The following is a 115,343-nucleotide window of genomic DNA, read 5'->3' as shown; positions in this document are numbered from 1 at the left end:
TACTTAAATTTAAGACAAAAAAAACTCAGCCATATAGATAGGAATGGCTGAGTATAAAAAGGGATGTGTTGACACATCCAGAGGGTCTATTACAACTTTATATTCACTTAATGTGAAGTAAAACTTAATAATCCTGCTTAATGTGTATTATAAATATAATTTTAAAATAAAACAAATATATTATTTATCTTATACATAGAGCTTTTTATGATCAATACTGATCAATATGGCTAAACAATTCAAAATATGTCTTTATTTATTTAAGGCTTTTTCTAAATATAAAAAAATCTCCACAATTATACTGGGGCTCAGTATCTGATCAGACCTTAGTCTAAGCTTAGATAAAGTCTCTCGTATGTTTAACTTTTAGGCACTACTTAATAATCTAAAGATCAAATATGACCAGAGAATGACCAACTCTCATGTTCGATAGGTTTTTTTCTGTGCCATCACAACACCTGTGAGGATCAGGACTCCGCCCAGCGTATGATAAATTGTCCAGCTTTCAGCCAGCCATAAACTGGCAATGATTGCGGTAAAAACCGGCATCAGATTCATAAAAATACTGGTGCGGTTAGGGCCAATCTGCTGTACAGCCAGCATCCAGACAAAAGGCGCAATCAGTGAAGGGAAAATACCTGCATATAGCACGCTGCCCAAGTTAACTGTATTCAAGCTGTCCAGACCTAGCCACGCGATAAAAGGTAAATGATAAATCAGCGCAAAAGCGATCTGAATATAAAGGCTGATCAATAAAGGAATCTTTAATTGCCATTTTTTCAGGAAAACACCATAAAAGGCATAGAAGAACACGGCAACTCCCATAAGCAGATCACCCCAGTGCGCGCCACTTTGCCAGAGTGCCAACAGGTTCCCCTGAGCCATTACATAAATCAGTCCGCAAAATGACAGGATACTGCCCATAATCGCGAAGCGATTGGGTATGTCTTTGAGAATAAAAAAAGAAACCAGAATGGTGAATACGGGAATGAAAGCATTAATCAGTCCCATATTGGTAGCAGTGGTATAATGTGCCGCGGTATATGCCAGTCCCTGATACAGTACCATCCCAAAAGCGCTCAGTACTGCCAGCTGTAGCCAGTGCTGCATTATCAGCTGACGCTGTTCCCAGACCTTGCCCAGCATAAATGGTGTCAGAATGAGAAATGCAATAAGCCAGCGATAAAAACTGATACTGACAGGAGAAATCAAATCTGCTGCATAGCGTGTAACTACAATATTTAATGACCAGATCATGACAGCAATGACCGGCAAAACAAATGCCCACGCTGGGTTACGGGAAACACTTGACATCTCTATGCTCTTTAATCATTCAATCCAGTATTGTTCTAGAAGTCTGAAATAATTGAAATACTGTTTTTCAGACATCTATACTGTATAGAGGACATCTTGACTCGGTATTCAAAAAATGAAACGACAGTATTCTGCTCTGGATGAGTTAATCGAGATTGATCAGTTTTTTTATGAGAAAAATGAAATTGTGGCTTCTCACTCTTCACTCTGGGGAGATTTTAATTTTAGCCTAGATGGTATTTTGGAAATCCAGACCGGGAAACAGACTTTTTTAGCGCCGCCTAATTATGCTTTATGGCTTCCTCCCCAGACTGAACATTGTTCTATTGCACTGGACCACAGCGTAACCCATTTTATTTGTATACGGGTGCATCCAAGTTTGTGTGACCAGTTACCCCGAGAGGTTAAAACTTTAAGTATTCGTCCTTTTCTTTTAGCTCTGGTTAGAGAAATTCTAGAACAGTCTTCCGGCGCCCCTGGTCCGGTTTACTCTCATCTTTTACAGGTACTGTTTGACCAGTTACTACAGGCCAAGATTTATGATGACTATTTGCCTCAAAGTCATCATACAGTACTGCTTCCTGTACTCCAGCAACTGGCTGATCCGGAGCTTTTTCAGTATAGCTTACAAACCTTGCTTAAAAGATTCAGCTTGAGTGAACGACAGATTTTACGTTTAAGCCAGCAGGAACTTGGCCTGTCAATTTCTGAGTGGCGTAACCGCGCTAAAATTATTTATGCAATCAGCCAGATTCGCCAAGGTGCTTCTATCAAGCGTCTTGCTTATGAGCTCGGCTACCAACATAGTTCCAGCTTTATTGCCTTTTTTAAACGCTATACGCAACATACCCCCTTACAGCTGAGGTCCTGATTAATAGCTGTAGGAATAATATTTTATAATCTAAGCTATTTTAAGATCTTTTAACTTAACGTATATTTTTTAAGTATAAAAAGTAAACTTGGTCTTTCTTATAATAAAAGCATGTTTAAATAAGTGATTAGTTTTTAATACAACACTTCTTTTTTAATAAGAAAGTTGATGATTCAAAATTTAATATTATTTTCTAAACAGGATATCTATTTTAATGAAAAAATTACTTCTTACTACTGCCTGTATGGCATGTTTAGCTTTTGCTGGCTGTAATAAACAAACTGAACCAGCTGCTTCAGAAAACACGCAGACAACTACCGCAACTAATACAGCCAATACTACTGCTCCTGCAACTACAGGGAGCATGACAAAAGATAATCATGAAGATATCCGTAATGACCTGAACAGATTACAAGCATTGGCAAATTCCAAAGCAGAGGCTGCTATAGATTACCAAGATCAGATGATGAAGGCAGTTCAAGCTAATAACCGCGAGCAGGTTATGGATATAATGAAGAAAATGCAGGGTTTCATGACTGAATTTAATGGTGAGCTTAAAAAGCTGTCACTAAAAAGTCAGGAAGTTCATGAACTGCGCAATAAATTTATTCATTCAAATGAACTTGGACTGGAATTAACCAAGTTAAGTACTGAAGCTAAACCAGATGAAGCCAAGATTAAAGAGCTACAACAGCAGGTGATGGATGTACAAAAAGAGATTATGCATGATGTACAGAAACTTCAGGCAAAAGTAGATCCTCAATCAGCTCAATCAGCTCAATCAGCTCAATCAGCTCAATAATAATTTAAGGGCATGCTAAAATAGCCTGCCCTGTTTAATAATTAATAAAACAGCTTGCTGCCAGATAAATTTGCGGCTAAAAAGAATAGGTTAAAACTTTAATTTATTTTATTTAGGGATGCCTATATGACCTCTATTTCTAATATTTCTATTAAAACCATACAAGGTGAAGAAATTACACTTGATCAATTTGCCGGTAAAGTTTTACTCATTGTCAATACTGCTTCAAAATGTGGTCTGACTCCGCAATATGAAGGACTTGAAAAGCTCTACCGTGAGAAAAAAGATCAGGGATTCGAAGTGCTGGGTTTTCCAGCTAATAATTTTTTAGAACAGGAGCCGGGTTCTAACGAAGAAATTCAGCAGTTTTGCTCACTCACTTATGATGTTTCTTTTCCAATGTTTGCCAAAATTTCAGTAGCCGGCCCAGATAAACATCCGCTTTATCAGACGCTGACTACGGCACAGCCAGAACGGATTGGTGAAGGCCCTTGGTGGAAAGATCTGGTAGATTATGGCCTGACTCCAAATCCTAAACCGGAAGTACTTTGGAATTTCGAAAAATTTCTAATCAATAAAAATGGAGAAGTTATAGCTCGTTTCGCACCAGATATCACTGCAGATGACCCGCGCCTAATTGATGCGATTGAGACGGAACTAAAACGATAATTAAAGGAAATGAGGGAGAGCAGCGCCTCCCTCTTTTTAGAAAATGTCACTGATCAGGATAGAATTCTTCAATAAAAATTAATTTTTATATTTATCCATAGTTTTAATAAATCTACTATTCATTCTTCATCTTCGCTCGGAATTCAGAGCTTTTAATATAACTATCAAAACAGTTATTAAAACCGGGGTTCCACGTGAAACACTATATTAAGACCACCCTATTTGCTCTAGTTACCGGCCTAAGTGCCACAGTGGCTATAGCTGCCCCTGAACATGCCCATCATACTCATCAAGATCAGAACCAGTCTCATTATCAGCATCAAGCTAAAGTAAACCGGCATGCTTTATCCCATGTAAACTGGAAAACAGGTGATAAAGTTCCTGCACAATATTACTCTCATGCGAACCAGGTTGACCGTAAACGTTATAAAAACTTATCCAAGCCCACAAGAAACCAGCAATGGATTAAAGTTAATGGAGATTATGTGCTGATTAATACCCGTTCACATCAGGTTATTAAAGTAGTTCATCATTAAGCTTTATTTAATAGGTTCTATAAAAAAGGTGCTTCGGCATCTTTTTAACTTTGAGGGTTAATAAAAGTGTTATCGCTTTGCAACAATAAGTTTTATCTCCACATTTTATCCATATATTAAAAAACAATATTTAATGGAAATACCATGGAACATGAAAAAGTTACTGCAAGGGGCTTTACTTCCTTTTATTATTTTTACTTCAGGTCTGCTGTTACTAGGTTGTGACCAGATGCAGCAGGATGAATCTGAAGCAGTGTATAGTGAACACAGCCAGGCTCCTGCAACAAAACCTGCCCCATCTTCCGAACTCGCAAACGGAAATATATTCTATATGGCCCGTGATGTGGCAGATATGCAATATAAAACCCAAGGCTATGTAGTAAAGTTACAGCAGGCTCAGACTGACTTACAGCAGGCCATTGAACAGAAAGATCCGCATCAGCTTCAGACAACCGCCACTATTTTACAAGAACAACTTCGTGGATTTAGCCAGACATTGTCTTCTTTAAATCTGAAAAGTCAGGAAATTGATTCAATCCGTAATAATATCTTAGAGGCAAACCAGCAGGCTCTTGCTTCTCCTTTACTCAACGGTGAAATTGATTTTAATCAGGTGGATTTTAATAAGGTTCAGGTCCAAATGAATACTATTCAGACAGAAATGCTTAAGCTGGCAGATATGTTGATGCAGAGTTCAGTTAAAGATACTCAAGCAACATCTGAACAGGAAGAAACTTAGAATCATAAAAAAGCCCTATAGTTAGGGCTTTTTATTTTAAATTAACTTATTTTTTCGGGCTTTTGACAACGACTAATTTCTTTTGTGCGAATTCTTTAAAACCATCAATGGAAAGCTCATGACCATAGCCAGAATTCTTTATTCCGCCAAATGGTAACTCTGGTGCAGTATCGGTATACCAGTTAATCCAAATCATGCCAGTTTCGACTCGGGAAGCTAATTTTTTTGCCCGTTCAATATTTTGAGAATGAATTACACCACCCAGACCATAATGTGAATCATTGGCAATGGCTACAATTTCATCTTCACTCTTGGCAACATAAAGCTGTGCTACCGGACCAAAAAACTCTTCATACCAAGCTGGATTATCACGGCTAATATTTTCTAAAATGGTTGGTTCATAGAAGTTGCCATCATGGTCAACCGGCTTACCGCCAGTGACTAGTGTTGCCCCATTTTTCACAGCATTTTCAACTTGTTCAGTCAGTTTTTCTAACGCATCTGATGAAGATAAAGGTCCAAGTTGTGTTTCAGGGTCAAGTGGATCACCAACTTTCAAGTCTTTAAAGACTTTAACCATACCGGCTTTAAATTCTTCGGCAATGTTCTCATGTAGAATAAATCGTTTAGCTGCGGTACAGACCTGACCGGCATTATTGATACGTGCCTGACAGCCAATCTTAATTGCTTTTTCCAGATCAGCATCATCCAGAACAATAAAGACATCATTACCGCCCAGTTCCAAGGTGGATTTGGTGACATGTTTTCCAGCCTGTCCGGCTACTGCACGCCCTGCCCCTTCTGAGCCGGTTAATGCTACACCCTGTACACGCGGATCCGCGATAATATCCGCTACTTGATCACTATTAATAAATAGATTTGTCCATACTCCCCTAGGTGCACCCACATCTATGATTAACTGTTCGAATGCTTCGGCACACTGTGGAACAATACTGGCATGCTTCGCCAAAACCGGATTACCAATTGCACAGTTTGGTGCAAACACACGCATCAGTTGATAAAACGGAAAATTCCAGGGTTCAACTGCCATAATGATACCCAGTGGATGATGTTCGACCCATGCTTCGCCCAGTTCTGTTTCATATGACACCGGGGCTAAGAATTCTTTGGCATGGTTTGCATAATATTCAGCAATACGGGCGCAGCTTTCAATTTCACCTTCGGCTTGCTTGATCAGTTTCCCCATATCCAGTGCCATCAGTTTGGCTAGCTCCGATTTTCTTTCTCGCATATTGCTGGCCAGTTTACGCAATACTTCGATACGGGCATCAACCTGCTGAACCCACTCTGACTTCAGGATTTTTTCTGCTGTATCCAAGGCATTTTGGATGTCTTGATCGCTATGTGAAGAATAATCTTTCAATTTTTGATTATTAAAGGGGTTAACTGATTGATAACTCATAATAAGGTTCCCTGTCTAGGCAATTTAGTTTCTGCTGGAATAAATAAGAACATGTGTTATGTCATGGGAGAGAAAAAACATCTAAAGGCTTTACAAGCTAAAAGCCCAAGAGACATGGAATTAAACTAGCATTATTTTTTTACTACTTTATTTTTGCTTACAGAATGGTTCAAAACATTACGGAGTGCGGGTAAAAGTTATATCGAGTGGTACAAAATGAAATTTGAGCGACTTATAAAAAGTTAAGAGCTATCAAGTTTGGATAAAAATTTTGACAACATATTTACGGTAAAGATTGTAGGGAATAGAAAATTTTTAATTAAATCTAGAATATGACTATTTTTTCAATATAATAAAATTATAATAAAAACAATTACTTTAGAAGAATACATTAATGAGCATCAGATTTTATAGAAGCATACCTAATGAGAAGTTTATCCCTCATAAAGATGATGAGACTGAGCAACAGACCAATGACTTAAATGATCTCAAAATCAAGCTTAAAACAGCACTTCAAATGCCCAATATTATGATACTAGCTGGTAGTGGAACTTCGCTCGGTAAAGTAAAAGGTCCAAGTATGCCTGACTTATGGACATTTTGTATTGAAGATCCATCTAGGAAGACTGACGCAGACAAAATCATTGCGCAAATTGAGTATGATATTACTAGTCCTACTAAGAAGAATATTGAAGAATTTCTCTCATACTGTGAAGCATATCAACAGATTAAAGGATGTCCTGAATTAGAAGCTTTCTTAATAAAATCAAAAGAAATTATCTTAGATAAATGTAAATTTGATAAACCTCTATATGATTTATTCGCACATATGGAGTTTATAAAAAAACTTGCTAGACGAAAAAGTAAAGATAATAGAATTAAACTTTTTACCACAAATTATGATACTTGCTTTGAAGAAGCTGCAGGAAAACTTGGAATTACAATAATTGATGGATTCACTTTCTCTACACCTAGAATTTATAGTCCTCAATTTTTTGATTATGACATTATTAAAAGAGATTCTATTAATACGTCAACCACACCAAAATATTTGGATGGTGTATTTCATATGTATAAATTACACGGCTCTGTTAATTGGTTTAAAAGAACGGAAACTGATGGTAATTTTGTTATTGAGCAAAAAGAATCTAATGATGCTAAAAATGTATGCATGATTTTTCCTGCAAAAGGCAAATATCAACAGTCATACATTCAACCTCACCTAGAGCTTATAGCTAAATTCCTTCAAGGTATACGTGAACCAAACACTTGTTTAATAACAACAGGTTTTGGTTTTAATGACGATCACTTATCTGAACCGATATATGCTGCATTACAATCTAATCCAAACCTAAAATTAATCATCGTAGATCGTTCTGTAGAACGAAAGTTTCAAAATCCAGATGATTTTTCACCATACTGGAAAAAATTTAAAGCACTTGCTGATAAGGGCTTAGATATTTTATTTATTGAAGCTGATTTCGAAAACTTTGCAATTAACATTCCAGACCTCAAAGCCCTGAGCCCTGCAGAAAACCTTTATCAAGTTATTCGTGGAGGTAGCTAATGAGTGAATTAGAAAATGCAGGAATTGTACGTTCTGAACTTCTGTTCGGTAAAGTTAATGCAATTTCAGCAAACTCATTACAATTCGAATTCATTAATCTACAGCATGAACCTGCTTATTTTGAAGGTCGTAGGTATGGTAAAGGTGAAGTTGGTGAATTCGTCATTATTGAAAGTCAAATTAATTTAATTCTTGGTCGCATTATTGAAATAAAGAAAGCTGATTTAGAACTGTCAAATTTAGATATTGTTGGGAGAGTTCAACTTCTAGGTTCTATCCAAATGGATAATTTGAAAGTTACAGCAGGCATTGATTACTACCCAAGCATAAATGACTTAATCTATTCAGCACCACATGCCTTCATAGCAGATATCCCTATCAGGATGAGTAATATAAAACCAAAAGTTGAACTAGAAATAGGATCTATTGATCTTGATAGAGACTGTAAAATTACAGTTACACCTGAAAAATTATTTGGTCGCCATCTTGGTATATTGGGATCTACAGGTGGAGGGAAAAGTTTTACTACAGCTCGAATTTTAGAAGAATGTTTAAAACATAATTCTCGCATAATTTTATTAGATCCAACTGGTGAATATAGGGGATTTAATAGTGAAGATACATTCCATGTTCATCTCGGCAAACCGATGTACGAAGTAGCTGACTCCAAAGAATGTTTTTTGCCACCTGAATGCTTTATTGAGACAGATTTTTTAGCTTTATTTGAGCCATCTGGCAAAGTCCAAGGCCCAAAATTTAAAGAAGCTATTCGAAGCTTAAAAATAGCCAACTCGAAACCTGAAGTATTTACTAACGGATACATTCCTAAAGTTAATTCTTACAAATATGATTTCCTAGCCGCTATAAATGATCCTTCTCTTGATCTAAATTGTCCAAACCTTACTTTCAATATTTTTAATCTTAATATTCAAATTGAACATGAATGTGTTTTTCCTGAATTCAGTACATCTTTTACTAGTCCCAAAGATCCTAATCGTTGGGGAAACACTGATGGTGCTTCATATACAAGTTGCCTCCCTTTAATAAGTAGAATTACTAGTATTATTCATTCTCCACCCTTTAATACATTATTTACATCATCAACTACAAAACTTTCTTTAACCAAGGTACTAAGTCGATTTGCTACATCAAATGACACTACAAAAAAATTACTACGAATAGATCTAAGTGGGATTCCCTTTGAATATAAAGCTCGTGAAATTATCGCAAATTGTATTGGACGAGTATTATTAAACGAATCAAGAAAAGGAACTTTTTCCAACAAACCTATTGTTGTTTTTTTAGATGAGGCTCATAACTTCATTGGCAAAACAATTGGTAACGAAGATACTTTAGCCAAACTTGATGCTTTTGAACTAATTGCTAAAGAGGGTCGAAAATTCGGTTTAAATATTTGTTTAGCTACCCAAAGACCAAGAGATATTACTGAAGGTGTTTTAAGTCAGCTTGGTACATTGATCGTTCATCGCCTTACAAACGATAGAGATCGTGAAATTGTAGAAAGAGCCTGTGGTGAAATTGATAAAGCTGCTTCTGACTTCCTACCAAGCCTACAACCAGGTGAGGCTGTGATTATTGGAAATGACTTTCCTATCCCATTGACCATAAATATTAAAAAGCCAACAATAAAACCAAATTCGGAAGGTGCAAATTTCCAAGAAAATTGGGCATAAAAAAACCACCCTTTCGGGTGGTTTCCTTAATCTCAAACCGACAATTACATTGCACGATTTTTGATTTTACGGATCGTTTCCAGCTGAGCAGCAGTTTCTGCCAGAGCAGCCAGAGCAGCAGCAGAGTCCAGATCACTCTTCTGGTTAGCCAGCAACTGTTCAGCGTTACGACGCGCTTCCATAATTGCTGCTTCATCCAGATTATCGGCACGGATTGCTGAGTCAGCAAGAACCGTTACCACATGTGGCTGAACTTCTAAAACACCGCCAGATACGTAGACGATCTCTTCCGTACCATTTTCCAGCAGGACACGAATCGGTCCTGGCAGGAGCAAAGTTACCAGCGGCGCGTGACCAGGCATAATACCCAGTTCGCCACCAGCCCCTTTTGCAATTAGCATAGTCACAGTGCCTGAGTAAATTGACTCATTTACACTTACGACATCACATTGCATAGTCGCCATGAGAATCTCCTAAATTAGAGTAGCTAATTAAAGTTTCTCGGCTTTAGCAATAACTTCGTCAATACCACCAACCATATAGAACGCTTGTTCTGGGATGTGATCGTATTCACCAGCTAGAAGACCTTTAAAGCCACGAATTGTTTCTTTAAGCGGTACTAATTTACCAGGCGCGCCAGTAAATACTTCAGCTACGTGGAACGGTTGAGAGAAGAAACGCTGGATTTTACGCGCACGGTAAACTACCAGTTTATCTTCTTCAGCCAGTTCGTCCATACCCAAGATTGCGATAATGTCTTTAAGCTCTTTATAACGCTGCAATACATTCTGTACAGAACGTGCAATTTCATAATGCTCTTGACCAACAACCAGCGGGTCTAGCTGACGTGAAGTCGAGTCAAGTGGATCGATCGCTGGATAAATACCAGAAGATGCGATGTCACGGCTCAATACTACAGTTGCGTCCAAGTGAGCAAACGTAGTTGCAGGTGATGGATCTGTCAAGTCATCGGCAGGTACGTATACCGCTTGGATTGAGGTAATAGAACCATTCTTGGTCGATGTAATACGTTCTTGAAGAACACCCATCTCTTCTGCAAGAGTAGGCTGGTAACCTACTGCAGATGGCATACGGCCTAGAAGTGCAGACACTTCAGTACCCGCCAATGTGTAACGATAGATGTTGTCTACAAACAACAGTACGTCACGGCCTTTACCGTTTTCGTCTTTCTCGTCACGGAAATATTCAGCCATAGTCAGACCAGTTAGCGCTACACGCAAACGGTTACCTGGTGGCTCGTTCATCTGACCGTAGACCATTGCTACTTTGTCTAGAACGTTAGAATCTTTCATTTCGTGATAGAAGTCATTACCTTCACGAGTACGCTCACCAACACCAGCAAACACAGATAAACCTGAGTGAGCTTTTGCGATGTTGTTGATCAATTCCATCATGTTTACGGTTTTACCAACACCGGCACCACCGAACAGGCCAACTTTACCACCTTTTGCAAACGGGCAAAGCAAGTCAATGACTTTAATACCAGTTTCCAGAAGATCTGTAGAAGCCGCTTGTTCAGCATAAGAAGGTGCTTGACGGTGAATCGGCAAACGCTCTTCAGTCGCTACAGGACCTGCCTCATCAATCGGGCGACCCAAAACGTCCATGATACGGCCCAGACAGGCAGTACCCACAGGAACAGAAATCGGTGCACCAGAGTTAGTTACAGGCAGACCACGTTTAAGACCTTCTGTAGAACCCATTGCGATGGTACGCACAACACCATCACCAAGTTGTTGCTGAACTTCTAAAGTAGTTTCAGTACCGTCAACTTGGAGAGCGTCATAGATCTTAGGAACGCTATTGCGTTCAAACTCGACGTCGATAACCGCGCCGATGATCTGAATGATACGACCGCTACTCATTGCTGTCTCCTCAATTCAAACTAATAATGTTAAACGGCAGCGGCACCGCCAACGATCTCGGAAATTTCCTGAGTAATCGCGGCTTGACGCAGCTTGTTATAAATGAGCTGTAGGTCTTTAATCAGCTGGCCTGCATTGTCAGTTGCAGCTTTCATTGCAACCATACGAGCAGACTGCTCACACGCGATATTTTCAATCACGCCCTGATAAACCATAGACTCGATATAGCGAACCAACAAACCGTTTAGCAGCTCTTCAGCTTCCGGTTCATAGATATAGTCCCAACCATAAGTACGGTTGAGGCTGTCGCCTTCGTTAGCCGGAGCAAGAGGAACAAGCTGGCTTACCGTTGGTTTCTGTGTCATGGCATTAATAAATGCATTAGATACCAGATAAATGCGATCAAGTTCGCCTCTATCAAATGCATCGAGCATGACTTGTACAGAACCGGTTAACTGTTCCAGACTTGGAGCGTCCCCTACTTGTGTAGTAGCGCCAAGCACTTTACCGCCGTAGTTTTTAAAAAACGAAACCGCTTTTTGACCAATTAAAGCAAATTCAACTTCAATTGACTGCTCACGTTGTTGCTGAACATGCTGAACAACTTTCTTGAACAGGTTAATGTTCAAACCACCAGCAAGACCACGATCTGAAGACACGATGATATAGCCAACGCGCTTAACCGGGCGCTCAACCATATAACGGTGTTTGTATTCAGGGTTTGCTTGTACCAGGTGAGCAATTACACGGTGCATATTTTCGGCATACGGACGGCCCTGAGCCATGCGCTCTTGCGCACGACGCATTTTTGAAGCAGCAACCATCTGCATCGCACGCGTAATCTTCTGCGTGGACTTGATACTTGCGACCTTGGCGCGAATTTCTTTTAAATTTGCCATACGCTTAACCTAATATTCGGAAGCTCAAGGAGCCTCCGAAGGTTGATCCGTGAAACAAACTTAACTAATCAATTAGTAAGTTTGAGTCGCTTTGAAGCTCTCAATACCTGCTTTAATTGCAGCTTCGATGTCTTTGTTGTAATCACCAGTTTCATCGATTTGTTTCATGAGTGCAGCATGTTCAGAGCGGAAGTACGCAATGAGTGCAGCATCAAAGTCTACAATTTTCTTCACTTCAACATCAGCCATGTAGCCTTCGTTTGAAGCATAGATAGATACAGCTTGGTCAGCAATTGAATATGGAGCATATTGTTTCTGCTTCATCAGTTCAGTTACACGTTGACCATGTTCAAGCTGCTTACGAGTTGCTTCATCAAGATCAGATGCAAACTGGGCAAATGCCGCCAGTTCACGGTACTGAGCAAGAGCAGTACGGATACCACCAGCCAATTTCTTGATAATTTTGGTCTGAGCAGAACCACCAACACGCGATACCGAGATACCTGCGTTCACAGCAGGACGAATACCCGCATTGAACAGAGAGGTTTCAAGGAAGATCTGACCGTCAGTAATCGAAATTACGTTCGTTGGTACGAATGCAGATACGTCACCAGCTTGTGTTTCAATAATTGGCAATGCAGTTAATGAACCAGTCTGGCCTGTAACTTCACCATTGGTGAATTTCTCAACGTAATCAGCAGATACACGAGAAGCACGCTCAAGAAGACGCGAATGTAGATAGAACACGTCACCTGGATACGCTTCACGACCTGGTGGACGACGTAAAAGCAGTGAAATTTGACGATACGCAACTGCTTGTTTAGACAGATCATCATAGATGATCAGAGCGTCTTCACCGCGGTCACGGAAATATTCACCCATTGTACAGCCAGAGTACGGAGCCAGATACTGCATTGCTGCAGGATCAGCTGCTGCCGCTGCAACAACAGTGGTATATGCCATCGCACCACTTTCTTCCAGCTTGCGCACAACGTTAGCGATGGTCGATTGTTTCTGACCAATTGCCACATATACACACTTAATGCCAGAGTTTTTCTGAGCGATGATGGCATCGATCGCCATTGCTGTTTTACCAGTCTGACGGTCACCAATGATCAGCTCACGCTGACCACGACCTACGGGGATCATGGTGTCTACTGATTTATAACCAGTTTGGACGGGCTGATCTACTGATTGACGCCAAATTACACCTGGTGCTACTTTTTCAACAGCATCAGTCATTTTTGCATCAATAGGGCCTTTACCATCAATCGGGTTACCCAAAGCATCTACGACACGACCTAAAAGCTCAGGACCAACCGGAACTTCTAATACACGGCCTGTACAACGAGCTTTTTGACCTTCTTGAAGGTTTAGGTAGCTACCTAAAACAACGGCACCCACTGAATCCTGTTCTAGGTTCAGTGCCATACCAAATAAGCCGCCGTCGAATTCGATCATTTCACCGTACATTGCATCAGCAAGACCGTGAATGCGCACAATACCGTCGGATACCATAACAATGGTACCTTCGTTTTTAGCGGTCGCGCTGGTGTCCAGATCGCCGATACGCTGTTTAATGAGCGCACTGATCTCGGATGGATTCAGTTGTTGCATTGCGCTATACCTCAATCTTTTATAAGTTCAGTCTTCTGTTTTGCGTTATGCAAGAAGACGAGTCCGCATTTTTTCAAGCTTGTTCAGCGCAGAATCATCTATCACTTGATCGCCCGCACGAATTACAACACCCGCGATTAACGCCGGATTCACTTCAACACTAACATTTACAGCGGCATTAAAACGTTTTTGTAACGCATCTGCTAGCAGCTGTTCCTGTTCTGCATTCAAGGGAAAAGCCGATTCGATAACGACATCGACTGTATTGTTATTCTGTGACTTAAGCTCTTCATACTCTGCAGCAATTTCAGGAAGCAATGCCAAACGGTCATTGTTTGCCAGCAAAATCAGAAAGTTTGACACTGCCTGACTTTGTTGTTCACCTAAAACCTTTGCAAAAAGTTCCACCTGTTGTACAGGTGTAAGCTCAGGACGATTTAAATAAGCAGAAAATGCTTCGTCTTGCACCGCAGCACTGAGCACTTGTAACGCATTCGACCAATTGTCAGTTGCACCTTGCTCAGAAGCGTAAGCAAATGCTGCTTTGGCGTACGGGCGTGCCAACGTCAAGAGTTCAGCCATAATCGCCTCGCTTAAAGTTTAGCAGCCAGCTGGGTCAGCATGGCATTGTGAGCTTGCGCATCAACTTGCTGGTTCAGGATTTTTTCTGCACCGGATACTGCCAAGGCAGCAACTTGTTGACGTAATTCTTCGCGAGCAGAATTGATCTCCTGATCAACAGCTTCTTTTGCCTGTTGACGAATACGCTCACCTTCAGCCGCAGCTTGAGTACGCGCTTCTTCGATCAGCTGTGCTGCACGACGGTTCGCTTGTTCGATCAATTGAGCCGCTTGTGCTTTAGCCACGTCAAGCTCTTGCTTTACTTGCGCCTGTGCATCGGCAAGATCAGCTTTCGCTTTTTCAGCAGCATTTAAGCCATCAGCGATACGACGCTGACGCTCACTAATCGCATTGATTAGTGGTGGCCAGACAAACTTCATGCAGAATGCGACAAAAACCGCAAATGCAATCGCTTGGCCAATCAATGTGAGGTTGATATTCATTTAGCAATTCCTCAAATAGTGGAGTTTTGGGAATTAAGCTGATTAACCTACAAATGGATTTGCGAAGATGAAGAACAAACCAATACCAACGCCGATCATAGGCACAGCATCAAGAAGACCCGCGATTAGGAACATACGAGTTTGAAGTTGTGGAGCCAATTCTGGTTGACGTGCAACAGCTTCAAGGAAGCGACCGCCCAGAAGACCAAAACCAATCGCAGTACCTAAAGCACCGAAAGCGATCAAGATAGCAGATGCAATTGCAACTAGACCTAAAGTGAGTTCCATGAAAAATTCCTCAGAGGTTAGGTTTTATACCAAATTAAATTAAAAAATTGTGCCTAACCGTCTGATAACAGTCAGGCAATACCATTAATGTTTTTCGCTTGCCATGCTCAAGTATACGATGGTCAGCATCATGAAAATGAACGCCTGCAACGTAATAACAAGAATGTGGAAGATAGCCCAAGGCACAGATAACGCCCATTGGATCCAGAACGGTAAAAGCGCGATCAAGATGAAGATCAACTCACCCGCATACATGTTACCGAACAGTCGAAGTGCCAATGAAATTGGACGTGCAAGGAAAGTTACCAGTTCCAGAATTAAGTTCACCGGAATAAGTAACGCTTTTGCAACTGGGTTACTTGGGTTGAATGGGTTAAGTGCCAACTCGCCAACAAAGCCACCAACACCCTTTTCACGGATGCTGTAAAACAAGATCAGGACAAATACTGACAGGGACATACCTAAGGTAATGTTCGGGTCAGTAGATGGAACAATCTTGAAGTAAACGTGGTGAGGATCCATACCAAATACACTTGCACCAATCTGCTGAGCCAGGTAAGGAACCCAGTCAACAGGAATCAGGTCCATCAGGTTCATGAGGAAAATCCACACGAAGATGGTCAGTGCCAATGGCGCAATCAAGCGAGATTTGCCATGGAAAGTATCACGAACACTTGAGTCAACGAACTCAATGATCATTTCGATTGCAGACTGGAATTTGGTAGGAACACCAGAATTGGCTGCTTTAGCAACCAGCCAGAATAACAAACAGAAAATCACACCAAGGCCAATTGACCAACCCATTGAATCCAAGTGAATTGCAGTGAACCCCATCTGTTGAGCTTCTTCAGCAGTCTCGGCCAATTTCCAAGTACCGTCTGGCATTTTGCCATAGGTCATATTGGTCAAGTGATGCTTAATATACTCTGTCGAAGTAAGGGCATGTTCTTCAGCAGCCATAAATCACACCTGGTCAATGTCAAATAATAAATAGAGCTGGTGAATATCGCGTGCTGCCTGATATCTCACACATCTCCAAAAAAACTTTTCAATTTCTGCTGCGCTTAAACTCGTTTTTGTAGTCGAGACACCCAAAACGGGGCAACCCAAGACATGCTCTGAACGAGTATAAATCCACAAAACAATGCCACCGGTGACAGTGGTTGTACATTGCTTAAAATTAAAATAAAGCCAACAATCATGATTGCAAACTTGCCGAGCATGCCCCGGTACATATTCAATAGAACCTGCTTTGAAGCTCTTGCCCCGGCAGTTCTAAATGACTGCCATGAGAAATAACTGCTTGCAAGCCAGCACACCAATGCACCAAGTGCGGCACTTAATGCTGCGGTTGTATCACTTACAAGCCATGCTATCAAAGCAGACACAGGTATCATAAATGCTTGCAGGTAGACCAAAGCTTTCGCTAACCGTCGGTCAATCAAGCGACTAGTTCGGCTCATTTTTACCCACTTACAGCATAAATGCTTGACAAGTTTAGCTGATGATCGTTTTTAATCGCAGGCATTATAGAGTTACACCCCTGAACATGCAATCTTTTCCCGATTGAACTATGGTTTTTTTCAATCCTCAGCCGGTTCTTGAGAGATTTTCAGGGTGTTTATTTTTTATCTGTTTATCGTGCATTTACTACACAGCGATGGGCCTGATCAGCCAGATCTTTCCACGCTACAATAAAATCCTGCTCATTACTCATACTTTCGTCGACCTTCTGGAATATGATCGGATTCAGGCTACGATACTGGGCCTGGCTGGCATGGCCTTCTGCCAGCAAACACATTTTTTGACTTGGCCGCTGCTGATTCAGGTAACGAATCTGACTCATAGTTGGAGCAATATGTGGATCATCAGTTAAGGCACCAGCGAAGCGCAGATTAAGAGGTCTTTCCAAATATTGGTAAGCATCATGATAAGACCAGTACGGACGTGACTGACCAGTCTGGTTATATTGTTGCGTCACTTTGAGCATACGTGCTGCGAATGCCCGTGCATTATTCCAGTAAGCCTGCCGATGTGCCGGATACTGCTGTGAACGTAAGGCCGCTATAAAAAAGCCGATACGTACCGCATTATTCGGATCAAGCCAGATATGGGTATCGACGGTATTTGGTAATGCTTTACCACGGGTATTTCGAAGTGGCAGCAGCTTTACCAGTCCTGAATCCAGGATAGAGATTGCTTTAGGCTGGCTGCTCAATACCTTGTCTAAAGGAGCTTCATGAGCTTTCCCAAGCCAGATCACCAGAGAAGCATCCTGAATGGTCTTACGGTGAGCCGGCTTTAGAGTAATATCATGCCCGCTCTGATTGGCTAATAGCAGCTTGGGTTGCTCGATTCCTTGGGTAACTGCTTTACTGATCAGGTAAATAGGTTGTGTAGATACAACCAGGTCATTTGACCAGCTTAAGGTACAACTGCATAGTGCCAGAGCAACAAGAATAAAACGTAACATGAAGAAGAAACCAAGACCCTTTAATGTTATAATATAACAATTCTACAAAAATACCTATGCCTGTTCGAAACATGCTTAGGCTTCATGTTAATATTTAATAAATTATTTTCGAGGTTTTAGCATGAGCTCATGTTCACATGGACATCATGACACATTGCACGGCGTACATGACCATCATAACGTTGAAGCACGTCTTGCTGAAGCAGAAAGCTTATGTATTGCCTCGGGTGCACGTCTTACTCCTTTACGTAAACAGGTGCTGGAGCTGATTCTGAAAGCTTCCAGCCCGATGGGGGCCTATGACCTGCTGGCTAAAATGAAAAGTAATACTGACCGGCCGGCTGCTCCACCTACTGTTTACCGTACGCTAGAGTTTCTGCTGGAAAAAGGCCTTATTCACCGTTTGACTTCGATTAATGCCTATATTCCCTGTTGTCATCCAAGAGAAGGCCATCAGGCGGCTTTTCTGATCTGTACGCGCTGTCACATTGTTAAAGAGGCATCGGCACAAGGCTTGATGCAGCAGCTGGAGCAGCTGGCAGCTTCTGATCATTTTAATGCGCACCACAGTATTATCGAGATTTCAGGATTATGTCAGCAGTGCAACACCACGGCCTAAGCTCTCCCCTGCCCCTGGTTTCTCTTGAAGATATCAGTGTAAGGCTTGATGAGCTGGATATTCTTAAGCAGGTTAATTTTACGCTCCATGAACGGGAGATTGTGACCCTGATCGGTCCAAACGGTGCTGGCAAGTCTACCCTGATTAAGATATTGCTGGGCATTATGCAGCCGAGTACTGGTCATGTCCGCACGGCTAAAACGCTAAAGATGTCGTATGTGCCACAAAAATTTAACCCATCACATAGCTTGCCATTGCGCGTCAAAGACTTGCTGGCTTTAGAAAACTGCTCCCAGCAGATCAAATCAGAAATCATCCGAGATACGGGTATCAGCAAGTTAGAGTTATCTAAAGTGCAACAACTTTCCGGAGGTGAACGGCAACGGGTATTACTGGCACGTGCATTACTGCGCCAGCCAGATATCCTGGTTCTGGATGAACCCATGCAAGGGCTTGACATTCAGTCTGAGGCCGAACTGTATGCCTATGTACGGAGCCTGCCGGAACGTTATGGCTGTGCCGTATTAATGGTTTCTCATGACTTGCAGTGGGTCATGCAAGGCACGCATCGTGTGGTTTGCCTCAACAAGCATATCTGTTGTAGCGGCCTGCCAGAGAATGTTCAGCAACATCCTGAATACCAGGCAATCTTTGGAACCCAACGTGTATTTTACCAGCATCATCATGACCGCTGTGCGCATGGCGACCATGCTGAACCCTGTCAGCATGATGCCCGCCCACATATCCACCCTGAACCGGAAGTTTAAGTAATGATGGAATGGCTACAACTTCTGCTTCCTGCCTGGATTATGGGTACCCTGCTGGTCTTTCTGACCGCTCCACTTGGCTGTCTGATGCTGTGGCGACGGATGTCATTTTTTGCCGACACCATGGCGCATGGCACTTTGCTTGGCGTTGCCGTTGCAGGTGGACTTAGCTTACCACTATGGATGGGTGTTACTTTACTGGCCTTATTACTGGTGGCAGTGTTATGGGTATTGCATGATCCGCGCTTGCCGAGTGATGCTTTACTGGCACTGTGTTCAGCGACCCTGCTCTGTTCTGGCCTGTTGTTTATCCAGCACTTGCCCAGTTTAAGGCCTGAACTGCTCAGTTATCTGTTCGGTGACCTGCTTACAATCAGCTGGAATGACTTACCTACATTTGCTGCGGTTATTCTGCTGGCACTCGCCGTGCTTTATAAATCATGGCAAGCCCAGATCCGTACTGCCATTGATCCGGATATTGCAGCCAGCGAAGGCATCCATAACCAATGGCAGCGCCTGATTTTCATGTTACTGCTGGCGCTGTTTACAGTTCTGGCATTGCGTGCCGTAGGTTCTTTACTGATGGGAGCATTACTGGTCATACCTGCATTGACGGCCCGTCTGCTTGCACATTCACCCAGACAGATGGTGATCTGGGCATTTGTGATGGCACAGATTGGAATAACGGTAGGACTATGGTCAAGTGCTGGTCTGGACATTTCGACCGGCTTAAGTATTGTACTTACTATGGCAATTTTATTTATCCTGATTTTTACTGTACAGAAGATCAGAACAAGTATTTCATAAGGCTTAAAGCCTGTATAAAATTTTGTGGGGTTTTTAATGACTGCTCAATCGGTAATCCTTCCCTTACCTTCTGACCATGCACGTTTTATCAGTTTACGTTTAAAAGATTTTTCAGTGGCTGAGCTTAAGGAGCAAATCGCGCTACTGCATAGTACACGAGACCGTTTGATTACCCAGCACCCTGCTGCACAGATTAAAGCGGCAGTTGCTTTCGGTCCAGAAATATGGCCCCAGCTTTATAAAGAAATGCCTGCTGGCTTTAAACAGCTTGCTCCTCAGCAGAGTACTTTTCAGATGCCGGTGGTACCTGCCGATGTATTCATTCATATTGCCAGCGCACGTGCCGACATCTGTTTTGCCTTGAGCCAAGCATTTTTTGAGGGAATCAAAGATAAGGTTGAGGTGCTGGATGAGCGGGTATGTTTTCGCTATTTTGATGGGCGTGATATTACCGGCTTTATTGACGGTACTGAAAACCCACAATTTAACGATGACCGTGCAGAGGTTGCGCTTCTGCCTGAAGAAAGTGGTGTATTTGCAGATGGATCATTTATTTTTGCCCAGCGTTATGCACATGACCTGGAAAAATGGAAACGTTTAAAAGTAGATACTCAAGAGCAGATCATGGGCCGTACCAAACTTGAGTCTATTGAACTGGATGATGAGGTAAAACCTGAGAATGCGCATATAGCACGTACCGTGGTAGAAGATGAAAATGGTGAGGAAATGGAGATTCTTCGTCATAGTCTCCCATATGGTGATGGGAAAGGTGATCAGGGTCTTTTCTTTATTGCTTATACTAAAGACCTTAACATTATCGATCTCATGCTGAACCGTATGTTTGGAACTAGTGGTGATGGTATTCATGACCGTTTATTACACTTTGTCACTCCACTTGATGGGGCATATTACTTTGCGCCTAGTGCAGAATTACTTGAAATAATATTAGAGAGTTAAAAAAACTGAAGGGTATATTTTTAAAGCTCTAGAGTATTTTAGAGCTTTCTTACATTTTAATAAAATTAAATTAAAAATTATAAGTCTTAACTCTGAAATTTTGGTTAATAACTTAACTTAAAAAATATAAAAGCTATTAGCCTTACATTTATATAAAAAAGGGCAATTAAATTAGTTTACCTGATTAAAGTAAACTTTTTCTCCTTCGGAACATACTCCATAAAAAACTCCATAAGATTCATCTTTTACAGAAGGATTATTTAAATAACTATTGCATTCTAAAATCAAATCTCCAGCATTTTTCTTAAATACTATTTTTTGCTTTTGATAATATGGAGCACCTGTATAATTATCAGCTAAATAATAGATTCCTAACTTAAAATTCTTTGATTCAGCCTGTTTAGTTGCATATCCATTCTTTATAAAATCAATTCCACCCAAAGCCAGGTTAATTTTATCAATATTTAAACTCAACTCACCACTATTATTTTTATCTGCTTTGGCTTCTGCCCATCCTACTTGGACATCTTCACTATAAACATTTTTATAATATAAGATAAAATTATCATTATTATCTTTTATATAAAACTCATCACGTGCAGGATCAAGTCTTTTAAAAAGATAATTATTCACTTTTTTTGTGGGTATAAGATGCTTACACTTCCCTGAATTTTTACAGATTCGATATGAAAAATAAAGTTTTGTATTACTTGACTTAGGCTGACCTGCCTCAGTTGTAACTGCATACATTAAACTAATTAAAAATAAAAAAAAGACTCTAATCATTATTGCATAATCTCTATATATATTTTTTAAATAATACATTACTTTAATTAAATTCTAAAAAATTCTTTATTTTAAATTTTATGATAATTAAAAATATAAATAGCTTTAAAAATTTCTATAATTAATACTTTTTACAATAAAATTCAACTAGAAATATAATATTAATTTAGGTATTTTTAGTATTAAAGCATCTATATCTTTAACTAGAATTTTTATCTATCATAAATATTATTAATTTTCTCTATACTTATTCCTTACATCCAACAATCCCTTACTATATATTTCTTCATTATTAAGCCCTCCCCAAATATTAAAATGTGAACCTTCTTTTGTAAAACATTCAGTTATAATATTAGGGATTCCATTCCCTATCAAATCAACCCCTCTAACTTTATTATTTTAGGAGGCTTATAAGCAAATAATGTATAACTATTTTGATATTTTATATAATTAAATTCACTACAAACATTTTTTAAAGTGCATTTCTTATATGAATAATAAACAGTATTAGCTGTATTGAAACATCCAGAAACTAACAAAACTAGTATTAATAATAAAGTATTTTTTATTGAGTTATCTGTATATATTGCACCTTGTCTAGGTTTATTACTAGAAATAGAACTACTAATGATACCACCATTAAGTTTAGCAATATTATTTTAGTAAAGTTTTAAGTATTTTTTATAATCAATCATAAGTAATGCATAATTTATACTTAATAATATAACTAATTATTTATTTATCTTATATAAAATATCACTATTAGAGAAACTTTATATTTAAAAAGATAAAACAGTAAATAAAAATATTACTGTTTTATTAAAAAATTAATTTAAGATAACTTTATTACCATTAAAATATACATTCTGACTACTATCTATTTTAAATAATTTAACTTCTCCTAATACTTTGGTTTTAAATAGACCATCTAAAAAATAGGATAAATATATATTTTCTTGCTCACTATCACCCTCACTATATTTTAAAACATATAAAATCTTACTACCAGCAGAAGCATTAATATAGGTTGTATCAAATCCTCTTTCATTTACAAGAAATCGAAGTTCACTATTTTTATCATTATTTGATATTTCTTTTAAACTATCATTTGTAAGTGTATTTTCTTTACACTTCACTCCATTACACATAAATTTTTTCTTTTCAAATGTAATGGGAAAATTGCTATTTTCATATTTTATATTTTTTTGTTTCTGTACTTTTTTAAAAAAATCTTTATCATTTGGATTGAATTTATAACATTCATTCTCAACATTTATATTATTATCTTGATACGAAAATGTTGTACCTGATAGACAAACTTGATTATTATTTTGACTAAATTTAATACGAGGAGGCTCATTTATGATCTCTTCTAATCTATCATTAACAAAATAACCAACAGATTGTCCTAATGGATATACTCTTTTCGTTGCTGGATCTAATACGACAAAGTATTTAACTTTTCTAGGTGTACCTTTTCCAGTATCTCTTTCTTTATCAATTACTAAAGCAACTTTATTTTGGGCAAAGTTTGCTTTTTTTCTCAATGAATTATTATAAAGCTTTAAATAATTATCTGAACAAAAATCAATAAAACCATGTTCAAAGTTACACTTTAAAACTTTATCTTTTGTAACAAAATCATTAGAAATGTTTTTCTTATCACTATCAAAATTTTGATTATTTTCTTTAGAAAATCCACAATTTGATACTAAAAAACCAATAGAAAATATTATTACTGTTTTCAAAAATTTCATTTCGAATTTCCTATTTGCTTAAATGAACTGTTTTAATTTTTTCAAAAATAGTTCTTACTTTAGCCGTTGAATGGCTATTAGCTTTATTTGTAGCTGATTGATGATATCCGATAGTACCGTCTGATACCGTACCGAATTTATTCTTTTCACCCTTAGGAAGAGCAATTGAAGCCCATTCTTTTGAAGCATCTGTCATTGCCTGATCAACTGTGGCACTACCATTTTCAATAAGGGCTTTAATTGAACGTCGATTCAACAATAAATACTCTCTAAAAATCTTCTCTTGCATATCACTATCATATAACTCTTCCCCAGATAAGCCTAACGCTGTTTTAGCAGCTGAAAGTGTCTTTGGAATTGTCTGATATTTTCCAGTTGCGAAACGCCTACGCTCATCCTCCCAAGTATAATTTTTTGAAGCATCTAGTAACTGATTAATAGTCTTACCTGTTATTGTTCCAGTTCTATCATTCATTTTACCAAATTTAACTCTCTTTCCTTCTGGCGCTCCAGCATTCCAAGCTTCATAACTACCTTCACCGCTTGCAATGGCTTCTCCTAACTCTTTTACCAATTCGACTATACTTTTGTTATTATTACTTACTGGAATACTCGAATTAAGTATTTTTCCACTACAAGTTAAAATATTAATTCTACTTTTTTTACATAACTCACTCAGAGTACCATTAATTATTTTTTCAACTTTTGTACCATAATATGCTGAATCTTCTATACTTAAGTTCTCATACCATAAGATATCAAAATGTACCCAACCCGTCGCTCCTTGTCCTCTTGACTCTAAAAATATACGATTGCCACCTCTTGTTCCTGTAGGAGCTGCATTCATATATTTCATAAATATTTTTTCCCTAACAAGATTAAGCTTAGTACTATCACTGATGAGAACATCAAGAGCAGCACCACTCATATGATTCACTGTTTGACGAGATTGTCTACTTGAATTATGTCCTGCATTATTCTCAATACATCGATAACCAGAACTTATACCTGTAATTTTTACACCCAAATCTTTCTCTTTTTCTAAATAAAAATGGGCAGCTTTTAAAATCCACATTGTAGATCTATGCATTCCTGGTGCCTCAACACCTAAAATCTTATATTGTTTTTTTCTACTAGCACCAAAACCTTTACATTGAACACCACCACCAAATTTTGCACAGGGACATGCTATAGATTGCATATACTTTTGAATAGGATACTTATGGTTAAACTCATCTAAAGCTGCTAAAACAGAACCACAAATTTTTCCTGTCTCTGGTACCCCCATATAATCCCGTTGGAATTGCTTAATACATGTTGCAGTTAGCTCAGTGAACTCATCCGTAGGTAAAGCTCCGCCAAAACCTGCCAAACGAATATTTACTTCTCGAATAAGCTCACTCTTACCACTTGAAATACATTGTGGGTTAGTTTTACATAAATTTGGTGCATCTACTTTAGGTGTCCCGCCATCCTGACTGCGATCGTCAACTGTCAATATCTTGGAAGCAACGTTTGTAGCTTCATTCAGCGTTTTTTTACCTTCTTCATAAAGCTCATTTACTTGATCGAGGATTTTACTGCCAAAATTTGCTCCAAAAATTCCTTCTTCCTGCTTTTTCTGAGGTGTTGTACTAGAAGGCTTTACAGGTGGAGTCTGTGATGGTTTTTGTTTAGTAGTAGCCGAAGGTTGTGTTCTCTGCTGAGTAGCTGGTTTAGACTTTTCTTGATGTGAATTATTTCCAGTTGCAGGAATATTTACTGGTAACTTAATAACTTGGCCAATATTAATCTTATTTGGATCGTCTATTTTATTTAACCGTTCTAGCGCTCGTACAGTTGTGTGATTTTTCTGCGCTATTTTAAATAGAGTTTCACCGTTTTTCACAATATGGGTTTTTCTTTTATATTGTCCATTATTCCCTTGAGTTGTTAATGTTTTTAAATCCAACATTACCTTTGGGCTTATAATTTTTACAAGCATGCGATCTCTAGACATTACAAAAGTTTGTACCTTGACCATCAAGCCATTAAACATACTTTTAATATAAACATCTAAAGCCGTACCTTTATCTCGGCTAATTTCGACGATACAACCTGAAGAATTTGTCGCTCCAGCAGCAATAACTTGCCCTGTTCTCTGATTCTTTACTTCATATTGGGCTTTTGAAATTGGACTACCAAATAAGTCTAAGATTTGTATGGTAACTAATGATTTTTTATTCATTTCCAATCCCTACCTTCTACATTATCTGTTTCTGAATCATTTACATTTTGATCGGTCAAAAAATCATCTTCATCAAAACTGTCAATGACTAATCCCCATTCATCATTAGAGCCAACTAGAACTTGAACCTTTGTTGGGTCTGGGGTACTAATTTTCCCTGTACGCCCATGTTCATCTATTGATCCCGAAGTAAATGAGTTTGTTCCCGGAACAAAAGCTTTATAACTAAGCTGACTAAAATCACTTTCCCAAAATAAATCGTAAATATCTAAACGATTACTAAAAGTTGGTGTGTTAGGTAATTCAGGAACTTCATATGAAACTTTAGCGCCACTTATAAATAGATGCTGCCCAGCTTTACTTTCAAACTTACCACCTGTGGTTGAAAATACACCATCTGCATTAATTTTGAGCTGAGAGCCCCCTGCTGTAAGTACAATCTCTTTCGGACTGGTAATTTCAATCTTTTCCTCAGTAGAAATCAGTTTAATGACTTTCCTGGCAATCGCCTCAATCGCATCATCTTGTGCTTGTAGCTCGAGCTTCCCTTTTGCTGCATAAGCGCGGAGCCCCTTTTGTGCAGCAAACAGGCTGATTTTGTCCTGTGCATGTCCAATAATATTCTTCTGCGCACTCAGGTTAATTGAACCACTGGCACTCTCGGCAATATCCTGAGAGGCCTGCAAAACAATATTTTCAGGTGTCGTTAAAGCAATACCATTTGGTGAAGCTAATAACATCAATGCCTGTCTAAAAATTTTGCCCTGCTCTTGCTGCTTAGTATCGGGACTACTTTCTAAACCTTGGGTATAGCCTTCCATAAAGCCTTGTAACGAACTCAATGCTTTAGAAGGAGTGATTTGCAGCTTGCTACCTTTACTAAAGGTTCCACATACGCTCATTAGGTCAAAGTCTTTCATATCTACATTTGCCAAGACTTTTCCCACTTCTTTAATACTTTCAAATGGGTTCTGCTGAATCTGGTCTTTAATACTGGCAAGCTTGCCTTTTACAATATCAGCACCATGCTCCTCAACATTTTCAATAAACTCTTTTAAGTTCTCCACTGCATCTTTAGCATCAGTAAAAAATGTATTGAATTCATCTATAACCCCTTTCACATCACCGCCTAAAGAACCTATTTCTTCAATAAACCCGCCACAATCTTTTAGTGCATGGATTGGATCATTGCTCATGCTTTCTTTAAATAAGTTCAGTGTGCTGTTTAACGCCTGCCCTGTAGTTTTTAGTTCAAGTGACTGGATAAGTTTTGGTAAGCGGTTAATCACATTTAATGCATCAGTCTGCTGTTTGGTAGCAATTTCGCTTAGCATCTTCATGCTTTCATAGCCTTCCGACAGTAAAGACTGGGCTTGTGTAGCTTCCAGATGGTCAGCTATGGCTTGTTCCTGTGGATAGGTACTGATTAGCATTCCTTTACCAGCACGTAATGCTCCCCAAGCATCGGTTCTAAGTTCAAAACCTTCACCTCGGCTATTGCTAACCGCTTTGTCTTTAGGATGACTAAGATTTCCCAAATTCAATTGTGTCGCTGCATGGCTACTTTGTAGCTGGGTACTAATCTGACCGGTAGTATCGTCAAATCGTAGTTGGTTAAAACCACTACCATTAACTTCCTGACTACGAATACCACTAAGTTTTTTGGTATCAGGTAGTTGCCCCTTAATATCGAAACGGGTCGGATAACGCTCTGCCTCATGAATACGCCCTATAATAAATGGGCGATCTACATTGCCGTCAAAAAAATCGATCACCACCAATTCACCAACGCGAGGTAAAAAGCGGGCCCCATATCCTTCTCCCGCCCATGGTGTGAGTACATCTACCCAGGCTGAGTCAGTATCATTATTATTACTGCCGGCTCCTCCATCATGGCTATGGTCATCTACCCTAGTAAACAAAAACCGGACTTTAATACGGCCCCACTGGTCTACATGAATACTTTCGCCTTCTGGCCCGACTACACGAGCACGTTGTGGATAGGCAGGTGGACGATGGACCAGCGGCTGGTACTCAGGAACGACTTTTACCTGACGGCGTATCAGGACCAGTTCATTGGCCTGTCGCTCATCGTTTGAAGATAACCAGTCTTTAATACTGATCAAGCGGTCAATCTGGCTTTGTATATCTTTAGGTAAATTGTTCTGGTTATAAAAGGTTTTTTCATAAATCAGGAATTGTTTGTCAGCTCCAGTATGCTGGTCAATTTCAGGATGCCCATTTAACTCAAACCAGTAGCCGACCTGTGCATCCCGTACACTACTGCTTGCCTTAAAATATTTAGCCTGACTATCTTGGTACTGGTTAAAGATAGAATTCAGCTTCTCTACCTGTGCTGAACCTGAAACGGTTGACTGGTCTGCACCATTCAAGTCACCAATCCATGCTGGACTGGTTGACCAGGCCTGTTCAAGACTCAGACTTTCATTGGCATATTGTTCGCTGTGCTGATGTGTACTTAGTACCGAACCGTTCCCTTCATCCTGACTTAAACTATCTGCCTGCCAGCGTTGTACATGGGTAGCCGTTGACTGAAGATTACGATAGGCCGTCAGATTGGTGATACTGTCAAAACGCTCAGTCGCATGACTACGATGAAAATTTATCAAGCCACGTTTAAGCGCTGTATAATGCACATTGTCATCAATCAAACGTAATTTCTGTGGCTGAATTTCCTGTAACTGGTGTGCAACCAGATAGCTTTGCTCATCGACCAGCCAGTTAATGCCCTCACTACGCCACAAACGGGTTATAAACTCATAATCAGTCTCGTTGGCCTGCATTACAAAAGGACGTACGTCATAGTTTTGGGACAGACCACTTAAATCCAGACTCAAATTAGCTGTAAATAATGGACTTTTGGCTTGCCATTCCTTGAATAGAATTTCACTGATTTCAGGCACACTCTTATTCATAAACACCCGACTGTTGCGACGTTTATGCCAGAGAACAGTGCCATCTTCCAAGACAAGTTTATAAACGCTGAGCGCTCCATCACTTTGACCTTGACTGGCTTGGGTAATGATGCCCGAATTGCGGCTGAGTTGCCCGGTATCAGTCACTTGGTCAACTGCTACCTGACAACCAATAAATTGCTTTAACGGAAGATGTGCATTGGTTGAGAGGCAAATTAATTCTATTTTTAAACCATGATTGATACGATGCTGCCCATCAATACGTTGCAGAAAAACCTGCTGGTTAAGTTCAGGAAGAGAAAACTGGACATGCAGGGCCCGTTTTAATGCGCCTAGCCCCATCTGCTCAAAAAGAGAATAAATATTCTTCAGCATGGTTGCCTTCTTTTTAATTATTGATGTTATAAATTGGGCGCATTTTAATGCAAGATCGTTGTAATCGTCCAGCTTTGGGGTTAAAGTCTTTTTTATTGAATAATAAAAAAGGAGCCAAAGCTCCTTGAATTTACTTAAAGTTAAAAAGGAATTCGTTTATAGCGACGATATTCTGGTTTCCAGAAGTTCTCTTCAATACACTTCTGTAAGAGCTCATCATTAATGAGAGGAGCAACTTCAGCTTCCATAGCTGCTTTCGCAACTTTAAAAGCAATGATTTTAGAGACCTTTTGAATCTCATCAATACTCGGCAATAAGTCTGCCTCTGGATCAATTAACATAGGTGAACAATCTGCCAAGGCATTACTCGAAGCCATAAGCATGCTATCTGTAATCCGGGTGGCGCCACAGGCAATTACACCTAAACCAATACCTGGAAAAATATATGAGTTATTACACTGGGAAATCTCATAAATTTTGCCATGATAATTGACCGGTGCAAACGGGCTACCGGTTGCAATTAAAGCTTTCCCCTCCGTCCACTGGATAATATCGGCGGGTACAGCCTCAACCTGAGAAGTCGGATTAGAAAGTGGCATTACAATTGGACGTTCACAATGCGCATGCATAGTTTTAATAATTTCTTCAGTAAATAGTCCGGGCTGCCCAGATACTCCAATCAATACACTTGGCTGAGCATTTCTGACTACATCCAGTAGAGAGATAACTTCACCCATATCAGCCCAGTCGGCAATGACATCTGCACGCTGCGCCAGTTTACGCTGGAAATCCCGCAGGTTTGGCTGGTTTTCAGTAATCAGGCCAAAACGGTCGACCATATAAACACGTGCTCGTGCTTCGGTATCAGTTAAACCTTCCGCAACCATTTGTGCCACAATCTGCTCAGCAATACCGCAACCGGCTGAGCCTGCACCCAGGAATGCCACAACCTGATCTTTAAGCTGCTTGCCAGCAGCACGGCTGGCTGCTATCAGGCTTCCTACCGATACTGCTGCAGTTCCTTGAATATCGTCATTAAAACAGCAGATTTTGTTGCGATAAGTCTGCAATATTGGCATTGCATTATTCTGGGCAAAATCTTCAAACTGAATTAAGGCTTTTGGCCAGCGGCGTTTAATGGCATTAATCACCTGATCAATAAAAGCATAATACTCATCACCAGTAATACGTGGCTGTCGCCATCCCATATAAATCGGGTCATTTAAGAGTTGCTGGTTATTGGTACCCACATCAATGGTAATAGGCAAGGTATAAGCCGGGCTGATTCCGCCACATGCGGTATATAAAGAGAGCTTGCCAATAGGAATCCCCATTCCGCCAATACCCTGATCTCCTAAGCCCAGAATACGTTCGCCATCTGTAATAACGATAACTTTTACATTCTTTTTGCTGACATTCTGCAAGATGTCATCAATATGTTCACGGTCCGGATAAGAAATAAAAATTCCTCGGTGTCGACGATATATGTCAGAAAAACGCTGACAGGCCTCACCCACTGTCGGTGTATAAATTATCGGCATCATCTCACTTAGATGATTCTCGATCAGGTGGTAAAACAAGGTTTCATTAGTGTCTTGGATATTTCGTAAATAAATATGCTTATTGATTGCATCATTAAAAGAAGAGTACTGTTGATAGGAGCGCTGGCTCTGCTCTTCGATACTTTCAATAATATGCGGAATTAAACCGTGCAGATTAAATGTACTGCGTTCTTCTTCGGTAAAGGCAGAACCTTTGTTTAATAGCGGGAGTTCTAATAGGGTGTAGCCAGCATAAGGAATATATAATGGATGCTTGCTTTGCTCTGTGGTCATTTATCTCATACCTATAGACTTGGTCCAGATTGACTAAAATGTAAGGATCTGTCCAGTCTTCAACTTTCATTCACTTGATTTAACCATTAGCTTAAGCGTTTTTTATATAAAATGGGTATTTCGAACAGTGATACTGATATTGAGAGTATTTACATAGAGAATAAGAAAGTTGTCGAAGACTGGATCTGGTTTTATATTGTCCTGAACAGGATTCTGATGAAACTTTATTTTGTTATACTTCTGTGCTATTTAACTCTCTGAAAATAATAATGACTAATAATAAAGCTCTACTTTTTGATTTTATTGATGATTAGTGTTTTTCTGGCTGCAGATGGCAACTATTGAGCCATTTCAAAAATAAGGGAAGATTTAAGCTCTGTTTTAAACATAAAAAAAAGAATTATTAAATTTTAGCCCAAAGGCATAGTAGATATTCATAAAATCACTCTCAGTCCATTGGGACAGCTCAGTGACACATTCTGAAGAATCCAGCAGGTTTATATAAAAAAGAGAAAGTTTACATTCTTCAAAACAAACCTGAGCAAAATTATATTTTATCTTTTAAGTTCAATGGTCAGATAGCTTATCAAAAGCTGGCTTTTTATTTGTATGAGCAGCAGTGAATAAGTCTAGACTAATAAACTAAAGACTAGACAGATCCGACTCTTCTCTTACCCGACAATAAAAACTGCCAATCCCTTTGAGCTTTATCATCTTCCAGAAGCGGAATATTTTTAAACAGAAGTTCAAAATAATAAAAATCAATAAAGTCTACTATTCCCGCAACCTTTATACCTTTCACCCCAGCCATGCTGAAATGCTAGAAGAATTACTGACCGCTCGGGATTAATTAACGCTGAGGTGGAGATGGCGGGGTCATATCGACTAACAGGCCCGCTATACGGCGTACCAGTGGCAACAGGATCAGTACCGCTGGAAATGCAGCCAGCCAAGATAACATCCAGGCACTAAACCAGAGATGAAAGAAATTTTCGACCCAGCCTAAACTGCGTAAAAGATTAATCATGGAAATTATTCCACTCATCAGGCAGGATAAAATAAGAGGTATTATCCAGGCAGCGCATGCTGTCGGTAGCTTCGGGATACTGCCGATAATGGTCACACGCGTTTGGTTCATGGCATAACTCTAGGTTTTTAATATAAATTTATAAAATATTTTCCAGATTTCTTGAGGAAAATAAGCAGCATTATAGCATTTCCTGTAATGAAACGGCCAAAGCGCTTTTAATCCCTGTAAATGCACTCCCCCAAGCTGCTGGAAATTTGTTATATTTGCTCTCTTTCCGCGATACTTATTTTTCGACTGATTATGAATACGGCAATACAAGCAGCTCTTGATCATGCAGTACAATCCCTTCAGAACCAAGGGGTACTCCCCCCTGAGTGGACCAACAGCAGTAGCCTGACCCGAACCAAAGACCGCAGTCATGGCGATTTCGCATCTAATATTGCCATGATCGGGGCAAAAGCTGCTGGTATGAAGCCGCGTGATCTGGCTGAAAAAATTCTGGCAAACCTGCCTGAAGTGGCTGACATTAGCAAAGCTGAAATTGCTGGTCCGGGCTTTATCAATTTCTTTTTAAATGCTGACCAGCGCTTTGCGGTACTCGACCAGATTCAGGCTCAAAAAGACCAATATGGTCGCACGCAGGTTAATGCTGCGAAAAAAATTCAGGTTGAGTTTGTCTCTGCCAATCCGACATCTAGCCTGCATGTAGGTCATGGCCGTGGTGCTGCTTACGGCATGACCGTCGCTACTTTGCTTGAGGCGACAGGTGCTAAGGTTGATCGCGAATATTATGTCAATGATGCTGGCCGTCAAATGGATATTCTGGCGACCTCTACTTACCTGCGTTATCTTGAACTGTCAGGACAAGATTTAGTTTTTCCTAAAAATGCCTACCAAGGTGACTATGTCAAGGAAATCGCACAGGGCATTATCGACCTGAAAGGTAAAACTTATGTACACCCAGTCGCTGATGTCTATAAAGATGTTCCGGAAGATGTTCAATATGCTGCTGAGCCAGACAGTGAAGGTAATAAAGTCGTTCTCTCTGGTGATAAAGAAAAGCATATTGATGGCCTGATTTTTAATGCCCAGCACTTACTGGGTGAAGGTTATCGAGTGTTTCACCAGGCAGCGCTTAAAGCCATTCTAGATGATATTAAAGATGATCTGGGCGAGTTCGGTGTAACGTTTAATGAATGGTTTAGTGAAGCTTCGCTCACTGAAAAAATTGATGAAGCCCTACAAACTTTGGATCAACGCGGCTTTTTATATGAAGAAGATGGCAATATCTGGTTTAAATCAACCAAATTTGGTGATGAAAAAGACCGTGTGGTAAAACGCCGTAATGGCCAGACCACTTACTTTGCCTCGGATATTGCCTATCATCTCAATAAACTGCAACGCGGTTATACCGACCTGATTGATATCTGGGGTTCAGATCACCATGGCTATATCTCGCGGGTAAAAGCTGCAATTGAGGCAATGGGTTATGACTCAAAGAAACTGACTGTTTTACTGGTACAGTTTGTGAGTTTATGGCGTAGTGGTGAAATGGTTCAGATGTCTTCGCGTTCCGGACAGTTTGTAACCTTGCGTGACCTGCGTAAAGAAGTTGGCAATGACGCAGCACGGTTTTATTATGTAATGCGTAAATCTGAACAGCATATTGACTTTGACCTTGACCTCGCAGTCTCGCAAAGTAAAGATAATGCCGTATATTATATCCAGTATGCGCATGCACGTATCTGCCGTATGCTAGAAAAAGCCGCGAGTAATGGTACTGTTTTGAATGTCTCTACAGCACGTAGCCATGCACCGCGCTTGGAACTTGATGCAGAAACTGAACTGCTGGCCAAGCTGGCGGCTTACCCGGATATTGTGATTCGTGCAGCCAATGTTTATGAGCCGCATCAGGTCGGTAACTACCTGAAGGAATTGGCAGCGCTTTTCCACGGTTGGTATAATGAACACAAAGTACTTGGTGATGATGCTGAACTGACTCAGGCCCGTCTACTACTTTCTGTAAATGTTCAGCAAGTACTTCGTAATGGCCTGGAACTGCTCGGTGTGTCTGCACCGACTACCATGTAAAATAACAAGAGAGGTTTCCACGTGTTTGGAAAAACGCAACGCGGTGTATCTGAACGGTCAACCAAGCCAAAGCAGCCCCTGATTCCGAAATGGTTGGGGACGCTGGTCGCTATATTGGCTGTACTCTGCCTGGCAGTTATATTGATGCTCTGGAAACCGTGGGAACCGGTTAAACCGAAAAACCAGATCACCTCCGAGCACTACCAGGAAGAAACCAACAAGGATTACCGTTTCTATGACTTGCTGCCACAACAGCAGGTTACACCAATCCCTGAACAGGCTATTCCTGAGACCACTAAAGATACTGCACCTGTAGTAATCGTAGAAGCACCTGAACCAGTACAACCTGCCACGCCGGCAGATGCAGTACCAGCAGATGGTAGCCTAGATGTGACTGAAGCGCCTGTACCACGTCAGCCATCGTTTATTTTACAGGTACGCAGTTTTCCAGATCCTGACAGTGCTGATGCACGCCGTGCTGAAATTATCCTGAATGGTCTTTCTGCTGATGTCATCAAAACCACTGAAAATGGCCAAACCTGGTATCGGGTCATTTCTGGGCCGTATGACTCACAGGAAGCTGCTGTCATTGCACAGCAGACTTTACAACATAGTGGTATTGATTCAATTGTGGTAAAACGTTAGACCTGAAAAAATAGAAAAGGATGCGGCCGCATCCTTTTTTATTTATACCTGATAAATAATAAATACCGTTATACTTGAGCCTGTTCCGGGTCCCGTGCTTTAGCCTGCTGATAAGCGGGACGTATATGAATTCGGGCTAAATATTTCTGTATACTGGGATAATGTCCTTGTAGACGTGTTGCCATCGCTTCAAGCGGAAAACTCATCTGGATATCGGCAAAACTGAATTGACCCGCGACATACTCATGCTGGCCCAGATACTGCTCCAGAAAAGCAATATGATCTTTCAAACGTGGCTGAACAAATCCGGCCCGGATACCATCCGTAATCTTATTGGCAAGCGGACGAATCAGAAAAGGAACCCGCTCTCCCACTTTTGAAATCACCAGTTGAAACACCAGTAAAGGCATCAGTGAACCTTCGGCATAATGCATCCAGTAAATATAATCACGCAGAGCAGCAGGATCGGTCGGCTTAAAATGTGATTCTTGATCATACTGGCTTTGCAGGTATTCCAAGATTGCACCAGACTCAGCCAGTACATGACCTTCATCTGTTAAGATAGGGGCTTTACCCAATGGATGAATGGCCTTTAAACTATCTGGGCCGGTATAATCTGGCTGACGGCGATAAAATTCAATCTGATAATCTAGACCTAACTCTTCTAGAGCCCAAAGAATACGGAACGAACGGGATTGTTCCAGATGGTGTAGAGTTAGCATGGTTTTATTCCTGAGTTTATTGTGTTTATAAAAATTAAGTTATCAAAACAACAGCAGTTAGCCTATTATTTTATATACTATTACCAGTCATTAGGGGACTTATTTGGCAGGACGCATTTGTCCGGGAACAGGAGGCGCTTCAAGTCGCGGTCCAGCATGACCCTCAACGTTTCCAAAACGGTGATCATGTTTCTCCCATTGCTCACGCGCCTGTCTTATTTCTTCAGAAGTTCGTGCAACCAGATTCCACCACAGGACTATTGGCGTTTCAAATGGTGCGCCGCCTATCAATAAAAGACGGGCATCTTTATTTAATTCAAGTTCAATCTCTTCCAGACCAGGATGCAATACCAGCATATTTTGATTATGTAATTCATGGCCGTTCACTTGTGCACTGCCTTCCAGAACAAGAAAACCATATTCAAATTGTGGATTTAAAGCAAAAACCTGCCGACTATCTTCTCTAGCTTTTAAATCAACACCGAGCAATGGACTATAAACCTGTACCGGAGAAGACTGTCCTAAAAATTCACCGACCAGTACAGTACATTGTAGCTGATCCTTTTCCACAACTGGCAACTGAGAATAATGTTCAAATTTAGGTAACATGTTGCGCTGCTCATCAGGTAAGGCAATCCAGAGCTGAGCAGCATGCATTCTGGTCTCTGACTCAGGAGAAACTTCGGTATGGGTAATTCCATATCCTGCTGTCATCAGATTGACCTGTCCCGGCTCAATGAGCTGTTCAGAGCCGACACTATCCCGGTGCATTACCGTTCCTTCAATCATCCAGGTAAAAGTTTGCAGTCCGATATGAGGATGCGGCCCCACCTTCATGCCCTGCCCCGGTTTAAATGTGGCTGGTCCCGCATGATCCAAGAAACACCACGCACCAATCATACGTTTATAACGGCTGGGCAGGGCCCGCTGAATTACAGTGCCCTGTCCAATTTCAGCGGTACGGGTAGCTATTTCCTGTAATTGAGTTGCATGCGGCAGTATATGCTCTGCTGGCTCTATAGTTCCGGTCCCTGATTGATTCATCTTTATACTCTTATCATGTTTTATATAAAATCTGCTTGATCTGATTCGGTTATAACGTAAATTTTCTGCATAAAAAAGGACGCTTTCGCGTCCTTTTTTATAAGGGATATTTTAAGCCAGCTAACTAGAGCATTTTAAAACTGATTCATAGAAAACCCTAATAAAATACTTCAACCTGTAAATAGCCTGTTTATTCCCATTCAATCGTAGCAGGTGGTTTAGATGACACATCATATACCACACGTGATACATCTTTAATTTCATTCATGATACGGGTAGATATACGGTCTACCAGGTCATAAGGCAAATGAGCGAAACGTGCTGTCATAAAGTCAACTGTCTCCACAGCACGCAGTGCAATCACCCATGCATAACGACGGCCATCCCCCACTACACCCACAGATTTGACAGGCTGGAATACAGCAAATGCTTGGGCAGTCTTGTCATACCAGCCACTGGCACGTAATTCCTGCATGAAAATATCATCAGCAAGACGCAGAATATCAGCATATTCCTTTTTCACTTCACCCAGAATACGCACACCAAGGCCCGGGCCCGGGAATGGATGACGATAGATCATGCTATGTGGCAAGCCTAAGGTCGTACCCAGTTTACGTACTTCATCCTTAAACAGGTCACGTAACGGTTCAACCAGTTCAAAAGCCAGGTCATCTGGTAAACCGCCTACATTATGATGCGATTTAATCACATGGGCCTTGCCCTGTTTGCTGGCAGCAGATTCAATCACATCTGGATAAATCGTACCTTGTGCCAGGAATTTTACACCGTCAAGCTTACGTGCTTCTTCAGCAAAAACTTCAATAAACTCGCGGCCGATAATTTTACGTTTTTTCTCTGGATCAACTTCGCCTGCCAATGCACCAAGGAAGCGCTCTTCAGCAGCAGCACGAATTACACGGATACCCATATTCTGCGCAAACATCTGCATAACCTGATCGCCTTCATTCAGACGTAAAAGGCCATTGTCGACAAATACGCAAGTTAGCTGGTCTCCAATCGCTTTATGCAACAATGCTGCTACAACAGATGAATCTACGCCACCTGAAAGTCCCAGCAATACTTTTTCATTACCAATCTGTTCACGTAACTGTTCTACACGCAAATCAATAATATGTTCTGGAGTCCATAGGCCACGACAGCCACAGATCTGATGTACAAAATTGGAAAGTAACTCTGCACCTTTAGAGGTATGTGTTACTTCTGGATGAAACTGGATGCCATAGAAGCGGCGTTCTTCATCAGAAACCATAGCAATTGGACAGCTTGGCGTACTGGCAGTCACGCTAAAACCGGCTGGTAGCTGACTCACTTTGTCACCATGGCTCATCCAGACATGCAGCTGGTTTTCACGGTCTTGCAGCTGTCCGATCAGACCGTCGCGAATCAGAATATCTACTTCGGCATAACCGAATTCATGCACCACACCAGGCTCTACCTTGCCACCCAGCTGTTCGCACATGGTTTGTAGACCATAGCAGATTCCCAGTACCGGCACCCCTAGCTCAAAAACCAGTTGTGGTGCACGCGGACTACCTTCTACGTGGACACTTTCAGGACCACCAGACAGAATAATTCCGTTCGGGTTAAAAGCACGAATGTCTTCTTCAGACATGTCATAAGCATACATTTCAGAATATACGCCTGCTTCACGAACACGGCGTGCAATGAGCTGGCTATATTGAGAACCGAAATCCAGAATCAGAATACGGTCTTCAGTAATTTGGGTATTGGTAGTCATGACAAACAACTATGAAAGGCAATCGAAGTAAGCGCGCTATTCTAGCATTTTTTGATGTATTAAGCACATTATTCAGACATATCAATTTTTTAAAATTTTTTGATGATGGGCTTTTTTAATAGGGGAAAAAACAGAAAATAGTACTTTACCTGTTTTTCAGGGATTTATATTGAATGACTCTTCTCTTTCCTCAAGAGTTTATTGATATTTTTGAACTCCCTATATAAATGTATTTTTTTATATTTTGCTGCTGACTTTCAGCATAGGCACTGCTAGGATTTGGTCACCCCGTATGCTTGTTTTTTCCCATGGAACTCCTCGATTTTATCTTACACGTTGACCAGCATTTACTCGAATTTGTCCGCGATTATGGCATATGGATTTATGCAATTTTATTCCTGATTATTTTTGTCGAAACAGGTCTGGTCGTCATGCCCTTCCTACCCGGAGATAGCCTGTTATTTGCAGCCGGTGCAATTGCTGCTTCTACCGGCATGATGGATCCATGGGTGCTGGGTATCTTGCTATTTATTGCTGCTGTACTGGGCGATACACTTAATTATCATATTGGTCGGTTGGTGGGCCCCAAAGTCTTTGAAATCAACTCGCGTTTTATCAATAAAGAACATCTGTTTAAAACCCAGCGTTTCTTCGAGCGGCATGGCGGTAAAACTGTAATCTTTGCGCGTTTTATTCCTTTTGCCCGGACTTTTGCACCCTTTGTAGCAGGGGCCGGTAGCATGAACTATAAATATTTTCTAAGTTATAATATTGTTGGGGCCTTTTGCTGGGTTGGATCTTTTATTGCATTAGGTTATCTGTTCGGTAACATGCCTATTGTTAAAGATAATTTTACCCATCTGATTTTCGGTATTATTATTTTAAGTATTCTGCCTGGTATTATTGGTTTTATCCGGCAAAAAATTATAAATAGACGAACAGTGGCTGAAAAAAGTTAAGTGCTATTGCAACTTTTTTATCATCATTTATACCTTATAAATATAGCCGATCTTTTAAAATGATCGGCTATATTAGTTTCAAGAACACATCTGCTTTAATTCAGAAAATTAACATTAACAAGGTATTCAAAAAAAATTATAACGGTTCTATAGTACAATATCCGCCATACATCTTTAGAAGATAGACAACTCTATAACAAGAACCTGAGCTGGATAAATATATCTAAATCATGACCGATCATAATATTGAGGATCTATCGCTTTCTGCTTCAAAATAGCGAGACCCTAAATTTGATATATAGCCGATAATTTATAGCAGCCATAGAGGCACAGTCAGTTATAACCTTTTTCTCCAATACCCATACTAAAAAGCAGAGTTATATAAATATTTTAGCTTAGGTGGTAGCACGTTTAACCAGCCGGATCGGACAGTTTTTAAACTGGGCAGCTTGTGCAATAGCTTCTTGTTCACCCAAAAGACGCGCGGTTTCAGTCCGCTTTGTATTTGAGGACTGCCCCATATTTACCGAAACAGATGGCCCGATTCCCCAGCCGCCACGGCTGCCCCAACCACCTCCAATTCCTAAACCTAAACCTACACCTGTACGTGTAGCAGGTGTTACGCCCTGATCAAGATATTGTTGAATACGATTATATTCACTCTGCAATTGCTGGCAGTTTAATGCCTGATATTGAGTGGGAGAAACATAGCTGGGTTTTACAGGGGTTGCACAGGCACTTAATAACAAAGCCGATACAGCAGCCACAGATAAATAGATTCTTTTCATTGAGAATTCCGGACTCAAAGCTTGTTTCTTTATTAAACAATCTGTCTACCCACCAGGTCAAATCATATTCAGTAAGAAATTCGTGATGAGATGGGATATATACGTGCTGATTTAAATAAAAAGAAAATCTCTGAAATGAGCTCCTTTAACCAGTCTATAAATTAACCACACCGCTACTCAAGCTGTATATAGCGTGCTAAAAGTTTGGCTTAATGGTCACGAGTAAAATAATGGCAATAAAAGCAAATAAACCAATGGCCAAACCGGCTCGACGCTGTACTAACAATATAGAATCATCCTTGCGGAAAGCCTTCATGAGCGAGGAAAACAGAACGATAAACAGAATAATCTTGGCATAAAACCAAGGCTGTACCATAAACTGATTCATCACTAATAAAATAATACCTGTTAAAATGATCAGGCTAAAGGATAAGTGCTGTAGTGCGACCAGTATCTTACGTCCGATGGGGTTTGGCTGGTTGCCCTGTGTTCCGATAAACAGGGTCAGGCCACGCAGTACAAAAACAATCAGAGCTAGTGTGGCACTGCTCATATGTATAATTTTTAAGAATAGATGAGTATCCATGTATAATTTATACTCTTGTTAAACTTTAGGTGCATGGGCGCATTCAGGACTTGCAGGTGCAATTCCCGGCCATTCAGTCGGTAAATAAGCATGAATAGCCAAGGCATGGATATTGCCAGGACTCATCAAATCTGCCGTCAGAGCATAAATTTTCTGATGACGCTGTACCAATCGCAGGCCAATAAAAGACTCACTGACAATAATAACTTTAAAGTGTGTTTCTTTACCCGGGAAATAACCGCCATGACTTGAAGATTCATTAACTACCTCAAGATGAGTAGGTGACAAAGTCTGTAATCGTTCAATCAGTTGCTGTTCTAGGCTCATAACTAGTCCTCTGAGTGATTATTGGAGTGGAATTGAAGTATACGTGTTCCTCAGCCAGCTTACCTTAGTAAAATCTTTATGTTTTACATCTTTTTATAGTTATACCTCGATATAAAACCAACTACCTTGTGCTAAATGGCAAGGCGAACAGGCTAAAAGATGATAAAAATTGAATTTAAATGGCTTAAAATGATTTTATTTTATGCAATCAGTTCAATATTCTGTAGAAAAATGTTGACCGGTATCTTCCATAATGTATTATAAGCGGCACGCGGGAATAGCTCAGTTGGTAGAGCACAACCTTGCCAAGGTTGGGGTCGCGAGTTCGAGTCTCGTTTCCCGCTCCAGATTTTTTAGTTCAAGTTTTTATAAAAACTGCTCAATATGCGGGAATAGCTCAGTTGGTAGAGCACAACCTTGCCAAGGTTGGGGTCGCGAGTTCGAGTCTCGTTTCCCGCTCCAGATTCTAAAAAGCCTCAAGTTGAACTTGGGGCTTTTTAATGCTAATCGAATATATTGTTTTTGAGTTAAAATCAAAAAGCTAAAGCAAAATTTATAAGTTTAAAAATAAGCTATCCTTAAAATCGCATTGTTAATAAAGTCATATATTTGTGGGTATAGAATCATACCAGTCATAAGAACATTTTAGCCAAGGAAGCCGTGCTACTCGTAAAATGAGTAATGTTCACCACCCCTATAATAAATATAAAGACTTACCAAAAAATAAGAATATAGCTGCAGCAGGTAAAACTACCTGAATTATGGATAAGTAAGATCTTTAATTTTTATATAATGCTGTTTTGATTTAACTGCTAAAGACAGGTTATATATTCAAGTTTAATTTACTTTTATGTTCTTTATTTTTTGTAAGCGTAAGTGATTGATACTTAGAATAACTTTTTGAGGGTCTATAATAAGATCCATCTTTATAAAAATTGATCATCACTCATGACTGTACTTAACTGCTTTAAAGCTTATGACATCCGTGGCAAGCTCGGAACAGAGCTGAATGAAGAGATCGCTTATAAAATTGGCCGTGCCTATGGACAGATTTATCAGCCTCAGACTGTTGTGGTGGGGTGTGATATTCGTCTTAGCAGTGAATCTCTAAAACAGGCCACTATTCGCGGCCTAAATGATGCTGGCGTTAATGTACTGGATCTGGGTATGACTGGAACCGAAGAAGTTTACTTTGGGGCTTTCCATCTAAATGTACAAGGTGGAATCGAGATTACTGCCAGTCATAATCCGATGGATTATAATGGTATGAAACTGGTCCGTGAAAATGCACGCCCTATCAGTGCAGATACGGGTTTAAAAGATATTCAGGCTTTAGCTGAGAGCGAAAACTTTACACAGGTACAAAAAACAGGAACTACCCAGTCTTATAATATTCTGCCAGAGTTTGTTGAACATCTGATGAATTATATCGAACCCGGCAAGATTCGCCCGCTTAAACTGGTCGTTAATGCCGGAAACGGTGCGGCCGGACATGTAATTGATGCTATTGAGACTAAATTCCGGACCTTAGATATACCGGTAGAGTTCATTAAAATTCATCATGAGGCCAATGGGCATTTTCCGAATGGTATTCCCAATCCGATTCTGGTTGAAAACCGTGATGTTACCCGCCAAGCGGTACTGCAACATCAGGCAGACCTGGGTATTGCTTGGGATGGCGACTTTGACCGCTGCTTCCTGTTTGATGAAAAAGGGCAGTTTATTGAAGGATATTATATTGTCGGATTGCTGGCACAAGCATTTTTGATTAAACAGTCGGGTGAAAAAATTGTGCATGATCCGCGTCTGGTATGGAATACCCTAGATATTGTCGAGCAGTACCATGGTGTTGCAGTCCAGTCCAAGTCTGGTCATGCTTTTATTAAAGATATTATGCGGGAACACAATGCTGTGTATGGCGGCGAAATGAGTGCTCACCATTATTTTCGTGATTTTGCCTACTGTGATAGTGGAATGATTCCATGGTTACTCATTATTGCCCTGCTGTCAGAAACCGGCCAAACACTATCGAGCCTGGTTGAGCGTATGATTGAAAAATTCCCTTGTAGTGGTGAGATCAATTTTAAGGTTGAAGATACTCAAAAGACGATTGAGAATATCTTGGCACATTATCAATCACAACAACCGCAAATTGATAAGACTGACGGGATCAGCCTGAACTTTGGAGAATGGCGTTTCAATGTTCGTGCTTCAAATACTGAACCTTTGCTACGCCTGAATATTGAAATCCAAGCTGAACGGACTGCGCGACCAATGCTGCACTATATTGATGAACTGACCGCACTTATTCAGGGAAGTTAATATAAAAGATTATAAAAAACGGAGTATTGACTCCGTTTTTTCTTTTCAGGAATGATAACCTTGCGGATTTTGCTGCTGCCATTTCCAGCTATCTTTTAACATATCTTCCAAGGTATATCGTGGCTGCCAGCCCAATTCAGCCATTGCACGCGAATTATTTGCAAAGGATATTGCAACATCACCTGTACGGCGAGGAGCAAACTCAAATGGAATCTTGACTTGATTCACTGCCTCAAATGCATTTTTCACCTGTAATACCGAAGATCCTTGACCAGTACCGATATTCCAGGCACGACATCCCTGTGAATTTAAACGGTTATTTAAGGCACATAAATGGGCATTTGCCAAGTCAACCACATGTATATAATCACGGATACCCGTACCATCTACCGTATCATAATCACTTCCATAGATCGACAATTTTTCACGGCGACCCACTGCTACCTGGGTAATATACGGCATTAAATTGTTTGGAATACCTTGTGGATCCTCACCAATCTGACCACTTTGATGGGCCCCAACCGGATTAAAATATCTTAATAACGCAATAGACCACCGCTCATCCGCTATAGAAAGTTTCTCTAAGATCTGCTCAACCATTAGCTTGGTGTAGCCATAGTTATTGCTTGGCATACCTGTTGGCATTTCTTCTTTTAAAGGAGAGATATTGGCTTCGTCATAGACTGTAGCAGACGAGCTAAATACCAGCCGATATACCTGAGCTTTCTGCATCGCCTGAACCAGAGCTATACTGCCTGCAATATTGTTATCAAAATATACCAGCGGTACCTGCTGGCTTTCCCCAACTGCTTTCAGTCCAGCAAAATGAATAACGGCATCAATTTTATATTCATCAAATATCTGGTCAAGCACCTGATGGTCTCGTATGTCACCCTGAATAAAAACCAGTGACTTTTGTGTGAGCTGTTGTACTCGATGCAAAGCCTCTTCTGAACTGTTACTTAAATTATCAAGCACAATTACTTCATGTCCGGCTTGGAGTAACTCTACACAGGTATGCGAGCCAATATAGCCTGCTCCACCCGTGACTAAAACTTTAGCCATAATATTGACCTAATAACACTTTAATTAAACCTTGAGTAGAAGCATCCAGCTGAGAAATATTTTCCTGCTGACGATTCAGTATGGGAAGCAGTTCATTGGCAATCTGCTTACCCTTTTCCACCCCCCATTGATCGAATGGGTTAATATTCCAGATAACTGACTGTACAAAAACTTTATGCTCATAGAGTGCGATCAGCATTCCCAGACTAAATGGATTAAGTTCTTGTAACAGCAGGGTACTGCTTGGCTGATTACCTTCATACTGCTTATAGATCGGCAGTTGTGCGGACTCTTCCTGATTCAGGGCTGCATTGCCAAATGCTAGCAAACGCGACTGCGCCAGACAGTTAGACAGAGCAAGGTGATGCTGTTCTACCAAGGCTTCAGCATTCTGGATATAGGTAAACTGGTTAGCATTATAACGCTTGACTGGAGCAATAAAATCACAACTTACCGCTTGTGTTCCCTGATGCAGCAACTGGTAAAACGCATGTTGTGCATTTGGGCCTACCTCACCCCAGATAATAGGACAGGTATTATAATTTACCCGTTCGCTATTACGCTGTACAGATTTGCCATTTGACTCCATTTCCAGTTGCTGCAAATAAGAGGCAAAATATTTCAGGCGGCCATCGTAAGGCAAAATGGCATGGGTCTGTATTTCCAGAAAATTACTGTTCCATACCCCGAGTAAAGCCATCAATACGGGAATATTTTTATGTAGTGGAGCTTCCTGGAAATGCCGGTCTACTGTGTAAGCACCGCCCAAAAATTGTTTGAAGCCTTCAATTCCAATGGTTAGGGCAATCGGTAGACCAATACAGGACCAGAGTGAATAGCGTCCACCGACCCATTCCCATAACAGTAACTGATTTTCAGGTACGATTCCCCATTCTGTCATTTTTTCAGGCTTGGTAGAGACTCCAATAAAATGACTTTTTAAAATATGGGGGTGCTGGCCGAGTTCTTTTTCTAGCCATTGCCGTGCAGTCTGGGCATTTGACAGGGTATCGATGGTACTAAAAGATTTTGACGAAATAATAAAGAGGGTGGTTTCAGGACGTAACTGATGCAGCAGATCTGATAGCTGACTACCATCAATTGTGGAAACAAAGTGGACCCCCAGAGATCTGCGGCTCTGAACCTTGAAATCACCTAATGCATAACTGGTCATCAGAGGACCAAGATCTGATCCACCTACTCCAATATTTACAACATCCCGTATTACTTCACCAGTCGCGCCGCGGAACTGTCCAGCATGGATTTTCTCGACCAACCCATACATACGCTGTAACTGTTCATGGACCTGTGCTGCCAGATCAGCATGTTTTACTTCATTTTCAGGCAACCGCAAGGCCCAGTGCATAGCTGCACGCTGCTCGGTGTAATTAATTTCCTGCTCAGAAAATAATGCATGAATCCATTCCGGTAACTTCTGCTGTTCAGCCAATGCTACCAGCTGTCCTATGACATCCTGATTTACCCGATGCTTGCTATAATCAAAGGTCAACTGTTCAATATGAATAGAATAATCATTGAAGCGGTCTGGTTCATTCTTAAATAGATCATTTAAATGCTGGGCTTTGAGTGCCTCAGCCAACTGTTCCAGCTTCTGATAGGCCGGCATATTTTTGGGAAACTCTGATGTCTGTTGTATATTCTGGTTCATATGCGCCCCACTCCTTCATAGGCAAAACCTTGGGCTCTGACATAAGCTGGGTCATAAATATTACGGCCATCCAGAATCATAGGATGTGCCATTAACTGTTTTAAACGGGAATAGTCTGGACTCCAGTAGGCTTTCCACGCTGTCATCAGACATAGGGCGTGAGCATCCTGTACTGCTTCATAAGGATTACGGCAGAGAATCAGGTCTTCACGCTTACCATAATAGTTTTCCAGATCTGGTAGAGCAGCCGGGTCATGCAGTTTTACAGTGACCTGCTGCGCCCATAAGGCTTCCAGCATGGTATGCACTGGAGAATTAATGGTACTGCTGGTATTTTCCTTAAAAGCCGCACCCCAGATTGCAACCGTTTTACCTTGCAAGTCACAGCAGTAATAATTCCATAATTTACGGAAAAGTATTTCCTTCTGCTGCTCGTTAATCTCCCAGACCTGCTGTAAAAGGCGACTGTTGGTACCACTACTCGACATAGTTTCTGACAGGGTCAGAATATCCCTGGAGAAATTATCGCCCCCGAATCCGACTCCCGGTTGTAAATAGCTTGAACCAATCCGGCTGTCAGCACCTAGGCCCAAACGTACATTTTCAATATCAATATGCAATTTTTCTGCGACCTGGGCCAAGTCATTCATATAGCTGATGCGGGTGGCGAGCATGCCAGAAATACTCAGCTTGGTAAATTCTGCATCCAGTATGGGCATGAACAGATACTGCTGGCTCAACGGAAAAAATGGTCTCAGCAGCTCACGGGTCTGGGTTTGGGCAAAATCATAATATTTTTCATCAATACCAATTACGACTTCACGTGAGTGAGTAAAACTCTCGGCCGACTTGCCCTCCTGAATCATGTCAGGCAAGTAAACCCAGGCATCTTTAGCCAGAATTTTCTGTAGTGAAGCTGTACCCTTCAAACCAAAAGTAGAACCATTGATCATTAATTTCGGGTGGATAATGGGTTGACGGCTTAAATGCTGGACAATATCTAAGGCTTCCTGAAAACAGGAGGGATTAAAACCAAAAAAATAGACATCAATATCTTCTTTTAAACTGCTTAAACTGGTCTCTTTTAAATTCCCCAAGTGTTTTTGCCGGCTCAGAAGCTCAAGTAGCTGGGTATCCAGGGTAAGACCTGGTGCACAGGTTTCTTCGAGTCCCTGACACCAGTAGACCTGGTGGCCTGTCTCTGCCCATAAAGCACTCATTACCGCGGCTTGTAAGGTTGCGCCAAATACCGCAATTTTCATAGTGCCTCCTGCTTTAAAAATTAAGTTCCTGAATTAATGCCTTAAAGTCTGTACCCAGCTGCGGATGATTAACCCCATAATGTAACACTGCCTTGAGGTAACCCAACTTGCTACCACAATCAAAAGTCTGTCCCTGCATCCGGTAAGCTTCTACTGCCTGTTTCTGCTGTAGAAGCGCAATCGCATCCGTTAACTGAATTTCATTACCGGCACCCTTGGGCGTCTGCTCAAGCAGCTGCATAATCTCTGCCGGTAAAATATAGCGGCCAATCACGGATAGATTAGAGGGCGCTGTACCAACTGCAGGTTTTTCAACAATTCCCTGCATGGCTATACTTTGCCCTGCTTCAGGTAGAAGAGAGACCTCAACAATACCGTACTGATCCACCAGCTCATCCGGTACGGCCTCTACCATGATCTGGGCAGCCTGTGCAGTCTCATAACGCTGCATCATTTGTGCCAGATCATTTATACCTTTCTCATTTTTCACCAGAACATCAGGTAACAGAACAGCAAAAGGTTCATTCCCTACTACTGCTTTGGCACAGAGCACAGCATGACCCAGCCCGAGTGGCTGTGGCTGGCGTACACTAATAACACTAATATGAGAAGGAATAATTTCAGTAATTTCTTTTAGCAGGTCAAACTTCTTTTTTTGTTCTAACGTGGTTTCGAGCTCAAAATTACGGTCAAAGTAATTTTCAATAGCTCCCTTAGACGCATGGGTTACCAGAATAATTTCTTCAATTCCAGCCTCTACTGCTTCACGTACCACATATTCAATCGCCGGGCGGTCAACAACAGTTACCATTTCTTTAGGAATAGACTTACTGGCGGGTAAAAAGCGGGTTCCCAGTCCCGCTACCGGAAGAATCGCTTTTTTAATCTGCATATTATTTCCAAAGTTTAGTTTACTGAAACAAGTCCACTGCGTTTATAACCATCAACATAATATTCAAGCTGGCCAAGTGCCCAGTCAATATCAGTCTGAATAGCTGTCATGTTATTAATACGTTCAAATACAGGTAACAGCTCGCTAAAGGTATAGTGTTTTTCAAATGACCTTAAAATACGGCTATGTTCTGTAATTTGTGTATTGTCATGATCAATCAGCAATTCTTCATATAATTTTTCACCTGGGCGCAGACCACTATAGCGAATCTCTATATCGCCTTCGGTTGTATCTTGTTCACGAACTGTTAAACCACTTAAAGATACCATCTGCCGTGCCAGATCCTGGATCCGTACCGGCTCCCCCATATCAAGTAAAAATACATCGCCACCTGTACCGAGTGCCCCGGCCTGTATCACCAGCTGTGAAGCCTCAGGAATAGTCATAAAATAACGGGTAACCTCAGGATGGGTCACAGTAATCGGACCACCTTTAGCAATCTGCTGTTTAAACAGAGGTACTACTGAACCAGATGAGCCCAATACATTACCGAAGCGCACGATACTGATCTGGGTCTGGGTCTGTTCTTCTGCCATTGCCTGACAGTATAGCTCTGCCATGCGCTTGGATGCCCCCATTACATTTGTCGGGCGGACTGCCTTGTCGGTTGAGATCAGTACAAAGGTTTCTACAGCCTTTTTAATGGCAGCATTCAGACTATTGGCCGTACCAATCGCATTATTTTTAAGACCGGCAATCGGGTTACATTCGACCAGTGGCACATGTTTATAGGCTGCAGCATGGTAAACCGTCTGTACTGCGTACTGTTCAATTACCCGTTCCAATTTCTGCTGGTCGAGCACGGTCCCTAGAATTGGAATAATCTCGCATTGGGTCGCCAGTCGCAGTTCTTTATCAATACTGTACAGGGCAAACTCGGTTAATTCATAAATTACCAGACGTAAAGGCTGGTTTTTAATAATCTGGCGGCATAATTCCGAGCCGATTGACCCACCTGCCCCAGTCACCATAACTACCTTATTATGAATGTTTTTAGCCAGAAGGTGATCAATTGGCGGCACAGGATCGCGGCCAAGCAGGTCAATAATATCTACTTCACGGATATCGGCGATTTTAATATCACCATCTACCAGCTTAGTCAGGCCTGGAAGCTCGGTAATTTTAAGCCGTGCCGGTTCCAGCTGTTTAATAATTTCGCTTTTACGGACCCGGCTAGCCGAAGGAATAGCAATTAAAATCTCTTCTATATGATATTTTTTAAGAAGCTCAAGTGCCTTTTGAATAGAATAGACACACAGGCCTCCAACAATATGACCCTGCAAGTTTGCTTTATCATCTATAAAAAATACAGGTAAGTGTTCATCTGAACGAAATAATGCTGCGGCAATCTGCTGGCCGGCATAACCAGCTCCATAAATCGCAATACGTTTACGTCCCAAACCAGATTGTAAAGCACCTTTAATGACAAAACGGATGATTGCCCGGCTAAACCATACCCAGCCAAACATCATAAAGCCGAACATAAAAGGAATAGACATCGGGATAAAAGCAGGAGAAAAATAGGCCAAGGCATAAAGTGTGCCAATCATTAACAGCATGGCAAGTGCCAGCTTGACCATAAAAAATTCATTGAAGGTACGTACAATAAAACGGTAAATACCGCAGATTGCCAGACAGATGACTCCAATAATGCTTACCAAGAAAGCGCCATGATCTAGGCCAGGTACTACCTCAACACTCAAGTCAAATTGGCGAATGGCATAACAGAGCCACAGGAGTACCGGAAAGACAATTAGATCCAGTAAGACTAGAAAACCCTGTTTAATAAGTCGGGGAGCTGATGCAAGTTTAAAAATAAGTTGTTTCACGATGATCTTCTAGTATGAATTATTTCATCAAATGCAAATCTTTATACGCCTTTGCTTTTGATAAATAAATATTTTTTACCCGAGTACTACAATAAACATGAAATATGAAAACAAAAAAGAGCCAACATGTGCGTTAATTTCATATTGGCCTCAACAACGATCAGGTATTCATCATTTTTATGACTTTTTGAATCACTTCAACTGTTTTAACTAAATTTTCAGTGCTTAAAGTCGGATGCACTAAAAACATTAAGCTGGTCTCGCCCAACTGCTTTGCTTGTGGAAGACGTTCAGCCGGTCGCCATGGTGTATGATCAAATGCATGTTCAAGATACACTTCTGAGCATGAACCACTAAAACACGGAACGCCTAGGGTATTAATTTCCTGCATGATCCGGTCACGGTCCCAGCCTTTTGGCAGGTTTTCTGGCTCCACCTGTACATAGCATTTATAGTAAGCATGTATAAACTCAGGTGGTAGATTCGGTACAGAAAAATACTGACTTTGTGCACAGGTATCTAGAATTTTTTGAGCATGTTCAGTTCGCTTCCTGGTCCATTCCGGCATTCTTTTTAACTGGATCCGGCCAATGACTGCCTGCATTTCCATCATGCGCCAGTTGGTTCCAAATGAATCATGTACCCAGCGAAAGCCTGGTGGATGCTGCTTGTGATAAATACTGTCAAAGTTCTTGCCATGATCTTTATAAGACCACATTTTTTTCCACAGCGCTTCATCATTGGTAGTGACCATACCGCCTTCACCCCCTGTGGACATAATTTTATCCTGACAGAATGACCATGCCGCAATATGACCGATGGAACCGGCTGGCCGGCCTTTATACTGTGCACCATGTGCCTGCGCACAGTCTTCAATTACATATAGTCCTTTATCAGCAGCCAGTTGCATGATAGGGTCCATATCACACATCCAGCCCGCCAGATGCACACAGATAATTGCTTTGGTATTTGATGTTAAAACAGCTTCAATCGTAGCACGGGAAATATTTTGTGAATCCAGCTCGACATCGGCAAAAATAGGATTAGCACTGGCTGTGACAATTGAACTGGCAGAGGCCAGAAAAGTGCGTGAGGTGACAATCACGTCATCCCCCGGTCCGATACCTAAAGCTTTTAATGCCAGATCAAGTGCGACCGTACCATTGGCGAGTGCAATTGCATATTTGGTGCCGGTATAGTGTGCAAATTCTTTTTCAAATTCCCGGCATTCCTGGCCTGTCCAGTAATTGACTTTATTGGAGAGCAAAACTTGAGAGACGGCACTGGCTTCTTCTTGAGTAAAGCTTGGCCATGGTTCAAATGCAGTATTTAGCATGGTACGACCTAAAATTAAATGATAATAAAAAAGTAAAAAAATTATTTCTTTTCAAGTATACGCGCCGGGTTTCCAATGACAGTAACGCCAGGAGGTACACTTTTTGTAACTACTGCCCCCATGCCCACTACAGCACCTTTACCAATGACCAGAGGGCGGTCTGGTGTACCCTGTTTAATTACTGCACCTGTTCCAATATAGGCATGGTCTTCAATATGAATATTACCGTTACACTTAACGCCAGGCGCGAAAGTCACATAATCTCCAATTACACAGTCATGTTCTACGTAGCTGTATAAGTTTGCATGAAAACATTTACCAATTTTGACATTAGAAGTAATGCTGACAAAGGGACTCAGTGCAGCGCCTTCAGCAATCTCTGTCTGATCCATAATAATCACATTAGATGCCTGAATACTCCAAAGCGAAATATTGTCCTGTAATAAACGCTGGGCAATCTTTTCACGGATCAGGCTGTTTGCAATTGCAATCAATACATATTTGTTCTGTGCCGCTAACTGCTTAAAGCTCTCATAATTCATTGCTTTATGCTGATTAATAAAAGCTTGCTGATTTAAACTATCATCAATAAAATAAATTTCTGACTGAATATTTTGTGTTTTTAAATATTCACGTGCCACAGGCATCAAGCTACGACCACATCCAGATGCGCCGTAAATCGCATAAACAGAATTACTGGTCATTATTGTGCCTTACAGAATTGCCTGTGAATTTACTCATCGTTGCTTCACCTTCTGCACTAATATCATCTTTGGCAAGTACTTTTTTTACTGTTTTCAACATGATTTTAAAGTCGAGCCATATCGACTGATTTTCGACATACCAGGTATCGAGTTTAAACTTTTCATCCCAGCCAATCGCGTTACGGCCATTGACCTGAGCATAACCGGTCATACCCGGACGCACTTGATGACGTTTAGCCTGTTCTTCATTGTATAAAGGCAAGTATTCCATCAGTAGAGGGCGCGGCCCAACAATACTCATATCACCTTTAATTACGTTCCAGAGTTCTGGCATTTCATCGAGACTACTCGAACGTAACATTCTTCCAAAGGGTGTTAACCGTTCACTATCAGGTAATGGCTGCCCATTTGCATCTATTGCATCCTTCATGGTGCGAAACTTGATCATTTCAAATGGCCTGCCATGTAAGCCGGGGCGAACCTGTCGAAAAAGAACAGGTGAGCCAAGATTTTTTTTCACTTTATAAGCCACAAAGGCATAAAGCGGTAAAAGCAGGATTAAGGCAATAGAAGCGATGATAATATCGAGAAAGCGTTTTAACATTTAGATTAAACCCATTTCTTGCATCATATGTGCGTTTACCTGATGTACATCGTATTTATGAAGTGCAATTTCTCGGGAGCGTCTTCCCATTTGAGCAATAAGCTCTGGCTGAACGATCAGTTTTTCCATTGCTTTTACTAAATTTTCCACAGATTTTACTTCAACCAGAAATCCATTATCGCCATCGGTAACAGTTTCACGACAACCAGGCGCATCAGTGGTAATAATTGCCCGACCCATTGCCATGGCCTCTAAGACTGTACGGGGTGTGCCTTCACGATACGATGGCAAAACATAAACCGAGCTTTCTGCAATTGCAGGGCGAACATCAGATAGTTTTCCCCAGTATTTTAATGTATTACTAGCAATCCACTGATCTAGTTCTGGCTGACCAATGGCCGACGGATTTTCATCAATCCAGCCCACCAGATTAAACTCTACATATGGATATTTATGTTTGATGATTTTTGCTGCTTCAGCATATTCACGGACACCTTTATCTACCAGTAAACGTGCAATCAGCAAGAAGGATATTTTGACTTTTTGATCAACCGTGACAGGTAAAGGTAATACATTAAAGTCAGCAACATTAACCCCGGAACCGTTCACTACTACTGTGGGTATTTGAGCATTTAAAAGCTTTAAATCCTGAAAAAGTTTTAGGTCATCCGGGTTTTGGAAAAATGCCTTATGACTGCGCGACAATGCCTGCCGGTATAAACCATGAACCAGTTTCTGAAAAACACTACGCTTAGTCTGAGTTTCTACATTTTGAAATGCATAACCTAGACCGGTAATTAGGGTGTATCGATTTGGGACCTTTGCCAACCATGCGGCGAGTGTTCCATAGATCACAGGCTTGATCGTATAAGATAGAACATAATCAGGTTTAATTTTCTTTATAAGCGTATACATACACCTTAAGGTTTTTAAGTCTGCTACCGGATTGGTACCTGTACGCTGCATGGAAACTTCATGTACGAAATAACCTAAATTTAGTAGTTTTTCATGCTCGGCAGAAAAAGAAGTCAGATTAGGTGCAATAATATGGATTTCATAGCCTTGCTGATGAATCGCTTCGAGTAACTTTCCACGAAAATTAAGTACAGACGGCAGAAAGCTAGGAATAATGATGAACTTCAAAGGATTACACCTTTATATTTTCTTTAGTTTTAGATCCGATAATACTAAGCAATAAGAAGATAAATACTGGAACAAACATCCATTTCTGTCTCATAGCAATACCCAAATTGGCTGTAGTCATAGCTAGAACAGATAAACAAATAAAAAAATAAACCCATAAAAAAATTCGATTAGACTCTATTGAAGGAGTATTCTTACTAATAAAAGAAAATAAACCCATAATTGTTAAAACCAGTAAAACAACATTATCTAGGGAAGCTAAAAGTGCAAATATTGTGGAAGCTTCGAAAGGTAAAGGCCGGAATAAATAAGTCACCATTTGGGTAGGTAAGCTCATAGAGGTAAGGTCCAGGCTGCTTCCACCGCTTAAATTGCTATTCTGTCTCTTATCAACATAACTGTCTACGTCAGATAAATCGTTTGCATCTTCTAAACCAATATAATTAAGCATAATTGGCAAAACAATTGCTGCTCCAGTTAATGAAAATATACCGAAAAATACTTTAGAATAAATATTAATACGTTTATCAAAAACTAAAGAAAAAATGAATGCAATTAAAATAACAACGGCAATATGAGGTCTTACAATAAACATGCATAAAATTGCAAAAAATAATAGAAATTTTTTATTTTTAAAGTCAAGTGCAGCCCATAAAGCTAATCCTATACTCATAAAGGAGATTGCGTCTTTTCCAAGGCCTGAAGTCCAAAAACTTACAGAAGGCAAAAATACTAAAAGCCAACCTAATAGCTTTAGAGATTTTGTTTTATTCCAAATAGCCTGTCTTATTGCACCTGCAAATGCAAGTAAACCTACATAGCCAATAAACCCATGAATAAGAAACTGATCAAAAAATCCTAGACTTAGAAAATTATGAAGAAACCTTGTAAGTAATACAATAAAGGATGTACCTAAATTTAATTCAACAAAAGGATCATTTAAAGCTCTAAAATAATATTTGTTTGAATCTGCTCCAAAAGTTAATGCAAACCAAAAGTATAGTAAACAAAATATAGTATGCCATAAATAAAGTATTAAACTAGTTTTATAATTCAGTTTAAAAAAATACCCTAGTTTTAAAGATAAGATAAGAAAAAAAATAAATAAAATCGGAGACCATATATAATTATCTATTGGTATAAAATTCATTATAAATCACCTAATTCACTGTATATATTTTTAATATATATATCTGAGCTTCGATAATCTTTTATATAGTTTTTATATACTAGATAGTTTGACTCGTTACATACAGTTAACTTATTTAAGGTGAATAAAATATCTTCTACACTACAACTTTTTGTCATATATATATTTGGTAACTTCATAACACTAGGGCTACAAGGAGTAGAAATAATTTTTTTTGTACCTGATGCCATCATTTCTAGTAAAACATTAGGAAATCCTTCTATTTCAGATGAAATTATACCAATATCGGAAATAGCAAATAGTGACAATGGATTTAAAATTTTTCCTGTAAAAATAACACTTTCATTGAGATAGTTATCATTAACAATTTTTTCATAATTAGAACGCTCAGGTCCATCTCCAATTAAAACAAGAATATAGTTTTCTCTTTGTTTCATCTGAGAAAATGCTAATATTAAATTATCGAATTTCTTCAATGAAATAAATCGACCGCATCCAACTATGATTTTCTTAGTTAAATTATATTCTAGAGTATTATTTTCATTCAACTTTAAATTGATATAATTAAAATTTACAGGATTATCTAATACTTTTATTTTTTCACATGGAGCTTTTCTTAAGCTTTTAATTAATTGTGATTGCATATAGTCAGTTTGACTAATTAAAAGGTCTTGCTTCCCATACATAAACTTATATATAAATAAAAAAATATAGCGCCAAACACCAAAGAATCTATCAAAAATAACTGTTGACTCTCTAGAAACTAAATATTCTGTACTTAAAATTTTAATTTTTCTTAAAAAACTTAGAAGGCCATTAATATGAGTATGAGATGAAAAGGTAAGATGAATATCTTGTTCACGGCTTATTTTATATATAAATTTTATAAAAGGGAGTACAGATGTCTTCTCAGAAGGATATTCTTTAAAATATGGATAGAAATTTTTATATTTTAAAAGTTCATCCCATCCTGACTGTTTACCTCTCGACATACAGATAAATATAACTATATGTCCATCTTCAAGCAGACTAAACATTAAGTTAAACATAACGCGTTCGGCTCCTCCTAAAACAGCAGTAGGGCTAACAAATAAATACCTTTTAATCTTTCTTTCCATCACACAACTCAATAGCTTTTATAACCTTATCATAATAACTTTTATAGCCTTTTAATTCTTTCTCTGTTATTGCTCTGTCTCTCACTTTTGCTTCATAATCTGTATAACTGCAAATATATTTTGCAGGATTTCCCGCTACGACTGTATTTGATTCTATATTTTTTGTTACGATACTACCTGCACCAACAATTACATTACTACCTACTTTCACTCCTGGCATGACTATTGAATTGACGCCTATAAACACATTATCCCCAATCTCAATATTTTTATAATATTGATATCTATAACCATCTTTTTCATATAACCCTACACTACCATCATGGGTAATTAATCTCACTCCAGAAGTAATAGTAACATTATTACCAATTTTTATTAGGAAAGGTTCTGATCCCCATGATTTAATATAAATTCGACAATTTTCACCAATTGTAACTCCTTTTTTTCTCGCATAGCCAATACTACCTAAGCGAATATATATAAATAAATCTATAAGTATTTTAAATAAATTTTTCACAATCCATTCTCCCTTTTCTTAGCAGGAACTCCTACATACACCCCCTTTTCTGTTATAGATTTACTTACCACTGCTCCTGCCCCAATTACTGTGTCGTCTAAGATATTTACATTGTCTAAAACCGTAACTCTTGCACCAAACCATATATTTTCACCCACATAGATACCCTTTCTAGTTATACCTTGTTCTCTCATGAGTATATTGGAATTTTTAAAATTATGATTACTAGATATCATAATTGACTGAGTACCAATTCTAGTATTATTACCAATGTATAAATCACCTGCTCCATTTAAGAATGATTTAGAATTAATACTAACATTACTACCTATTTCTATCTTTCCCCCATAACATTTTATATAAACATTTTCTCCTATAAATGTATTTTTACCTATAATCAAAGAAGCACCTTTCTCAACTATAATTTTGACATTATCATCTATTGTTATATTTTCATCAAAATAAACCTTTCCATAAATTTCAAACTTAGATCCTAAACCTACTTTCTTAAACTTGGTTTTAAAAATAAAACTAAAAAACTGTGTCCTTAAAATATATAAGATTTTTTGGTATAGTAAAATTAACTTTAAAATTAACATTTCTTCATCCTAATTACTGCTAATAAAATAGATAAATTATAAAAGATTAAGCTCAATGGAATAATATATAAAATATAATCTTTATTCTCAAAAAGAATAAATCCTATAAAAAATAATGAAATTTTTATTAGTAATTCATAAAATTGAAGCTTTAATAAAATACTACTTTTTCTGTTCGCTATTAAGTATCCAGAAATAGGAGGATTAAAAAAAATTGCCCAATACCCTAATGTTAATATTTTGAAATATTTTGAAATACCTAGCCATTCATTTCCGAAAATAAAAATATAAAATTTTTCTGGTAAAATAAAAAAAATACAGAAAAATGGAAAAGACACTATACTTAATAATATCGTACTTTTTAAAGCTTCATTAACATCATTTTTAGTATGAAATTGTCTTATATAAAATTGTCTTATAGTTTGAGACATTAAGTTAATAGGTAACCTTAATGTACGTTCAACAATTGAGTAATATCCAGTTATATTATAGCCTAAAAAACTAGAAACTGCATAATAGGGTAAATTATGTGAAAAGCTGTTTAAAAGTGCATGCGGAGTATTAGAGTATATAAAATCTTTGTAATTTTTATAGGTATTGAAACTTATCGTATAAATTTTATTATATAAAATATAAACCAATATAAGGATAATCATTAAAATTGAACTAACTGTATAACTTTCAATTAAATTTACAGATAAAAATAAAGGTAAAGTTAACTGTACAATAACAACTATAAAACTTCTTAAAATATTTAAAATAGCACAAAATTTTTCCATCTCACATGAAAAATTATAATTATAAAAACTTTGAAATAAACTATTTAAAAATACACCAAAACAAATGGCTAATACCATACGTAAAGTCAGAAAAAAATTTAGTAAAAATCCAATAATTAAGCACAGAATCAGTGAAAAAATAAAAGCTTCGAAAATCAATTTTTTTTGATCACTATTGCTAGCTACTAATTGTGCCTGATCTAAACGTAAATTAGCAACAGTAGAGAGGACACTGACTATTGCTAATGCCACTCCATATTGCCCAAAATCATGGACTGAATATAAACGTGTTAAAAAAGGAAGTGCAATAAAAGTAATTATTGCACCTAACAAAAGACTAAAAGTAACAAAACCAATAGATTTATATTTATTAATTAATAATTTAAATTTCATTTCAGACTATTAACATACCATTTCATAGCCAACATAATTCCTTGGCTGATTCTTTCGGTTGGCTTATAACCTAATAAGCTTTGAATTTTTTCTATACTTGCTTGTGAATGTCGAACATCCCCTTCGCGGAAATCACGATATATAGACTTTTTCGTGTACGTTATGCCATTTTCATTTAGCGCAGCTTTAATAGCATTAAATAAATCATTTAATGTAGTACGGTCACCGACTGCCACATTATAAACTTGATTTTTAGCTTCATCATTTTGAGTGGTAGCAGCTAGAATATTGGCCTGAACCGTGTTTTCAATAAAGCAGAAATCACGACTGGTTTCACCATCACCATTAATATATACATTATCCCCTGCGATCATAGCCGCTGTCCATTTTGGAATAACAGCTGCATAGGCACCATTAGGGTCTTGGCGCTTGCCAAATACATTAAAGTAGCGCAACCCAATACTCTTAAACCCGTAAGTACGAGCAAATACTTCTGCATATAGCTCATTTACATATTTGGTAACAGCATATGGTGAAAGGGGTTTCCCGATATTCTCTTCCACTTTCGGTAATGCCGGGTGATCACCATAAGTTGAACTGCTGGCTGCATAAGTAAAACTTGAAACCCGAGCATCCCGGGCAGCCACCAACATATTTAGAAACCCGGTTATATTGGCACTATTGGTCATAATTGGGTCCGCAATTGAACGTGGCACCGATCCTAAAGCAGCTTGATGCAGTACATAGTCTACATTAGTACAGGCATTTTGACAGTCTTCCAGATTACGTATGTCACCCTGTATAAATGTAAAGTTATTCCACTGCTCTGCTGTGACTAGTGATTGTACTTCATCCAGATTATACTGGTGGCCTGTTGCAAAGTTATCCAGACCAACAACGCGCTGCTCCAGTTTTAATAAAGTTTCTAAAAGATTAGAGCCAATAAAACCGGCCACTCCGGTAATCAGCCAAGTTTTAGGGTTCTGTTTTAGCTGCTCGCATACTTGATAATATTGGCTCATACTTTTCTTTTCTCTTTATTATTACAGACGGATATCTACTTTAGACTGGTCAAGTACATACTTCAGGTCATACAGTACATGGTTCGCTTTACCTAACTTACGAATTTTATTTGCGCCCATGACTTTAAATTCTTCATGTGCAACCGCCAGAATTACTCCATCATAAGTTGAATCTTGAAGTGTCTTTATGGGTGTAACATTATATTCATGTTGTGCTTCGCTAATATCTACCCATGGGTCATAGATATCAACTTCAATCTGGTATTCTTTTAGCTCATTGATGATATCGATAATCTTAGTATTACGGATATCCGGACAGTTTTCCTTAAAACTTAAACCAAGTACCAATACTTTTGAGCCTTCAACCTGTATTTTCTTTCTGATCATTTGTTTGACCAGCTGCGTTACCACATATGCACCCATTGCATCATTTAAACGGCGGCCTGCCAAAATAATTTCAGGATGATAGCCTATAGACTGTGCTTTATGGGTTAAATAGTACGGATCAACACCAATACAATGCCCACCAACCAGGCCTGGACGAAAAGGCAGAAAGTTCCATTTGGTACCGGCAGCCTTTAATACCTCTTCAGTATCAATACCCATTTTATTAAAAATCAGCGCCAGCTCATTAATCAGTGCAATATTGACATCACGCTGGGTATTCTCAATGACTTTTGCCGCTTCAGCCACTTTAATACTTGGTGCCTTATGAGTACCCGCTTCAATAATCAGGTTATAGACCTGATCTACAAATTCGGCGACTTGTGGTGTAGAGCCTGAAGTAATTTTTAGGATATTAGTGACTCGGTGCTGTTTATCGCCCGGGTTAATACGCTCTGGACTATAACCTGCAAAAAAGTCCTGGTTAAACTTAAGTCCGGATACTTGCTCCAGTACTGGAATACAGGCTTCTTCAGTCGCGCCCGGATATACGGTTGACTCGTATACTACGATATCGCCTTTTTTGAGCACCTGGCCAATACTGGTAGAAGCTTTAATTAGAGGAGTTAAATCAGGCTGTTTAAAGTCATCGATTGGGGTAGGTACTGTAACAATATAAAAATTACAGTCTTTTAAATCTTCAAGTTGTGCAGTATAAGTGAGTCGGGTCGCTTGCTTAAGCTCTTCCGGAGAGACTTCTAAAGTATGATCTTGCCCTACTTTTAGCTCATCAATACGTCTCTGGTGAATATCGAAACCGGTTACTGGCACTTTTTTACCAAACTCTACCGCCAGAGGTAAACCCACGTAGCCTAGGCCTATAATTGCTATTTTTAATTCAGGGAGTTGCAACATAGAACAGCCTTTATCCTTATATGTTAAAATCAACAGTTTCTGTAATAGAAAAACTTAGCAAGTCATTAAGGGACAGTAATATAACAGAAAAATTTTAATAGAATTTCTTCATTAAAAGTCATTTTGTTTATTTCTGTTATCTTTTGTTTTATATAAAAAATTTAAAAATAAATATATTTATATATAAAATTTTTAAATTACATTATTCTGACAAGTACACAAATTTATACAAACTATACAAACCAAGAAATTCTTCTAGTGTATTCCATGTTTTTTTCAGTTAAGATTTCTGCGCATTGAGTATCAATTTTATATTGTTCATTGAATTAAACAAATTAGAGATAAATATATAAGGGTCAAGCGTGAAATTTTACCAAGCTCTTTTTTTATTGGGTTTCGGCCTCGGTTCTACAGGATGTGCGATTACTTCAGGTTTTCAAACTTATAATTTGCCAGAAGAAGGGGTGTATCAGACTGAGCTTGGTACACCATTGAATATTGTAAAAATTACACAAGATAATTTATCCGCTATTCAACCAGCTACGGTCAATTTTCAACGTGACTATGCCCACTTGTTTCAAAATAGTCCACATACTTATTTATTAAGTCCAGGAGATGTTCTTTCCATACAACTGTGGGCTTATCCAGAAATTAGCGGGAACAGTACCGATCCCACAAATGGTTATCAGATTGATCAAAGTGGATATATACATTTTCCCATGATTGGACGCTATAAAGCCGCAGGTAAAAGTTTAGTCAAAGTTAACCAAGAACTTCGTTCCCAACTTTCTCGTTATTTAAAAAATCCTGATGTCATTGCACGTGTAATATCTTACCAAGGAAAACATATTTCAATTTTTGGAAATGTTGAAAAGTCTGGACAAATCAACTTAAATGATCAACCCATGACGCTCTACAATGCCTTAAGTATGTCAGGTGGGGCCGCAGAAAACACCAGTAATACCTACGTGCAGCTTATTCGTAATGGTATGACATATGACTTAAATATTATTGAGTTAGAACGTGCAGGAATGTCACTACATAATTTAATTCTGCAACCTAATGATACCATCTACGTCAGTACTCGAGAAAATCAAAAAATATATGTGATGGGAGAAGCAGGTAAAAATCAGGCATTATCTATACGTGACCAGGGTATGAGCTTAGGTGATGTGCTAGGTGAAAGTCAGGGCATTAATCCACTTTCAGCAAGTGCAGGACGTATTTATGTTTTACGTACGAATCTTAATGATCGAAGTACAGAGCTTTATCATCTTGATTTAAGTAATATAGGTGATTTCGGACTAGCCAATCAGTTTAAAATGCGTAATAACGATGTCGTCTATATTGACTCGACTGGCTTAACTCGCTGGCAACGTGTCATTGGACAGATTGTTCCATTCTCTAATGCTATTTATAGTTTTGATCGTTTAGGTAACTAATAATGGCTATTAAGAATATTCTGGTTGTGTGTATCGGAAATATCTGCCGCAGTCCAATGGCGGAGTATTTTTTAAAGCAAGAATTCCCAGAGCTTCATATTGAATCAGCTGGAATTTCTGGTTTAACAGGTCATACAGCAGATGAGAAAGCTCAGCTTTGTATGCAGCGCTTAGGTATGGATATGCAATCGCATATTGCCAAAAAATTAAATGCCGAGTTAATTAAAAAAGCTGATCTTGTACTGGTCATGAGTCAGAATCAGCAAAAACATATTGAACAGAGTTGGCCTTTTGCTAAAGGAAAAACCTTTCGGCTAGGTCACTGGCAGAATAAAAATGTACCAGATCCTTATCAGCATGATCAGCAGGTATTTGATGAAACCTGTGAACTGATTCAAAGCTGTATTGCGGACTGGAAAAAATATATTTAACTTTTGAACCAAGAATTATGAGCCAAAATACCACCACTGAAGATACCATTGACCTAAAGGAACTGTTTTTTTCCTTGATTGCGCAGTGGAAGTTGATTGCCCTCTGTACGATTTTAAGCCTAGTTTGTGCTTTACTTTACCTCAGGACTACACCGAATATTTATCAAGTTGATGCCATGGTGCAAGTGGAAGATAAAAAAGGGGCTTCTGCAGCATTATTAGGCGATCTGTCTGAGATGGTTGAACAAAAATCTCCAGCACAGGCAGAAATCGAAATTTTAAAATCTCGATTAATTCTCGGTAATGTTATCCATTCTTTAAATCTTGATGTGCAGATTTCAAGTACTGAAGACAGTTTTATACAACGTTTACTTCATAAGCCTGAATATCAAACTAAATATTCTAATCAATCAGTTGTTTTTAAAGACGGGAATAAGTCTTTTAGTCTCCGTCAATTTGATGTGCCCTCTTATTACTTAGACAGAAATCTACATCTAACTTTCGAGAATAATAATTTTATTTTAACTGATACGATAACGCATGAGCCAATCTTTAAAGGTATGCTCAACCGTAGCAATCAGTTTAATTCTCAATATGGTTTATGGAAAGTTACTATATATAGTAAGGACCAGTTAGCAGATACCTATAATATTAAAAAACTTTCCTTACCAGCCGCAGTAAATACTATTTCAGCCCCTTTCTCTGTAGCAGAAAAGGGTAAACAGTCTGGTATTCTAGGATTGAATTACGAAGGTACAGATAAGCAGTATATTACACAGGTCCTAAATGCGATATTAACGGCGTATAGTCAACAAAATATTGAGCGACGTACAGCAGAGACAGCTCAAACTTTAAAATTCCTAGATGAGCAACTGCCTGATCTAAAACGCCAACTGGATAAGTCTGAACGTGAATTTAATAATTTCCGTGAACGTTTCAATACGGTTGATGTCACTAAAGAGTCTGAATTATATTTAACTCAGAGCATTACGTTAGAAACCCAAAAAATAGAGCTGCAGCAGAAACAGGCAGAGATGGCAGCTAAATATACTGCTGAACATCCGCAAATGCGTGAAATTAACGCCCAGCTTGGTGCAGTAAATAATAAAATCAATGAATTGAATGGTACATTAAAACGACTACCTGAATTACAACGTCAATACTTACAGTTATTTCGTGAAGTTGAAGTAAACCAGCAACTCTACACCACTTTGCTTAATTCTTATCAGCAACTACGCGTAGCCAAAGCTGGTGAAATTGGCAGCGTCCGTATTATTGATACTGCAGTTGAACCATTAGGACCAATCAAACCTAAAAAATTACAGGTTATTATACTTTCTCTATTCTTAGGTGCTTTCCTTGGTACACTGTTAGCCTTATTACGTAATATGATGCGCTCAGGCGTAAAAGATTCGAGTCAAATTGAAAATGAATTAGACTTACCTGTTTACGCAACTGTTCCTCGCTCACCTGTACAGGAGAGCCGTATTAAGCTTCTTAAAAAGAAAAAACATATTCCTATTCTCGCAGTTAAGAATAGTGATGACATTGCCATTGAAAGCCTGCGCAGCTTGCGTACTGCCGTCAACTTTGCCTTGGCCAATGCCAAAAATAATATCATCATGATCGCAGGACCTGCACCGGAAGTGGGGAAATCTTTTATTTCTACGAATTTGTCAGTGATCTTTGCACAGAGCCACAAGCGTGTTCTGCTGATTGATGCAGATATGCGCCGTGGCTATCTGCATAAGTATTTTAATGTAAATACACAGCCAGGACTGTCTGAATATCTAAATGGGCAAAATAATCTATCTGATGCAATTCATGAGACTGAAATTAAGAATTTATATATGATGAGTCGGGGGAAAAGTCCGGCTAATCCTTCTGAATTATTAAGCTCTGCAGCTTTTGGTACAATGCTAGAGCAACTTTCCAGTCAGTATGATCATATTATTATTGATACTCCACCGGTACTGGCCGTGACTGATGGAATTATTATTTCTCAATATAGTGGTGTAAACCTGATTATTGCCCGCCATGCTAAAACACAAATGAAAGAGCTGGAGATTACAGTGAACCGCTTTGAGCAGGCAGGCGTAAAAGTTAATGGCTTTATACTGAACGATATTCAGCGTACTGCGGCAGGTTATGGTTATGGTTATAACTATGCTTATGCTTATCAGGCAAAAAAAGATGATTAGATCATTTTTGAAATAATTTAAAAGCCGGAGTTTATTCCGGCTTTTTATTTTACGGTAGTAGATAGATTGTTATACAAGTTTAAAGTAGGATTTTAATGCACAGAAAAAACATATTGTTTGATTGCAAAATATTCTATGCTAAAAGAGTTAGATGACCTGATTATCCCATGGTCTATGTTAAAAGATAAAATGAACTGGAACGCCCTTTATGAGTAAAGCCTTACCTATTGCTGTTGCTGTTATCCTCGGCGGTGCTGCCCTGATCCCTGTTTACTATGCCAGCCAGCATCCTGTGACGCATACCGGTAATGTTAGCAAAGATGCCTCTTCAATCCAGAAAATCAGTTATGCGCTGGGCTATGAAGTTGCACATCAAACTCCACCAGAACTTGATGTTGACAGTTTTGTAACTGGTATCCGTCAGGGACACGCCCGTGCCAAGCCAGCTTATACTGAAGAAGAGCTACAGGCAGCGTATGTGCAGTTCCAGCAAGATATGCAGAAAAAACAGCTTGAACAGGCTCAAAAAGCTGAATCTGACAGTAACAGCTTTTTGACTGAAAATGCCAAAAAAGCTGGTGTACAGACTACAGCTTCAGGGTTGCAATATAAAATCGTTAAAGAGGGTACAGGCAAGCAGCCTACTGCTACTTCCCGTGTGACAGTTCACTATAAAGGCCAGCTGACAGATGGAAAAGTATTTGACAGCTCTTATGACCGTGGTGAGCCAGTCGAGTTCCCTTTAAACCAGGTCATTCCGGGATGGACAGAAGGCTTACAATTACTGAAAGAAGGCGGCAAGGCTACCTTGTATATACCTGCTAAACTTGGTTATGGTGAACAAGGCGTACCTGGTACGATTCCACCGAACAGCACACTGATTTTTGATGTAGAGCTGCTTAAAGTACAATAATAATGCACAGGAGGGTCTGATTGCCCTTCACCCTTCAGGATTTTTTATGAAAAAAACACTGCTCGCTTCTATTTTAATCTCGGCCAGCTTCTCTGTCTGGGCGTTACCTGTGACCAATAAAAGTCCACAAAAAGACCAGCTGGGTTATAGCTATGGCTATGTCATGGGTCGTACCAATGCAGATACCTTGAAAGACCTTAATCTGGAAGCTTTTATTCAGGGTCTAAAAGAAGGTTCTGAAGGCAAGTCTGCCCGTCTGACTGAAGAGGAAATGGCCCGAGCCTTAACTCAATATAAAAAGCAGGCGGAAGCTGAACAGCTGATTGAATTTCAGAAGATGGCTGCCAAAAATGGGCAGGCCGGTGCAGTATTCTTAGCAGAAAATATGAAAAAGCCTGGTATTATTAGCACCAAATCTGGCCTGCAATATCAAATTATTCGAGCGGGGCAGGGAAAAACTCCCAAGCCAACCTCACAGGTCAAAGTACATTATGAAGGCCGTTTACTGGATGGTACCGTGTTTGACAGTTCAATTGCACGTAGCCAACCGGTAGATTTTCAGCTGAACCAGGTCATTGAAGGTTGGTCTGAGGGTTTACAGACCATGAAAGAAGGCGGTAAAAGCCGTTTCTTTATTCCAGCCAAGCTGGCTTATGGCGAAATTGGTTCCGGTGACGCTATTCCACCGAATAGTACCTTAATTTTTGATGTAGAGCTTTTGCAAATTTTACCTTAATTTCTGTTCTATAAAAAACCGCCTATATAGAGGCGGTTTTTTATTTATATCGTAGTAAAACTGGCTTAATGCTTGAGCTGGCGAGGATGAAAACCGCTGACCAGCAAACCAATAGCATAAGCTAGAACTCCGACTATACACAGTCCTGCCACTTCAGCCACACGTAACCACTGTGAGAGCTCGCCGTTATACCACTGTAAGCCAAACCATAAGGCAGTCGCCATTATGGTGTTGGCGACCACAAATTGTATAAATAGCTTTTTCCAGTGGCTACCGAAGCGGAAAATATTACGTTTATGCAGGTAATAGTAAAGCAGACCGGCATTGGCAAGTGCAGAACCTGAAGAGGCCAATGCCAGCGCCATATGCTCTGCATGCCAGTTGATCAGTTTGAAAAATCCAATAAAGACTATATTCAATATAGCATTGGTTGCAACTGCAATCAGGCCAACACGGACTGGAGTCTTGGTATCCTGCTGGGCATAGAAGCCGGGTGCAAAGACTTTAATCAGCATAAAGGCAATTACTCCCGCACTCATACATTGCAGTGCCAGTGCTGTCATTTGGGTATCTTCCCAAGTAAATTCACCACGCTCAAATAATGCCTGAATGATCGGTGTAGAGAGCATAAACAGCGCAATACTGGCTGGAATACCAACCAGCATGATTACGCGGGCTGCCCAGTCCAGCATGCCACGGAATTTGGTCTGATCCTGCTCGGCATGACGGGCTGAAAGTGAAGGCAGGATCACCGTACCAATCGCGACACCGATTAGACCCAGCGGCAATTCAGTCATCCGTTCGGCACTATACAGCCATGAGACCGAACCATCCTGCATAAAGGAGGCCCAAATGGTGTTCAGTAACAGGTTAATCTGGGTAACTGACACCCCGAACAGTGCTGGCAGCATCAGTTTAAGAATACGTTCTACCCCTTCATGCTTGAAATCCACTTTAGGTGGAATCAGCAGTTTTTTACGCCATAGTTCCGGTATCTGAATCGCCAGTTGTAGAATACCAGCGACAACCACAGCCCAGCCCAATGCCATGATTGGCTCAGCCATATACGGTGTCAGCCACCAAGCCCCAGCAATCATCGCGACATTAAGAAGTACAGGTGAAAAAGCTGGTGTACTAAAAGAACCATAGCTGTTCAAAATACTGCTGGCAAAAGCCGTCAGTGACATAAACATCAGGTAAGGGATAGTCAGGCGGAACATGTCGACTGCCAAATCAAACTTGGCCGGGTCATCGTGAAACCCTGGTGCATAGATATACAGAATAGCCGGTGCTGCTACCATCGCGATAAAGGTTAATAGCGTCATGACCGTCAGCAGGCAGCCAAAAACCCGGCTAATCAGAATTTGGACTTCAGCATGAGTACGACTGGTTTTGTATTCAGTTAAAACTGGAATAAAGGCCTGTGAGAATGCACCTTCAGCAAACAGACGCCTGAAAAAGTTAGGGATACGAAAGGCCACCACAAAGGTATCGAAATCCTTGCCAGCACCAAATACATTAAGCAGGACCACATCACGTACCAGTCCCAGTACCCGTGACAGCATGGTCATTGCACTTACAATAAAGGTCGATCGCCACAGCGCCATGTATCTACCCAAGCCAAAAAGAAAGACGTTATTGTAATGAAAGTGCAGTAAAATTGCGTTGTAAAATCATCAATAAGATGACTGCTTTTTCTGCTTTAATAATTCCCTAAAATGTGCCCAGTGAAAATGAGGCCCTGGATCAGTTTTTCGTCCCGGCGCAATATCGCTGTGGCCGGCAATATGCTGGCCAATTTTAGGGTAAGCCTGTTGCAGGACAGTCGTCACTTCAGCCAGCACCTGATATTGAATCTCACAAAACTCAGTATCATCACTGCCCTCAAGTTCAACTCCGATAGAATAATCATTACACTCTACCCTGCCCAGATAGCTGGAGCGACCCGCGTGCCAGGCACGATCATTGAAATTGACGAACTGCAGGACTTCACCGCTACGCAGGATCAAGAGATGGGTTGAAACCTGCATACCGCGAATGGTCTGGAAATAAGGATGCGCATTCCAGTCAAGCTGGTTCTGAAAAAACTGTTCAATATAGTCCCCCCCAAATTGTGACGGTGGCAGGCTAATGTTATGCACGACAATCAGCTGGATTTCACATGGCTCGGGACGCTGGTTAAAATTGGGAGAGCTGATCTGTCTGGCCCCTATTAATTTTCCGTCAATTACCTGAAATGTGGGAGCTGTATGCATAAATTTATCCGTTTAGAAAATCTGTAGGTGTGCCTGAACCGGTGATTTGGACGCTGAAAAGCAGGATGAAAAACTGTCTCTTTCCAGTGGGACAATGCTAATATATCGCACAATTTTTATGGGTACATCACGATACGGAAATTATATGAGCATTCCTGCCTCTTTGCTTGAACAGTCGATTCAGATCAATATCCAGCAGGCCCTGCAGGAAGATATCGGTACGGGTGACATCACGGCTTTATTGACGCCTGAAGATGAACAGGCAACTGCAACCATTATCAGTCGGGAAGATATGATACTGGCAGGACAGCCCTGGGTGAATAGCCTGATTCAGACTTATGATCCTCAGGTAGAGGTAATCTGGCTAAAAAATGATGGTGACCGGGTACAGGCGAATGAGGCTTTTTTAAAACTGGCTGGCTCTGCACGCAGTCTGCTCACTGTGGAACGCCCTGCCCTAAACTTTATTCAGACTTTATCAGCTGTTGCAACCAAGGTAGCCGACTATGTTCAGCGACTTAACGGGCTGAATACCAAGCTTCTTGATACCCGCAAGACTCTGCCTGGGCTACGTATTGCCCAGAAATATGCAGTTGCAGTGGGTGGTGGGCAAAATCACCGTTTAGGCCTGTTTGATGCTTTCCTGATTAAGGAAAATCATATTATGGCAGCTGGCGGTATTGCCCAAGCTATTGCTAAAGCCCATGACATTGCACCTGGTAAACCAGTTGAAGTTGAAGTTGAAACCTGGGATGAACTTAATCAGGCCTTAAACGCTGGTGCAGATATTGTCATGCTGGATAATTTTAGCACTCAGCAAATGCAGGATGCGGTTCAACATGTAGCGGGACGCTGCAAACTGGAAGCTTCAGGTAATATCACACTGGAAAATCTGCGAGAAGTTGCCTCGACAGGCGTAGATTATATTTCGATGGGTGCCCTGACCAAAGATATAAAAGCTGTTGATTTATCGATGCGTTTTAATGGCTAATACAGCCATTAATTAACAGTTTCCTCACTCTGGTCGGCAGTTTCGGCTGTCTGCCAGGCTGATTCAGCCGTATTTTTTTCTTGGGAGCGTGGATCACAGGCCATTAATGCGAATGTAATAAAAGAAATTAAAATAATAAACAGTTTCAGCAAAAGTATAGTTCCTTATAGGTTAGGTCATAATGAAAAGGTATAAAATACATTAACTTATTCAGATGGACTGCGACGCAGGTTTAAGCCTTTCTATGTATTTTATTGGTTATATTTTGTAGGGTTGAATAAATTGCTGCATCGCCTTGAGTTAAGAAGGCTAATTTATATCATATATGGGGTTAAAATTATAAATTTCAATAGATTATCTTTTTATTTTAGACTCTTTAGATGCTCTTTTATATCATCTGTTCTTTTGAACTCTCTGGTTAGAGCCAAAAAGGAAGAGTGTGCTCAAAGCAGGAAAAGTACTGGCTATAACCGGTTTAAATAAACATTATAGCCAGCCAGTTAAGATTAAACCGAATAACCCATAAATGGATCAGAGTAAGAATCTTTTCCTGTTTCAATCCGTCCGGCAAAGCGGCGTTTGAATTCGGGCTCATTTTCTAGACTGACTGTAAAATCATACCAGCCGTACCATTCACTCATATCCAGTAACAGCTCGGTTTCCGCCGCGCGGGTTTCTATGTGCCAGGACTTGTTTAAATAGGCATTGGCCTGAATCACCAGCTTTACTGTTTTTTGACCGTCACTTCTGAGTTTTAGATATATTTTTGGTTCACACTCTTCTACACATATCCGAATTTCAGGCAGACTTTCACTATAAAGTTTGCTGTGAAGATTCCCCTGAAAACTCCGGTGAAAACCATTTGGTCCCAGTACCCACAAGTCATATCTGCCGTCATGTACAGACCAGATATCGTCTAGCTGTTTCCCTGCTTCTACCATATAACGTCGCGGAATAGCTTCCAGATCAAGCTTGTTATAAACATGAAAAACTGCTGCCTGCTCGCCGGTATTGGAAAAAATTAGCTGAACCTGCTGTCGGGCCAGTTCGACCTTGGCGCTACAGTGCAAAATATAGGGTAAGGCACGTGACAGGCGTATACCAGTCTGCTGTAGTGGCATGTTCTGGTTTTTCGGTACAGTCAGCTGTGGCAACAAGGCCTGCCTTAGACGGATTGCATCTGCTTCCTGTCTGGATTTCTGCCCAGGCAGCTCAGGTAGAATGTCCAGATTAGGAGTTTTAAAATTAAAGGCGGAGGTCAAGTCACCACAGACTGCGCGGCGGTAAGGGCTGATATTGGGTTCCTGTATTCCAAAGCGCTGTTCCAGAAAACGTAAAATAGAAGTATGGTCAAAAACCTGTGAGTTTACCCAACCACCACGGCTCCAAGGTGAAAGGATATACAATGGCACACGTACGCCTGGACCATATACCCGGCCATCCGGCTTGGGTTGTGATTTGGAACCTGCCACCGCAGGGTGATTGAAATATTCATAAGAAAGCTGCTGCTCGGTTAAGGTTGTTTTGCCCTGTAACTGGCCAGTCTGATCTTTTGAGGGCGCACTCGGCGATGGTATATGGTCAAAGAAGCCATCATTTTCATCAAAATTGACCAATAATACGGTCTGGCTCCAGATGTGCGGATTTTCTGTGAGAGCATTTAAAACTTCTTGGATATACCATGCACCTTGTACCGGGCTGGAAGGCCCGGGATGTTCACTATAAGTTGCGGGCGCTACTATCCAGCTCACCTGTGGTAACTGACCCTGCTGGATATCTTCTTTAAAACTGCCGAGAAACCCGCCATCTGGCATGGTATTGGCAATACCTTTATAAAGCGGCTGACTGGCATCAATTCTGGCATCGTATGCCGGACTTTTCAAGTCACTGTGACTGACGGGCTGACCAGACTGCTCATTGGCACGGCGATACTGTTTAAAACCGGCTAACGGATTATCTGTAAAGTTATCTGGCATGTTCTGGTAGACCTTCCAGCTGACTCCCGCCTGCTGTAGACGTTCAGGATATGTACTCCATTCATAGCCTTCACTTGAAGGCCCCAGTCCATCAAATTCATTTACCACGCTGGCTACACCTGCTCCAGTTGGGCCATTGGTACCAGTCCAGATAAATTTGCGGTTCGGATTGGTTCCTGCATGCATGGCACAGTGATAGGCATCACAGATGGTAAAAGCATCTGCCAAGGCAAACTGATATTCCAGTTCCTGTTTTTTATAATACCCCATGGATTGTGGCTGCTTATGCTTGACCCAGTCTCCCATACGGCCATGGTCCCAGGCTGCTTGTCCATCTGACCAGGAATGTGGCGTACCACTGACCCGCTGGGCATTACCTTTCGTACTGTCCAGATGATAAGGCAGAATTTTGTTCTGCTGGGCATCATACTGCTCCCAGACTGAACGGCCCTCTTTCAAGGGAATGGTAAAACGGTCCCCGAAACCACGGACCCCTTTTAAAGTACCAAAATAATTGTCAAAGGAGCGGTTTTCCTGCGTCAGGATAACTACATGTTTGACGTCCTGCAGCGTACCTGTCTCTACTTTGGCATCGATTGCCAGAGCTTTTTGAATACTGAGCGGAAAACTGGCCAGAGCGGCAGTACCAAACAAGGTTTTACTGGTGGTTAATAAGAATTCACGACGGTCCATTTTAAGTCCTGCTGTTTGTCCAGAGATTAAGGGGCACAGTGCATTTTGCATCCAGAGGGTGAAGGCACTAATGTGCCGGAGTCGGCCTCATCTTCATTACAGGCACTGAGCAGCAGGCTGCCGGTTATGATTAAAACTAAAAATAATTTATGCATTGTCCATTACCCAATAAAGAAGTAAGGACTAGAAATACTGAAAACCAATGACGTTTACGTTATATTTTGATGTCATTTCCATGAAATAAAAAACGCATCCGAAGATGCGTTTTGAATAGAACATGCAGCTTACCAGCCCAGCGCTTCCTGCTGTTTCTTGATCAGCTCGCTAATTCCCTGTTCTGCCAGCTCCAGCATGGCATTGCATTGGGCACGGGTAAATGGCTTATCTTCTGCAGTCCCCTGAATCTCAATAAATTCACCTGCCTGAGTCATTACCACATTCAGGTCAGTCTGGCAGTTTGAATCTTCTTCATAACACAGGTCCAGTAACACCTCATCCTGATACATGCCGACAGAAATAGCCGCAACTAGCCCTTTTAAGGGATCATGTTTGATTTTTTTGCGCTCGAGCAACACATTCATGGCATCTACCAGTGCAACAGCTGCTCCAGTAATGGCTGCTGTACGCGTACCGCCATCAGCCTGGATCACGTCACAGTCGATAGTAATAGTATTTTCACCCAGTTTTTTCAGATCGACCATTGCACGCAGGCTACGGCCAATCAGGCGCTGGATTTCCTGGGTACGGCCACTCTGCTTGCCGCGTGCCGCTTCACGGTCACTGCGAGTATGGGTAGAGCGCGGTAACATGCCGTATTCAGCAGTTACCCAGCCCTGACCCTGACCTTTTAAAAAGCGAGGTACAGAATTATCGATACTGGCTGTACACAATACTTTGGTATGACCAAACTCAACCAATACTGAGCCTTCGGCATAACGTGTGTAGTTGCGGGTGATTTTGACATCACGTAATTGGTTTAGGGCACGCTGGTCAATACGCATAATCCATCCTATAGCTGGCTCAAAATTGATTGCGCGCTATTATAGCAGATGCATCTCTTTCCCGTGCAGCTACAAATTGTGCTCATTCGAAAAGCGGTTCTTCAGTAAGGTAAATGCTTCCTTCCAGCGGCCTGCCTTGACCTTTTGCAGACTACCTTCCGGTAAAGAGCATTTCGCCAGCCGGACCCATACGCTCGCAAACTGCTGCATAAAACTCGCTTCATTATAGTGAATGCCATATTCCGCACACAGAGCCTTAATTTTCGGCGCCACCTCGGCATAGCGGTTAGCCGGCATATCCGGAAACAGGTGGTGTTCAATCTGGTGACTCAGGTTACCGCTCAGAATATGCAGCCCTTCCGTGCCACTGAAATTACTTGAACCACGAATCTGGCGTAAATACCACTCTGCCCGGCTTTCATTTTCAGTATTGTCTGGCTCGAAGGTTTCAGCATCTTCAGTAAAATGGCCGTTAAAAATTACCGCGGAGGCCCACAGGCTCCGAATTATATTGGCCACCGCATTTCCGGCAAAAACTGGTAAGGCATTCGGTCCGGCGATTAATGGAAAGAAGATATAGTCTTTAAGTACTTGACGGCGGACTTTCAGGCGCAGTTTTGCTGCATCTTGCCAGACCTGTTTCCAGGTTTTGGTTTTATAGACCAGTACATCTTCCAGATGCAGGTTCTGTACACCCACATACCACTCAAAAAACACCATAAGCTGGATTGCCAGTGGAATATTAAATAGAAAGCGCGGCTCCCATTTCTGTGATTCACTGACCCGAAGCAATCCATAACCGACATCATGATCCTTACCGACAATATTGGTATAGGTATGGTGCACATAATTATGGGTATATTTCCAGTCATCTCCCGTCGAGATGGTGTCCCAGTCATAATTTTCCCCGTTCAGGCTCGGGTCATTCAGCCAGTCAAACTGGCCATGCATCACGTTATGACCCAGTTCCATATTTTCAACAATTTTGGAAATACCCAGCAAGGTGGTTCCAGCCAGCCAGACTGGTGGTATCCAGCCGGCAAACATCAGCATGCCACGTGAAGTAATTTCACTATAACGGACGAAGTTGCGGATTTTATAGATATACGCCGCATCCTTTTCGCCAAGACTATCCATAACTTCACGGCGGATTGCATCTACTTTTGCACCAAACTGCTGGATTTCTTCAGGTGTTAAATGGCGGGATTTAGAATTTAGTGGATACTGTATGGACATGTTCATAAGGGCTCTCCAATATTTTTAATTTTTTGATTCTAGAGATTAATCTCAAGCGGACTGACTGCCTGGCTGATACAAAGCTTGATCTGAACGTTGTTACCATGATCAATTTCACCGGTCAGCAGATTTCTGGTTGAGCCACTGACCTTGGTACAGGTGCAGGTATTACAGATTCCCATACGGCAACCGTGCGCAGGTCTTAAACCGGCCTGTTCTGCACTGTCTAGCAGATTACCTTTGGCCTCAAATGCCTGCTGTGAACGTATGAACCTGACTGGCTGGGCTTCTAGGGTCTCATCCATGACTGGCTGGAAATACTCCTGATGTAACCAGTCCTCTGCCTGTGCCCCATGATAAATATACTGTACCGCCTGCATCATGCCTGGCGTACCACAGGCATAGCTGTGAGTATGGGCAAAATGTGGCACAATAGTCTTGAGTAAAGCCAGGTCCAGATGCTGTTTCTGCTGGGTAGTATTGATAAAATGATAGTTGAGCTGCGGATAGGCCTCTGCTAATTGCTGGATTTCATTATGCAGGACAGTATCACGGCTAAAATACAGCAGATCGATCTGTCTTACCTTTTGTGTCATGGCTTGCTGTAACAGAGCATAAATAGCTGTAATTCCGCTTCCGGAAGCAATCAGTAAAGCAGGCTCCTGACCAGCATGCAGACAGAACTCACCCTGTGGCTGCGATATTTCAATTACCTCGCCTTTTTTCAGCTGTGACATGGCCCGGGAAACCCGTCCCTGCACCTTAACTCCTAATATCAGCGTACCAGCATCTATAGCGATAATCGAATAACTACGCTGTAAACGTATACCTTCTACTACAACTGTGACAAGAACCGACTGCCCGGCACAATACTGTTGTGTATTAAACCGGTGGCTGGGTCTCAGTTTGATCCGGTACATGTCGGCGGCCAGAGGATAGACACTAATGACTTGCGCCTTGATCCGTTTTAAGGCCAACATCGGGTCAACCTTTTCCAGAAGAAAGTCTACAAAATCTTCACGTATCCATTGTGGCTTGTATTGCATTTGTGCGGTCATCGGTGTTCCTCTTTATGCTAGCTATTTATTGAGTGAACAAACGTTCTTTAAGTGTACAATTGTTCACTATACGCTTTTCTATTATTCAGTCAACACCTGTACACTGATATTCGTCGTTTAAAAGTAGCTATTTTTTGCTAGACTCTTGCACAAAGTAATTTTGGGTTAGCATGATGTCGATACGTGATGAACGAAAGCAGCAGAGTCGTCAGGCCTTACTGGATGCGGCATTGCGCCTGAGTACTTCTGGTCGTTCATTTAGCAGTATCAGCCTGCGTGAAGTCGCACGTGAGGTTGGTTTAGTGCCAACCGCCTTCTATCGGCATTTTCAGGATATGGACCATTTAGGTCAGGAGCTGCTTGATCAGGTTGCGCTGCATTTAAAAACAGTGTTACATCAGCTGGGTCTGGCTTATCTGTCACAGCTCGGCAGTAAATCACAGAATACCTTACAACTCTTTTTTCAGGCAGTTGACCAGAATCCTGAACCCTGGATTTTTATGATTTCTGAACGTTGGGGCGGTTCCAAGGTCGTTCGCCAGGCGATTGGCCGTGAAATTGAATTTCTAATTGATGATCTGGTCAATGACCTGCGCCGGATTGAAAGCCTCAAACATATTCAGGATGAAAATGACCTTAAGGTACTTTCTACTATTCTTACCAATCTCTCTTTTACCTGGGCCATGACCTGGATCAGTCTGTCACGCCAGAATAGTGGACTGGCCTTGAAGGAACAGCAGGAACAGTTTATGCAGCAGGCTGCGACCGAATTACGATTTATGTTCCGTGGTGTATCTAACTGGACATAGTGCCAAGCACCAATTTTTAACACAAAAATTACTATCACCCGGCTTTTGGCTTTCTGTTATCTCAACAAATAGTTTAATTTTACAGTAAGGTAAGTACTGCTACAGTATAGCCATCGGCAAGGAACGGAAAACAGGCATGAATCCAGAGCGCCATAAACAATTTTTATTACGTAAAGAACGCATTCTTCAGGCAGCAGAGAAGCTACTACTGGAAAATAATCAGGAAATTACACTGGATGAACTGGTTGCAGAGCTGGATATTGCCAAAGGTACACTGTACAAGCATTTTAAAAGTAAAAATGAGTTATTACTGGAACTGGTGATCCAGAATGAAAGACAACTGCTGAAAATTTCCCGTGCACCTTATCGTAACTTTAGAGAATATGCTCCTGCCTATATGCTGCATCACCTGCTTGCGCCTGGCCGTACCATTTTACTGCACCAGCTTGAAGAACATCTGACCATGACTGCATCCGGTCTGAATACACTCTTTGAAGAGCTGTATCAGGTACGGCAGGAACGGATTCTGGCCATTCGTGAAGTCACCGAACAATATTTAAAATCATTAAACTATGATATGTCGATCCGTGACTATCTGTCTTATATCTGGTCCCTGACTTATGGTGCAGCCCTATTACTTAATTCTAGTTACTATCAGCGTTCTATCGGTTCACGTAAAAAATTGATTCAGCTTTATATCAATCAGGCACTTTCTTTACCAAGCCAACCGATTAATCTGGATGCTTTCGAGCTGGACAGCGAATTACTTTAAGTTCAGTTTAAATACTATCTATAAAAAAGCCGTTTCCTGCCCTGACAGAAAACGGCTTAAATAATTAAATAACTATAGACTATTTGGCTTTACGCTCTTTATTAATCAGGAAATCAAGCACCTGGGTAACTTTAGCGTCTTCACCCTGAATAATATATTTACCATTTACAACTACAGCAGGTACACCAGTTAACTGGTATTGCTGCGCCAGACGGTTAGATTGCGCCACTTTTCCGGTAATCGAGAAAGAGTTAAACATGCTGTTGAATTTACTCTCTGGTATACCGTACTTGGTAAAGAATTTCGCCTGAGCAGCCTGGTCAAAAATCTGCTGGTTGTTGACATGAATTGCATGGAATAATGGCAGATGTGTTTTTTGGCGTACACCGAGTGCCTCAGACACATAATAGCCACGTGCACCCTGTTCCCAGACTTTATTCATGGCAGCCGGAGTACGTACAAAGCGTACGTCTTTAGGTATTTTTTTAAGCCAGGCCTGCATATGCGGCTCAAGCTTAAAACAGTGCGGACAGCCATACCAGAAAAACTCACGGACTTCGATCTTGCCCGGTACTTCAACCTTAACAGGATTGGCCACTACGGTATAATCCTTGCCTGCTACGAAATTGGCTGCCATGGCACTACCTGAAAATGCCATTACAGCAGTACACAAACTACCTAAAATAAACTTTTTCATTGACGCTGAGATTCCTCTGAATTGTTATGCCGAGTTTATGAGCTCACTATAAATTAAATATGCCAGAATCGTTTTCCTTCTGTGAACTTTTTTACAGCTTTTATCGCTTTTTCTGGAATTAACGCTACACTAAGTCTGAATATTTTATTCCTGATCATTAACCGGATAATGAGGTGACTGTCATGTCGCAACTGAATGTTGATCCACAAGAAATTGCTAAATTCGAAGCACTTGCAGCCAAATGGTGGGATCAGCATTCTGAGTTCCGTCCCTTACATCAGATCAATCCCTTGCGTTTGAACTGGGTAGATGAGCTCAGTGGTGGCCTGGCCGGTAAAAAGGTACTGGACGTAGGTTGTGGTGGTGGCATTTTGACCGAAAGTATGGCACGTCGCGGTGTGGCTGAAGTGCTGGGTGTAGATATGGGTGAAGCGCCTTTAGCAGTTGGCCGCCTGCATGCCCAGCAGGAAAATGTGCAGAATATTGAGTACCGCCAAATTCCGGTAGAGAAGCTGGCTGAAGAACAAGCGGGCCAGTATGATATTGTGACCTGTATGGAAATGCTGGAACATGTACCAGATCCGGCTTCTATTATTAAAGCCTGTCAGACTCTGGTAAAACCGGGCGGCCATGTGTTCTTTTCTACCATTAACCGTAATCCGAAATCTTATCTGTTCGCTATTATTGGTGCCGAATACCTACTCCGGATGTTGCCTAAAGGTACTCATGATTATCACAAGTTTATACGCCCATCTGAGCTGGCCCATGACATCCGGGCTGCCGGGCTAGAGCTTAAACAGATGATTGGCTTGCATTACAACCCGCTGACCAAGCATTACTGGCTGGCACCGAATGTAGATGTCAACTATATGGTACATACTGTTAAGGAAGTCACAGAATGAAAGCTGTCCTGTTTGACCTTGATGGTACCTTGATTGACACCGCAGCTGAATTTATCCGTATTATTCAGGATATGTGCCGTGCCGAAAACTGTGAGGTGGTAGCAGCAGACCTGATCCGCACCCAGGTGTCTGAAGGTGCGCGAGCCATGGTCAAACTGGTCTATCCGCATCTTGAGGTCGATGATCCGGTATTTCTGGCACACCGTCAGCGTTTTCTGGACCTATATGGAGCAGATATTGCGGTTGAGACAGACCTGTTCGAAGGCATGTACTATTTACTTGATGAACTGGAAGCTCGAGGTATTCCTTGGGGAATTGTGACTAATAAGCCCCGTGGCTTAAGCGAGGCTTTACTTGCTGCCCTCAACTTAACAGAACGCTGTGCAGTACTGGTCTGCCCTGAGGATGTCACCAGAACCAAACCTGATCCGGAACCGATGTACCTGGCTGCTAGACAAATCAATCTTCCGGCAGAGCAGATCATTTATGTGGGGGATCATCCGCGTGATATTGAAGCTGGTCGTAATGCAGGAATGTATACCATCTTGGCTGCTTACGGCTATTTACCGTTAAGCCACAAAGATGACTTAACGGCCTGGCAGGCAGATTGTATAGTGAATGATATTTCCGAACTGCGGCAGAAGGTATGCCAACTGCTGAAACTGGAATCAGAAAAACCCGTAGTACTTTAGACATATCATAATAATGAGGAGGTTTGCCTATGAAATACTCACAATATCAACCTCGTCCAGACTTACTGAAAAATCAGGTTATTCTGATCACGGGTGCAGGTGACGGTATTGGCCGCGCTACTGCCTTAAGTTATGCCCTGCATGGTGCTACAGTTGTTTTGCATGGCCGTACCCTGAACAAGCTTGAAGTCATCTATGATGAAATTGAAGCACTGGGGGCGCCTCAACCTGCCATTTTACCTTTACAACTGTCCAGTGCTTCTGCACAGGATTATGAACATCTGGTCAATATTCTGGATAAACAGTTCGGACGTCTAGATGGAATTTTGCATAATGCCGGTATCTTGGGTGAGCGTATCGAACTGGCCCATTATCCAGCTGAAGTGTGGGATGACGTGATGGCGGTAAATCTGCGAGCACCCTTTGTACTAACGCAGGCCCTATTGCCTCTACTGCAAAAATCTGAACACGCTTCGGTAGTTTTTGCCAGTTCAGGTGTAGGCCGGGAAGTTCGTGAGCGTTGGGGTGCATATTCTGTTTCTAAAATTGCTATTGAAGCGGTAAGCAAACTGTTTGCTGTAGAAAACCAGCATCCGAATATACGCTTTAACTGCATTAATCCGGGCGCCACCCGAACAGCCATGCGGGCTAAGGCTTTTCCAGATGAAGATCCAAAAGTGCTAGCGACACCAGAAACAATTATGCCGGCTTATTTATACCTGATGGGTGAAGACAGCCGTCATATGAATGGGCAGAGTATCGATGCTCAGGATTAGTCTCGGATTTTATTTTTGAATCACTGTTGGGCTTAAATAAAAACAGGCTATACCAAGTTAAACTACTGCCATTGCAAAATAGGTTACAGGCATAGACGAGATCATATCTTGCTCTATGCCAAGAATGAGTAAAAGCAGAAATAAGCTTAAATATTTAAAGCAGAAATTTACCGATACATATAAATAATAATAGTATGGAGAATACTTAATTTGTTTTATATTAAGTACGCATTGTCTCTGCAATTTTAAATAATTAGTTGAATTATCTTCACAGTTTCTCTGTTTTTTTTTCGTACAGTAGATGGGTAAAGAAATTTTAAGTATGAATTTGAGGATTAAACATGAAAAAGATTATGGCTGTGCTGGCATTATCTTTCTCTACCTTCATGGCAAGTGTAGCTTTTGCAGCACCTCCTCATAAAAATCAGGACCATTCGGACCGACGTGGCGGGCCACATGGCAAGATGTTCCAGCAGGACGAAGATTCTGTCCGTGAACAGCGTCGTATGCGTGAAGAACGTGGAGTCAGTCGTCTGAAACAGCACAAATGGCAAACCGGTTATATTATGCCGCAACATTACCGGGGCAACGGTTATAAGGTTGAATATGAAAGTCATGACCTGCCGAAACCTTCGCGTAATCAGCAATGGTACAAGGTCAATAATGATTATCTGTTAGTCGATTCAGATAAACACAGTATTATCAGGATTATGGACTGATAGATATTCTTCATTATTCCGTTCATCCAGAATAAAAAGGCCTAAATTGTATTTAGGCCTTTTTACATAGGGCTAACTGGCTTTTTCTGTCGAGTTAATCTCTAATTTCCTTCTCAATTCCTTCATTAATTTCACAATTCAATAAAACGGCTTTCATGCTTTATATCTAATTGTTGCCTAAAGTAGCGTTATAAATTGATGAGCTTGCAACGCAGGATAAAAACATGAAAACATTACTTACAGGTATCGCTTTATCTTTGAGCGCGCTGATTACTACCAGTGCTATGGCCGCACCACAGCATTATGATCAGCGTTATGACCGCCCTAATACTCCACACTGGAGCCATGACGACCGTCGTTATGATGACCGCCGCTGGGATGATCGCCGTTCATCTTCACGAGTAAATCCAAGTCGTGAATGGCGCAGTGGTCAGGTGCTGCCTCGTCAGTATGATAACAACCGTTACAAGGTTGACTACCGTGATAGCCGTCACCTGAATAAGCCTGCCCGTTATCAGCAGTGGTATAAAATTAATGGTGACTATGTGCTGGTCAATGAACGTAACAACCGTATCATACGGATTCTGGGCTAATTCAGTCCTATATCGATACATATTCACCCGGGCACTGACCCGGGTGTTTTTTTGCTTTTTATATACCTGCCTGCTGTTTTTTGATTAGAATCAGCAGACTGAATAAGCAACTGGATCAGGCATATTATGAATTCACTGGAAACTGCGAATACTACTGAACAACTCAATGTACGCTGGTTCCGGCATTCTGCTCCCTATATTAATGCGCATCGTAATAAGACCTTTGTCATCATGTTTGGAGGTGAGGCGGTCTGCCATGATAATTTCCAGCATATTATTCACGATATTGCCCTGCTCAATTCCTTGGGAATTCGTCTGGTCCTGGTTCACGGTGCCCGTCCGCAGATTAACCAGAATCTGGAACAGTTTCAGCTGAGTGCACCATTTCATAAGAACCGCCGGATTACTACACGTGAGTCTCTTGGCTGTGTCATGAGTGCTGTAGGCTCAATCCGTCTGCAAATTGAAGCCTTGCTTTCTACCGGGTTAGCGAACTCACCTATGTACGGCGCAGCTATCCATGTAGTCTCGGGTAATTTTGTCACTGCTAAACCTTATGGTATTCATGATGGTATCGATTTTCAGTTAACCGGTGAGGTCCGCTCCATAGACAGTACCAGTATTCATCAGCATCTTGAGCATAACAGTATTGTACTGCTCGGACCGACTGGTTACTCCACTACAGGCGAAGTCTTTAATCTGCTGGCAGAAGAAGTCGCAACCAAGACAGCCGTTGCCCTAAAAGCGGATAAACTGATTTTTCTGGGCCAGCAGCAAGGTCTATTAAATTCCAAACAGCAATTATTGCGTGAATTAACACCTCAGCAGCTGGACCCTTATATAGAACAGCATGAACAGGCAGATCCAACCCAGGCTTTATATTTACGTGCGGCACGCGATGCTTCCCTAGAAGGCGTCAATCGTGTTCATCTGATTTCTTATACGTATGACGGTGCGCTGATTGAAGAGCTATTTACCCGTGATGGGATTGGCACCATGATCACCGATGCACATTATGAAGAAGTCCGCACTGCCAGAATTCAGGATGTAGGTGGACTGATCAAACTGTTACGTCCCCTCGAACAAGAAGGGATACTGGTTTACCGTTCACGTGAACGGCTGGAAACTGAAATCAACCAGTTTGCTGTCATTGAGCGTGACGGTACCATTCTCGCCTGTGCGGCACTTTACCCGATTCCAACTTTGAAGAATGAAATACCTTCGGCAGAAATTGCCTGTGTAGCAGTACATCCGGCATACCGCAAATCGAATCGAGGCAGCCAGATTTTAAATTTTCTTGAAAAAAAGGCACAAGAGAATGGAATCAAGCAGCTGTTTGTACTGACCACCCGCACAGCACACTGGTTCCTAGAACATGGTTTCATGCCAGCTTCTGTTGATGATTTACCTAATACCCGGCAGGCACTTTATAACTATCAGCGAAATTCACTGGTATTTAAAAAACAGTTATAGAACCGGCCTTTATATTTAGCTTTATTTTTAATAAATATATCTTTGAACCAGAAATAAAAAGTAGAACTTTCAAGGTTTTTACTTATTATTTCTGGTTCTTCTTTAGCTCAATAATAAATTATTAATAATATTCAGTTATTTAATTAAAAAATAATATTAATTTTTAAATCATAAATACTCATAAGTTAAGCAGTTTTATATTTTAGCTTTTTTTTTCATGACTAAACGATAAAAGCTTATTTTTTTAGCATTACCGGGCATCTTAGGCTGTATGTGATTGTTAAATTTCACTGCCAGGAGCACCTTTTCCATGAACAGCCAGCAAATTTCTTGGGCCCGTTCTGCCATCTTATTGACCAGTCTGGTAACTGCCCTGTTTCTAGGTGGCTGTTCCAAATCTGACCCTCAGACTCAGGTCTTGAATATCGGTTTTCAAAAATATGGCATTTTACCGATTCTAAAGGTCCAAGGTAGTCTGGAAAATGCTCTCAAATCACAAGGTATAAAGATTCGTTGGGTTGAATTTCCTGCAGGTCCACAGCTCCTTGAAGGTTTGAATGTCGGAAGTGTCGCTTTTGGAGAAGCGGGTGAAGCTCCTCCCATTTTTGCTCAGGCAGCCAATTCAAATATTGTCTATGTAGCAAATCAGCCGGGCGCGCCTCATGGGGAAGCGTTAATAGTCCAGAAGAATTCTCCCATACAGTCTGTTGCTGATTTAAAAGGCAAACGGATTGCACTGAATAAAGGTTCTAATGTTCATTATTTACTGCTCAATATTTTAGAGGCGAATGGTTTAAAGCTTGAAGATATTCAGGTGGTCTATCTGCCACCGGCAGATGCTCGTGCTGCATTTGAACGTGGTTCTGTCGATGCTTGGGTAATCTGGGACCCCTTCCTGGCCGCAGCAGAACAGCAACTTGGTGCCCGGGTTTTAAAGGATGGTCAGGGCCTGGTCAATAATCTCCAATTCTATCTGGCCGACCGTAAATTTGCAGAAAACAACCCGAAAGTCATTCAGACTATTATTCAAGAATTAAACACTACGACCCAATGGGTTGCCCAGCATCAGGACGAGGCAGCCAGTCTGTTAGAACAACCAACCGGACTGGAACATAATATTTTAAAAACTTCTATTTCACGTATGGGCTTTGGGGTAAGACCAGTTAGCCAGGAAGTCTCTCATGCGCAGCAGAAAGTGGCTGATGCCTTTTATGCCCAGAAATTAATACCTGTCAAACTTGATATTCAGGCTGCGATTTTAAAGCAAACACCATAACAATAAGAAGGACGCCAAATGTATTCACTCAAAGTTTTTTTAATTAGCAGTTTTATAGCCTTAGGCCTGAGTGGCTGCCAGAAAACCAGTTCTGATACTGCGCCGGGACAACAGTCTGTTCAAGAAAACAAACTCAAAACCCTGGCAATCGGATACCAGAAATCCTCACTGAATCTGTTAGTCGCTCGCCAGCAACAGCTATTTGAACAGCAGTTTCCCGGCGTTCAGGTGGCGTGGAAAGAGTTTCCAGCTGGCCCACAAATGCTGGAAGCACTGGCAGTTGGTGCAATTGATTTTGGTGCAGTAGGTAATACTCCTCCTGTTTTCGCACAAGCGGCCGGGAAAGATCTGAAATACATTGGCTATGAAGTGGTTCCCCAGAATGCACAGGCATTATTAATACCTGCAGACAGTTCAATTCGTACACTTGCCGATCTAAAAGGTAAACGGATAGCGGTACAGAAAGGTTCAAGTGCTCATGAACTTTTGGCTAAAGTTTTACAAAAGGCTGGTTTAAGCTGGCAGGACATTCAGCCCATCTGGCTTCCTCCGGCAGATGCACGGGCAGCTTTCGATAAACAGTCAATTGATGCTTGGTCGATCTGGGAACCATACTTAAGTGCAGCAGAGCTGGATGCCAAAGCCAAGGTATTAATTGACGGCCAAGCCTTTGCACGGACTTATTCATTTTATATCGCTAACCCACAATTTATTGAGCAGCATCCTGGTGCAACTGAAAAGATCCTACAAAGTTTAAATACTGCCGATCAATGGGTACTTCAACACCAGCAACAGGCATTAAAGATTTATCAGCAAAGTACCGGCCTTAAACAGAATATTGCCCAACGGGTTATAGATAAACGGCTCAAACCCTCTCCTATTTATAGCCTTAAACCTGAAGTCGTACAGGCACAACAAGAAATTGCTGATCTCTTTCAACAGGTCAAATTAATTCCAAAATCAATCCAGGTCAGCCAAGTGGTCTGGGTCCCTACACCTAAAAACTGATTTAGACAGATAAGGATACTGAGATGAAAATTTTTTGGTTTATTCCGACTCATGGTGATAGCCGCTATTTAGGCACCAGTAAAGGTGGGCGCCAGGTTGATCATGCTTATATGAAACAGATTGCAGTGGCTGTAGATAACCTGGGTTATGAAGGTGTACTGATTCCGACCGGCCGCTCATGTGAAGACCCATGGATTACAGCTGCCAGCCTGATTGATGCCACTAAAAACCTGAAATTTCTGGTGGCTTTGCGCCCTGGCGTAACCACCCCTGCTCTGGCAGCCCGTATGGCAGCAACTTTTGACCGTCTCTCAAACGGGCGGGTATTACTGAATCTGGTTACAGGGGGTGATGAGCAAGAGCTAAAAGGTGATGGTGTATATGAAGACCATGCTACACGCTACCAGACAGCAGCAGAGTACACCAAGATCTGGCGTGAAATCTTGACCCGTTCTCATACAGGTGAAAGCTTTACTTTCCATGGCGAACGGCTAAGTGTTGATGATGCTAAACTGCTGTATCCGCCTGTACAGCAGCCTTATCCTCCGCTCTGGTTCGGTGGTTCATCTGAAGCTGCTCAAGAACTGGCTGCTGAGCAGGTCGATACTTACCTGACCTGGGGAGAACCGCCTGCAGCAGTAGAAGAAAAAATCCAGACCATGCAGGCTAAATCCGCTGCAAAAGGACGTCGTCTAAACTATGGTATCCGTCTGCATGTAATTGTACGTGAAACCAGTGCAGAAGCCTGGGCCGCAGCTGATGAACTGATTCAGTATGTAGATGACGCTACGATTGCCGCTGCACAACAAAAATTCCGTCAAATGGACTCAGTAGGTCAACGTCGTATGGCTGAATTACATAATGGCGATAAGAGCAAACTGGAAGTATCACCAAACCTCTGGGCTGGTGTAGGTCTGGTTCGTGGAGGTGCCGGGACTGCGCTAGTCGGTGACCCGCAGACTGTAGCAGACCGTATTCAGGAATATGCAGATCTAGGTATTAATACCTTTATTTTTTCAGGTTACCCACATCTGGAAGAGTCTATTCGCTTTGCTGAACTGGTCTTTCCTTTACTGTCACTACAGACCCGTAAAAAGCTGGCCCAGCCTAACTTGACCGGTCCATTCGGTGAGATTGTTGCCAATAATTATGTACCTGACCGGCTAGCAGATAATAAAATTGTCAAGGAAGGGGCATGATGCAAAAGAATAGTATAGATAACTACGTTTCACGTGGAACAGGTGTATTTAGAAAACATCTGCTGCCTTGGTTAGTGCCCTTATTATTACTTGTTCTGTGGCAGCTTACTTCAATGAGCGGCTTACTGCAAAGCCGGATTTTGCCTGCCCCTACAGCCGTACTTACAGCTTTCTGGTCTTTACTCATCAGTGGTGAACTGTGGCAGCATGTCAAGGTGAGTACGGCCCGGGCATTGACTGGTCTTGCTGTGGGTGGAGGTCTAGGTTTATTGCTCGGCCTATTAAATGGTTCTTCCAAGGTAGCCTCGAATCTTCTGGATACTACTTTGCAAATGCTACGTAATATTCCGGCTCTGGCGTTAATTCCTCTTGTTATTTTATGGTTTGGAATAGATGAAAGTGCCAAGCTTTTTCTGGTAGCGATAGGTGTATTTTTCCCGATCTATATCAATACCTATCATGGAATCCGATCAGTTGATCCGCAGCTAATTGAAATGGGAAAGAGTTATGGGCTGAATCGTCGCCAGCTTTATCAGCAAATTATTTTACCGGGCGCTATGCCTTCTATCCTGGTCGGGCTACGCTTTGCTTTAGGTCTGGTCTGGGTATTGCTTATTGTTGCCGAAACAATTTCTGCGCAGTCAGGAATTGGCTATATGACCATGAATGCCCGTGAGTTTTTGCAGACTGATATTGTACTGGTCGGCATTCTCCTGTATGCCCTTTTAGGCAAGCTGGCAGATATTCTGGCTCAAGGACTGGAACGCTATCTGCTGCGCTGGCATCCCGGCTATCAACAATAGGAACAGGAATATACTAATGAGCAATTTAAATATACCGCTATCAGTTGATATAGAAGCTAAGCCAAGTACGAATTTTACCACTCAGCCACAGAATGGAGCAGAAATTGTGGTTGAGCAGCTTCATAAGTTTTATGGGCAGGTTAAAGTTCTTGAGGAGCTAGATCTGCATATTCAGGCGGGAGAATTTGTAGCAATCGTGGGACGTAGCGGATGTGGCAAGAGTACTCTACTACGTCTAATTGCTGGCCTGGAAGCAGCAAGTTACGGTGAAATAAAATTCAAGTCTGCACAGAATTTTCGTGAAGGTATTACCACAGATGATATTCGGGTTATGTTTCAGGATTCACGTCTATTGCCATGGAAGACTGTCGAGAAGAATGTACAGCTAGGGTTGGCCCATAATCGTCATGCCCATGCAGTAGCTCTACTCAAAAAGGTGGGACTCGCTGAAAAAGCCAGTAACTGGCCTGCACAACTTTCAGGCGGACAAAGGCAACGTGCTGCTCTGGCTCGAGCTTTATCCCATACGCCACGAGTTTTATTACTGGATGAACCCTTAGGCGCACTTGATGCCCTTACCCGGCTTGAAATGCAAAATCTGATTGAACAGTTATGGCGTGAGCAGGGCTTCACAGCTGTTTTAGTCACTCATGATGTTGCTGAAGCAGTACAACTGGCTGACCGGATTATTCTACTGGATAAAGGCCAGATTGCTCATCATTTTAAGATTGATTTACCACGGCCCCGTAAAAAGAGTGTCCAGTTCACCGAGCTGGAGCAGCAAGTTTTAGATGCAGTATTAGCCACCTAAACTCATACACGCCAACAGCCATCTTGAGATGGCTGTTTTATACATGAGGCTATATAAACAAGATATCTTTTAACAAGAAGGTAAAGATCATAACTTCTTTTACAGTATAGTCATGAAAAACTCATTCTATACTAAATATAATTATTAAAATCAATTTCTTAAACTTATAAAAAATATATTTGATACTTTAAAAAAGATTTTTCATTTAATTTTTACAGCTAAAAATAATTTTATTTTAAAATTATTTTTTAAGCTAATTTATTATTAACTATCAATTTATTAGGGGTTACTTTTTTTACCAAATGTTAAAAAAGATGTTTAATTCAGCATATTGGAAGAATTACTTTGCAAAATTGTGCACAAATCGACCCATTTGTCTTACAATTATGACTTTATCGATATTTGTGGGGAACAATGGAACAAAAGAAGAGCACTCAAAAACGGAATTTACTTTTAAATGCAGCTCTAGACGTTTTTTCTACCTATGGTTTTAACGGGGCAAGCCTGGATGAAATTGCTCAGCTGGCCGACATGCATAAGTCAAATATTTTTTATTATTATGAAAATAAAGAGGCTTTATATGTTGAGGTACTTACTACAGTACTCCAGAAGTGGCTGGCTCCTCTACAGTCGCTTGAAGTAGACCTTGAGCCAACTGAAGCATTAGCTAATTATCTGATGCTCAAGATCGAGGTTTCACGTCACCAGCCTAAAGCCTCCAAGCTGTTTGCACTAGAAGTTATTCAGGGTGCGCCACATATTTTATCTATTTTAAAAGGCCCGCTGAAAAAACTATTTAAGCGTAAGGCCAAAGTGATCCAGAACTGGCAGGAACAAGGAAAAATTTCTGCAGGTATTGATCCGGAATTGCTGATTTTAAATATCTGGGCAATTACCCAGAATTATGCTGATTTTAGTACTCAAATTGAAATGGTGATGGGAAAAACGCTTAAAAGTAAAAGCACCTACCAGAGGACTATCGAACATACCATCCATCTGATGCTCTATGGTATTTTACCGCGCTCTGAATATAGCCCGGTCACGCTTTCAACCGAAGTTTCCGAAGCTAACCAGAATTAATGCTTCAGCTCTTTAATTCTGGCCTTTTTACTTGTTCTTTATGATTGAAATGAAAGCCTTGCTTGCTGGTATAAATCTAACAGTTTATGCGCTCCCAACAGCAGATTATTTTCCCAATCCAGATGTGCTATGGTGTTGGCACCATCACTAATATATTTGACAGATACCAGGCGTACTCCAAGTTTTTTACAAACTTTAGCCAGGGCATAACCTTCCATATCCACCAGATCACAAGACACTTTAGGCAAGCCTGTTTCGAAGGAGTCACCAGTTCCACAGATTCCTTTAGGCAATTGATCGAAGTATGAAACCAGTTCAATACATCCTGGTATTTCCTCATCCATTGGAGTAATGCCCGGGACAAAACCTAAAGGAGAGACATCCATATCACGTTGTACAAAACTGCTGACCTCGACCAGTGAGTGGGTATCAAAGTGACTACTGCCTGCGGTACCTAAGTTAAAAAGTATTTTACATCCAGTACGTTGAATCACCTCATAGGCTTTAAATGCTGCATTGACCTTGCCAATACCGCTGTAATGAACCTGAATACCGGCCTGCTCAAACAGACCTTTAGATTCACTTGGGAGCGCCATGATGAGTGCAGATTGCTCTACCATTTAGAAAACTCGTTAAAATTTGATTATTAGAAAATAAAGTTAACTCAGGTACAAGGTACTAAGGACTGATTAATCCACTGTAAATACTTAACCCTTGTCCAGAAAGCTTTTCAGGCAAGGTGAGAACAACAGGTTGCCACGATAAAACCCTTGTACGGTCTTAGTGGCAACCACCACCCAGAGTATGATTAAAATATAGGTCAGGCTAGAGGCAATATTATGTAATATAGCGAGCTGAAGCTGCTGGCCCAGAGTGTAAATGGCCAGTGTAAACACCCCTAATGGAAAGGTTAAACCCCACCACCCCAAATTGAAAGGTAGACCTCTTTTTATATATTTTAAGGTCGTCAATACTGCAAGGCCAAGCCACCAAAGCCCAAACCCCAGTAGAATCAAGCTGCTGGCAGTACCTGCATACTGCAAAAACATGCCTAAATCTTTCTGTCCAATAAAAGTTAGAATGCGTGGTGCCTGTGATCCTAAGCTCAGTAAAGCCAATGCACCCGTTCCAATAGGACCCAATGCCAGCCAGCTGCTAATCGCCATATCTTTAGAAGGTAACTGATGCAGGGCAAGTCTTAACATCAGAATAGTTAATATGGCAAAAGCTGGCAGTACTGAAATCCCCCATAACCCATAACTGGCGATCAATATAGCCACTGTCTGCTGGCTTATAGCCAGATATTGTATTAATACTCCACCTGAGTTTGCTGCCACCTCACAGGCTACAATTGGTAATAGCCAGATCGCTGTCATACTGTGTAACTGGTGCTGCTGGCAACTAAACATACAGAAAGGTACTAACCAGGCAATTCCCACTGCCATAACGACATCGATATACCAAAGCAGTTTGGCTATTTCTAGTGCAGAATCGCCATATAGCGGCAAACCGTATTTTAAAAATCCATTTACAAGAGTGGCCAAGCCCATAGGAATAGCACCCAGAAACAGACTCATGTTTGAATGAAAAAAGATTTGTCTGGCTTCGGTGGGATAGAACAACCAGCGCAGGCTATAAAGCAGACTAAAGCTGATAAATAAAATAATATTGATTTGCCACAGGAAAATACCTCCCAACCACAGATTAATTGAACCAGATGACAGTTCAGGTAAAATAAGTGCTACTACACCCGTTCCCATAGTGACGGTAAACCAGTTAGGTGTGAAGTGACGAATGATATCTCGTGGCTGCCCTAGCTGTTCAAATGGCCTGTTCATTATGTACCTGATTGAATTTTTAATGCAGCACTGATTATAAAAAGGCCAATTTATAAATAAAACTGATTTATTTATATTATATAAATCAATAAAAATTATATAAAATTTATTGATCAGCCAAAAAAATGTGTAAAAACACAACAACAAGACGAAACTGTGAGAATATGGCAATATATGACCTTTCAAATTTTGCACTGATTTCTTCGCCCATGAAGCTGCTCCGTCTGAATGCCCTGATGCCCGATTTTCAGCTGCCTGCAACCGCAGTGACAATTGGCAATTTTGATGGTGTCCATCTTGGACATCAGGCCATGATTGCTCAGCTTAAAACTGTTGCTGCCCAGAAGAATTTAAAAACACTGGTTATGCTGTTTGAGCCCCAACCACTAGAATACTTCAAAGGCTACGAAGCCCCTCCCCGTATCAGCTCACTACGTGAAAAAGTAGAGTATTTGACTGAACTTGGTGTGGACTATATTGCTGTAGCCAAATTCGATGACCAGTTCCGTAGCATGAGTGCAGAAGGCTTTGCATCCCTTTTAAAAGATAAGCTTCATGCTCATAGCCTGGTATTGGGTGATGATTTTCATTTTGGAAAAAACCGGCAAGGCAATAGCGAATTTCTAAAAAACTATGGCTTTGCAGTCACTAATCTGAATACTGTCGACTTTCAGGGAGAGCGAGTCAGTTCGACACGGATCCGGCAGGTATTACAGCAGGGTGACCTGACTCTTGCTGCCCAGCTTTTAGGACGTCCCTACAGTATGGTGGGTCGAATTCAGTATGGTGACCAGATTGGGCGTACCTTGAATTTCCCGACCATTAATGTAGGTATGAACCGGCATAAGCCCTGCCTGCATGGGATTTATGCGGTAGAAGTGATCTCTGAGCATAGTTCTCTTGCGGCCAGAGTACGTCTGGAACACCCGGATTTACCCGGAATTGCAGGTTATGGACCGGAGAGTTTATTTGGTGCCGGACATGTGGGAACACGGCCCGCAATTCAGCAGCAACAGCCAGAGTGGCGATTAGAAGTACACTTTCCTGAGGTTTCTGCTAATCTGTATGGCTTGCTGGTGCGGGTCACTTTTTTAAAATATCTGCATGGTGAAGTAAATTATCCTTCGCTTGAAGCATTAAAGACCGGAATTGATAATGATGTAGCCAAGCTCATTGAGTTTCGTAGAAATACCCCCAAATTCCCTGTTTAAATTCTGTTTTTTTGATTGTAAAACCCGTCAGCGTTCAAGCTGATTGAACTGGAAGACAACTTGCATGAGCGATAAGCAAACTCCTGAAAATGCTGTGGATTATAAAGCCACACTAAATCTGCCGGGCACTGAATTTGCCATGAAGGCAAATCTGGCAGTACGTGAAGTAAAATGGTTAGAAGAGTGGTACGCCGACAACATTTATCAGCAGATTCGCACATCGCGTATTGGCAAGAAAAAATATATTCTGCATGATGGCCCTCCCTATGCAAATGGCACAATTCACTTGGGTCATGCAGTCAATAAAGTCTTAAAAGATATTATTGTTAAAAGTCGCACATTATCTGGCTTTGATGCACCTTATGTTCCAGGCTGGGACTGCCACGGTTTGCCAATTGAACTCAAAGTTGAAGAAAAAGTAGGTAAAGTGGGCGAAAAAGTTGATGCAGCCACTTTCCGTAAATTATGCCGTGAATATGCTTCACAACAAATTGATCTGCAGCGTAACGACTTCAAGCGTCTGGGCGTACTGGGTGATTGGGATAATCCTTATCTGACCATGAATTACAAGCAGGAAGCAGATATTGTTCGTGCACTGGGCCAGATTCAGAAAAATGGTCATATTCAGCCTGGCTTAAAGCCGGTGAACTGGTGCATGGACTGTGGCTCGGCACTGGCTGAAGCTGAAGTTGAATATGAAGATAAAAAATCTGATGCAATTGATGTCGGTTTTAGTGTCGTTGACTTAAAAGACTTATCTACCCGTTTGAAGGTAGAGATTGATGTGCCTACTGATATTGTTATCTGGACCACAACACCATGGACCCTTCCGGCTAACCAGGCAGTTTCAGTACATGCTGAAATTGAATATCAGCTGGTACAGACCCAGACAGACAAAGGCTTACACAATCTGATTCTGGCTAAAGATCTGGTAGAGTCTGCAGTAGAACGTTATAAACTGGAAAACCCGGTAGTACTGGCCGATTTTACCGGCGCAGTGATTGAAAACCTGCAACTCCAGCACCCACTTCTGGCAGATCGCCAGGTTCCGGTCATTTTAGGTGAACATGTGATTGCAACCAGTGGTACGGGTGCAGTACATACTGCGCCTGGCCATGGTGTAGATGACTATAAAGTTGGTCTGCTCTATCAGTTGAAAGTCGATAATCCGGTGGGTGGCAATGGAGTGTATCTGCCAACTTCACCACTTTTCCCGGGTGTACACATCTATAAAGCCAATCCGCAAATCATTAAAGCCCTTGGTGCAGCAGGCCGTTTGTGGGCACATCAACCAATTCGACACAGTTATCCACATTGCTGGCGCCACAAGACTCCTATTATTTTCCGTGCAACGCCTCAATGGTTCATTAGTATGGATCACCAGAATTTACGTCAGGGCGCGCTGGATGCGATTGAAAATGACATCGAATTCGTACCAAGCTGGGGTAAAAATCGGATTGAATCCATGATTGATGGCCGCCCGGACTGGTGTATCTCACGTCAGCGTACCTGGGGTGTGCCAATTCCGTTTTTTGTACATAAAGATACCAATGAGCTGCATCCGCGTACTCCGGAACTGATCGAAGAAGTTGCCAAGCTGATTGAACAGGAAGGTATTGATGCCTGGTTTAACCGTGAAGCGAAAGACTTTATTGGTGATGATGCCGAACACTATAATGCCGTGCGTGACACGCTGGATGTCTGGTTCGATTCAGGTACAACCCACTATGCTGTACTTGACCAGCGCGAAGATCTGGAAAGCCCGGCTGACCTTTATCTAGAGGGCTCAGACCAGCATCGTGGCTGGTTCCAGTCATCCCTGCTGACGTCTATAGCGATTCATAACCGTGCGCCTTACAAAGCCTTACTGACTCATGGCTTTACAGTAGATGAAAACGGACGCAAACTATCAAAATCGCTAGGGAATTATATCCCGCTAGATGACATCATCAAGCAGCTGGGAGCTGATGGTCTACGACTGTATGTTGCTTCAAGCGACTACCGCTATGAAATTGCAGCAAGTAAAGAAGTCTTTAACCGTGTTAGCGACAGTTATCGCCGTATCCGTAATACTCTACGCTTCCTGCTGGCCAATCTAAATGGCTTTAAGCCAAGTACTGATGCACTGCCAGTAGACCAGCTGATTGCATTGGATCAGTATATCTTGCAACGTGCGCATGAGGTTCAGCAGAGCATCCTTACTGCTTATGATGAAATGAACTTTCATGTCGTCTGTAGCTCACTGACCAATTTCTGTATTAATGATCTGGGCGGTTTTTATCTGGACATTATTAAAGACCGTCAGTACACCACCAAAACCGACTCTCAGGCACGTCGCTCTGCGCAGACTGCGTTATATCATATCGTACAGGCCTTTATCCGCTGGATGAGCCCAATCCTGAGCTTTACTGCACAAGAGGCTTGGCCACTGATTCCTGAGCAGTCAGAAAAATATGTATTTATGAGCGAGTGGTATCAGATTCCGGTGGCCTCAACAGCCAATCTGATTTCTGAAGAAAACTGGCAAACACTAATTACAGTAAAATCTGCAGTAAACAAACAGATTGAAGCTGCACGTAACGCTAAACTGGTCGGCTCTAACCTCTCTGCCAAGGTTGAACTCTGGGCCCAACCAGCGTTAAAAAGCATTCTGGACCAGCTGGGCAACGAGCTGCGCTTTGTCCTGATCACCTCTCAGGTTATTGTTCATGACTTTGAGGAAGCAGGTGAAAGTACCGAGCTCGAAGGTCTGCGTGTCAAGGTTTCAGCGGCAGAAGGTGAAAAATGCGCTCGCTGCTGGCATGTACTGCCTGATGTTAATACACATGCAGGTCATCCAAGTATTTGCGGACGCTGCCTAATTAACCTTCCTTCTGGTCAGGGCGAAGAGAGAAAATATGCCTAATACACCGCAAAGAAAAGGCTGGTTCCAGTTCTATCCACATAATCTGGTGTGGATCGGGCTGGCAATTGTTGCCATTATTCTGGATCAATGGACCAAATGGATTGCAACAAACCATCTGAACTATGCCGATCCGGTAGCCGTACTGCCCTTTTTAAACTGGACGCTGCTACATAATTATGGTGCAGCATTCAGTTTTCTGTCTGATGCCGGTGGCTGGCAGCGTTATTTATTTACCGGACTGGCGGCTGGAGTTTCCTTGCTGTTTGTTTTCTGGCTAATGCGTATGCCAAAACATCTGGTCATTTTACCAATGGCTATTGCCCTGATTCTAGGGGGCGCCATCGGTAACCTGATAGACCGGGTCAGTCTGGGGTATGTAGTAGATTTTATTCATGTCTACTATCAGAATAGTCACTTTCCTGCATTTAATATTGCTGATAGTGCCATCACTCTTGGAACAATCCTGTTATTAATCGATACTTTCTTTCTGGAAAAACACCGGATTCAACGTGCAGAGGCAACAAAATGACAGAGTTACTCAACCCGAATGAAGATACCCGAATTGAAGAAGGTTCTCAGGTAGAGCTGCACTTTTCAGTTGCCATTGAAGATGGTGTTGAAATAGATAATACCCGCAGCCGTGAAGAGCCGGTGAGTCTGGTGATTGGTGACGGTAATTTACTGCCAGGCTTTGAACAGGCTCTTTTTGGTTTAAGGGCAGGTGACCGCCGTACTGTACATTTACCGGCAGAAGATGCCTTTGGACCGTGGAATCCGGAAAATATTCAACGCTTTGATACGGTCAAATTTGAACAACGCCCTGTGGTTGGCCAAATGATCGAGTTTGAAGACAAAGCTAAAAGCAGCCTGTACGGTGTGGTCAGATCAGTGAATGATGACATGACCGAGATAGACTTTAACCATCCGCTGGCAGGTAAAAATATCAGTTTTGAGGTTGAAATCTTCAAGGTTACACCAGCAGGTCAGCAAGGTATTAAACTCATCTAGACGCTGCCTAAAATCAATCATTCTGAAGCCGGTCTGTCTATGTCCGGCTTTTTTTATTATAAGTAAAATCTAAACTGAATATTTAAATCTCTAGCCAGTTTACTGATCATTTAAATGATCAGTAGGTAGTTTTTCTAAAGGTCTATATAATAAAAAGCGATGAATGCAGCTTCTCACTTGGCTATATATCAGGCTAGAATTCAATCAGCCATAAAGACTGGCAGATATCTAAAAATACACTTTATCCCAGTTTTAATTATAAAAATTATTACTCAGCTTAAGTGCTGTATGATTAAAAACAATGAGTTGTTATGCTGACACTAACTGTTTTATTACGTTGTCTTTCTAGCGCAATACGCGAAGCCTTATTACAAGCCTTGAATGAATGTGCCCAGCACCAGATTGCTCAAGTCCAAATATCTCATCTTTTTTTACAGCTCTTAAAGCAACCCGAACCAAATGAATTAATCTTTTTATTAGATCGTTATGATATTTCTGTCTTGGAGCTCAGGCGGCAGCTGAACACAGCTTTACCTTCAGCACATATTCAAAGCCACAGTACATTGGTGATAAGTGAAGCTTTAATTATTTTATTGCAACAGGCTTGGCAGTTTTCCCAGACAGAGCAATGTCCGCAGATTAATATATTTCACCTTCTACAGGCATTGATGGATAAAGATATTTTATTATGTCAAAAAGCTTGTTCTCCAGTCATAGATCTGGTCGAACGATCTGAAATATTGAATAGCCATCTAACGATCATACCTGCTTAAAAATTAAACTGGTTCATAACTTTTGATGTTTTAAAATAGAGATACAAATTCTGTCTAGGCGCTTTCCAAAAAAATAATTAGTTTAATAAAGATCATGCCCAACCGGAAAATATCATGAAAATCTATATTATTGTAGGCAGCATACGTGAAGGTCGTACTGCTATTAAGGTGGCCAAATGGGTTCTCGAGGCTATTGAGAGTTTTGACTATAATACCCTGGAAACTGAAATCGTTGATTTAAAAGAATGGGATTTGCCTGTTTTTGCCGGAAGCCATCCGCCCATTACAGGTATCTATGACCAGCCAAAACAACAGCAATGGGCAGAAAAAATTTCCGAAGGTGATGGCTTTATTTTTATTAGTCCTGAATATAATCATGGTTATAGTCCAGCCCTGAAAAATGCTCTGGATTACTTAGGTAAAGAATGGCAAGGCAAACCTGCTGCCTATGTGGGTTATGGGGCAACCAATGGTTCACGTTCAATTGACCAGTTACGCCAGGTCGGGACCTATCTGGGTTTAATCGACTCTAACGCTACTCTAGAAATTCGTGATATTTTCAAGCGTAACCAAACTGAGCAGTTTGAAGGCAATGAAGCCGAGATTAAGATCCTAAGATCAGTGATAGAAAAACTGATTAATCATGCTATTTAGCAATACATCCTATAGTTCAGATGATTCTGTCAAATAAAAGTGATAAAAAAGCAGGTCCAGAGACCTGCTTTTTTATTCATCTATTTAGTCAGTAAAGGTAACTTTAGCAATCGCCTTTTTGCCTGCCTGAATAATATAAGTTTTATTTTCTTTTACTGAAAAGTCTGCATCTACTACTTCCCAGTCAACTTTAACGGCGCCCCGCGCTACAGCATCTTTAGCCTGCGCTGCATTTTTAGTTAAACCCGCAGTACGTAAAATGGACGCAATAAAGATCTCACCACCAAATTCGGCACGAGAAATAGTTACTTCAGGTGTACCTTCTGGCAATTCACCTTCAGTAATAATATTTCCTGCACCTTTATGCGCATTGGCCGCTGCTTCACTGCCATGGAAACGCTCAACCAGTTCCAGTGCCAGAATACGCTTGATTTCCTGCGGATTACGGCCTTCTGCCATCTCTTTGAGCAGATCTTGAATTTCAGGCATCGATTTAAAGCTGAGCAGTTCAAAGTAACGTTCGATCAGGCTGTCTGGCATCGACAGTACCTTTTGGTACATTGCACCTGGTGCATCAAATACACCGATGTAATTGCCCAAAGACTTCGACATTTTCTGTACACCATCCAAGCCTTCTAGAATTGGTACGGTAATACAGACTTGAGGCTCTTGATGATAACGGCCTTGCAAGGTACGGCCCATTAACAGATTAAATGTCTGGTCTGTACCGCCAAGCTCAACATCTGCTTCCAGAGCAATCGAGTCATAACCCTGCACCAGCGGATATAAAAATTCATGAATCGCAATCGGCTGCTGACTGCTATAGCGCTTGGTGAAATCATCACGTTCCAGCATACGTGCAACGGTCTGCTGGGAAGCCAGTTGAATCAGATCAGCCGCAGTCTTGCTGGCAAACCATTCTGAGTTGAATACCACCTTGGTTTTATTCGGGTCAAGAATTTTAAAGACCTGTTCCTGATAGGTTTTGGCATTTTCCAGAACCTGTTCACGCGATAATGGCGGACGTGTTGCACTCTTGCCGGTCGGATCACCGATCATGGCAGTATAGTCACCAATCAGGAAATATACATCATGGCCTAAATCCTGAAATACTTTAAGCTTATTAATTAAAACCGTATGACCCAGATGCAGGTCAGGGGCAGTTGGATCAAAACCCGCTTTAACTTTAAGGGGACGGTTTTCTTTTAATTTCTTCAGAAGATCTTCTTCAGAGATAATTTCATGAGTGCCTCGTTGAATGAGGGCAAGTTGTTCTTCAGCCGGCAGGAAATTTGACATCACAAAACCCAAACACATCAGTTATACAATTTGTGAGATATACTAACACTTTTTCAGCACATTGCAGGCTTAAGAATCATCATGACAGCGATCTATATCGGGGTAATGACCGGCACCAGCATGGATGGTGTCGATATCGTTGCTGCTTCTTTTGATCCTCTCCGGCTCCACGCTACCCTGACATTACCATTCGATCCGGAATTACGTGACGAGCTGATGGCATTAACCCTGCCAGATGATAATGAAATTGACCGAATGGGAGCTGCTGATGTTGCTCTGGGCCAAATGATCGGTCATGGTATTAACCAGATGATTGAAAAAAATGCTCTGGACCGTAGCCAGATCAGGGCCATCGGTTCACATGGCCAAACTATTCGTCATCGTCCTGAACATCATTTTACCCTACAGATTGGTGACCCTCATATTATTGCTGAACTGACCGGTATTGCAGTGGTATCTGATTTTCGTCGTCGTGATATGGCAGCTGGTGGCCAAGGTGCACCACTCGTGCCGGCTTTTCATCAGGCCCTATTTCAGCATCCTGAAATTCATCGGGTGATTTTAAATCTGGGAGGTATTGCCAATGTCAGTCTGTTACCCGCTGGTCAGCCCGAGAAAGTTTATGGGTTTGATACCGGTCCGGCCAATATCCTGATGGATGGCTGGTGTCAGCGTTATACAGGTCATCCTTATGATGAAAATGGCAGTTGGGCTGCCTATGGTCAGCCAATTCGTGCTTTACTGGAACGCTTACAGGCGCATGAGTATTTTTCAAAAGAATCTCCAAAAAGTACCGGACGTGAAGACTTTAATCTGGACTGGCTGGATGAGCAGATACAGGACTGGCGTAATGACGATCTGGGGTATGATGAGCTGGAAGATACACCCGAAAATGTACAGGCTACTTTATTAAAGCTGACTACAAGGGCAATTAAAAAAGCCATTTACCGTTCAGGACTGGATACAGGTGAAGTATATGTATGTGGTGGCGGTGCTTACAATGCACATTTATTAGACCAGTTACGCTGGCGCCTGCGCAAGCACCAGTGGAGTGTGCAGACTACTGACAGTCTGGGCCTTAGTCCAACCTGGGTAGAAGCAACAGCATTTGCTTGGCTTGCTATGCGGTTTGTACAGCAGCAAAGTGGTAACCTGCCTGCTGTTACCGGTGCACAAGGCTTTCGCATTTTAGGCAGTATGACTGCAGCCTGATTAGACGGGCTATAAATGAGCTACAGCATACCTTCTGGTGAAGATACACCGCAGTAATTTTTACTAAAATATATGACTAAACAAAAATTCAAAGTAACAATAAGAGAAAAAAGATGATTGATTTAAGTAAACAGCGCCTTGAGCGTTATCATCGTGGTGAACTGAGCTTTGACCTGATCGATAGCGGTCCGCTAGAAGGTGAAGCTGTGGTACTGCTCCATGGCTTTCCCGAAACGGCACAGTGCTGGGATCAGGTCCGGGTTCAGCTCAATGCAGCAGGTTTTCGTACCTTTGCACCGAACCAGCGTGGCTATAGCCTTGATGCACGCCCTGAAGGACGTCAGGCTTATCGGATGCAGGAGCTACTTCAAGATCTGGATCTGCTGATTGACCAGATTAACCAGCCAGTCCATTTGGTTGGCCATGACTGGGGAGCAATTGTGGCATGGGAATACGCTATGCATTACCCTAAAAAATTAAAAAATCTGGTGGTATTATCTGTACCTCATCCAGGCGCTTTCCTGCGTGCCCTGCTTGCCTCGGACCAGCTATTTAAATCTTATTATATCGGGTTATTTCAGCTGCCTAAATTGCCAGAACTATTATTTGAAAAATTTCCAAAAATAGGTCTGGGTTTACTTAAAAATTCAGGGATGACCAAGCAGCAACTGGAAATTTTCAAAACAGAAATGCTGGAACAGGGCCGTTTAAGTTATAGTCTGAACTGGTATCGGGCACTACCTTTCAATGCCCGTTTCCAGCGATTCGATCCGGTCACTGTCCCTACTCTGTTTATCGGCGGTTCCCAGGATGTGGCTATTAGTGATGCTGGCGTTAAACTAAACCAGCGTTATGTACAGGCGCCGTACCGTGAAGTCATGTTAGAGGCCAATCACTGGCTTCCTGTGCAGCAAGCTGCTGTAGTCAGCCAGCTTATCCTGGAGCAGATTCAGGCTTAACTACAATGATAAAAAAACCCATCTCAGGATGGGTTTTTTAAACAGTTATCTTCTAGATTGAAAATGAAGATCCGCAACCGCAGGTCGTAGTAGCATTCGGATTCTCAACGATAAAACGTGATCCTTCCAGTCCCTGAATATAATCAACCACTGAACCTACCAAATACTGGTAACTTAGTGAATCTACCAGCATGGTTACATCGCCATTGGTAAATTCAGCATCATCTTCATTCATGCTTTCGGCAAAGTTAAAACCGTAAGAGAATCCTGAGCAGCCGCCTCCTGTTACATAGACACGTAACATTAAATCCTGATTCCCTTCGCTTTCACGGAGTTGGCGCACTTTATTTGCAGCATTATCTGACAACACAAGAGCTGGGGCATTCATACTGGGCGTTCCTCAACAAATTCATCTGCCTTAAAAGGCAAAGGCCATATATTTAAAGTATAACATACTCAATATATGGCCAGCGCCTGAACTTTAAAGTTTATCCTGAGTTATTTTATCAGGTTTATTTATAGTTCTCATCCTGTAGGCTGCATTCAAAATTACTGCGGTCTTCTTTACAGCGGAATTGCCATAACAGTTTCATCATACGCTTGTCATAAATACCACGTCTGGTCAGGTCAATCCGTGATTCACGCATCAGTTTCTGGTAACCCGGCTTATCTGCTGCTGGTATATTCATCCAGTATTTCTGTGGAATATCCGCTTTCATTTTTCCAAGAATACCAAACGCACGTGGTAACTGGGTTTTAACCCATTTCCGCGATTTTTGTCCATAGCCTGCGGGGAACTTGTCTGGGCGAATAATCAGGTTTCCTGTTACCTGCAGAATCGGATAATTAACAATAGCGCCTTTGGTACCGAGACCTTTATGTAATTCCAGCGGTTTAAACACGGCTGCCGGCGCACCGATAATATCGACCTGGCGGTTATTGAACTTGCTGCCAAAATTAGTTACATCGGCACTAACTGCCTGCGCCCCGATTTGCTGAACCATAATCTTCTGGGCTTCATCATAATCAAGAACTGCAATTTTTTTGCCAGCTGCTTTAGCAACTGTATTAATACTACGGTCATTTACCATCAAGAATGCATCGCCGACCGGAATAACTCCTGCAACTTCATATTTACTATTGGTCATATATTTGGCAAAAGTCGGGCTGGCTAAGCCTTGCATAACCTTAACAGCCAACTTAAGGTCCGGAATAGCTCCGATTGCATCCAAGGAACCGGTAAATTTATTAAACTGTCGGCCACGCATACCGGTAACACTAATTCCGTCACATTTCCCGGCTTTAAAATCTTCAGCAATCACTGCCTCATTCTGGCCTACACGCAGTTCGATATCTGCTCCCCAGTTTTTAGCAGCAAGCTGATAGTCTTTCATTAAAGTATATACATCGCCATTTTTACCGACCAGATCAAAAACACAAAAAACCTGTTTTGCCTGAGCCGCTTCTGCTGCCATTAATATTCCTGCACCCAGCACAAGTGCTTTAGTCCATTGCATAATTTTATCCTTTCAATTTTATTTTTTCTTATTTTCTGTTTTCTATCCGGCAGCTGAGTACTGACCTTACATACCTATAAAAATACAGACAAAAAAGCCCGGTTTATAGCCAGGCTTTTTAACTTCCATAATTTATTCGCCTGCCATAGAGCATTCGAAGTTGGCTTTATCGACTGCACAGCGAGCTTTCTTCAATACTGCCATCATATTTTTGTCATAAATACCCTGTCTGGTTAAATCCATACGGCCATCACGTAACATCTTCTGGTATTTAAGCTTATCTTCAGCACTTAGATTCATTTTATATTTGCCCGGAATACCGACTTCTAAACGCTGAATCATTGAAAAGCTTTTTGGCAGCTGTTTGGCAAACCAGGTACGTGATTGCTGACCAAAACCAGCCGGGAATTTATCGGCTCGCAAGACCAAGTCAGCGGTTACCTGTAATACCGGGAAATTCATCATCGCGCCATTACTGCCCAGACCTTTATAAATTTCCAAAGGTTTATAAGCATAAGCCGGCGCACCGACCATATCGACCTGGCCATTATTAAATTTGGCCACAAAGTTAGATACATCAGACAGGACTGCCTGTGCTCCAATACGCTGTACCATAATTTTCTGGGCATTGTCATAGCCCAATACTGCAAACTTCTTACCTGCTGCTTTCTCAACAGAATTAATATTTTTATCACGTACAAAGATATAAGCTGAACCTAAAGGTGATACACCGGCAACTTCATATTTATTACCACCCAGAGTTGTAGTCATTTTGCCGGCATTACGAGCATCCAGTACATAAGAGATTGCACGTTGGGCCACAGCATTACTTGGCACAGCACCCAAGGCATCAATAGAACCCACGAATTTGTTATACGGACGGGCGCGCATTGAAGTCATAAAAACTGCATCACATTTACCTGCCTTGAAATCACTGTCCGCTACAGCTTCATCCTGACGTGGAACCAGGTTAATATCTGCTTTCCAAGATTTTGCAGCCAATGCCCACTCTTCCATCATTTTGTAGGATTCACCAGATTTACCCAGTAAATCGAAGACACAAACATCTACTTTGGCCTGAGCAGTGCCTGCCAGACCTAAAAGTGCAGTGGTAACAGCAGTCAGTACTATTCTTTTCATTGTTTTCTTCCTTTTTTGAGATTTTATTCTCGAACTTCCCTTACATTGCAAGATATTACCCAGCTTTATTTAAAAAAAATAGAGTATTTGCTCCATTTTTTTAAATTGTGATCTATCTCTGCATTTTTTAAGTAATTAAAATTTTCTATCTACACTTATATTCAGGAAATCAATAGCTAGAAAACTGTCATTTTGTATTATTCGCCTGAGAGTGAACATTCAAAGTTAGTCCGCTCTACTGTGCAGCGCGCCCTTTTTAACACACGCATCATGGTCTCATCATAAATGCCCTGACGGGTCAAATCGATGCGGCCTTCACGTAATAAACGTTGATAAGCAGTACGGTCTTCACTGGACAGCTGAATTCGTAATTTTGCAGGAATGCCTGCTTCAAGGCGTTGTACCATAGCCATGCTGCGAGGCAGCTGTTTTAAGAACCATTGACGTGACTTGGCAGCAAAGTCCTGTGGAAATTTATCTGGCCGGATAATTAGGTCTGCAGTAACATTGACTACCGGAAAATTGATCATGGCACCGTTTGGCCCCATGCCTTTATAAATTTCCAAAGGCCGGTAAGCATACGCAGGCGCTGCAACAATATCCGCCTGTCCATTATTGAATTTACTGACAAAATTCGAAATTTCCGAGGCCACTGGCTTGGCATTAATACGCTGTACCATGATCCGTTGAGCAGCATCATGCCCAAGAACTGCAAATTTTTTCTTGGCGATTTTTTCAACTGTATTAATATTACGGTCTTTTACAAAAATATAAGCTGCGCCGAGCTGACCGATTCCAGCAACTTCATATACCTGTCCCTCCAGTCTGCTCACCAGACGTTTACTATTACGCTGATCCAGAGCATAGCTGATGGCCTTTTGGGCTATTGCATTACTAGGTACCCCACCTAGGGCATCAATTGAACCGGCAAATTTGTTGAAAGCACGAGCACGAATAGAAGTCATATACACACCATCACAATTTCCAGCTTGAAACTCACGCTCTGCCTGTGCCTCATCTGCTACAATTTTTAGTCCGACATCAGCATTCCAGTTCTTGGAAGCCAGCAGCCAGTCTTCCATCAATTTATAGGACTCGCCAGCTTTGCCCAGCAAATCAAAAACACAGATATCTACTTTGGCCTGGGCTGAATGAGCAAATAAAAAAAGTGAAGCAGCAGTTAACAGAATTTTTCCCTTATTCATCTTATTCATCCTGAGTCTTATTGTTTAAATGAGGGCTTTATCACTATAAACAGCTTAACTGTACAAAAATAGAGCATTCACTCTAATTTCCGATAAAGTGTTTTTGTGTTGAGTCAAATTATTGGATGAAATTCATATTCTTTTGCAGAGGCAGGTGATTTTTTGTTTTTCCTGGCAGATATCCTTTAAAATGGCCTACCTCTGATAATAGATTTACGTATTCATGATTCAGCTTGACCAACTTTCGATTCGCCGCGGTGGCCGTATACTCTTTAAAAAAGCGAGCATGCAACTGCATCCAGGCTGGAAGATTGGTCTGACCGGAGTTAACGGCGCCGGTAAATCCACTCTGTTTTCGGCATTGCTCGGCAATATGTCGGCCGATGAAGGTTCTCTAAGCCGTCCTACAGTATGGACAGTTGCCCATATGGCACAGGAAGTCGAAGCGCTGGATATGGCAGCACTGGATTTTGTATTATCAGGTGATGAAGAATATTGGAAAATTCAGGCAAAACTGGAACAGTCCGACCAGCTATCTGATCATGATATTGCCCATTTACATGGTCGCTTTGACGAGATTAATGGTTATTCGGCTCCTGCCAAGGCAGCACAGCTTATGGCAGGTCTGGGCTTTTTCGAATATCAGCTAAAACTGGCAGTATCCAGTTTTTCTGGAGGATGGCGTATGCGTCTGAATCTGGCCCGTACCCTGATGAGCCGCTCAGACCTGCTTTTGCTGGATGAACCGACTAACCACTTGGACCTTGATGCCATTTTATGGCTGGAAGACTGGTTAAATGCCTATGAAGGCACTTTGGTTCTAATCTCACACGACCGTGATTTTCTTGATGCTGTCACTGATCATATCCTGCATATTGAAAATCAGGAGCTTACTTTATATACCGGAAATTATTCCACTTTTGAACGGACCCGTAGTGAACGTCTGGCCCAGCAGCAGCAGGCTTATGAAAAACAGCTAGAAACCCGCGCACACCTGCAAAAATACATTGACCGTTTTAAGGCACAGGCCACCAAAGCACGTCAGGCACAGAGTCGAATCAAGCAACTGGAGCGAATGCAGGAACTTTCGGCTGCCCATGTTGATACGCCCTTTACGTTCAGTTTCCGTGAACCTAGCAAAATGAGTTCACCCCTACTGACATTAGAACATGCGGATATTGGTTATGGGGAAAAACTGATTGCCACCAATATCCAGATTCAGATTACGCCTTCAAGCCGTATTGGTCTGCTGGGAATAAACGGAGCAGGTAAATCTACTCTGATTAAATCACTCGTAGGCGATCTGCCCCTACTTAAAGGTTTACGTCATCCTTCAGAACTGCTCAATATTGGCTATTTTGCCCAGCACCAGATGGATGCGCTAGATGGTCAGGCTAGCCCTATGCTGCAACTGGCACGAATTGCCGACAAGAAAATCAGTGAGGCCAGCCTGCGCTCTTTTTTAGGTAGCTTTGGTTTTAGTGGCGAACGCATGGATACACCCAGTGAAAGTTTTTCAGGTGGAGAACGGGCCCGCTTGGCTCTGGCCCTGATTGTCTGGCAGCGTCCAAATGTCCTGATCCTTGACGAACCAACCAACCATCTAGACCTGGATATGCGTCACGCATTAACTATGGCTTTACAGGACTTTCAGGGTGCGGTAGTTCTGGTATCACATGAGCGACAGCTGATTGCCAGTGTTTGTGACGAGTTATTACTGGTACATGACGGTCGTATGACCGAGTTTGAAGGAGACCTTCAGGATTATGCTAACTGGCTACGTCAGGCCCGTACACAAATCATGAAACAGGGCCAGCAGCCTGCTGCGCCAATCCAATCTGTAGTTGTTGATGTACCTGCCATTTCCAAAGTTGATAAAGAAGCACAGCGTAAAGAAGCTGCACGCCGTCGTGATATAACTCGCCCGGTCCGCAAGAAAATCGAACAATGCGAAGCCCGTATTGAAAAATTACAGCCGCGTCTTGAGACACTTGAAACCGAACTAGGTGATTCATCGCTCTATGATAATGACCGCAAGAATGACCTGCTTAAACTGATGAATGAACAGACAGAACTCAAGCTCGCCTTAGCCGAGGCAGAAGAACAGCTTCTGGAATTAATGATGGAGCTTGAAGAGCTGGAACAATCATTTCAGTAATCTAATTCTATATAACCTGATTTTAAATAAAATCAGGTTATATTCTTAAAAAATTAATTTTAAAATCATTTTTGCTACAGTTTTATAATAACTTTATATTTTATTAATAAACCTTACATAAGTATTACCTAAAAAGATTTCTTTATTATTTTTAATCCTGTAAATTATTTAAATTAATTATTCATATTTGAATAATACTAGAGATAGAGATTATTCATAAATGTTTTTTATTTTTGAATAATCTAAATGACTTAAACTATATAAGTAAAGGAGAAAGAAGCATGGCAACAGGTATCGATCTCAGTCAAATTACTCAACATGCAGAAGTTTTAGGTTCAGATAACGAACATGTAGGCCGTGTTGACCACCTAGAAGGTGAAGATCAACTAAAACTTATTAAGAATGATGAAGACAGTGATGGAAAACATCATTTAATTCCTCTGACTTGGGTACAGGAAGTCAGCAATAATCAGGTAATTTTAAACCTGACAGCCAATGAAGCAAAACAGCAATGGCAAGTTGTATAATATAATTTAACATTATATTAATAAAAGGATTACCCTATTTAAAGGTAATCCTTTTATTTTATTTAAAAATATTTTTTTAAAATAAAAATAATTAATTTTAAAATGTAAAGAATCATTTCGGTTAATTGCTACTTTAAATCAACATTATTTTACCTAAGCCTTGTATATGTACATTTTTTCAACAGGCTAAATTGTTTTTTTATACATAAGCTTACCTCATGACGCTGCATTATGAATGACAGGTCAGTTTTCTTACTCAACAAAATTTTTACATGATTCTGCTGACTCTAAAAATAAACCAGAGAGGAAATAAGAATGCGCGCTCTTACATATCATGGTGCTCGGGATGTCCGGGTAGAATCTGTTCCTGATCCGATTATTCAAGAACCGGATGATGTTATTTTGCGAGTTACTGCAACTGCAATTTGTGGTTCTGACCTGCATTTATATCGAGGTAAAATTCCGGCCACTAAAGATGGTGATATCTTTGGCCACGAGTTTATGGGTGTAGTAGAGGAAGTTGGTCCGGCAGTCACTGAAGTAAAAAAAGGCGACCGGGTAATTATTCCTTTTGTAATTGCCTGTGGTAGCTGCTTCTTTTGTGAGCATGATCTGACTGCGGCCTGTGAGAATACCAATACGGGTCGGGGTGCTATCTTAAATAAAAAGCAGATACCGCCAGGTGCTGCGCTGTTCGGCTATAGCCATTTATATGGTGGAGTTCCAGGTGGGCAAGCTGAATATGTACGTATTCCTAAAGGAAACGTAGGGCCATTTAAAGTACCAGGTTCTTTATCTGATGAAAAAGTTTTATTTCTGACTGATATATTGCCTACTGCCTGGCAAGCAGTCACCAATGCCAAAATTGGTAAGGGATCAAGTGTTGCAATTTATGGTGCAGGACCGGTAGGCCTGCTCTCGGCCGCCTGTGCACGTATGCTGGGTGCCGAACTTATCTTTATGGTAGACCACCATAATTACCGTCTACAGTATGCACGGGACACCTATGGTGCCATTCCGGTTAATTTTGATGAAGTCGATGCAGCTGAATTTATTATTAGCAATACGCCGGGCTACCGTGGTGTAGATGGAGTAATTGATGCTATCGGTTTTGAAGCCAAAGGCAGCATGCTAGAAACCGTCATGACCAACTTGAAGCTTGAAGGTTCGAGTGGCGCTGCATTACGTCAATGTATTGCAGCTGTACGTCGTGGCGGTGTAGTAAGCGTACCGGGCGTTTATGCAGGACCAATTCATGGCTTCCTGTTCGGTGATGCATTCGATAAAGGCCTAACCTTTAAGATGGGACAAACCCATGTACATAAGTTCCTGCCACAATTACTGGAATTTATTGAAAATGGTGACCTTTCCCCAGAAGTAATTATTACCCACCGTATGAACCTGTCTGAAGCTGCTGAAGGCTATCGTATATTTGATAAACGTGAAGAAGACTGTCGTAAGGTAATCCTTACTCCTTAATAGTAAGATATAAAAAAGCGCCTTCTGGCGCTTTTTTATTGAGCAGTGATGAGATTAAGCATCAATATCGGCATTCAATGCATTTTCTTCAATAAATGCACGACGTGGCTCGACATCATCTCCCATCAGGCAAGAGAACATACGGTCTGCTTCAATTGCATCATCAATAGTTACTTGCAGCATATTGCGATTTTCCGGGTCCATCGTGGTTTCCCAGAGCTGCTCGGCATTCATCTCACCCAGGCCTTTATAACGCTGAATCATCATGCCGCGGCGTGAGTCCTGCAAGATGAACTGCCAGACCTGATGGAAATTGCTGACCTGTACACGACGCTCACCTTTTTCAAGATAAGCACCCTCTTCAATCAGGTTGAACCAGCTTCTTGAATTCTTGAGCAGTCGGGCATATTCGGCAGAGCCCAGCAATCCGGCATCAAGCAAATAATGATGTGGCAAGTTATGCACATAAACAGTGATCCGTGGCCAGTAAAGCGCCGAGGACTGACCATCTACATCAATACGTTCAAATTTTTCAAGACTCAATTCAGGACGTAAGCTAGACTGCATGTCTGCAATACGTGAACGTAACTGTTCACCCCATTGCTGGACATAACTTTCATCATGGTTCTGGTCCATTTTAAAAGCTTCTAGCGCCAAGAGGCCATCAAGCAAGGTCGCAGGATAACGCAAGGTTAATCGGTGCAGACTCTTTTGTGAAACCTGGTAATCCTGAATGACCTGAGCCAATGCCTGTCCATTAATTGCTGGCGCATCGGCACTAACATGCAGAGACAGATCATCAATTGCATTGGAAATCAGATAGGTTTCCAGAGCATCATTATCTTTAATATACTGTTCCTGCTTGCCTTTTTTCAGTTTATATAAAGGCGGCTGAGCAATATAAATATGACCCCGTTCTACCAGTTCAGGCATTTGACGGAAGAAGAATGTCAACAGTAACGTACGAATATGTGAACCGTCGACATCAGCATCTGTCATGATCACAATCTTATGATAACGCAGCTTGTCCGGATTATATTCCTCACGTCCAATACCACAGCCTAATGCCGTAATCAGTGTACCGACCTCAGCAGAAGAAATCATCCGGTCAAAACGGGCACGCTCTACATTTAGAATTTTACCCTTTAACGGTAAAATCGCCTGCATTTTACGGTTACGGCCCTGCTTGGCAGAACCGCCTGCCGAATCACCCTCGACTAGAAACAGCTCAGACAAGGCGGGATCTTTTTCCTGACAATCAGCCAGTTTTCCAGGTAAGCCGGCAATATCCAGTGCACTTTTACGGCGTGTCATTTCACGGGCTTTACGTGCTGCATCACGGGCACGTGCTGCATCAATAATTTTACCTGCAATAGACTTGGCTGCTGCCGGGTTCTCAAGCAGATATTCAGAGAACGCCTTATTCATCGCCTGTTCGACTGCCGGTTTAACTTCACTGGACACCAGTTTTTCTTTGGTTTGCGAAGAAAACTTAGGATCTGGAACTTTAACTGACACAATAGCAGTCAGTCCCTCACGTGCATCATCCCCTGTTACTGCAACTTTTTCTTTCTTAAGAATATTCTCATTCTCAAGATAGCTGTTCAGGCCACGGGTTAGTGCTGCGCGGAAACCGGCCAGATGGGTACCACCATCTTTTTGCGGAATATTATTGGTAAAGCAGCGTACATTTTCCTGATAAGAATCATTCCACTGCAATGCCACTTCAACACCAATTCCATTTTCAGCCTGAGTGGTAAAATGGAAAATTTCATTCAGGTGGTTTTTACCTTCATTGATATATTTAACAAATTCGGACAGTCCACCTTCATAGTCAAATACATGTTCAAGGTTAATGCGTTCATCGCGCAGAACAATACGGACACCGGCATTTAGAAAGGACAGCTCACGCAGACGGCGTGCCAGAATATCGACATTAAAAATAGTCTGGCTAAAGGTTTCAGCACTCGGCCAGAAACGGACTTTAGTACCTGTACGTTCAGTTTGTCCCACGACACGTAACGGGTACTGGGGTACACCGTGCTGGTATTCCTGCTCATGTATCTGTCCTGCACGCTGTACAGTCAGCTCAAGCTTGCTCGATAAAGCATTAACAACCGATACACCTACACCGTGCAGGCCACCAGAGACTTTATAACTGTTATCATCAAACTTGCCGCCCGCATGCAAAATTGTCAGGATTACCTCTGCAGCAGAGACACCCTCTTCCGGATGGATATCGGTTGGAATACCGCGGCCATTGTCAGATACGCTCACAGATTCATCTTCATGAATGGTCACCAGAATTTCATCACAGTGTCCAGCCAGGGCTTCATCAATCGAGTTATCGACCACCTCGAATACCATATGGTGTAGACCTGTCCCATCGTCTGTATCACCAATATACATACCAGGACGTTTACGCACTGCGTCTAGGCCACGTAATACCTTGATACTAGAGGAATCATAAGCCTTTTCTTGGGTGTGTTCTGTTGGAGAGGCAGATTGAGATTCTGAACTCATGGTTTCTCCCTAGTGTAAAATGGATCAATCCAAAGATGGGTTAAATCATTGCTGAACGACACTGACTTGACCGTGTTCAACGTGGAATAATTGATAGGAAATAGACAGATCATGCAAATGCTGCTGTACCGATTCATGCTCTAGAGTGGTAATAAAAACTTGACTACCAAGTTGGCTCAATCGCTCAATTAAACGTTGTTGTGCGGTTAAATCTAATTCTGCCGTCAGATCATCTAATAATACCACAGTTTCCTTATTGCTCGCATGCAACATTGCAATCTGAGAGAGTTTTAAGGCCATAATTAATAGTTTTTTTTGTCCTCTTGAAAGAATGTTATCCGCATCTCCAAGTGGTGTTTTCAAGCGTAGGTCTGCCCGGTGTGGTCCATACTCGGTATAGCGTCTATCCAGGTCTTTCTGATGATATAACGTCAGGTCCTGATAAAGCCCCTGCTCACTATGAAAACCGGATACATAGTCTAGCTCAATCTCCAGATCAGGTAAAAGCTGGCTTAAATCCTGTTTAAAATAAATCTTCCATTGCTCCATCACCTGTGAACGTTGAGCATGGAGCAATTCACCATAACTGGCCAACATCTTGTTCCATGGATCAAGCTCATCCACACTTAGATTTTGGCGGGATTTAAGCAGACTGTTACGCTGCTTGAGTGCGCGAGAATAATATTGCCATGTCTGATAAAATTCAGGTTCCACGTGGAACATCAGCCAGTCCAGTAACTGTCGCCGCGGTTTGGCTCCATGGTCAATGATATCCGTACTGAGCGGGTCGATATATTGTAATGCCAGCATTTTAGCAAGCTGACCCTGAGTTGCGACCGTATCGCCATTCACTTTAATTATCTGCTCACCCGAGAGCATTTTTTGCATGCCAATTTTCTCGGTAGTAGACTGTGCAAATACAATCGCGTCTGAAGCACCACTCTGAATGTAGTGTTTGGGAATATAAGTTCGAAAAGAGCGACCTGTGGCCAGTAAATGGATCGCCTCAAGAATCGAGGTTTTGCCTGAACCATTGGTCCCGTAAAAAACATTAAACGGCTGCAACTCAGAGAGTGCAACCGCTGAAAGGTTCCGGACACGTTCGATATTTAAACGCGTAATATACATAAAATAGCTTTAAGTCTAGACACGCATTGGCATGACAACATAAGTCTGGTCCTGCTGGGCAGGGTCTTGCACCAGCACAGACTGATTGGCTTCAGTCATGGTCATAACAACATCATCACCATCCAGTACGTTCAGCACTTCAAGCAGATATTGTGCATTAAAAGACATTTCTAGCGGAGAGTTATTATATTGAATAGCCAGATCCTCAATCGCTTCATCCTGCTCCGGGTTATTGGCTCGAAGCTGTAATGAATCTGCATTAAAGTTGAGGAATACACCACGCAATTTTTCATTACTAAGAATCGCCACCCGTTGCAATGACTGTTTAAATACGTCATGCGCGATCTGGACAGTTTTATCACCACCACGTGGAATAACCCGACGATAATCAGGGAATTTCCCGTCAATCAGTTTGGTCGTGAAACGTACTGTAATTTCGCCCTGTTCCTTGTCACGGCTTGGGGTTTGAATTGTAACATTTAACAGTTCACGGCCAATCAGTAACGTAAGCTGTTCATCTTCAATGCTGAGCAGGCGTTGCAGTTCTGCTACTGCCTTACGTGGAACAATTGCCTGTACTGACTGAGAAGCGGTAGAAGATGCCAAGGTTTCACACAATGCCAGACGGTGACCATCGGTAGTTACAGCACGCAATTGAGCTTCATCAATTTCCAGTAATGTGCCGGTTAGATAAAAACGGACATCCTGCACTGCCATTGCAAAAGCAGTTTTTTCAAACAGACGCTTGAGTTCACGCTGGGTAACTTGAACCTGAGTACCCTGACTATTGTCATGATTAAGTAAAGGATAATCTTCAGCAGGTAAGGTTCCCAGTACAAAACGGCTATTTCCAGACTTTAAAATGCAGCGCTGGTCTTCAGTGATTTGTAAATCGATTAAAGCAGCACTTGGTAGTGACTTACAGATATCCATGAGTTTACGTGCCGGCACAGTAGTTTCACCCGGCTGTAAACAGGCTCCCTCACTTAAGCCGGTACTGGCCACCAGCTCAACTTCCAAGTCAGACCCGGTAATCGTCAGAGCTTGTGGACTCGCCTGAATTTTAACGTTTGAAAGAATGTTCAGGGTATGACGACGTTCGACCGCCCCTACCACATGTGATAGAACATTGAGTAAGCTCTCTTTAGCGATTTTCAAACGCACGATTCATTCCTCTAACAACTGAAGACAGATAAAAAAATAATTTTTAGCAGTGTACTATGCGGCAGTTTCAAGCACTTTGCAAGAATCCGGATTGATCAACTCTGCAACAGGCGCAGCAGGTTTTTATAATCCTCATTAAAGATCGGATCTTCAGCACGGAGGCTCTGGACTTTTTCGCAGGCATGCATGACTGTACTATGATCTCGCCCGCCAAAAGCCATGCCAATTTCTGGAAAACTGTCACCAGTTAATTCACGCGCCAAACCCATTGCCAATTGACGAGGACGTGCATAAATTCGGGTTCTTTTAGGCCCGACCAGCTCTTTGAGGGGAATACGAAAATACTCACTCACCACACGCTGAATATTTTCTACACTAATAGTTCGGGCCCGGATCGCCAAAACATCTTTTAAGGATTCTCGTACCACGTCCAGATCAATTGCGGTTCCCTTAAACCGGGAAATAGCGACGACCTTGTTTAAGGCGCCTTCAAGTTCGCGAACATTGGCAACCACCTGCTGTGCAATAAATAAAGCACAGTTACGGGGCAAATCAATCTCATTGCTTTCAGCTTTTTTCAGCAGGATTTCTATCCGTGTTTCAATATCTGGCGGCTCGACTCCAACAGATAAGCCCCAGGAAAAACGGGAAACCAAACGTGGATCCAGTTCAGTCAATTCTTTCGGATAGCGGTCTGAAGTTAAAATAATCTGCTTGGATTCATCCAATAAAGCATTAAAGGTATAGAAAAACTCGACCAGACTTGCTTCTTTACCCGCTAAAAGATGAATATCATCGACCAATAATAAATCCAAGGAACGACAATTTTTTTTGAATTCTTCAACCTTGCCACGCTGTAAAGAACTGACAAAATCCTGTACAAAACTTTCCGCAGTCATATACATGACACGTGCATTAGGTTTGGCCTGTAATAGCGCATTACCGACAGCCTGCATCAGGTGTGTTTTACCCAAACCGGTAGGTCCATACAAAAACAAGGGATTATGCTGGGATGCACCAAGCTGTGTCAGTACTTTGCGGCACGTTTCTGCTGCCATCTGGTTAGAGCGCCCTTCTACAAAAAGTGCGAAAGTGAAAAGTGGATTTAAAAGACGCTTCTTATTCTGTTTGGCCGGTTCAGCTTCTTTTTCCTTTTTAGGACGCGATACCGGCATAGAAGTCGGGTGCTCTAATGCAGCCGTAGTGGTGGCTGGCTGCTCCGCTGCTGATAAAATAGCGCCGGGCCGGGAATCTACTAAAATCTCAACCTTACGTACACGGCCTTCCGACATTTGTTCAGCCAGAATTGTGATTAATTCCAGATGATGCTCTTGAATATATCGGGTCCAATAAGGATTAGGCGCATATAAACGTAAAGTATCCTCCAGTTCTTCAGCCACCAGAGGACGAATCCACATCGCAAAGATATTATCAGAGAGCTCTTGTCGCAAGCGAGTTAAGCAGTCCGTCCAAAGCAT

At 41.4% G+C, this 115,343-nt stretch carries 106 protein-coding genes, 2 tRNA genes and 1 pseudogene; 48 read left to right on the top strand and 61 right to left on the bottom strand.

Annotated features, from left to right (window positions below; translation table 11 throughout):
• Positions 1 to 420: 420 nt before the first annotated feature.
• On the bottom strand, positions 421 to 1,314 hold the full coding sequence (locus tag ABZP31_RS00545; protein WP_034671137.1) for a DMT family transporter: 894 nt from the start codon (positions 1,312 to 1,314) through the stop codon (positions 421 to 423).
• Between the two features lie 115 nt (positions 1,315 to 1,429).
• Here ABZP31_RS00545 and ABZP31_RS00540 point away from each other — a divergent pair, with 115 nt between their 5' ends.
• The 5 genes from ABZP31_RS00540 to ABZP31_RS00520 all read left to right on the top strand — a co-directional run bounded on the left by ABZP31_RS00540 (position 1,430) and on the right by ABZP31_RS00520 (position 4,931).
• Positions 1,430 to 2,185 (top strand): helix-turn-helix transcriptional regulator, encoded by a 756-nt coding sequence (locus ABZP31_RS00540; protein WP_101161660.1) that lies wholly within the window; start codon positions 1,430 to 1,432, stop codon positions 2,183 to 2,185.
• Between the two features lie 214 nt (positions 2,186 to 2,399).
• Positions 2,400 to 2,987, top strand: a complete 588-nt coding sequence (locus ABZP31_RS00535) for a viral A-type inclusion protein (RefSeq protein ID WP_367156870.1) — start codon at positions 2,400 to 2,402, stop codon at positions 2,985 to 2,987.
• A gap of 126 nt (positions 2,988 to 3,113) precedes the next feature.
• Positions 3,114 to 3,656 (top strand): glutathione peroxidase, encoded by a 543-nt coding sequence (locus tag ABZP31_RS00530; RefSeq protein WP_005017263.1) that lies wholly within the window; start codon positions 3,114 to 3,116, stop codon positions 3,654 to 3,656.
• Between the two features lie 194 nt (positions 3,657 to 3,850).
• Complete coding sequence (locus ABZP31_RS00525; RefSeq protein ID WP_248135392.1) at positions 3,851 to 4,192, top strand: RcnB family protein; 342 nt, start codon at positions 3,851 to 3,853, stop codon at positions 4,190 to 4,192.
• A 151-nt stretch (positions 4,193 to 4,343) separates the two neighbouring features.
• Positions 4,344 to 4,931 carry a hypothetical protein gene (locus ABZP31_RS00520; RefSeq protein ID WP_248135394.1) on the top strand — a complete coding sequence of 196 codons (588 nt, stop codon included), beginning with the start codon at positions 4,344 to 4,346 and terminating at the stop codon, positions 4,929 to 4,931.
• A 46-nt stretch (positions 4,932 to 4,977) separates the two neighbouring features.
• Here ABZP31_RS00520 and ABZP31_RS00515 read toward each other — a convergent pair whose 3' ends face one another.
• Positions 4,978 to 6,354, bottom strand: a complete 1,377-nt coding sequence (locus tag ABZP31_RS00515; protein ID WP_248135396.1) for an NAD-dependent succinate-semialdehyde dehydrogenase — start codon at positions 6,352 to 6,354, stop codon at positions 4,978 to 4,980.
• A gap of 394 nt (positions 6,355 to 6,748) precedes the next feature.
• Here ABZP31_RS00515 and ABZP31_RS00510 point away from each other — a divergent pair, with 394 nt between their 5' ends.
• Both ABZP31_RS00510 and ABZP31_RS00505 read left to right on the top strand, forming a co-directional pair.
• On the top strand, positions 6,749 to 7,921 hold the full coding sequence (locus tag ABZP31_RS00510; RefSeq protein ID WP_248135398.1) for an SIR2 family protein: 1,173 nt from the start codon (positions 6,749 to 6,751) through the stop codon (positions 7,919 to 7,921).
• A complete protein-coding gene (locus ABZP31_RS00505; RefSeq protein WP_248135400.1) occupies positions 7,921 to 9,615 on the top strand; it encodes an ATP-binding protein in 1,695 nt (564 codons plus the stop codon). Before ABZP31_RS00510 ends, ABZP31_RS00505 begins: the two co-directional genes overlap by 1 nt.
• Before the next feature lie 44 nt (positions 9,616 to 9,659).
• On the opposite strand, the gene ABZP31_RS00500 is transcribed toward ABZP31_RS00505, so the two are convergent.
• The 10 genes from ABZP31_RS00500 to ABZP31_RS00455 form a co-directional block, all read right to left on the bottom strand.
• Positions 9,660 to 10,079 (bottom strand): F0F1 ATP synthase subunit epsilon, encoded by a 420-nt coding sequence (locus ABZP31_RS00500; protein ID WP_005023671.1) that lies wholly within the window; start codon positions 10,077 to 10,079, stop codon positions 9,660 to 9,662.
• Positions 10,080 to 10,106: 27 nt separating this feature from the next.
• Positions 10,107 to 11,501 (bottom strand): F0F1 ATP synthase subunit beta, encoded by a 1,395-nt coding sequence (atpD, locus tag ABZP31_RS00495; RefSeq protein WP_005017275.1) that lies wholly within the window; start codon positions 11,499 to 11,501, stop codon positions 10,107 to 10,109.
• A 29-nt stretch (positions 11,502 to 11,530) separates the two neighbouring features.
• Entirely contained in the window at positions 11,531 to 12,400 is an 870-nt protein-coding gene (gene atpG / locus ABZP31_RS00490; RefSeq protein ID WP_005017279.1) for a F0F1 ATP synthase subunit gamma, read from the bottom strand.
• A 72-nt stretch (positions 12,401 to 12,472) separates the two neighbouring features.
• Positions 12,473 to 14,017 carry a F0F1 ATP synthase subunit alpha gene (gene atpA, locus ABZP31_RS00485; RefSeq protein WP_005017281.1) on the bottom strand — a complete coding sequence of 515 codons (1,545 nt, stop codon included), beginning with the start codon at positions 14,015 to 14,017 and terminating at the stop codon, positions 12,473 to 12,475.
• Between the two features lie 45 nt (positions 14,018 to 14,062).
• Positions 14,063 to 14,599 carry a F0F1 ATP synthase subunit delta gene (locus ABZP31_RS00480; protein ID WP_248135402.1) on the bottom strand — a complete coding sequence of 179 codons (537 nt, stop codon included), beginning with the start codon at positions 14,597 to 14,599 and terminating at the stop codon, positions 14,063 to 14,065.
• Between the two features lie 11 nt (positions 14,600 to 14,610).
• On the bottom strand, positions 14,611 to 15,081 hold the full coding sequence (locus ABZP31_RS00475; protein WP_005017284.1) for a F0F1 ATP synthase subunit B: 471 nt from the start codon (positions 15,079 to 15,081) through the stop codon (positions 14,611 to 14,613).
• 42 nt (positions 15,082 to 15,123) lie between these two features.
• The gene (atpE, locus tag ABZP31_RS00470; protein WP_000424060.1) at positions 15,124 to 15,369 is read right to left on the bottom strand and encodes a F0F1 ATP synthase subunit C; all 246 of its coding nucleotides are present in this window, start codon (positions 15,367 to 15,369) and stop codon (positions 15,124 to 15,126) included.
• Between the two features lie 84 nt (positions 15,370 to 15,453).
• Positions 15,454 to 16,329, bottom strand: coding sequence for a F0F1 ATP synthase subunit A (gene atpB / locus ABZP31_RS00465; protein WP_005017287.1), 876 nt, complete (start codon positions 16,327 to 16,329; stop codon positions 15,454 to 15,456).
• 104 nt (positions 16,330 to 16,433) lie between these two features.
• Positions 16,434 to 16,832: an ATP synthase subunit I gene (locus ABZP31_RS00460; protein WP_005017290.1), complete on the bottom strand. Its 399-nt coding sequence runs from the start codon at positions 16,830 to 16,832 to the stop codon at positions 16,434 to 16,436.
• Positions 16,833 to 17,005: 173 nt separating this feature from the next.
• Complete coding sequence (locus ABZP31_RS00455; RefSeq protein ID WP_005017292.1) at positions 17,006 to 17,842, bottom strand: zinc ABC transporter substrate-binding protein; 837 nt, start codon at positions 17,840 to 17,842, stop codon at positions 17,006 to 17,008.
• Between the two features lie 121 nt (positions 17,843 to 17,963).
• Between ABZP31_RS00455 and ABZP31_RS00450 the strand changes: the two genes are divergently transcribed.
• The 4 genes from ABZP31_RS00450 to ABZP31_RS00435 are packed head-to-tail and all read left to right on the top strand — an operon-like array spanning position 17,964 to position 20,992.
• Positions 17,964 to 18,461 (top strand): transcriptional repressor, encoded by a 498-nt coding sequence (locus tag ABZP31_RS00450; protein WP_005017294.1) that lies wholly within the window; start codon positions 17,964 to 17,966, stop codon positions 18,459 to 18,461.
• Positions 18,434 to 19,228 carry a zinc ABC transporter ATP-binding protein ZnuC gene (gene znuC / locus ABZP31_RS00445; protein WP_005017297.1) on the top strand — a complete coding sequence of 265 codons (795 nt, stop codon included), beginning with the start codon at positions 18,434 to 18,436 and terminating at the stop codon, positions 19,226 to 19,228. The genes ABZP31_RS00450 and znuC overlap by 28 nt, the downstream gene beginning before the upstream one ends.
• A gap of 3 nt (positions 19,229 to 19,231) precedes the next feature.
• Positions 19,232 to 20,035, top strand: a complete 804-nt coding sequence (gene znuB, locus ABZP31_RS00440; RefSeq protein ID WP_248135405.1) for a metal ABC transporter permease — start codon at positions 19,232 to 19,234, stop codon at positions 20,033 to 20,035.
• A gap of 36 nt (positions 20,036 to 20,071) precedes the next feature.
• Positions 20,072 to 20,992 carry a Dyp-type peroxidase gene (locus ABZP31_RS00435; RefSeq protein WP_248135406.1) on the top strand — a complete coding sequence of 307 codons (921 nt, stop codon included), beginning with the start codon at positions 20,072 to 20,074 and terminating at the stop codon, positions 20,990 to 20,992.
• Between the two features lie 171 nt (positions 20,993 to 21,163).
• On the opposite strand, the gene ABZP31_RS00430 is transcribed toward ABZP31_RS00435, so the two are convergent.
• The 8 genes and pseudogenes from ABZP31_RS00430 to ABZP31_RS00395 all read right to left on the bottom strand — a co-directional run bounded on the left by ABZP31_RS00430 (position 21,164) and on the right by ABZP31_RS00395 (position 32,046).
• A complete protein-coding gene (locus ABZP31_RS00430; RefSeq protein ID WP_248135408.1) occupies positions 21,164 to 21,778 on the bottom strand; it encodes a hypothetical protein in 615 nt (204 codons plus the stop codon).
• 231 nt (positions 21,779 to 22,009) lie between these two features.
• Positions 22,010 to 22,177 (bottom strand): annotated as a pseudogene (locus ABZP31_RS00425) (hypothetical protein); the annotation flags it as partial.
• Between the two features lie 428 nt (positions 22,178 to 22,605).
• A complete protein-coding gene (locus ABZP31_RS00420) occupies positions 22,606 to 23,535 on the bottom strand; it encodes a hypothetical protein (protein ID WP_248122889.1) in 930 nt (309 codons plus the stop codon).
• Between the two features lie 10 nt (positions 23,536 to 23,545).
• Positions 23,546 to 25,762 carry a LysM peptidoglycan-binding domain-containing protein gene (locus tag ABZP31_RS00415; protein ID WP_248134697.1) on the bottom strand — a complete coding sequence of 739 codons (2,217 nt, stop codon included), beginning with the start codon at positions 25,760 to 25,762 and terminating at the stop codon, positions 23,546 to 23,548.
• On the bottom strand, positions 25,759 to 29,073 hold the full coding sequence (locus ABZP31_RS00410; protein WP_248134699.1) for a type VI secretion system Vgr family protein: 3,315 nt from the start codon (positions 29,071 to 29,073) through the stop codon (positions 25,759 to 25,761). The genes ABZP31_RS00415 and ABZP31_RS00410 overlap by 4 nt, the downstream gene beginning before the upstream one ends.
• A 140-nt stretch (positions 29,074 to 29,213) precedes the next feature.
• Positions 29,214 to 30,908: an NAD-dependent malic enzyme gene (locus ABZP31_RS00405; protein WP_005017337.1), complete on the bottom strand. Its 1,695-nt coding sequence runs from the start codon at positions 30,906 to 30,908 to the stop codon at positions 29,214 to 29,216.
• A 649-nt stretch (positions 30,909 to 31,557) separates the two neighbouring features.
• Complete coding sequence (locus tag ABZP31_RS00400) at positions 31,558 to 31,719, bottom strand: hypothetical protein (protein ID WP_005405332.1); 162 nt, start codon at positions 31,717 to 31,719, stop codon at positions 31,558 to 31,560.
• Positions 31,720 to 31,758: 39 nt separating this feature from the next.
• Complete coding sequence (locus ABZP31_RS00395; protein ID WP_005405333.1) at positions 31,759 to 32,046, bottom strand: DUF2798 domain-containing protein; 288 nt, start codon at positions 32,044 to 32,046, stop codon at positions 31,759 to 31,761.
• 192 nt (positions 32,047 to 32,238) lie between these two features.
• Here ABZP31_RS00395 and argS point away from each other — a divergent pair, with 192 nt between their 5' ends.
• Positions 32,239 to 34,029 carry an arginine--tRNA ligase gene (gene argS / locus ABZP31_RS00390; protein ID WP_144745104.1) on the top strand — a complete coding sequence of 597 codons (1,791 nt, stop codon included), beginning with the start codon at positions 32,239 to 32,241 and terminating at the stop codon, positions 34,027 to 34,029.
• Between the two features lie 21 nt (positions 34,030 to 34,050).
• Positions 34,051 to 34,674: an SPOR domain-containing protein gene (locus ABZP31_RS00385; protein WP_005017344.1), complete on the top strand. Its 624-nt coding sequence runs from the start codon at positions 34,051 to 34,053 to the stop codon at positions 34,672 to 34,674.
• 68 nt (positions 34,675 to 34,742) lie between these two features.
• Here ABZP31_RS00385 and ABZP31_RS00380 read toward each other — a convergent pair whose 3' ends face one another.
• The 3 genes from ABZP31_RS00380 to guaA form a co-directional block, all read right to left on the bottom strand.
• Positions 34,743 to 35,396, bottom strand: coding sequence for a glutathione S-transferase (locus tag ABZP31_RS00380; RefSeq protein WP_138000395.1), 654 nt, complete (start codon positions 35,394 to 35,396; stop codon positions 34,743 to 34,745).
• Positions 35,397 to 35,495: 99 nt separating this feature from the next.
• A complete protein-coding gene (locus tag ABZP31_RS00375; RefSeq protein WP_367156866.1) occupies positions 35,496 to 36,440 on the bottom strand; it encodes a pirin family protein in 945 nt (314 codons plus the stop codon).
• A gap of 190 nt (positions 36,441 to 36,630) precedes the next feature.
• Positions 36,631 to 38,199: a glutamine-hydrolyzing GMP synthase gene (gene guaA, locus ABZP31_RS00370; protein ID WP_005017353.1), complete on the bottom strand. Its 1,569-nt coding sequence runs from the start codon at positions 38,197 to 38,199 to the stop codon at positions 36,631 to 36,633.
• Between the two features lie 308 nt (positions 38,200 to 38,507).
• Between guaA and ABZP31_RS00365 the strand changes: the two genes are divergently transcribed.
• Positions 38,508 to 39,158 carry a DedA family protein gene (locus ABZP31_RS00365; RefSeq protein ID WP_005017356.1) on the top strand — a complete coding sequence of 217 codons (651 nt, stop codon included), beginning with the start codon at positions 38,508 to 38,510 and terminating at the stop codon, positions 39,156 to 39,158.
• A gap of 395 nt (positions 39,159 to 39,553) precedes the next feature.
• Here the strand turns inward: ABZP31_RS00365 and ABZP31_RS00360 are convergent, their stop codons facing one another.
• The 3 genes from ABZP31_RS00360 to ABZP31_RS00350 form a co-directional block, all read right to left on the bottom strand.
• Entirely contained in the window at positions 39,554 to 39,946 is a 393-nt protein-coding gene (locus tag ABZP31_RS00360) for a hypothetical protein (RefSeq protein ID WP_151828879.1), read from the bottom strand.
• 196 nt (positions 39,947 to 40,142) lie between these two features.
• The gene (locus ABZP31_RS00355) at positions 40,143 to 40,532 is read right to left on the bottom strand and encodes a SirB2 family protein (protein ID WP_005405841.1); all 390 of its coding nucleotides are present in this window, start codon (positions 40,530 to 40,532) and stop codon (positions 40,143 to 40,145) included.
• 18 nt (positions 40,533 to 40,550) lie between these two features.
• A complete protein-coding gene (locus tag ABZP31_RS00350) occupies positions 40,551 to 40,859 on the bottom strand; it encodes a BolA family transcriptional regulator (RefSeq protein WP_005017362.1) in 309 nt (102 codons plus the stop codon).
• A gap of 271 nt (positions 40,860 to 41,130) precedes the next feature.
• On the opposite strand from ABZP31_RS00350, the gene ABZP31_RS00345 reads away from it, so the two are divergent.
• The 3 genes from ABZP31_RS00345 (at position 41,131) to ABZP31_RS00335 (ending at position 43,181) form a co-directional block, all read left to right on the top strand.
• Positions 41,131 to 41,206, top strand: a tRNA-Gly gene (locus ABZP31_RS00345).
• Positions 41,207 to 41,245: 39 nt separating this feature from the next.
• Positions 41,246 to 41,321: transfer RNA gene (locus ABZP31_RS00340), tRNA-Gly, on the top strand.
• A 486-nt stretch (positions 41,322 to 41,807) separates the two neighbouring features.
• Positions 41,808 to 43,181 (top strand): phosphomannomutase CpsG, encoded by a 1,374-nt coding sequence (locus ABZP31_RS00335; protein ID WP_174498981.1) that lies wholly within the window; start codon positions 41,808 to 41,810, stop codon positions 43,179 to 43,181.
• 45 nt (positions 43,182 to 43,226) lie between these two features.
• Here ABZP31_RS00335 and galE read toward each other — a convergent pair whose 3' ends face one another.
• From galE to tviB, 16 genes are all read right to left on the bottom strand, one after another.
• Positions 43,227 to 44,246, bottom strand: coding sequence for a UDP-glucose 4-epimerase GalE (gene galE / locus ABZP31_RS00330; RefSeq protein WP_034680081.1), 1,020 nt, complete (start codon positions 44,244 to 44,246; stop codon positions 43,227 to 43,229).
• Complete coding sequence (gene pgi, locus ABZP31_RS00325; protein ID WP_262463260.1) at positions 44,239 to 45,915, bottom strand: glucose-6-phosphate isomerase; 1,677 nt, start codon at positions 45,913 to 45,915, stop codon at positions 44,239 to 44,241. The genes galE and pgi overlap by 8 nt, the downstream gene beginning before the upstream one ends.
• Entirely contained in the window at positions 45,912 to 47,177 is a 1,266-nt protein-coding gene (locus tag ABZP31_RS00320) for a UDP binding domain-containing protein (RefSeq protein ID WP_005017373.1), read from the bottom strand. Before ABZP31_RS00320 ends, pgi begins: the two co-directional genes overlap by 4 nt.
• Positions 47,178 to 47,190: 13 nt before the next feature.
• The gene (gene galU, locus ABZP31_RS00315; protein ID WP_005404728.1) at positions 47,191 to 48,069 is read right to left on the bottom strand and encodes a UTP--glucose-1-phosphate uridylyltransferase GalU; all 879 of its coding nucleotides are present in this window, start codon (positions 48,067 to 48,069) and stop codon (positions 47,191 to 47,193) included.
• Between the two features lie 14 nt (positions 48,070 to 48,083).
• The gene (locus ABZP31_RS00310) at positions 48,084 to 49,958 is read right to left on the bottom strand and encodes a nucleoside-diphosphate sugar epimerase/dehydratase (RefSeq protein ID WP_005404727.1); all 1,875 of its coding nucleotides are present in this window, start codon (positions 49,956 to 49,958) and stop codon (positions 48,084 to 48,086) included.
• A 160-nt stretch (positions 49,959 to 50,118) separates the two neighbouring features.
• Complete coding sequence (locus ABZP31_RS00305; RefSeq protein ID WP_367156865.1) at positions 50,119 to 51,294, bottom strand: DegT/DnrJ/EryC1/StrS family aminotransferase; 1,176 nt, start codon at positions 51,292 to 51,294, stop codon at positions 50,119 to 50,121.
• 41 nt (positions 51,295 to 51,335) lie between these two features.
• Positions 51,336 to 51,998, bottom strand: a complete 663-nt coding sequence (locus ABZP31_RS00300) for an acetyltransferase (protein WP_367156864.1) — start codon at positions 51,996 to 51,998, stop codon at positions 51,336 to 51,338.
• Positions 51,988 to 52,602, bottom strand: coding sequence for a sugar transferase (locus tag ABZP31_RS00295; protein ID WP_367156863.1), 615 nt, complete (start codon positions 52,600 to 52,602; stop codon positions 51,988 to 51,990). The genes ABZP31_RS00300 and ABZP31_RS00295 overlap by 11 nt, the downstream gene beginning before the upstream one ends.
• Entirely contained in the window at positions 52,603 to 53,745 is a 1,143-nt protein-coding gene (locus tag ABZP31_RS00290; RefSeq protein WP_367156862.1) for a glycosyltransferase family 4 protein, read from the bottom strand. It lies immediately after the preceding gene.
• A 4-nt stretch (positions 53,746 to 53,749) separates the two neighbouring features.
• Positions 53,750 to 54,895 (bottom strand): hypothetical protein, encoded by a 1,146-nt coding sequence (locus tag ABZP31_RS00285; protein WP_367156861.1) that lies wholly within the window; start codon positions 54,893 to 54,895, stop codon positions 53,750 to 53,752.
• Positions 54,895 to 56,013 (bottom strand): glycosyltransferase, encoded by a 1,119-nt coding sequence (locus ABZP31_RS00280; protein WP_367156860.1) that lies wholly within the window; start codon positions 56,011 to 56,013, stop codon positions 54,895 to 54,897. The genes ABZP31_RS00285 and ABZP31_RS00280 overlap by 1 nt, the downstream gene beginning before the upstream one ends.
• Positions 55,997 to 56,530 carry a DapH/DapD/GlmU-related protein gene (locus ABZP31_RS00275; RefSeq protein WP_367156859.1) on the bottom strand — a complete coding sequence of 178 codons (534 nt, stop codon included), beginning with the start codon at positions 56,528 to 56,530 and terminating at the stop codon, positions 55,997 to 55,999. The genes ABZP31_RS00280 and ABZP31_RS00275 overlap by 17 nt, the downstream gene beginning before the upstream one ends.
• Positions 56,527 to 57,129, bottom strand: a complete 603-nt coding sequence (locus tag ABZP31_RS00270; RefSeq protein ID WP_367156858.1) for an acyltransferase — start codon at positions 57,127 to 57,129, stop codon at positions 56,527 to 56,529. The genes ABZP31_RS00275 and ABZP31_RS00270 overlap by 4 nt, the downstream gene beginning before the upstream one ends.
• Positions 57,123 to 58,301: an oligosaccharide flippase family protein gene (locus ABZP31_RS00265; protein WP_367156857.1), complete on the bottom strand. Its 1,179-nt coding sequence runs from the start codon at positions 58,299 to 58,301 to the stop codon at positions 57,123 to 57,125. The genes ABZP31_RS00270 and ABZP31_RS00265 overlap by 7 nt, the downstream gene beginning before the upstream one ends.
• Positions 58,298 to 59,323: an NAD-dependent epimerase/dehydratase family protein gene (locus ABZP31_RS00260; protein ID WP_367156856.1), complete on the bottom strand. Its 1,026-nt coding sequence runs from the start codon at positions 59,321 to 59,323 to the stop codon at positions 58,298 to 58,300. Before ABZP31_RS00260 ends, ABZP31_RS00265 begins: the two co-directional genes overlap by 4 nt.
• A 21-nt stretch (positions 59,324 to 59,344) precedes the next feature.
• Complete coding sequence (gene tviB / locus ABZP31_RS00255; RefSeq protein WP_367156855.1) at positions 59,345 to 60,622, bottom strand: Vi polysaccharide biosynthesis UDP-N-acetylglucosamine C-6 dehydrogenase TviB; 1,278 nt, start codon at positions 60,620 to 60,622, stop codon at positions 59,345 to 59,347.
• Positions 60,623 to 60,984: 362 nt separating this feature from the next.
• Between tviB and ABZP31_RS00250 the strand changes: the two genes are divergently transcribed.
• The 5 genes from ABZP31_RS00250 to ABZP31_RS00230 all read left to right on the top strand — a co-directional run bounded on the left by ABZP31_RS00250 (position 60,985) and on the right by ABZP31_RS00230 (position 66,345).
• Entirely contained in the window at positions 60,985 to 62,064 is a 1,080-nt protein-coding gene (locus ABZP31_RS00250) for a polysaccharide biosynthesis/export family protein (protein WP_248134714.1), read from the top strand.
• Positions 62,065 to 62,066: 2 nt separating this feature from the next.
• Positions 62,067 to 62,495 carry a low molecular weight protein-tyrosine-phosphatase gene (locus ABZP31_RS00245; protein WP_005017405.1) on the top strand — a complete coding sequence of 143 codons (429 nt, stop codon included), beginning with the start codon at positions 62,067 to 62,069 and terminating at the stop codon, positions 62,493 to 62,495.
• 17 nt (positions 62,496 to 62,512) lie between these two features.
• Entirely contained in the window at positions 62,513 to 64,696 is a 2,184-nt protein-coding gene (locus tag ABZP31_RS00240) for a polysaccharide biosynthesis tyrosine autokinase (RefSeq protein WP_005405354.1), read from the top strand.
• Between the two features lie 208 nt (positions 64,697 to 64,904).
• Positions 64,905 to 65,609, top strand: coding sequence for an FKBP-type peptidyl-prolyl cis-trans isomerase (locus ABZP31_RS00235; protein WP_005017409.1), 705 nt, complete (start codon positions 64,905 to 64,907; stop codon positions 65,607 to 65,609).
• 46 nt (positions 65,610 to 65,655) lie between these two features.
• A complete protein-coding gene (locus ABZP31_RS00230) occupies positions 65,656 to 66,345 on the top strand; it encodes an FKBP-type peptidyl-prolyl cis-trans isomerase (RefSeq protein WP_005017411.1) in 690 nt (229 codons plus the stop codon).
• Positions 66,346 to 66,410: 65 nt separating this feature from the next.
• Here the strand turns inward: ABZP31_RS00230 and murJ are convergent, their stop codons facing one another.
• Together murJ and ampD are read right to left on the bottom strand one after the other, a co-directional pair.
• Positions 66,411 to 67,952: a murein biosynthesis integral membrane protein MurJ gene (gene murJ, locus ABZP31_RS00225; RefSeq protein ID WP_005405355.1), complete on the bottom strand. Its 1,542-nt coding sequence runs from the start codon at positions 67,950 to 67,952 to the stop codon at positions 66,411 to 66,413.
• A gap of 69 nt (positions 67,953 to 68,021) precedes the next feature.
• Positions 68,022 to 68,600, bottom strand: a complete 579-nt coding sequence (gene ampD, locus ABZP31_RS00220) for a 1,6-anhydro-N-acetylmuramyl-L-alanine amidase AmpD (protein ID WP_005404713.1) — start codon at positions 68,598 to 68,600, stop codon at positions 68,022 to 68,024.
• Positions 68,601 to 68,745: 145 nt separating this feature from the next.
• Between ampD and nadC the strand changes: the two genes are divergently transcribed.
• Positions 68,746 to 69,591: a carboxylating nicotinate-nucleotide diphosphorylase gene (gene nadC / locus ABZP31_RS00215; RefSeq protein ID WP_005404712.1), complete on the top strand. Its 846-nt coding sequence runs from the start codon at positions 68,746 to 68,748 to the stop codon at positions 69,589 to 69,591.
• Between the two features lie 8 nt (positions 69,592 to 69,599).
• Here nadC and ABZP31_RS00210 read toward each other — a convergent pair whose 3' ends face one another.
• From ABZP31_RS00210 to ABZP31_RS00190, 5 genes are all read right to left on the bottom strand, one after another.
• Positions 69,600 to 69,743 (bottom strand): hypothetical protein, encoded by a 144-nt coding sequence (locus tag ABZP31_RS00210; protein ID WP_005404711.1) that lies wholly within the window; start codon positions 69,741 to 69,743, stop codon positions 69,600 to 69,602.
• 354 nt (positions 69,744 to 70,097) lie between these two features.
• Positions 70,098 to 72,260, bottom strand: coding sequence for a phosphocholine-specific phospholipase C (locus ABZP31_RS00205; protein WP_005405356.1), 2,163 nt, complete (start codon positions 72,258 to 72,260; stop codon positions 70,098 to 70,100).
• Positions 72,261 to 72,544: 284 nt separating this feature from the next.
• On the bottom strand, positions 72,545 to 73,261 hold the full coding sequence (gene rph / locus ABZP31_RS00200) for a ribonuclease PH (RefSeq protein WP_005017425.1): 717 nt from the start codon (positions 73,259 to 73,261) through the stop codon (positions 72,545 to 72,547).
• Between the two features lie 69 nt (positions 73,262 to 73,330).
• A complete protein-coding gene (locus ABZP31_RS00195) occupies positions 73,331 to 74,497 on the bottom strand; it encodes an acyl-CoA desaturase (RefSeq protein ID WP_171053922.1) in 1,167 nt (388 codons plus the stop codon).
• 38 nt (positions 74,498 to 74,535) lie between these two features.
• On the bottom strand, positions 74,536 to 75,555 hold the full coding sequence (locus tag ABZP31_RS00190) for an iron-sulfur cluster-binding domain-containing protein (protein WP_005405358.1): 1,020 nt from the start codon (positions 75,553 to 75,555) through the stop codon (positions 74,536 to 74,538).
• 173 nt (positions 75,556 to 75,728) lie between these two features.
• Here ABZP31_RS00190 and ABZP31_RS00185 point away from each other — a divergent pair, with 173 nt between their 5' ends.
• Both ABZP31_RS00185 and ABZP31_RS00180 read left to right on the top strand, forming a co-directional pair.
• A complete protein-coding gene (locus ABZP31_RS00185; protein ID WP_026444179.1) occupies positions 75,729 to 76,364 on the top strand; it encodes a TetR family transcriptional regulator in 636 nt (211 codons plus the stop codon).
• Positions 76,365 to 76,500: 136 nt separating this feature from the next.
• A complete protein-coding gene (locus ABZP31_RS00180; RefSeq protein WP_248130240.1) occupies positions 76,501 to 77,136 on the top strand; it encodes a TetR/AcrR family transcriptional regulator in 636 nt (211 codons plus the stop codon).
• A 79-nt stretch (positions 77,137 to 77,215) separates the two neighbouring features.
• Here the strand turns inward: ABZP31_RS00180 and ABZP31_RS00175 are convergent, their stop codons facing one another.
• The gene (locus tag ABZP31_RS00175) at positions 77,216 to 77,833 is read right to left on the bottom strand and encodes a thiol:disulfide interchange protein DsbA/DsbL (RefSeq protein ID WP_005023783.1); all 618 of its coding nucleotides are present in this window, start codon (positions 77,831 to 77,833) and stop codon (positions 77,216 to 77,218) included.
• A gap of 182 nt (positions 77,834 to 78,015) precedes the next feature.
• Between ABZP31_RS00175 and ubiG the strand changes: the two genes are divergently transcribed.
• The 12 genes from ubiG to ABZP31_RS00115 all read left to right on the top strand — a co-directional run bounded on the left by ubiG (position 78,016) and on the right by ABZP31_RS00115 (position 89,165).
• Positions 78,016 to 78,735, top strand: coding sequence for a bifunctional 2-polyprenyl-6-hydroxyphenol methylase/3-demethylubiquinol 3-O-methyltransferase UbiG (gene ubiG, locus ABZP31_RS00170; RefSeq protein ID WP_248130239.1), 720 nt, complete (start codon positions 78,016 to 78,018; stop codon positions 78,733 to 78,735).
• Positions 78,732 to 79,427 (top strand): HAD-IA family hydrolase, encoded by a 696-nt coding sequence (locus tag ABZP31_RS00165; RefSeq protein ID WP_248130238.1) that lies wholly within the window; start codon positions 78,732 to 78,734, stop codon positions 79,425 to 79,427. Before ubiG ends, ABZP31_RS00165 begins: the two co-directional genes overlap by 4 nt.
• Before the next feature lie 29 nt (positions 79,428 to 79,456).
• Complete coding sequence (locus tag ABZP31_RS00160) at positions 79,457 to 80,203, top strand: YciK family oxidoreductase (protein ID WP_248130237.1); 747 nt, start codon at positions 79,457 to 79,459, stop codon at positions 80,201 to 80,203.
• Positions 80,204 to 80,544: 341 nt separating this feature from the next.
• Positions 80,545 to 80,922, top strand: a complete 378-nt coding sequence (locus ABZP31_RS00155) for an RcnB family protein (RefSeq protein WP_005017440.1) — start codon at positions 80,545 to 80,547, stop codon at positions 80,920 to 80,922.
• 224 nt (positions 80,923 to 81,146) lie between these two features.
• Positions 81,147 to 81,515: an RcnB family protein gene (locus ABZP31_RS00150; RefSeq protein ID WP_005405737.1), complete on the top strand. Its 369-nt coding sequence runs from the start codon at positions 81,147 to 81,149 to the stop codon at positions 81,513 to 81,515.
• Positions 81,516 to 81,641: 126 nt separating this feature from the next.
• Complete coding sequence (gene argA, locus ABZP31_RS00145; protein WP_005017446.1) at positions 81,642 to 82,988, top strand: amino-acid N-acetyltransferase; 1,347 nt, start codon at positions 81,642 to 81,644, stop codon at positions 82,986 to 82,988.
• A gap of 310 nt (positions 82,989 to 83,298) precedes the next feature.
• Entirely contained in the window at positions 83,299 to 84,264 is a 966-nt protein-coding gene (locus ABZP31_RS00140; RefSeq protein ID WP_101161036.1) for a sulfonate ABC transporter substrate-binding protein, read from the top strand.
• Between the two features lie 18 nt (positions 84,265 to 84,282).
• On the top strand, positions 84,283 to 85,272 hold the full coding sequence (locus ABZP31_RS00135; RefSeq protein ID WP_005017450.1) for an aliphatic sulfonate ABC transporter substrate-binding protein: 990 nt from the start codon (positions 84,283 to 84,285) through the stop codon (positions 85,270 to 85,272).
• A 23-nt stretch (positions 85,273 to 85,295) separates the two neighbouring features.
• On the top strand, positions 85,296 to 86,471 hold the full coding sequence (gene ssuD / locus ABZP31_RS00130) for an FMNH2-dependent alkanesulfonate monooxygenase (protein ID WP_248130394.1): 1,176 nt from the start codon (positions 85,296 to 85,298) through the stop codon (positions 86,469 to 86,471).
• Entirely contained in the window at positions 86,471 to 87,274 is an 804-nt protein-coding gene (ssuC, locus tag ABZP31_RS00125; RefSeq protein WP_227499287.1) for an aliphatic sulfonate ABC transporter permease SsuC, read from the top strand. Before ssuD ends, ssuC begins: the two co-directional genes overlap by 1 nt.
• A 16-nt stretch (positions 87,275 to 87,290) precedes the next feature.
• Positions 87,291 to 88,085 (top strand): ATP-binding cassette domain-containing protein, encoded by a 795-nt coding sequence (locus ABZP31_RS00120; protein WP_005023799.1) that lies wholly within the window; start codon positions 87,291 to 87,293, stop codon positions 88,083 to 88,085.
• Positions 88,086 to 88,499: 414 nt separating this feature from the next.
• Positions 88,500 to 89,165, top strand: a complete 666-nt coding sequence (locus ABZP31_RS00115; protein WP_046206160.1) for a TetR/AcrR family transcriptional regulator — start codon at positions 88,500 to 88,502, stop codon at positions 89,163 to 89,165.
• A 38-nt stretch (positions 89,166 to 89,203) separates the two neighbouring features.
• Here the strand turns inward: ABZP31_RS00115 and ABZP31_RS00110 are convergent, their stop codons facing one another.
• Both ABZP31_RS00110 and ABZP31_RS00105 read right to left on the bottom strand, forming a co-directional pair.
• Positions 89,204 to 89,785, bottom strand: a complete 582-nt coding sequence (locus ABZP31_RS00110) for a 5'-nucleosidase (RefSeq protein WP_248130395.1) — start codon at positions 89,783 to 89,785, stop codon at positions 89,204 to 89,206.
• Positions 89,786 to 89,872: 87 nt separating this feature from the next.
• Positions 89,873 to 91,003, bottom strand: a complete 1,131-nt coding sequence (locus tag ABZP31_RS00105; protein ID WP_174498893.1) for a TDT family transporter — start codon at positions 91,001 to 91,003, stop codon at positions 89,873 to 89,875.
• Positions 91,004 to 91,212: 209 nt separating this feature from the next.
• On the opposite strand from ABZP31_RS00105, the gene ribF reads away from it, so the two are divergent.
• From ribF to ABZP31_RS00075, 6 genes are all read left to right on the top strand, one after another.
• Entirely contained in the window at positions 91,213 to 92,214 is a 1,002-nt protein-coding gene (gene ribF, locus ABZP31_RS00100) for a riboflavin biosynthesis protein RibF (protein WP_248132577.1), read from the top strand.
• Between the two features lie 64 nt (positions 92,215 to 92,278).
• The gene (ileS, locus tag ABZP31_RS00095) at positions 92,279 to 95,119 is read left to right on the top strand and encodes an isoleucine--tRNA ligase (RefSeq protein ID WP_248134715.1); all 2,841 of its coding nucleotides are present in this window, start codon (positions 92,279 to 92,281) and stop codon (positions 95,117 to 95,119) included.
• On the top strand, positions 95,112 to 95,648 hold the full coding sequence (gene lspA, locus ABZP31_RS00090; protein ID WP_005017478.1) for a signal peptidase II: 537 nt from the start codon (positions 95,112 to 95,114) through the stop codon (positions 95,646 to 95,648). Before ileS ends, lspA begins: the two co-directional genes overlap by 8 nt.
• Positions 95,645 to 96,127, top strand: a complete 483-nt coding sequence (locus tag ABZP31_RS00085) for a peptidylprolyl isomerase (RefSeq protein WP_005017480.1) — start codon at positions 95,645 to 95,647, stop codon at positions 96,125 to 96,127. Before lspA ends, ABZP31_RS00085 begins: the two co-directional genes overlap by 4 nt.
• A gap of 311 nt (positions 96,128 to 96,438) precedes the next feature.
• Entirely contained in the window at positions 96,439 to 96,900 is a 462-nt protein-coding gene (locus tag ABZP31_RS00080) for a citrate:sodium symporter (RefSeq protein WP_248134716.1), read from the top strand.
• 114 nt (positions 96,901 to 97,014) lie between these two features.
• Positions 97,015 to 97,554 (top strand): NADPH-dependent FMN reductase, encoded by a 540-nt coding sequence (locus tag ABZP31_RS00075; protein WP_005017485.1) that lies wholly within the window; start codon positions 97,015 to 97,017, stop codon positions 97,552 to 97,554.
• A gap of 84 nt (positions 97,555 to 97,638) precedes the next feature.
• Here the strand turns inward: ABZP31_RS00075 and tyrS are convergent, their stop codons facing one another.
• A complete protein-coding gene (gene tyrS / locus ABZP31_RS00070; protein ID WP_171261093.1) occupies positions 97,639 to 98,871 on the bottom strand; it encodes a tyrosine--tRNA ligase in 1,233 nt (410 codons plus the stop codon).
• Between the two features lie 63 nt (positions 98,872 to 98,934).
• Here tyrS and ABZP31_RS00065 point away from each other — a divergent pair, with 63 nt between their 5' ends.
• Both ABZP31_RS00065 and ABZP31_RS00060 read left to right on the top strand, forming a co-directional pair.
• On the top strand, positions 98,935 to 100,065 hold the full coding sequence (locus ABZP31_RS00065) for an anhydro-N-acetylmuramic acid kinase (RefSeq protein WP_026444123.1): 1,131 nt from the start codon (positions 98,935 to 98,937) through the stop codon (positions 100,063 to 100,065).
• Positions 100,066 to 100,178: 113 nt separating this feature from the next.
• Positions 100,179 to 101,024 carry an alpha/beta fold hydrolase gene (locus ABZP31_RS00060; protein WP_248134717.1) on the top strand — a complete coding sequence of 282 codons (846 nt, stop codon included), beginning with the start codon at positions 100,179 to 100,181 and terminating at the stop codon, positions 101,022 to 101,024.
• Between the two features lie 52 nt (positions 101,025 to 101,076).
• Here ABZP31_RS00060 and erpA read toward each other — a convergent pair whose 3' ends face one another.
• The 4 genes from erpA to ABZP31_RS00040 all read right to left on the bottom strand — a co-directional run bounded on the left by erpA (position 101,077) and on the right by ABZP31_RS00040 (position 104,886).
• Entirely contained in the window at positions 101,077 to 101,412 is a 336-nt protein-coding gene (gene erpA, locus ABZP31_RS00055; RefSeq protein WP_005017496.1) for an iron-sulfur cluster insertion protein ErpA, read from the bottom strand.
• Between the two features lie 124 nt (positions 101,413 to 101,536).
• Positions 101,537 to 102,541, bottom strand: coding sequence for a putative solute-binding protein (locus ABZP31_RS00050; RefSeq protein WP_248134719.1), 1,005 nt, complete (start codon positions 102,539 to 102,541; stop codon positions 101,537 to 101,539).
• Positions 102,542 to 102,673: 132 nt separating this feature from the next.
• Positions 102,674 to 103,681, bottom strand: coding sequence for a putative solute-binding protein (locus tag ABZP31_RS00045; protein ID WP_248134721.1), 1,008 nt, complete (start codon positions 103,679 to 103,681; stop codon positions 102,674 to 102,676).
• Between the two features lie 197 nt (positions 103,682 to 103,878).
• Positions 103,879 to 104,886, bottom strand: a complete 1,008-nt coding sequence (locus tag ABZP31_RS00040; protein WP_248134723.1) for a putative solute-binding protein — start codon at positions 104,884 to 104,886, stop codon at positions 103,879 to 103,881.
• A 223-nt stretch (positions 104,887 to 105,109) separates the two neighbouring features.
• Here ABZP31_RS00040 and ABZP31_RS00035 point away from each other — a divergent pair, with 223 nt between their 5' ends.
• The 3 genes from ABZP31_RS00035 to ABZP31_RS00025 all read left to right on the top strand — a co-directional run bounded on the left by ABZP31_RS00035 (position 105,110) and on the right by ABZP31_RS00025 (position 109,050).
• A complete protein-coding gene (locus ABZP31_RS00035) occupies positions 105,110 to 107,044 on the top strand; it encodes an ATP-binding cassette domain-containing protein (RefSeq protein ID WP_248134725.1) in 1,935 nt (644 codons plus the stop codon).
• A 281-nt stretch (positions 107,045 to 107,325) separates the two neighbouring features.
• Positions 107,326 to 107,571 carry a DUF2171 domain-containing protein gene (locus tag ABZP31_RS00030; protein WP_026444122.1) on the top strand — a complete coding sequence of 82 codons (246 nt, stop codon included), beginning with the start codon at positions 107,326 to 107,328 and terminating at the stop codon, positions 107,569 to 107,571.
• A 315-nt stretch (positions 107,572 to 107,886) separates the two neighbouring features.
• Positions 107,887 to 109,050, top strand: a complete 1,164-nt coding sequence (locus ABZP31_RS00025; protein ID WP_005017515.1) for an alcohol dehydrogenase catalytic domain-containing protein — start codon at positions 107,887 to 107,889, stop codon at positions 109,048 to 109,050.
• 54 nt (positions 109,051 to 109,104) lie between these two features.
• Here the strand turns inward: ABZP31_RS00025 and gyrB are convergent, their stop codons facing one another.
• The 4 genes from gyrB to dnaA all read right to left on the bottom strand — a co-directional run bounded on the left by gyrB (position 109,105) and on the right by dnaA (position 115,343).
• Positions 109,105 to 111,573, bottom strand: a complete 2,469-nt coding sequence (gyrB, locus tag ABZP31_RS00020) for a DNA topoisomerase (ATP-hydrolyzing) subunit B (protein WP_034675625.1) — start codon at positions 111,571 to 111,573, stop codon at positions 109,105 to 109,107.
• Positions 111,574 to 111,618: 45 nt separating this feature from the next.
• On the bottom strand, positions 111,619 to 112,701 hold the full coding sequence (recF, locus tag ABZP31_RS00015) for a DNA replication/repair protein RecF (RefSeq protein WP_248134727.1): 1,083 nt from the start codon (positions 112,699 to 112,701) through the stop codon (positions 111,619 to 111,621).
• A 15-nt stretch (positions 112,702 to 112,716) separates the two neighbouring features.
• On the bottom strand, positions 112,717 to 113,865 hold the full coding sequence (gene dnaN / locus ABZP31_RS00010; RefSeq protein ID WP_005023825.1) for a DNA polymerase III subunit beta: 1,149 nt from the start codon (positions 113,863 to 113,865) through the stop codon (positions 112,717 to 112,719).
• A gap of 95 nt (positions 113,866 to 113,960) precedes the next feature.
• On the bottom strand, positions 113,961 to 115,343 hold the full coding sequence (gene dnaA / locus ABZP31_RS00005; RefSeq protein ID WP_248134729.1) for a chromosomal replication initiator protein DnaA: 1,383 nt from the start codon (positions 115,341 to 115,343) through the stop codon (positions 113,961 to 113,963).

It is taken from the genome of Acinetobacter sp. FL, assembly GCF_040744925.1.
Taxonomy (GTDB): Bacteria; Pseudomonadota; Gammaproteobacteria; order Pseudomonadales; family Moraxellaceae; genus Acinetobacter; species Acinetobacter radioresistens.
Note: the sequence above shows the minus strand (reverse complement) of the source record. Positions and strands in the feature narration are given on the sequence as shown.

Excerpts from the sequence above, each read along its gene's own strand:
- ABZP31_RS00545 (WP_034671137.1), bottom strand. The coding sequence starts at position 1,314 with ATGTCAAGTGTTTCCCGTAACCCAGCGTGGGCATTTGTTTTGCCGGTC.
- ABZP31_RS00540 (WP_101161660.1), top strand. The coding sequence starts at position 1,430 with ATGAAACGACAGTATTCTGCTCTGGATGAGTTAATCGAGATTGATCAG.
- ABZP31_RS00535 (WP_367156870.1), top strand. The coding sequence starts at position 2,400 with ATGAAAAAATTACTTCTTACTACTGCCTGTATGGCATGTTTAGCTTTT.
- ABZP31_RS00530 (WP_005017263.1), top strand. The coding sequence starts at position 3,114 with ATGACCTCTATTTCTAATATTTCTATTAAAACCATACAAGGTGAAGAA.
- ABZP31_RS00520 (WP_248135394.1), top strand. The coding sequence starts at position 4,344 with ATGAAAAAGTTACTGCAAGGGGCTTTACTTCCTTTTATTATTTTTACT.
- ABZP31_RS00515 (WP_248135396.1), bottom strand. The coding sequence starts at position 6,354 with ATGAGTTATCAATCAGTTAACCCCTTTAATAATCAAAAATTGAAAGAT.
- ABZP31_RS00510 (WP_248135398.1), top strand. The coding sequence starts at position 6,749 with ATGAGCATCAGATTTTATAGAAGCATACCTAATGAGAAGTTTATCCCT.
- ABZP31_RS00505 (WP_248135400.1), top strand. The coding sequence starts at position 7,921 with ATGAGTGAATTAGAAAATGCAGGAATTGTACGTTCTGAACTTCTGTTC.
- ABZP31_RS00500 (WP_005023671.1), bottom strand. The coding sequence starts at position 10,079 with ATGGCGACTATGCAATGTGATGTCGTAAGTGTAAATGAGTCAATTTAC.
- atpD (WP_005017275.1), bottom strand. The coding sequence starts at position 11,501 with ATGAGTAGCGGTCGTATCATTCAGATCATCGGCGCGGTTATCGACGTC.
- atpG (WP_005017279.1), bottom strand. The coding sequence starts at position 12,400 with ATGGCAAATTTAAAAGAAATTCGCGCCAAGGTCGCAAGTATCAAGTCC.
- atpA (WP_005017281.1), bottom strand. The coding sequence starts at position 14,017 with ATGCAACAACTGAATCCATCCGAGATCAGTGCGCTCATTAAACAGCGT.
- ABZP31_RS00480 (WP_248135402.1), bottom strand. The coding sequence starts at position 14,599 with ATGGCTGAACTCTTGACGTTGGCACGCCCGTACGCCAAAGCAGCATTT.
- ABZP31_RS00475 (WP_005017284.1), bottom strand. The coding sequence starts at position 15,081 with ATGAATATCAACCTCACATTGATTGGCCAAGCGATTGCATTTGCGGTT.
- atpE (WP_000424060.1), bottom strand. The coding sequence starts at position 15,369 with ATGGAACTCACTTTAGGTCTAGTTGCAATTGCATCTGCTATCTTGATC.
- atpB (WP_005017287.1), bottom strand. The coding sequence starts at position 16,329 with ATGGCTGCTGAAGAACATGCCCTTACTTCGACAGAGTATATTAAGCAT.
- ABZP31_RS00460 (WP_005017290.1), bottom strand. The coding sequence starts at position 16,832 with ATGAGCCGAACTAGTCGCTTGATTGACCGACGGTTAGCGAAAGCTTTG.
- ABZP31_RS00455 (WP_005017292.1), bottom strand. The coding sequence starts at position 17,842 with ATGTTACGTTTTATTCTTGTTGCTCTGGCACTATGCAGTTGTACCTTA.
- ABZP31_RS00450 (WP_005017294.1), top strand. The coding sequence starts at position 17,964 with ATGAGCTCATGTTCACATGGACATCATGACACATTGCACGGCGTACAT.
- znuC (WP_005017297.1), top strand. The coding sequence starts at position 18,434 with ATGTCAGCAGTGCAACACCACGGCCTAAGCTCTCCCCTGCCCCTGGTT.
- znuB (WP_248135405.1), top strand. The coding sequence starts at position 19,232 with ATGATGGAATGGCTACAACTTCTGCTTCCTGCCTGGATTATGGGTACC.
- ABZP31_RS00435 (WP_248135406.1), top strand. The coding sequence starts at position 20,072 with ATGACTGCTCAATCGGTAATCCTTCCCTTACCTTCTGACCATGCACGT.
- ABZP31_RS00430 (WP_248135408.1), bottom strand. The coding sequence starts at position 21,778 with ATGATTAGAGTCTTTTTTTTATTTTTAATTAGTTTAATGTATGCAGTT.
- ABZP31_RS00420 (WP_248122889.1), bottom strand. The coding sequence starts at position 23,535 with ATGAAATTTTTGAAAACAGTAATAATATTTTCTATTGGTTTTTTAGTA.
- ABZP31_RS00415 (WP_248134697.1), bottom strand. The coding sequence starts at position 25,762 with ATGAATAAAAAATCATTAGTTACCATACAAATCTTAGACTTATTTGGT.
- ABZP31_RS00410 (WP_248134699.1), bottom strand. The coding sequence starts at position 29,073 with ATGCTGAAGAATATTTATTCTCTTTTTGAGCAGATGGGGCTAGGCGCA.
- ABZP31_RS00405 (WP_005017337.1), bottom strand. The coding sequence starts at position 30,908 with ATGACCACAGAGCAAAGCAAGCATCCATTATATATTCCTTATGCTGGC.
- ABZP31_RS00400 (WP_005405332.1), bottom strand. The coding sequence starts at position 31,719 with ATGGCTGGGGTGAAAGGTATAAAGGTTGCGGGAATAGTAGACTTTATT.
- ABZP31_RS00395 (WP_005405333.1), bottom strand. The coding sequence starts at position 32,046 with ATGAACCAAACGCGTGTGACCATTATCGGCAGTATCCCGAAGCTACCG.
- argS (WP_144745104.1), top strand. The coding sequence starts at position 32,239 with ATGAATACGGCAATACAAGCAGCTCTTGATCATGCAGTACAATCCCTT.
- ABZP31_RS00380 (WP_138000395.1), bottom strand. The coding sequence starts at position 35,396 with ATGCTAACTCTACACCATCTGGAACAATCCCGTTCGTTCCGTATTCTT.
- ABZP31_RS00375 (WP_367156866.1), bottom strand. The coding sequence starts at position 36,440 with ATGAATCAATCAGGGACCGGAACTATAGAGCCAGCAGAGCATATACTG.
- guaA (WP_005017353.1), bottom strand. The coding sequence starts at position 38,199 with ATGACTACCAATACCCAAATTACTGAAGACCGTATTCTGATTCTGGAT.
- ABZP31_RS00365 (WP_005017356.1), top strand. The coding sequence starts at position 38,508 with ATGGAACTCCTCGATTTTATCTTACACGTTGACCAGCATTTACTCGAA.
- ABZP31_RS00360 (WP_151828879.1), bottom strand. The coding sequence starts at position 39,946 with ATGAAAAGAATCTATTTATCTGTGGCTGCTGTATCGGCTTTGTTATTA.
- ABZP31_RS00355 (WP_005405841.1), bottom strand. The coding sequence starts at position 40,532 with ATGGATACTCATCTATTCTTAAAAATTATACATATGAGCAGTGCCACA.
- ABZP31_RS00350 (WP_005017362.1), bottom strand. The coding sequence starts at position 40,859 with ATGAGCCTAGAACAGCAACTGATTGAACGATTACAGACTTTGTCACCT.
- ABZP31_RS00335 (WP_174498981.1), top strand. The coding sequence starts at position 41,808 with ATGACTGTACTTAACTGCTTTAAAGCTTATGACATCCGTGGCAAGCTC.
- galE (WP_034680081.1), bottom strand. The coding sequence starts at position 44,246 with ATGGCTAAAGTTTTAGTCACGGGTGGAGCAGGCTATATTGGCTCGCAT.
- pgi (WP_262463260.1), bottom strand. The coding sequence starts at position 45,915 with ATGAACCAGAATATACAACAGACATCAGAGTTTCCCAAAAATATGCCG.
- ABZP31_RS00320 (WP_005017373.1), bottom strand. The coding sequence starts at position 47,177 with ATGAAAATTGCGGTATTTGGCGCAACCTTACAAGCCGCGGTAATGAGT.
- galU (WP_005404728.1), bottom strand. The coding sequence starts at position 48,069 with ATGCAGATTAAAAAAGCGATTCTTCCGGTAGCGGGACTGGGAACCCGC.
- ABZP31_RS00305 (WP_367156865.1), bottom strand. The coding sequence starts at position 51,294 with ATGCTAAATACTGCATTTGAACCATGGCCAAGCTTTACTCAAGAAGAA.
- ABZP31_RS00300 (WP_367156864.1), bottom strand. The coding sequence starts at position 51,998 with ATGACCAGTAATTCTGTTTATGCGATTTACGGCGCATCTGGATGTGGT.
- ABZP31_RS00295 (WP_367156863.1), bottom strand. The coding sequence starts at position 52,602 with ATGTTAAAACGCTTTCTCGATATTATCATCGCTTCTATTGCCTTAATC.
- ABZP31_RS00285 (WP_367156861.1), bottom strand. The coding sequence starts at position 54,895 with ATGAATTTTATACCAATAGATAATTATATATGGTCTCCGATTTTATTT.
- ABZP31_RS00280 (WP_367156860.1), bottom strand. The coding sequence starts at position 56,013 with ATGGAAAGAAAGATTAAAAGGTATTTATTTGTTAGCCCTACTGCTGTT.
- ABZP31_RS00270 (WP_367156858.1), bottom strand. The coding sequence starts at position 57,129 with ATGTTAATTTTAAAGTTAATTTTACTATACCAAAAAATCTTATATATT.
- ABZP31_RS00265 (WP_367156857.1), bottom strand. The coding sequence starts at position 58,301 with ATGAAATTTAAATTATTAATTAATAAATATAAATCTATTGGTTTTGTT.
- ABZP31_RS00260 (WP_367156856.1), bottom strand. The coding sequence starts at position 59,323 with ATGAGCCAATATTATCAAGTATGCGAGCAGCTAAAACAGAACCCTAAA.
- tviB (WP_367156855.1), bottom strand. The coding sequence starts at position 60,622 with ATGTTGCAACTCCCTGAATTAAAAATAGCAATTATAGGCCTAGGCTAC.
- ABZP31_RS00245 (WP_005017405.1), top strand. The coding sequence starts at position 62,067 with ATGGCTATTAAGAATATTCTGGTTGTGTGTATCGGAAATATCTGCCGC.
- ABZP31_RS00240 (WP_005405354.1), top strand. The coding sequence starts at position 62,513 with ATGAGCCAAAATACCACCACTGAAGATACCATTGACCTAAAGGAACTG.
- ABZP31_RS00235 (WP_005017409.1), top strand. The coding sequence starts at position 64,905 with ATGAGTAAAGCCTTACCTATTGCTGTTGCTGTTATCCTCGGCGGTGCT.
- ABZP31_RS00230 (WP_005017411.1), top strand. The coding sequence starts at position 65,656 with ATGAAAAAAACACTGCTCGCTTCTATTTTAATCTCGGCCAGCTTCTCT.
- murJ (WP_005405355.1), bottom strand. The coding sequence starts at position 67,952 with ATGGCGCTGTGGCGATCGACCTTTATTGTAAGTGCAATGACCATGCTG.
- ampD (WP_005404713.1), bottom strand. The coding sequence starts at position 68,600 with ATGCATACAGCTCCCACATTTCAGGTAATTGACGGAAAATTAATAGGG.
- nadC (WP_005404712.1), top strand. The coding sequence starts at position 68,746 with ATGAGCATTCCTGCCTCTTTGCTTGAACAGTCGATTCAGATCAATATC.
- ABZP31_RS00205 (WP_005405356.1), bottom strand. The coding sequence starts at position 72,260 with ATGGACCGTCGTGAATTCTTATTAACCACCAGTAAAACCTTGTTTGGT.
- rph (WP_005017425.1), bottom strand. The coding sequence starts at position 73,261 with ATGCGTATTGACCAGCGTGCCCTAAACCAATTACGTGATGTCAAAATC.
- ABZP31_RS00195 (WP_171053922.1), bottom strand. The coding sequence starts at position 74,497 with ATGTCCATACAGTATCCACTAAATTCTAAATCCCGCCATTTAACACCT.
- ABZP31_RS00190 (WP_005405358.1), bottom strand. The coding sequence starts at position 75,555 with ATGACCGCACAAATGCAATACAAGCCACAATGGATACGTGAAGATTTT.
- ABZP31_RS00185 (WP_026444179.1), top strand. The coding sequence starts at position 75,729 with ATGTCGATACGTGATGAACGAAAGCAGCAGAGTCGTCAGGCCTTACTG.
- ABZP31_RS00180 (WP_248130240.1), top strand. The coding sequence starts at position 76,501 with ATGAATCCAGAGCGCCATAAACAATTTTTATTACGTAAAGAACGCATT.
- ABZP31_RS00175 (WP_005023783.1), bottom strand. The coding sequence starts at position 77,833 with ATGAAAAAGTTTATTTTAGGTAGTTTGTGTACTGCTGTAATGGCATTT.
- ubiG (WP_248130239.1), top strand. The coding sequence starts at position 78,016 with ATGTCGCAACTGAATGTTGATCCACAAGAAATTGCTAAATTCGAAGCA.
- ABZP31_RS00165 (WP_248130238.1), top strand. The coding sequence starts at position 78,732 with ATGAAAGCTGTCCTGTTTGACCTTGATGGTACCTTGATTGACACCGCA.
- ABZP31_RS00160 (WP_248130237.1), top strand. The coding sequence starts at position 79,457 with ATGAAATACTCACAATATCAACCTCGTCCAGACTTACTGAAAAATCAG.
- ABZP31_RS00155 (WP_005017440.1), top strand. The coding sequence starts at position 80,545 with ATGAAAAAGATTATGGCTGTGCTGGCATTATCTTTCTCTACCTTCATG.
- ABZP31_RS00150 (WP_005405737.1), top strand. The coding sequence starts at position 81,147 with ATGAAAACATTACTTACAGGTATCGCTTTATCTTTGAGCGCGCTGATT.
- argA (WP_005017446.1), top strand. The coding sequence starts at position 81,642 with ATGAATTCACTGGAAACTGCGAATACTACTGAACAACTCAATGTACGC.
- ABZP31_RS00140 (WP_101161036.1), top strand. The coding sequence starts at position 83,299 with ATGAACAGCCAGCAAATTTCTTGGGCCCGTTCTGCCATCTTATTGACC.
- ABZP31_RS00135 (WP_005017450.1), top strand. The coding sequence starts at position 84,283 with ATGTATTCACTCAAAGTTTTTTTAATTAGCAGTTTTATAGCCTTAGGC.
- ssuD (WP_248130394.1), top strand. The coding sequence starts at position 85,296 with ATGAAAATTTTTTGGTTTATTCCGACTCATGGTGATAGCCGCTATTTA.
- ssuC (WP_227499287.1), top strand. The coding sequence starts at position 86,471 with ATGCAAAAGAATAGTATAGATAACTACGTTTCACGTGGAACAGGTGTA.
- ABZP31_RS00120 (WP_005023799.1), top strand. The coding sequence starts at position 87,291 with ATGAGCAATTTAAATATACCGCTATCAGTTGATATAGAAGCTAAGCCA.
- ABZP31_RS00115 (WP_046206160.1), top strand. The coding sequence starts at position 88,500 with ATGGAACAAAAGAAGAGCACTCAAAAACGGAATTTACTTTTAAATGCA.
- ABZP31_RS00110 (WP_248130395.1), bottom strand. The coding sequence starts at position 89,785 with ATGGTAGAGCAATCTGCACTCATCATGGCGCTCCCAAGTGAATCTAAA.
- ABZP31_RS00105 (WP_174498893.1), bottom strand. The coding sequence starts at position 91,003 with ATGAACAGGCCATTTGAACAGCTAGGGCAGCCACGAGATATCATTCGT.
- ribF (WP_248132577.1), top strand. The coding sequence starts at position 91,213 with ATGAAGCTGCTCCGTCTGAATGCCCTGATGCCCGATTTTCAGCTGCCT.
- ileS (WP_248134715.1), top strand. The coding sequence starts at position 92,279 with ATGAGCGATAAGCAAACTCCTGAAAATGCTGTGGATTATAAAGCCACA.
- lspA (WP_005017478.1), top strand. The coding sequence starts at position 95,112 with ATGCCTAATACACCGCAAAGAAAAGGCTGGTTCCAGTTCTATCCACAT.
- ABZP31_RS00085 (WP_005017480.1), top strand. The coding sequence starts at position 95,645 with ATGACAGAGTTACTCAACCCGAATGAAGATACCCGAATTGAAGAAGGT.
- ABZP31_RS00080 (WP_248134716.1), top strand. The coding sequence starts at position 96,439 with ATGCTGACACTAACTGTTTTATTACGTTGTCTTTCTAGCGCAATACGC.
- ABZP31_RS00075 (WP_005017485.1), top strand. The coding sequence starts at position 97,015 with ATGAAAATCTATATTATTGTAGGCAGCATACGTGAAGGTCGTACTGCT.
- tyrS (WP_171261093.1), bottom strand. The coding sequence starts at position 98,871 with ATGTGTTTGGGTTTTGTGATGTCAAATTTCCTGCCGGCTGAAGAACAA.
- ABZP31_RS00065 (WP_026444123.1), top strand. The coding sequence starts at position 98,935 with ATGACAGCGATCTATATCGGGGTAATGACCGGCACCAGCATGGATGGT.
- ABZP31_RS00060 (WP_248134717.1), top strand. The coding sequence starts at position 100,179 with ATGATTGATTTAAGTAAACAGCGCCTTGAGCGTTATCATCGTGGTGAA.
- erpA (WP_005017496.1), bottom strand. The coding sequence starts at position 101,412 with ATGAATGCCCCAGCTCTTGTGTTGTCAGATAATGCTGCAAATAAAGTG.
- ABZP31_RS00050 (WP_248134719.1), bottom strand. The coding sequence starts at position 102,541 with ATGCAATGGACTAAAGCACTTGTGCTGGGTGCAGGAATATTAATGGCA.
- ABZP31_RS00045 (WP_248134721.1), bottom strand. The coding sequence starts at position 103,681 with ATGAAAAGAATAGTACTGACTGCTGTTACCACTGCACTTTTAGGTCTG.
- ABZP31_RS00040 (WP_248134723.1), bottom strand. The coding sequence starts at position 104,886 with ATGAATAAGGGAAAAATTCTGTTAACTGCTGCTTCACTTTTTTTATTT.
- ABZP31_RS00035 (WP_248134725.1), top strand. The coding sequence starts at position 105,110 with ATGATTCAGCTTGACCAACTTTCGATTCGCCGCGGTGGCCGTATACTC.
- ABZP31_RS00030 (WP_026444122.1), top strand. The coding sequence starts at position 107,326 with ATGGCAACAGGTATCGATCTCAGTCAAATTACTCAACATGCAGAAGTT.
- ABZP31_RS00025 (WP_005017515.1), top strand. The coding sequence starts at position 107,887 with ATGCGCGCTCTTACATATCATGGTGCTCGGGATGTCCGGGTAGAATCT.
- gyrB (WP_034675625.1), bottom strand. The coding sequence starts at position 111,573 with ATGAGTTCAGAATCTCAATCTGCCTCTCCAACAGAACACACCCAAGAA.
- recF (WP_248134727.1), bottom strand. The coding sequence starts at position 112,701 with ATGTATATTACGCGTTTAAATATCGAACGTGTCCGGAACCTTTCAGCG.
- dnaA (WP_248134729.1), bottom strand. The coding sequence starts at position 115,343 with ATGCTTTGGACGGACTGCTTAACTCGCTTGCGACAAGAGCTCTCTGAT.